The 114,744-nt window shown below is 72.7% G+C and carries 97 protein-coding genes, 1 tRNA gene, 1 rRNA gene and 3 riboswitches (1 of these 102 only partly in view); of the genes, 58 read left to right on the top strand and 41 right to left on the bottom strand.

What is annotated here, in order from left to right:
• Positions 1-1,201, top strand: partial view of a hypothetical protein gene (locus ACIO9K_RS00495; protein ID WP_400325584.1) — the 3' portion only. The gene continues 2,180 nt to the left of window position 1, outside the view; only the last 1,201 of its 3,381 coding nucleotides appear in the window; the start codon falls outside the window, past its left edge; the stop codon is at positions 1,199-1,201.
• Between the two features lie 34 nt (positions 1,202-1,235).
• Here the strand turns inward: ACIO9K_RS00495 and ribA are convergent, their stop codons facing one another.
• Positions 1,236-1,865 (bottom strand): GTP cyclohydrolase II, encoded by a 630-nt coding sequence (gene ribA / locus ACIO9K_RS00490; protein WP_363579131.1) that lies wholly within the window; start codon positions 1,863-1,865, stop codon positions 1,236-1,238.
• Positions 1,866-2,214: 349 nt separating this feature from the next.
• On the opposite strand from ribA, the gene gdhA reads away from it, so the two are divergent.
• The 4 genes from gdhA (at position 2,215) to ACIO9K_RS00470 (ending at position 6,604) form a co-directional block, all read left to right on the top strand.
• Positions 2,215-3,603 carry an NADP-specific glutamate dehydrogenase gene (gene gdhA, locus ACIO9K_RS00485; RefSeq protein WP_400325580.1) on the top strand — a complete coding sequence of 463 codons (1,389 nt, stop codon included), beginning with the start codon at positions 2,215-2,217 and terminating at the stop codon, positions 3,601-3,603.
• Positions 3,604-3,741: 138 nt separating this feature from the next.
• Positions 3,742-4,611 (top strand): AraC family transcriptional regulator, encoded by an 870-nt coding sequence (locus ACIO9K_RS00480; protein WP_363616867.1) that lies wholly within the window; start codon positions 3,742-3,744, stop codon positions 4,609-4,611.
• A gap of 243 nt (positions 4,612-4,854) precedes the next feature.
• A complete protein-coding gene (locus ACIO9K_RS00475; RefSeq protein ID WP_400325577.1) occupies positions 4,855-5,763 on the top strand; it encodes an NADP-dependent oxidoreductase in 909 nt (302 codons plus the stop codon).
• A gap of 76 nt (positions 5,764-5,839) precedes the next feature.
• Positions 5,840-6,604 carry a VOC family protein gene (locus tag ACIO9K_RS00470; protein WP_363616871.1) on the top strand — a complete coding sequence of 255 codons (765 nt, stop codon included), beginning with the start codon at positions 5,840-5,842 and terminating at the stop codon, positions 6,602-6,604.
• 76 nt (positions 6,605-6,680) lie between these two features.
• On the opposite strand, the gene lnt is transcribed toward ACIO9K_RS00470, so the two are convergent.
• Together lnt and cobN are read right to left on the bottom strand one after the other, a co-directional pair.
• Entirely contained in the window at positions 6,681-8,378 is a 1,698-nt protein-coding gene (lnt, locus tag ACIO9K_RS00465; RefSeq protein WP_400325574.1) for an apolipoprotein N-acyltransferase, read from the bottom strand.
• 89 nt (positions 8,379-8,467) lie between these two features.
• Positions 8,468-12,130, bottom strand: a complete 3,663-nt coding sequence (cobN, locus tag ACIO9K_RS00460) for a cobaltochelatase subunit CobN (protein WP_400325571.1) — start codon at positions 12,128-12,130, stop codon at positions 8,468-8,470.
• Positions 12,131-12,485: 355 nt separating this feature from the next.
• A riboswitch (cobalamin riboswitch) is annotated at positions 12,486-12,571 on the bottom strand.
• Positions 12,572-12,738: 167 nt separating this feature from the next.
• Here cobN and ACIO9K_RS00455 point away from each other — a divergent pair.
• Genes ACIO9K_RS00455 through ACIO9K_RS00445 form a run of 3 tightly spaced genes read left to right on the top strand, consistent with a single transcriptional unit; the run spans position 12,739 to position 16,192 of the window.
• Entirely contained in the window at positions 12,739-14,052 is a 1,314-nt protein-coding gene (locus ACIO9K_RS00455) for a hypothetical protein (protein WP_363616877.1), read from the top strand.
• Positions 14,049-14,675, top strand: coding sequence for a precorrin-8X methylmutase (locus tag ACIO9K_RS00450; RefSeq protein WP_063350072.1), 627 nt, complete (start codon positions 14,049-14,051; stop codon positions 14,673-14,675). Before ACIO9K_RS00455 ends, ACIO9K_RS00450 begins: the two co-directional genes overlap by 4 nt.
• Entirely contained in the window at positions 14,672-16,192 is a 1,521-nt protein-coding gene (locus ACIO9K_RS00445) for a precorrin-2 C(20)-methyltransferase (RefSeq protein ID WP_363579113.1), read from the top strand. Before ACIO9K_RS00450 ends, ACIO9K_RS00445 begins: the two co-directional genes overlap by 4 nt.
• 88 nt (positions 16,193-16,280) lie before the next feature.
• Here ACIO9K_RS00445 and ACIO9K_RS00440 read toward each other — a convergent pair whose 3' ends face one another.
• On the bottom strand, positions 16,281-18,020 hold the full coding sequence (locus ACIO9K_RS00440; protein WP_400325566.1) for a TIGR03767 family metallophosphoesterase: 1,740 nt from the start codon (positions 18,018-18,020) through the stop codon (positions 16,281-16,283).
• A gap of 296 nt (positions 18,021-18,316) precedes the next feature.
• On the opposite strand from ACIO9K_RS00440, the gene ACIO9K_RS00435 reads away from it, so the two are divergent.
• Positions 18,317-19,603, top strand: a complete 1,287-nt coding sequence (locus ACIO9K_RS00435; protein WP_400325564.1) for a cobalt-precorrin-5B (C(1))-methyltransferase — start codon at positions 18,317-18,319, stop codon at positions 19,601-19,603.
• Between the two features lie 137 nt (positions 19,604-19,740).
• A complete protein-coding gene (locus tag ACIO9K_RS00430) occupies positions 19,741-21,270 on the top strand; it encodes a UDP-N-acetylglucosamine 1-carboxyvinyltransferase (RefSeq protein ID WP_363579107.1) in 1,530 nt (509 codons plus the stop codon).
• 71 nt (positions 21,271-21,341) lie between these two features.
• Here ACIO9K_RS00430 and ACIO9K_RS00425 read toward each other — a convergent pair whose 3' ends face one another.
• The 6 genes from ACIO9K_RS00425 to ACIO9K_RS00400 all read right to left on the bottom strand — a co-directional run bounded on the left by ACIO9K_RS00425 (position 21,342) and on the right by ACIO9K_RS00400 (position 25,965).
• Entirely contained in the window at positions 21,342-21,746 is a 405-nt protein-coding gene (locus tag ACIO9K_RS00425; protein WP_400325562.1) for a DinB family protein, read from the bottom strand.
• A gap of 226 nt (positions 21,747-21,972) precedes the next feature.
• Positions 21,973-22,716: a cobalt-precorrin-6A reductase gene (locus ACIO9K_RS00420; RefSeq protein WP_400326603.1), complete on the bottom strand. Its 744-nt coding sequence runs from the start codon at positions 22,714-22,716 to the stop codon at positions 21,973-21,975.
• 5 nt (positions 22,717-22,721) lie between these two features.
• A complete protein-coding gene (cobM, locus tag ACIO9K_RS00415; RefSeq protein WP_400325559.1) occupies positions 22,722-23,483 on the bottom strand; it encodes a precorrin-4 C(11)-methyltransferase in 762 nt (253 codons plus the stop codon).
• Positions 23,480-24,718 carry a precorrin-6y C5,15-methyltransferase (decarboxylating) subunit CbiE gene (cbiE, locus tag ACIO9K_RS00410; RefSeq protein WP_363616891.1) on the bottom strand — a complete coding sequence of 413 codons (1,239 nt, stop codon included), beginning with the start codon at positions 24,716-24,718 and terminating at the stop codon, positions 23,480-23,482. Before cbiE ends, cobM begins: the two co-directional genes overlap by 4 nt.
• 103 nt (positions 24,719-24,821) lie before the next feature.
• Complete coding sequence (locus ACIO9K_RS00405) at positions 24,822-25,241, bottom strand: gamma-glutamylcyclotransferase family protein (RefSeq protein ID WP_063350078.1); 420 nt, start codon at positions 25,239-25,241, stop codon at positions 24,822-24,824.
• 130 nt (positions 25,242-25,371) lie between these two features.
• Complete coding sequence (locus ACIO9K_RS00400) at positions 25,372-25,965, bottom strand: dihydrofolate reductase family protein (RefSeq protein WP_400325554.1); 594 nt, start codon at positions 25,963-25,965, stop codon at positions 25,372-25,374.
• Positions 25,966-26,113: 148 nt separating this feature from the next.
• Between ACIO9K_RS00400 and ACIO9K_RS00395 the strand changes: the two genes are divergently transcribed.
• Positions 26,114-26,689 (top strand): TetR family transcriptional regulator, encoded by a 576-nt coding sequence (locus ACIO9K_RS00395; protein ID WP_363616895.1) that lies wholly within the window; start codon positions 26,114-26,116, stop codon positions 26,687-26,689.
• 54 nt (positions 26,690-26,743) lie between these two features.
• Here ACIO9K_RS00395 and ACIO9K_RS00390 read toward each other — a convergent pair whose 3' ends face one another.
• Together ACIO9K_RS00390 and ACIO9K_RS00385 are read right to left on the bottom strand one after the other, a co-directional pair.
• Complete coding sequence (locus tag ACIO9K_RS00390; RefSeq protein WP_400325551.1) at positions 26,744-27,307, bottom strand: EF-hand domain-containing protein; 564 nt, start codon at positions 27,305-27,307, stop codon at positions 26,744-26,746.
• Between the two features lie 118 nt (positions 27,308-27,425).
• Positions 27,426-27,857 (bottom strand): cytidine deaminase, encoded by a 432-nt coding sequence (locus tag ACIO9K_RS00385; protein WP_363616899.1) that lies wholly within the window; start codon positions 27,855-27,857, stop codon positions 27,426-27,428.
• 41 nt (positions 27,858-27,898) lie between these two features.
• Here ACIO9K_RS00385 and ACIO9K_RS00380 point away from each other — a divergent pair, with 41 nt between their 5' ends.
• Positions 27,899-28,081 carry a hypothetical protein gene (locus ACIO9K_RS00380; protein WP_363616901.1) on the top strand — a complete coding sequence of 61 codons (183 nt, stop codon included), beginning with the start codon at positions 27,899-27,901 and terminating at the stop codon, positions 28,079-28,081.
• A 79-nt stretch (positions 28,082-28,160) separates the two neighbouring features.
• Here the strand turns inward: ACIO9K_RS00380 and ACIO9K_RS00375 are convergent, their stop codons facing one another.
• The 4 genes from ACIO9K_RS00375 to ACIO9K_RS00360 form a co-directional block, all read right to left on the bottom strand.
• Complete coding sequence (locus ACIO9K_RS00375; RefSeq protein WP_363616903.1) at positions 28,161-29,801, bottom strand: ABC transporter ATP-binding protein; 1,641 nt, start codon at positions 29,799-29,801, stop codon at positions 28,161-28,163.
• Positions 29,802-29,907: 106 nt separating this feature from the next.
• Positions 29,908-30,900: an ABC transporter permease gene (locus ACIO9K_RS00370; protein ID WP_363616905.1), complete on the bottom strand. Its 993-nt coding sequence runs from the start codon at positions 30,898-30,900 to the stop codon at positions 29,908-29,910.
• Between the two features lie 123 nt (positions 30,901-31,023).
• Positions 31,024-32,775, bottom strand: coding sequence for an ABC transporter substrate-binding protein (locus tag ACIO9K_RS00365; protein ID WP_363585857.1), 1,752 nt, complete (start codon positions 32,773-32,775; stop codon positions 31,024-31,026).
• Positions 32,776-32,850: 75 nt separating this feature from the next.
• A complete protein-coding gene (locus ACIO9K_RS00360; protein WP_363616907.1) occupies positions 32,851-33,816 on the bottom strand; it encodes an ABC transporter permease in 966 nt (321 codons plus the stop codon).
• A 305-nt stretch (positions 33,817-34,121) separates the two neighbouring features.
• A riboswitch (ZMP/ZTP riboswitch) is annotated at positions 34,122-34,217 on the top strand.
• Between the two features lie 29 nt (positions 34,218-34,246).
• On the opposite strand from ACIO9K_RS00360, the gene ACIO9K_RS00355 reads away from it, so the two are divergent.
• Entirely contained in the window at positions 34,247-35,737 is a 1,491-nt protein-coding gene (locus ACIO9K_RS00355; protein ID WP_400325545.1) for a glycine hydroxymethyltransferase, read from the top strand.
• A gap of 162 nt (positions 35,738-35,899) precedes the next feature.
• Here the strand turns inward: ACIO9K_RS00355 and ACIO9K_RS00350 are convergent, their stop codons facing one another.
• The gene (locus ACIO9K_RS00350; protein WP_400325542.1) at positions 35,900-37,330 is read right to left on the bottom strand and encodes an aldehyde dehydrogenase family protein; all 1,431 of its coding nucleotides are present in this window, start codon (positions 37,328-37,330) and stop codon (positions 35,900-35,902) included.
• Positions 37,331-37,922: 592 nt separating this feature from the next.
• On the opposite strand from ACIO9K_RS00350, the gene ACIO9K_RS00345 reads away from it, so the two are divergent.
• Positions 37,923-38,912, top strand: a complete 990-nt coding sequence (locus ACIO9K_RS00345) for a class I SAM-dependent methyltransferase (protein ID WP_363616912.1) — start codon at positions 37,923-37,925, stop codon at positions 38,910-38,912.
• Between the two features lie 123 nt (positions 38,913-39,035).
• Here the strand turns inward: ACIO9K_RS00345 and ACIO9K_RS00340 are convergent, their stop codons facing one another.
• Positions 39,036-40,709 carry an APC family permease gene (locus tag ACIO9K_RS00340; RefSeq protein WP_363616913.1) on the bottom strand — a complete coding sequence of 558 codons (1,674 nt, stop codon included), beginning with the start codon at positions 40,707-40,709 and terminating at the stop codon, positions 39,036-39,038.
• A gap of 339 nt (positions 40,710-41,048) precedes the next feature.
• A tRNA-Leu gene (locus ACIO9K_RS00335) sits at positions 41,049-41,133 on the bottom strand.
• A gap of 384 nt (positions 41,134-41,517) precedes the next feature.
• Between ACIO9K_RS00335 and ACIO9K_RS00330 the strand changes: the two genes are divergently transcribed.
• On the top strand, positions 41,518-42,045 hold the full coding sequence (locus ACIO9K_RS00330; protein ID WP_400326600.1) for an ATP-binding protein: 528 nt from the start codon (positions 41,518-41,520) through the stop codon (positions 42,043-42,045).
• Between the two features lie 32 nt (positions 42,046-42,077).
• Here the strand turns inward: ACIO9K_RS00330 and idi are convergent, their stop codons facing one another.
• Positions 42,078-42,734 (bottom strand): isopentenyl-diphosphate Delta-isomerase, encoded by a 657-nt coding sequence (idi, locus tag ACIO9K_RS00325; RefSeq protein WP_350875539.1) that lies wholly within the window; start codon positions 42,732-42,734, stop codon positions 42,078-42,080.
• A 492-nt stretch (positions 42,735-43,226) separates the two neighbouring features.
• Between idi and ACIO9K_RS00320 the strand changes: the two genes are divergently transcribed.
• The 15 genes from ACIO9K_RS00320 (at position 43,227) to ACIO9K_RS00250 (ending at position 60,911) form a co-directional block, all read left to right on the top strand.
• Complete coding sequence (locus ACIO9K_RS00320; protein ID WP_363616914.1) at positions 43,227-43,982, top strand: phosphocholine cytidylyltransferase family protein; 756 nt, start codon at positions 43,227-43,229, stop codon at positions 43,980-43,982.
• The gene (locus ACIO9K_RS00315; RefSeq protein ID WP_063350092.1) at positions 43,970-45,031 is read left to right on the top strand and encodes an iron-containing alcohol dehydrogenase family protein; all 1,062 of its coding nucleotides are present in this window, start codon (positions 43,970-43,972) and stop codon (positions 45,029-45,031) included. The genes ACIO9K_RS00320 and ACIO9K_RS00315 overlap by 13 nt, the downstream gene beginning before the upstream one ends.
• Positions 45,032-45,122: 91 nt before the next feature.
• Positions 45,123-45,860, top strand: coding sequence for a CDP-alcohol phosphatidyltransferase family protein (locus ACIO9K_RS00310; RefSeq protein ID WP_363617027.1), 738 nt, complete (start codon positions 45,123-45,125; stop codon positions 45,858-45,860).
• Entirely contained in the window at positions 45,857-46,756 is a 900-nt protein-coding gene (locus ACIO9K_RS00305; protein ID WP_363616916.1) for a glycosyltransferase, read from the top strand. The genes ACIO9K_RS00310 and ACIO9K_RS00305 overlap by 4 nt, the downstream gene beginning before the upstream one ends.
• Before the next feature lie 136 nt (positions 46,757-46,892).
• Complete coding sequence (locus ACIO9K_RS00300) at positions 46,893-47,834, top strand: ABC transporter permease (protein WP_363616918.1); 942 nt, start codon at positions 46,893-46,895, stop codon at positions 47,832-47,834.
• The gene (locus tag ACIO9K_RS00295) at positions 47,827-48,636 is read left to right on the top strand and encodes an ABC transporter ATP-binding protein (protein WP_350875547.1); all 810 of its coding nucleotides are present in this window, start codon (positions 47,827-47,829) and stop codon (positions 48,634-48,636) included. Before ACIO9K_RS00300 ends, ACIO9K_RS00295 begins: the two co-directional genes overlap by 8 nt.
• 258 nt (positions 48,637-48,894) lie before the next feature.
• Positions 48,895-49,875 (top strand): squalene synthase HpnC, encoded by a 981-nt coding sequence (hpnC, locus tag ACIO9K_RS00290; protein ID WP_400326597.1) that lies wholly within the window; start codon positions 48,895-48,897, stop codon positions 49,873-49,875.
• Between the two features lie 41 nt (positions 49,876-49,916).
• Positions 49,917-50,774: a presqualene diphosphate synthase HpnD gene (gene hpnD / locus ACIO9K_RS00285; RefSeq protein WP_350875695.1), complete on the top strand. Its 858-nt coding sequence runs from the start codon at positions 49,917-49,919 to the stop codon at positions 50,772-50,774.
• Between the two features lie 142 nt (positions 50,775-50,916).
• Complete coding sequence (hpnE, locus tag ACIO9K_RS00280) at positions 50,917-52,353, top strand: hydroxysqualene dehydroxylase HpnE (protein WP_363616922.1); 1,437 nt, start codon at positions 50,917-50,919, stop codon at positions 52,351-52,353.
• Between the two features lie 233 nt (positions 52,354-52,586).
• Positions 52,587-53,675, top strand: coding sequence for a polyprenyl synthetase family protein (locus tag ACIO9K_RS00275; protein ID WP_400326595.1), 1,089 nt, complete (start codon positions 52,587-52,589; stop codon positions 53,673-53,675).
• Between the two features lie 7 nt (positions 53,676-53,682).
• The gene (shc, locus tag ACIO9K_RS00270; RefSeq protein ID WP_400325533.1) at positions 53,683-55,767 is read left to right on the top strand and encodes a squalene--hopene cyclase; all 2,085 of its coding nucleotides are present in this window, start codon (positions 53,683-53,685) and stop codon (positions 55,765-55,767) included.
• Positions 55,764-56,444 carry a 1-hydroxy-2-methyl-2-butenyl 4-diphosphate reductase gene (locus tag ACIO9K_RS00265; protein ID WP_350875555.1) on the top strand — a complete coding sequence of 227 codons (681 nt, stop codon included), beginning with the start codon at positions 55,764-55,766 and terminating at the stop codon, positions 56,442-56,444. Before shc ends, ACIO9K_RS00265 begins: the two co-directional genes overlap by 4 nt.
• A gap of 2 nt (positions 56,445-56,446) precedes the next feature.
• Complete coding sequence (gene hpnH / locus ACIO9K_RS00260) at positions 56,447-57,475, top strand: adenosyl-hopene transferase HpnH (RefSeq protein WP_063350100.1); 1,029 nt, start codon at positions 56,447-56,449, stop codon at positions 57,473-57,475.
• A gap of 126 nt (positions 57,476-57,601) precedes the next feature.
• On the top strand, positions 57,602-59,512 hold the full coding sequence (gene dxs / locus ACIO9K_RS00255; protein ID WP_400325528.1) for a 1-deoxy-D-xylulose-5-phosphate synthase: 1,911 nt from the start codon (positions 57,602-57,604) through the stop codon (positions 59,510-59,512).
• A complete protein-coding gene (locus ACIO9K_RS00250; protein WP_400325525.1) occupies positions 59,502-60,911 on the top strand; it encodes an aspartate aminotransferase family protein in 1,410 nt (469 codons plus the stop codon). Before dxs ends, ACIO9K_RS00250 begins: the two co-directional genes overlap by 11 nt.
• A 127-nt stretch (positions 60,912-61,038) precedes the next feature.
• Here the strand turns inward: ACIO9K_RS00250 and ACIO9K_RS00245 are convergent, their stop codons facing one another.
• On the bottom strand, positions 61,039-61,314 hold the full coding sequence (locus ACIO9K_RS00245) for a DUF6343 family protein (RefSeq protein WP_400325522.1): 276 nt from the start codon (positions 61,312-61,314) through the stop codon (positions 61,039-61,041).
• A 77-nt stretch (positions 61,315-61,391) separates the two neighbouring features.
• Between ACIO9K_RS00245 and ACIO9K_RS00240 the strand changes: the two genes are divergently transcribed.
• A complete protein-coding gene (locus ACIO9K_RS00240) occupies positions 61,392-61,592 on the top strand; it encodes an I78 family peptidase inhibitor (RefSeq protein WP_063350104.1) in 201 nt (66 codons plus the stop codon).
• Between the two features lie 33 nt (positions 61,593-61,625).
• Here the strand turns inward: ACIO9K_RS00240 and ACIO9K_RS00235 are convergent, their stop codons facing one another.
• Together ACIO9K_RS00235 and fabG are read right to left on the bottom strand one after the other, a co-directional pair.
• Positions 61,626-62,393 (bottom strand): phosphatase PAP2 family protein, encoded by a 768-nt coding sequence (locus ACIO9K_RS00235; RefSeq protein WP_363616932.1) that lies wholly within the window; start codon positions 62,391-62,393, stop codon positions 61,626-61,628.
• 231 nt (positions 62,394-62,624) lie between these two features.
• On the bottom strand, positions 62,625-63,392 hold the full coding sequence (fabG, locus tag ACIO9K_RS00230) for a 3-oxoacyl-ACP reductase FabG (protein WP_400325517.1): 768 nt from the start codon (positions 63,390-63,392) through the stop codon (positions 62,625-62,627).
• 375 nt (positions 63,393-63,767) lie between these two features.
• On the opposite strand from fabG, the gene ACIO9K_RS00225 reads away from it, so the two are divergent.
• Positions 63,768-64,664, top strand: coding sequence for a MarR family winged helix-turn-helix transcriptional regulator (locus ACIO9K_RS00225; protein ID WP_363616935.1), 897 nt, complete (start codon positions 63,768-63,770; stop codon positions 64,662-64,664).
• A gap of 242 nt (positions 64,665-64,906) precedes the next feature.
• On the opposite strand, the gene ACIO9K_RS00220 is transcribed toward ACIO9K_RS00225, so the two are convergent.
• On the bottom strand, positions 64,907-65,770 hold the full coding sequence (locus ACIO9K_RS00220) for an aldo/keto reductase (RefSeq protein ID WP_400325513.1): 864 nt from the start codon (positions 65,768-65,770) through the stop codon (positions 64,907-64,909).
• Between the two features lie 457 nt (positions 65,771-66,227).
• On the opposite strand from ACIO9K_RS00220, the gene ACIO9K_RS00215 reads away from it, so the two are divergent.
• The 11 genes from ACIO9K_RS00215 to ACIO9K_RS00165 all read left to right on the top strand — a co-directional run bounded on the left by ACIO9K_RS00215 (position 66,228) and on the right by ACIO9K_RS00165 (position 77,071).
• The gene (locus ACIO9K_RS00215; protein WP_363631513.1) at positions 66,228-68,000 is read left to right on the top strand and encodes an ABC transporter ATP-binding protein; all 1,773 of its coding nucleotides are present in this window, start codon (positions 66,228-66,230) and stop codon (positions 67,998-68,000) included.
• 64 nt (positions 68,001-68,064) lie between these two features.
• Positions 68,065-69,837 carry an ABC transporter ATP-binding protein gene (locus ACIO9K_RS00210; RefSeq protein WP_371520999.1) on the top strand — a complete coding sequence of 591 codons (1,773 nt, stop codon included), beginning with the start codon at positions 68,065-68,067 and terminating at the stop codon, positions 69,835-69,837.
• A gap of 149 nt (positions 69,838-69,986) precedes the next feature.
• Complete coding sequence (locus ACIO9K_RS00205) at positions 69,987-70,232, top strand: LapA family protein (RefSeq protein ID WP_363616943.1); 246 nt, start codon at positions 69,987-69,989, stop codon at positions 70,230-70,232.
• A 47-nt stretch (positions 70,233-70,279) separates the two neighbouring features.
• Positions 70,280-71,008 carry an amino acid ABC transporter ATP-binding protein gene (locus tag ACIO9K_RS00200; RefSeq protein WP_363585905.1) on the top strand — a complete coding sequence of 243 codons (729 nt, stop codon included), beginning with the start codon at positions 70,280-70,282 and terminating at the stop codon, positions 71,006-71,008.
• A gap of 9 nt (positions 71,009-71,017) precedes the next feature.
• Positions 71,018-71,938: a glutamate ABC transporter substrate-binding protein gene (locus tag ACIO9K_RS00195; RefSeq protein ID WP_400325508.1), complete on the top strand. Its 921-nt coding sequence runs from the start codon at positions 71,018-71,020 to the stop codon at positions 71,936-71,938.
• Between the two features lie 12 nt (positions 71,939-71,950).
• The gene (locus ACIO9K_RS00190; protein WP_350875581.1) at positions 71,951-72,595 is read left to right on the top strand and encodes an amino acid ABC transporter permease; all 645 of its coding nucleotides are present in this window, start codon (positions 71,951-71,953) and stop codon (positions 72,593-72,595) included.
• Positions 72,592-73,461, top strand: a complete 870-nt coding sequence (locus ACIO9K_RS00185) for an amino acid ABC transporter permease (protein WP_063350111.1) — start codon at positions 72,592-72,594, stop codon at positions 73,459-73,461. The genes ACIO9K_RS00190 and ACIO9K_RS00185 overlap by 4 nt, the downstream gene beginning before the upstream one ends.
• Before the next feature lie 107 nt (positions 73,462-73,568).
• On the top strand, positions 73,569-74,483 hold the full coding sequence (locus tag ACIO9K_RS00180) for a LysR family transcriptional regulator (protein WP_363585879.1): 915 nt from the start codon (positions 73,569-73,571) through the stop codon (positions 74,481-74,483).
• 108 nt (positions 74,484-74,591) lie between these two features.
• Positions 74,592-75,173, top strand: coding sequence for a cysteine dioxygenase family protein (locus tag ACIO9K_RS00175; protein ID WP_363585880.1), 582 nt, complete (start codon positions 74,592-74,594; stop codon positions 75,171-75,173).
• Between the two features lie 13 nt (positions 75,174-75,186).
• On the top strand, positions 75,187-76,278 hold the full coding sequence (locus ACIO9K_RS00170) for a putative sulfate exporter family transporter (RefSeq protein WP_363617031.1): 1,092 nt from the start codon (positions 75,187-75,189) through the stop codon (positions 76,276-76,278).
• Between the two features lie 85 nt (positions 76,279-76,363).
• The gene (locus tag ACIO9K_RS00165) at positions 76,364-77,071 is read left to right on the top strand and encodes a spermidine synthase (RefSeq protein WP_400325503.1); all 708 of its coding nucleotides are present in this window, start codon (positions 76,364-76,366) and stop codon (positions 77,069-77,071) included.
• A 140-nt stretch (positions 77,072-77,211) separates the two neighbouring features.
• Here ACIO9K_RS00165 and ACIO9K_RS00160 read toward each other — a convergent pair whose 3' ends face one another.
• The 3 genes from ACIO9K_RS00160 to ACIO9K_RS00150 form a co-directional block, all read right to left on the bottom strand.
• On the bottom strand, positions 77,212-78,924 hold the full coding sequence (locus ACIO9K_RS00160) for a hypothetical protein (protein ID WP_400325501.1): 1,713 nt from the start codon (positions 78,922-78,924) through the stop codon (positions 77,212-77,214).
• 129 nt (positions 78,925-79,053) lie between these two features.
• On the bottom strand, positions 79,054-79,959 hold the full coding sequence (locus ACIO9K_RS00155; protein WP_400325498.1) for a TetR/AcrR family transcriptional regulator: 906 nt from the start codon (positions 79,957-79,959) through the stop codon (positions 79,054-79,056).
• Positions 79,960-79,992: 33 nt separating this feature from the next.
• Positions 79,993-80,502, bottom strand: coding sequence for an NUDIX hydrolase (locus ACIO9K_RS00150; RefSeq protein WP_400325495.1), 510 nt, complete (start codon positions 80,500-80,502; stop codon positions 79,993-79,995).
• Between the two features lie 157 nt (positions 80,503-80,659).
• Between ACIO9K_RS00150 and ACIO9K_RS00145 the strand changes: the two genes are divergently transcribed.
• Positions 80,660-81,883: a serine hydrolase domain-containing protein gene (locus ACIO9K_RS00145; protein ID WP_400325492.1), complete on the top strand. Its 1,224-nt coding sequence runs from the start codon at positions 80,660-80,662 to the stop codon at positions 81,881-81,883.
• A 22-nt stretch (positions 81,884-81,905) separates the two neighbouring features.
• On the opposite strand, the gene ACIO9K_RS00140 is transcribed toward ACIO9K_RS00145, so the two are convergent.
• From ACIO9K_RS00140 to ACIO9K_RS00130, 3 genes are all read right to left on the bottom strand, one after another.
• Entirely contained in the window at positions 81,906-82,229 is a 324-nt protein-coding gene (locus ACIO9K_RS00140) for a nuclear transport factor 2 family protein (RefSeq protein WP_363377241.1), read from the bottom strand.
• Positions 82,230-82,477: 248 nt separating this feature from the next.
• A complete protein-coding gene (locus ACIO9K_RS00135; protein ID WP_400325489.1) occupies positions 82,478-84,001 on the bottom strand; it encodes an aldehyde dehydrogenase family protein in 1,524 nt (507 codons plus the stop codon).
• 269 nt (positions 84,002-84,270) lie between these two features.
• Complete coding sequence (locus ACIO9K_RS00130) at positions 84,271-85,218, bottom strand: terpene cyclase (RefSeq protein WP_350875605.1); 948 nt, start codon at positions 85,216-85,218, stop codon at positions 84,271-84,273.
• A 323-nt stretch (positions 85,219-85,541) separates the two neighbouring features.
• Here ACIO9K_RS00130 and ACIO9K_RS00125 point away from each other — a divergent pair, with 323 nt between their 5' ends.
• Positions 85,542-88,553 carry an ATP-binding protein gene (locus ACIO9K_RS00125; RefSeq protein ID WP_400325486.1) on the top strand — a complete coding sequence of 1,004 codons (3,012 nt, stop codon included), beginning with the start codon at positions 85,542-85,544 and terminating at the stop codon, positions 88,551-88,553.
• A gap of 181 nt (positions 88,554-88,734) precedes the next feature.
• Positions 88,735-89,799, top strand: a complete 1,065-nt coding sequence (locus tag ACIO9K_RS00120; RefSeq protein ID WP_400325483.1) for an aldose epimerase family protein — start codon at positions 88,735-88,737, stop codon at positions 89,797-89,799.
• Here ACIO9K_RS00120 and ACIO9K_RS00115 read toward each other — a convergent pair.
• Entirely contained in the window at positions 89,792-90,415 is a 624-nt protein-coding gene (locus ACIO9K_RS00115; RefSeq protein WP_400325480.1) for a GNAT family N-acetyltransferase, read from the bottom strand. The genes ACIO9K_RS00120 and ACIO9K_RS00115 overlap by 8 nt on opposite strands.
• 309 nt (positions 90,416-90,724) lie before the next feature.
• Between ACIO9K_RS00115 and ACIO9K_RS00110 the strand changes: the two genes are divergently transcribed.
• The 5 genes from ACIO9K_RS00110 (at position 90,725) to ACIO9K_RS00090 (ending at position 96,860) form a co-directional block, all read left to right on the top strand.
• Positions 90,725-92,002, top strand: a complete 1,278-nt coding sequence (locus tag ACIO9K_RS00110) for an extracellular solute-binding protein (RefSeq protein WP_063350123.1) — start codon at positions 90,725-90,727, stop codon at positions 92,000-92,002.
• A gap of 109 nt (positions 92,003-92,111) precedes the next feature.
• Positions 92,112-93,113, top strand: coding sequence for a sugar ABC transporter permease (locus tag ACIO9K_RS00105; RefSeq protein WP_363616967.1), 1,002 nt, complete (start codon positions 92,112-92,114; stop codon positions 93,111-93,113).
• Between the two features lie 40 nt (positions 93,114-93,153).
• Positions 93,154-94,059 carry a carbohydrate ABC transporter permease gene (locus ACIO9K_RS00100; protein ID WP_363585891.1) on the top strand — a complete coding sequence of 302 codons (906 nt, stop codon included), beginning with the start codon at positions 93,154-93,156 and terminating at the stop codon, positions 94,057-94,059.
• Positions 94,060-94,096: 37 nt separating this feature from the next.
• Positions 94,097-95,815 (top strand): glycoside hydrolase family 13 protein, encoded by a 1,719-nt coding sequence (locus ACIO9K_RS00095; protein ID WP_400325475.1) that lies wholly within the window; start codon positions 94,097-94,099, stop codon positions 95,813-95,815.
• A gap of 25 nt (positions 95,816-95,840) precedes the next feature.
• Positions 95,841-96,860, top strand: a complete 1,020-nt coding sequence (locus ACIO9K_RS00090; protein ID WP_208869121.1) for a LacI family DNA-binding transcriptional regulator — start codon at positions 95,841-95,843, stop codon at positions 96,858-96,860.
• Positions 96,861-96,976: 116 nt separating this feature from the next.
• On the opposite strand, the gene ACIO9K_RS00085 is transcribed toward ACIO9K_RS00090, so the two are convergent.
• On the bottom strand, positions 96,977-98,365 hold the full coding sequence (locus ACIO9K_RS00085; protein WP_400325471.1) for a transglycosylase family protein: 1,389 nt from the start codon (positions 98,363-98,365) through the stop codon (positions 96,977-96,979).
• A riboswitch (cyclic di-AMP (ydaO/yuaA leader) is annotated at positions 98,352-98,512 on the bottom strand. Its footprint overlaps the gene before it by 14 nt.
• 431 nt (positions 98,513-98,943) lie before the next feature.
• Complete coding sequence (locus ACIO9K_RS00080) at positions 98,944-99,915, bottom strand: hypothetical protein (protein ID WP_400325468.1); 972 nt, start codon at positions 99,913-99,915, stop codon at positions 98,944-98,946.
• 559 nt (positions 99,916-100,474) lie between these two features.
• On the opposite strand from ACIO9K_RS00080, the gene ACIO9K_RS00075 reads away from it, so the two are divergent.
• On the top strand, positions 100,475-100,738 hold the full coding sequence (locus ACIO9K_RS00075) for a DUF397 domain-containing protein (protein ID WP_363585895.1): 264 nt from the start codon (positions 100,475-100,477) through the stop codon (positions 100,736-100,738).
• 379 nt (positions 100,739-101,117) lie between these two features.
• Here the strand turns inward: ACIO9K_RS00075 and ACIO9K_RS00070 are convergent, their stop codons facing one another.
• On the bottom strand, positions 101,118-101,639 hold the full coding sequence (locus ACIO9K_RS00070) for an ATP-binding protein (RefSeq protein ID WP_363585896.1): 522 nt from the start codon (positions 101,637-101,639) through the stop codon (positions 101,118-101,120).
• Positions 101,640-102,057: 418 nt separating this feature from the next.
• Here ACIO9K_RS00070 and ACIO9K_RS00065 point away from each other — a divergent pair, with 418 nt between their 5' ends.
• Complete coding sequence (locus ACIO9K_RS00065; protein WP_063350131.1) at positions 102,058-102,924, top strand: helix-turn-helix transcriptional regulator; 867 nt, start codon at positions 102,058-102,060, stop codon at positions 102,922-102,924.
• A gap of 78 nt (positions 102,925-103,002) precedes the next feature.
• On the opposite strand, the gene ACIO9K_RS00060 is transcribed toward ACIO9K_RS00065, so the two are convergent.
• Together ACIO9K_RS00060 and ACIO9K_RS00055 are read right to left on the bottom strand one after the other, a co-directional pair.
• Positions 103,003-103,581, bottom strand: coding sequence for a TetR family transcriptional regulator (locus tag ACIO9K_RS00060; RefSeq protein WP_363616975.1), 579 nt, complete (start codon positions 103,579-103,581; stop codon positions 103,003-103,005).
• Between the two features lie 260 nt (positions 103,582-103,841).
• The gene (locus ACIO9K_RS00055) at positions 103,842-105,356 is read right to left on the bottom strand and encodes an MFS transporter (RefSeq protein WP_363616976.1); all 1,515 of its coding nucleotides are present in this window, start codon (positions 105,354-105,356) and stop codon (positions 103,842-103,844) included.
• Between the two features lie 87 nt (positions 105,357-105,443).
• Here ACIO9K_RS00055 and ACIO9K_RS00050 point away from each other — a divergent pair, with 87 nt between their 5' ends.
• On the top strand, positions 105,444-105,875 hold the full coding sequence (locus tag ACIO9K_RS00050) for a MarR family winged helix-turn-helix transcriptional regulator (RefSeq protein ID WP_400325462.1): 432 nt from the start codon (positions 105,444-105,446) through the stop codon (positions 105,873-105,875).
• A gap of 62 nt (positions 105,876-105,937) precedes the next feature.
• Here the strand turns inward: ACIO9K_RS00050 and ACIO9K_RS00045 are convergent, their stop codons facing one another.
• The 5 genes from ACIO9K_RS00045 to ACIO9K_RS00025 all read right to left on the bottom strand — a co-directional run bounded on the left by ACIO9K_RS00045 (position 105,938) and on the right by ACIO9K_RS00025 (position 110,451).
• Positions 105,938-106,885, bottom strand: coding sequence for a M56 family metallopeptidase (locus ACIO9K_RS00045; RefSeq protein WP_400325459.1), 948 nt, complete (start codon positions 106,883-106,885; stop codon positions 105,938-105,940).
• 140 nt (positions 106,886-107,025) lie between these two features.
• Positions 107,026-107,592, bottom strand: coding sequence for a DUF5134 domain-containing protein (locus tag ACIO9K_RS00040; RefSeq protein WP_400325456.1), 567 nt, complete (start codon positions 107,590-107,592; stop codon positions 107,026-107,028).
• Between the two features lie 215 nt (positions 107,593-107,807).
• The gene (locus ACIO9K_RS00035) at positions 107,808-108,563 is read right to left on the bottom strand and encodes an amino acid ABC transporter ATP-binding protein (RefSeq protein WP_363616984.1); all 756 of its coding nucleotides are present in this window, start codon (positions 108,561-108,563) and stop codon (positions 107,808-107,810) included.
• Positions 108,560-109,381: an amino acid ABC transporter permease gene (locus tag ACIO9K_RS00030; protein WP_350875703.1), complete on the bottom strand. Its 822-nt coding sequence runs from the start codon at positions 109,379-109,381 to the stop codon at positions 108,560-108,562. Before ACIO9K_RS00030 ends, ACIO9K_RS00035 begins: the two co-directional genes overlap by 4 nt.
• Before the next feature lie 176 nt (positions 109,382-109,557).
• A complete protein-coding gene (locus ACIO9K_RS00025; RefSeq protein WP_363616986.1) occupies positions 109,558-110,451 on the bottom strand; it encodes an ABC transporter substrate-binding protein in 894 nt (297 codons plus the stop codon).
• A 541-nt stretch (positions 110,452-110,992) separates the two neighbouring features.
• Here ACIO9K_RS00025 and ACIO9K_RS00020 point away from each other — a divergent pair.
• The 4 genes from ACIO9K_RS00020 to ACIO9K_RS00005 all read left to right on the top strand — a co-directional run.
• Positions 110,993-112,393, top strand: a complete 1,401-nt coding sequence (locus ACIO9K_RS00020) for a DUF6421 family protein (RefSeq protein ID WP_400325452.1) — start codon at positions 110,993-110,995, stop codon at positions 112,391-112,393.
• Positions 112,390-113,148: an SDR family NAD(P)-dependent oxidoreductase gene (locus ACIO9K_RS00015; RefSeq protein WP_350875646.1), complete on the top strand. Its 759-nt coding sequence runs from the start codon at positions 112,390-112,392 to the stop codon at positions 113,146-113,148. Before ACIO9K_RS00020 ends, ACIO9K_RS00015 begins: the two co-directional genes overlap by 4 nt.
• Positions 113,145-114,221, top strand: coding sequence for a low specificity L-threonine aldolase (locus ACIO9K_RS00010; protein ID WP_363617033.1), 1,077 nt, complete (start codon positions 113,145-113,147; stop codon positions 114,219-114,221). Before ACIO9K_RS00015 ends, ACIO9K_RS00010 begins: the two co-directional genes overlap by 4 nt.
• Before the next feature lie 440 nt (positions 114,222-114,661).
• Positions 114,662-114,744: ribosomal RNA gene (locus ACIO9K_RS00005) — 16S ribosomal RNA — on the top strand; the annotation flags it as partial.

The raw sequence follows: 114,744 nt of genomic DNA, 5'->3' as shown, positions 1-114,744 counted from the left end.
CGGCCGGGGCCGGGGCGAGCGGCCCGACGACGCGGAGGGCCGGGAGGGCGGGGCAGGGCGGGAGAGCCGGGCCGGCCGGGACCGGTGGCTTGGGCGGCTGTGGCAGGGCGGGCGTGGACGGACGCCGGTGGACTGGGCGGCCCGGCTGCGGGCGTGGTGGCCGCACGCCCGGACCGGCCTGCCGCGCCGGGCGGGCGCCGTGCTGCTGCTGTTCTTCGCGCTCGGGTTGCTGCTGTGGGCGGGGGCGGTGTTCCGCTACCCCGTCGAGGCCGGGGTCCAGCTCAGGATCTCGCCGGACGGCGCCTTCGGCGGGCCGTTGAGGAAGGCCGGCGAGCACGCGGCCCAGCAGGTGGTCGGCCAACTGGGGGCGGCACTGGTCGCCGCCGCCGTCCTGGCCTTCTTCCCCGCCCGGGTCGGCCTCGGCACGGCGGCCCTGACCGGCGTCGGGGCCTTCGCCATCGGCTACCTGCGGCTCGGACCGCCGATGACGGGCCTGGAGATGCCGAGACCGGTGGCCGAGCGGGTGGTGATGTTCGAGGGCGGGATGGGCAGTTGGGCCGGCCTCGCGGCGGTGGCGGCGATCGTGGCGTCGTTCGCGCTGATCGAGCGCGCGGCGGACCGGCTGCTGAAGCCCGCGCACGAGGCCCGGCGGCAGGTGCGCGAGGCCTGGCGGCGGCTCGCCGGGCGGGGCGCGGCGGCACGGTGGGACGGCAAGCAGTGGCGGACGGGCCCCGTGGGCGCCCGTGACCGCGCGCTCTTCGCCCTTGGGAGCACCTGTGTGCTGGCCCTGCTGCTGTGGGCGGCGGTCGAGGTGCGGCTGGCGGCCACCGGGCACCACCCGACGCCGGCCTCCTGGGGGACTGGCCGGACCGGCGCGGCCTACCAGTCCGGGTTCGTCGTCCTGCTGGCCGTCGTCTCCCTCGCGAGCACCCTGGGGACGCCGGGCACCGCCCGGGCGCTCCTCGGCTGCTGGATCCCCGCCACCCTGGTGCTCGGCGCCTGGCCCGGACCGCTCGGCCCGGTCGAGGCGCTGCGGATCCCGGTGTTCAAGGGGCAGTTCGCGGCCGTCGCGGAGTTCTGGGGGCACGGCGCGTTCTGGGCCGCGCTGCTGGTCGCGCTCCCGCTCGCGGCGTACGGGGTGCTGTGGACGGTCCGGGCGCAGCGGGCGGGTGCGGGGGCGGGTGCGGGGGTGGACGGCTGACGGCTGACGGCTGACGGTCCGGCCGTCATCCGGCTCAGCCGACCAGCCGGGACAGTTCGATCGAGTGCCCGGTCCGTTCCACCTTCGCCCGCAGGTAGCGCACGTTGCTCGCGGACAGGTGCACGCCGGTCGGCACCCGCCGCCGCACGGTGATCCCGAGGTCGGCCAGCTGCTGCGCCTTGTCCGGGTTGTTGCTCAGCAGGTCGATGCCGGTGGCGCCGAGGGTGGTGAGCATCTGGGCGGCGGCGGTGTAGTCCCGGCCGTCCTCGGGCAGGCCGAGCGCCGTGTTGGCGTCGTACGTGTCCAATCCGGAGTCCTGCAAGGAGTAGGCCTCCAGCTTGTTGTAGAGCCCGATGCCCCGGCCCTCCTGCCGCAGGTACAGCAGGTAGCCGCCGGCCTCGGTGATCCGCTCGACCGACTCGCGCAGCTGCGGGCCGCAGTCGCAGCGGTCCGAGCCGAAGACGTCGCCGGTCAGGCACTCCGAGTGCAGGCGCACCAGCGGCGTCCCGCCCTCCGGCACCTCGCCGAACGCGAGCGCCAGGTGTTCGGCGCCGTCGGCGAGGTCGTGGAAGGTGAGGGCCTCCGCCTCGGCGCGGTAGCCGTCGGAGAAGGTCAGCGGGATGCGCACACGCGAGCGCACCGTGGCGGGACCGGGCTGCGGCATGGGTGGGCCTCCGTCGATGAGGAGATGGGTCGGCGAACCGACGAACCGATGGGGTCGAGAGGGGCGGGCCGGGTGGCCCGGGGTGGAGCGGATGTCGATGACCGTACTCGGTAGTTCCAATTTGAACAACTAATTACCGCCCGTGCCCGATGCGACTACGGACCGTGGTTCAGCCGGGCTCCGCGCGGACGCGAGGGCGCTGGTGGATCGTACGGTCCGCGAGGCGTGGGGGTTTCAGCATGTGGATGCGTCGGGAGCCGGACCGTGGACACTGCGAGGATTCCCCCGTTTCCTGGGCACGGGAATGCCTCGCGAACGAGCACCGACGACCACGGAAGGTCCTGATCAGATGCCCACAACCCCTCCCGCCGCCACCTCCCCGACCTCCTTCGACGCCGAGCAGCGCGCGATCGAGGCGCTCTACGCGGACGTGGTCCGCCGGAACAGGGGTGAGACGGAGTTCCACCAGGCGGTCCACGAGGTCCTGGAGACCCTCGGGCCGGTGCTCGCCCGCCGCCCCGAGTTCGTCGACGCCCGGATCATCGAGCGGATCTGCGAGCCCGAGCGGCAGCTCATGTTCCGGGTGCCGTGGACGGACGACTCCGGCGACATCCACGTGAACCGGGGCTTTCGGGTGGAGTTCAGCAGCGTCCTCGGCCCGTACAAGGGCGGGCTGCGCTTCCACCCCTCGGTGAACCTCGGCATCGTCAAGTTCCTCGGCTTCGAGCAGATCTTCAAGAACGCGCTCACCGGGCTGTCGATCGGCGGCGGCAAGGGCGGCTCCGACTTCGACCCCAAGGGCCGCTCGGACGCCGAGGTCATGCGGTTCTGCCAGTCCTTCATGACCGAGCTGTACCGCCACCTCGGCGAGCACACCGATGTCCCCGCCGGGGACATCGGCGTCGGCGGCCGGGAGATCGGCTACCTGTTCGGCCAGTACAAGCGGATCACCAACCGCTACGAGACCGGCGTGCTCACCGGCAAGGGCCTCGGCTGGGGCGGCGCGCAGGCCAGGACCGAGGCGACCGGCTACGGCTGCGTGCTGTTCACCGCCGAGATGCTGCACAGCCGCGGCGAGAGCCTGGACGGGCGCCGGGTCGTCGTCTCCGGCTCCGGCAACGTCGCCATCTACGCGATCGAGAAGGCGCAGCAGCTCGGCGCGACCGTGCTCACCTGCTCCGACTCCACCGGCTACGTGGTGGACGAGAAGGGCATCGACCTCGCGCTCCTCAAGGAGGTCAAGGAGGTCCGGCGCGGCCGGGTCGCCGACTACGCCGAACTGCGCGGCAGTCACGTCCGGTTCGTCGAGGGCCCGGGCGTGTGGAGCGTGCCCTGCGACGTCGCGCTGCCCTGCGCCACCCAGAACGAGCTGACCGGGACGGACGCGCTGGCCCTGGTGCGGGGCGGGGTGCTGGCGGTCGCCGAGGGGGCCAACATGCCCACCACCCCGGAGGCGGTCCGGGTGTTCCAGGAAGCCGGGGTGGCCTTCGGCCCGGGCAAGGCGGCGAACGCGGGCGGCGTCGCCACCAGCGCCCTGGAGATGCAGCAGAACGCCTCGCGCGACTCCTGGACCTTCGCCCGCACCGAGGAGCGGCTGGCCGGGATCATGAAGCACATCCACGACTCCTGCTTCACCACCGCCGAGCGCTACGGCCACCCGGGCGACTACGTGGTGGGCGCGAACATCGCCGGCTTCGAGCTGGTCGGGGACGCGATGCTGGCCCAGGGCCTGATCTGAGTCCTGTCGGCCGGCGCCGACGGCGCGACTCGCCGTCACCCGGGGATCGGTACCCGACCGGATCGGGCACCGATTGTCGGGTGCGGCAGGGTGGGTCCTTCCTACGGTGGTGATCAGTAAGGGAAGGACGGGGTCGGAGTGCTGGAACACCTGAACCGGGCGATGGATCACATCGAACGGAACCTGGACCAGGAGGTCGAGGTCGCCGAGCTGGCCCGGATCGCGATGACGTCGGAGTACCACTTCCGGCGGCTGTTCTCGATGCTCTCCGGGATGCCGCTGTCGGACTACGTCCGGCGCCGGCGGTTGACCGTCGCCGGGGCCGAAGTCCTCGGCGGGGAGCGGACGTTGCTGGAGGTCGCGATCCGGTACGGCTACACCTCGGGGGAGGCGTTCGCCCGGGCGTTCCGGGCGATGCACGGGGTCGGGCCCGGTGAGGCCCGGCGCGAGGGCGCGGTGCTCAAGTCCCAACCCCGGATGTCCTTCCGACTCGTCGTGGAGGGAAGCAGCAGTATGGAATACCGGATCATCGAGCAGCCGGACTTCCGGATCATCGGTCGGCGGGCTCGGGTCCCGCTGGTGCACGAGGGGGTGAACCCGGCCATCGCCTCGTTCATCAAGGGGCTCGGCCAGGAGACCGTCGACCGGATCTCGGCGCTCTCGGGCCGTGAGCCGGAAGGCATCCTCTCGGTCACCGAGTTCTTCTCGGAGAGCCGCGAAGAGGGTGTCGAACTCGACTACTACCACGCGGTGGTGGCGGACGCGGGCACCGTCGTCCCGGACGGCCTGGACGTTCGGGAGGTGCCGGCGGGGACCTGGGCGGCCTTCTCCAACACCGGGACCTTCCCGAAGGCCCTCCAGGAGATGTGGCGGGACGTCTTCACGCAGTGGTTCCCGTCCAATCCGTACGAGTTCCGGCCGGGGCCGGAGATCCTGCGTACCCGGTTCCTGCCGGACGGCCAGGCGGAAGCCCAGCTGTGGATCCCGGTGGCACGGGCGCTGCGCTGACGGACGGCCGTTGACAGCTGACAACTGACAAAAAACAGATGACAGATAACAGATTTCGAAATCTGTTATCTGTCATCTGTTTTTTGTTCGCCCGCCAATGCCCGCCAACGCCCACTGCCGCCGCCCGCCGCCCCGCCCGCCCCCGTTCGGCCCAGCAGCGCCCGCACCCGTCCTCCCCCGCCCGCATGCTGGGGCGGGGGAGGACGGGGGATCGCAGCCGCTACCCGAGGAGTGGGATCACCGATGGCCAAGGCATTCGGCTTCGTCGACTACGGCGGGCCGGAGACACAGGAGTTCCTGGACCGCCCGGCGCTGGAGCCCGGCCCCGGGCAACTGGCGATCGCGGTCGGTGCGGCCGGGGTGAACCCGGTGGACTGGAAGATCCGCACGGGCCTGCTCGGCCGGGAGGGCGAACTCCCCGCCGTCATGGGCCAGGAGGCCTCGGGCGTGGTCCTGCAAGTCGGCCCCGGGGTCACCGGGTTCACCCCGGGCGATGAGGTGTTCGGCCTCGCGGCCGCCGGTGCCTACGCCGAACAGACGCTGATGCTCGCCGAGTTGAGTGCCCTCAAACCCGAGGGTGTCGGCTTCGACCAGGCCGCCGTCCTGCCGGTGTCGGCGGCCACCGCGGACGACGCCGTCCGTGACCTCGGCCTCGGCGCCGGCCGGACGCTGCTGATCCTCGGCATCGCCGGCGGTGTCGGCAGCGCGGCCGCCCAGATCGCCCGCAGTCGCGGCCTGACCGTCCTCGGCACCGCGAGCGACGCCAACCGCGCGTACGTGGAGTCCCTCGGGGCGGTGCCGGTCCGCTACGGCGACGGCGTCGTCGAACGGATCGCGGCCGCGGCGCCCGACGGCGTCGACGGCATCCTCGACCTGGTCGGCGGCGACGCCCTGCGGGCCGCCGCCCCCGTGCGCACGGACCGTACGGAGCTGGTCAGCACCGCCGACCCGGCCACCGTGGCGGAACTCGGTGGCCGCTACATCACCCGCTCGACGACGTCCGAGACCCTGTCCGCGCTGGCGGCCCTGGTCGCCGCCGGTGAGCTGGACCCGCACATCACCGGCCGCTACCCGCTGGCCCGGGCCGCCGAGGCGCTCGCCTTCGTCGAGTCCGGCCACGCCAGCGGCAAGGTGGTCATCGAAGTCGCTTGACTCGAATCAAGAGTGACGACCAGTCAGTGAAGACCGAGAGATCGAGAACCGAGAGAAGAAGTCGAGAGAAGAAGCCATGAAGCAGAACTCCGTGACCATCGGCGGCCCCTGCTGGGTCGAGCTGGGCACCTCCGACCCGGCCGCCGCCAGCACCTTCTACAGCGAGTTGTTCGGCTGGCGGGCCGAGGCCGACGTGCGCCCCGAGGCCAACGGCTACACCCAGATGTTCCTCGGCGACGCCCCGGCGGCCGCCGTCAGCCCGCGGTTCGCCCCGCAGCAGCCCATCGCCTGGTCGACCTGCTTCGCGGTCACCGACACCGACGCCACCGTCGCGAAGGTCGAGGACGCCGGCGGCAAGGTCCTGAAGGAGCCCACCGACGCGTCCGACCTCGGCCGCTTCGCGGTGGTCGGGGACAGCTCCGGCGCGGTCTTCCTGCTCTGGCAGGCCCGCGCGTTCGCGGGCGCCGGGGTGTTCAACGAGCCGGGCTCGCTCGGCTGGGTGGAACTGCTCACCCGCGACCCGGCCGGTGCGACCGCCTTCTACCCGGCGGTCTTCGGCTGGTCCGTCAGCCCGTCCGAGCAGTACACCCAGTGGGGCCTGGGCGGCGAGGACTTCGGCGGCATGCTGGTGATGGACGACCGCTTTCCGCCGCAGGTGCCGCCGCACTGGCTGCCGTACTTCTCGGTCGCCGACGTCGACAACACCGTCGCCCGGGCGAGCGGCCTCGGCGCGGACGTGCTGATGGCGGCCACCGACGTGCCGGGCGGCCCCCGGATCGCCGTGCTGCGCGACCCGCAGGGCGCGTCGTTCGGCGTCTACCTGGCCGGCACCGAGGGCTGACCCGCCGGAGGCCACGCCCCTGCCCACGCCCCTGCCGAGGACCCCGCCGCCCTCACGCCGGGCGCAGCCTCCGCCCTCACGCCGGGCGCCGACTGCGGCTGGAGCGCCACGCCGCCGCCGTCGCGCCCGCCGTGACGAGCAGCGCGCCGATCGGCACCACGTCGCCGATCCGGTCGTACCAGGTCAGCGTCCCGGGCTCGGTGAGCGGCAGTCGGACGGTCAGCGCTCCGGTGCCGTCGGTACCGAGCCGGGCGAGCTCGCGGCCCTGCGCGTCGAAGGCCGCCGACACCCCGGTCAGCGAGGCCTGCACGGCCGGCCGGCCCGTCTCGGCGGCCCGGATCGCCGCCAGCGAGACGTGCTGTTCGGGTGCCCAGGTGTGCTGGAAGGTCGAGGTGGAGGACTGGTAGACCAGCACCCGGGCGCCGTCCCGCGCGGCGGTGCGGGCCAGGTCGGGGAAGGCCGACTCGAAGCAGATCAGCGCGCCGACCGGCAGCGGCCCGCCGGCCCGGTCGGTGGCCGGCAGGACGTGGAAGGCGGTGCCGGGCGCCCGGTTCTCGCCGGCCGCCCGGCTGACGCCGGCGATCCAGCCGAGCACCGGCCGCAGCGGGATGTACTCGCCGAAGGGCACCAGCCGGATCTTGCGGTAGCGGTCCAGCACGCCCGCGGGGGAGACCAGCACTGCGTCCTTGGAGATCCGCCCGTCCGCCTTGCGGGCGTCCTCCCCGGCGATGATCTGCGCCCCGGTGACGGTGGAGAGTCGGCGCAGCCGGTCGAGCGCGGCCGGGTCGCGGTCGAGGTCGGCGGTGGTGCTGCTCTCGCCCCAGACGACCAGGTCCACCGGCTGCCCGCCGAGCGCGGCGGTGGCCTGGGCGCTGGCCTCGAACCGGGCCTGCGGGTCGTCCACGATGCCGGGCTGGACCAGCGCGACGGTGATCGCCCCGGCCGGGGCGGGGGCGTCTCGCAGCGCGAACAGCAGCGGGCCGGCGGCCAGGACCAGGACGGTGGTCAGCGCCGCGAGGGCGCGCGGCCGCCGGTGCACGGCGGTCAGGACGATCAGCACCCCGGTGTTGGCGGCCGCGACGGCCGCGCTGACCAGCCAGATCCCGCCGGTCGAGGCCAGCCCGAGGATCGCCGGGTGCTGCCACTGGGTGGCGCCGAGCAGCGCCCACGGCCCGCCGAGCGCGTCCCAGGAGCGCGCGTACTCGGTGGTCACCCAGACCGCCGGGACGACGAGCAGCGCGAGCAGTGCCCGACGGCCGGTCAGCGGCGGGTGCAGCAGCCGGTGGACGGCGTACCCGAAGCCGCCCTGGAGCGCCCCGAACAGCACGGCGAGCACCGGTAGTCCCGGCCCGATGGACGGGACCAGCCAGTACATCGCGGTCAGGATGAAGCCCGCCCCGAACCACCACCCGCGCACCGCCGCCTCCCGCCCGCCGGGCGCGCGCTGCATCAGCAGCATCCCGGGGACGAGCGCGACCCACGCCAGCCAGGCCTGCCCCGGTGCCGGGAAGGCGAGCACCGGTACGGCCCCGGCCGCCAGGGCACCGAACCGCGCGCGGTAGCGGTGCGGGCGCGCCTGCGGGTGGCCGCCGTGTCCGGGGTGCCCGCCGTGTTCGGAGTGCCCGGGAGGTTCGGGGCGCCGGGGGTGCCCGGGATTCGAGGAGTGTCCGGAGTGCCCGGGGTGCCCGGGGTGATCGGAGCGCCCGGGGTGATCGGGGTGCGAGGAGTGCGGCGTGCGCCGGGCGGGGCTGGTGAGGGCGAGGCGGCGGGGCATGCCCCGTATTGTCCGCTTGGACGGACTACGCCACCAGTGTTCCTGTCACCCGAATGGGCTACGGGAACACTGGTGGCCACCCCCGTGACTCAGCCCTCGTCGCCCTCCAGGTCCCCCTCGGTCTCCAGGAACGCGGCCTGCAACTGCGCGATCAGCTCCGGGTCGGGCTGCTCCCACAGCCCGCGGCTGGCCGCCTCCAGCAGCCGCTCGCTGATCCCGTGCAGCGCCCACGGGTTGGCGCCGGTCAGGAACTCCCGGTTGACCGGGTCGAGCACGTACTCCTGGGTGAGCTTCTCGTACATCCAGTCCGCGACCACGCCCGTCGTGGCGTCGTAGCCGAACAGGTAGTCCACCGTCGCGGCCATCTCGAACGCGCCCTTGTACCCGTGCCGGCGCATCGCCTCGATCCAGCGCGGATTGACCACCCGGGCGCGGAAGACGCGGGCGGCCTCCTCGGTCAGCGTCCGGGTGCGGACCGTCTCCGGGCGGGTCGAGTCGCCGATGTAGGCGGTCGGCGCCTTGCCGGTGAGCGCCCGGACGGTGGCCACCATGCCGCCGTGGTACTGGAAGTAGTCGTCCGAGTCGGCGATGTCGTGCTCGCGGGTGTCGGTGTTCTTCGCGGCGACGGTGATGCGCTTGTACGCGGTCTCCATCTCCTCGCGGGCCGGCCGCCCGTCCAGCCCGCGGCCGTAGGCGTAGCCGCCCCAGACCGTGTACACCTCGGCCAGGTCGGCGTCGGTGCGCCAGTCCCGGCTGTCGATCAGCTGGAGCAGGCCCGCGCCGTAGGTGCCCGGGCGGGAGCCGAAGACGCGGACGGTGGCCTTGCGCTCGTCGCCGTGCACCGCGAGGTCGGCCTGGACGTGGGCGCGCACGAAGTTCTGCTCCGCCGGCTCCTCCTGGGCGGCGGCGAGGCGCACCGCGTCGTCCAGCAGGGCGACCACGTGCGGGAAGGCGTCGCGGAAGAAGCCGGAGATGCGCAGCGTCACGTCGATGCGCGGGCGGCCCAGCTCGGCGAGGGTGATCGGCTCCAGGCCGGTGACCCGGCGCGAGGCGTCGTCCCAGACCGGGCGGACGCCGAGCAGGGCGAAGGCCTCGGCGATGTCGTCGCCGGCGGTGCGCATCGCGCTGGTGCCCCACAGCGACAGCCCGACCGAGGGCGGGTAGGCGCCGTCGTTGTCGGCGGTGTACCGCTCGACCAGCGAGGTGGCGAGCGCCTGGCCGGTCTCCCAGGCGAGCTTGCTCGGGACGGCCTTCGGGTCGACGGAGTAGAAGTTGCGGCCGGTCGGCAGCACGTTGACCAGGCCGCGCAGCGGCGAGCCGGACGGCCCGGCCGGGACGAAGCCGCCGCGCAGCGCGTGCAGCACGGCGTCCAGCTCGTCGGTGGTGGCAGCCAGTCGCGGCACCACCTGGGTGGCGGCGAAGGTCAGCACCTCGTGGACGGCCTCCGGCAGCCCGGCGGCGACCTTCTCCACCGCCTCGACCGCCCAGTCCTGCGCCTCCATGGCCTCGACCAGGGCGCGGGCCTGGGCCTCGGCGGCGTCGGTGGCCCCGAGGGTGAGCGCGGCCTCGTCCAGCCCGAGCGCCTCGCGCAGGCCCGGCAGCGCGCTGACGCCGCCCCAGATCTGGCGGGCGCGCAGGATGGCGAGCACGATGTTGACCCGGTCGGTGCCGGCCGGCGCCTGGCCGAGGACGTGCAGGCCGTCGCGGATCTGGGCGTCCTTGATCTCGCACAGCCAGCCGTCGACGTGCAGCAGGAAGTCGTCGAAGCCGTCGTCCTCGGGGCGCTCGTCCAGGCCGAGGTCGTGGTCCAGCTTGGCGGCCTGGATGAGGGTCCAGATCTGCGCGCGGATCGCGGGCAGCTTGGCCGGGTCCATCGCGGCGATGTTGGAGTGCTCGTCCAGCAGCTGCTCCAGGCGGGCGATGTCGCCGTAGGAGTCGGCGCGGGCCATCGGCGGGACGAGGTGGTCGACCAGGGTGGCGTGGGCGCGGCGCTTGGCCTGGGTGCCCTCGCCCGGGTCGTTGACCAGGAACGGGTAGATCAGCGGCAGATCGCCCAGGACGGCGTCCGGGCCGCACTCGGCGGACAGCGCGGCGGTCTTGCCGGGCAGCCACTCCAGGTTTCCGTGCTTGCCGAGGTGGATGACGGCGTGCGCGCCGAACCCGCCGTCGGCCTGCGCGGCCTCGATCCAGCGGTAGGCGGCCAGGTAGTGGTGGCTCGGCGGCAGGTCGGGGTCGTGGTAGATGGCGACGGGGTTCTCGCCGAAGCCGCGCGGCGGCTGGATCAGGACGAGCAGGTTCCCGGAGCGGATCGCGGCCAGCACGATGTCGCCGTCCGGGTTCTGCGAGCGGTCGACGTAGAGCTCGCCGGGGGCCGGGCCCCAGTGCTCCTCGACCTGCTCGCGCAGCGCCTGGGGGAGCGTGGCGTACCAGCGGCGGTAGTCGGCGGCGGGGATGCGCACCGGGTTGCGGGCCAACTGGTCCTCGGTGAGCCAGTCCTGGTCGTAGCCGCCGGCGGCGATCAGGGCGTGGATCAGGGCGTCGCCCTCGTGGGAGGCGTCGAGCGAGGAGTCCTGGGACGCGTCGTGGGAGCCGTCGTGGCCGTCCCCGTTCGTTCCGTCCAGCCCGGGGAGGTCCGAACCCAGGTCCATGCCCTCCGCGCGCAGCCGGTTCAGCAGGCGGATCGCGCTGGCCGGGGTGTCCAGGCCGACGGCGTTGCCGACCCGGGCGTGCTTGGTCGGGTAGGCGGACAGCACGAGCGCGAGGCGGCGCTCGGCGGCCGGGATGTGCCGCAGCCGGGCGTGCTTGACGGCGGTGCCGGCCACCCGGGCGGCGCGCTCCGGGTCGGCGGCGTAGACGGTGAGGCCGTCCTCGTCCAGTTCCTTGAAGGAGAACGGGACGCTGATCAGCCGGCCGTCGAACTCCGGCACCGCGATCTGGGTGGCGGTGTCCAGCGGGGACAGGCCGTCGTCGCTGGCCTCCCACTGGGCGCGCGACCAGGTGAGGCAGAGCGCCTGGAGGATCGGCCGGTCCAGGGCGGCGAGCGCGCCCGCGTCCCAGGCCTCCTCGTCGCCGCCGGCCTGCGCGTCCGCCGGGCGGGTGCCGCCGGCGGCGAGCACGGTGGTGACGAGCGCGTCGGCCTCGCCGAGCGCGGCCAGCAGTTCGGGCTCGGCGCCGCGCAGCGAGGCGCAGTAGTAGGCCCTGGCCTGCGCGCCCTGGTCCTCGATCGCCCGGCAGAGCGTCTCGACGAAGGCGGTGTTGCCGCTCATGTGGTGGGCGCGGTAGTAGAGCACCGCGACCGTCGGGCCGTCCTGCGTACGGGCTTCGCGCTCCAGCGGCCCCCAGGCCGGGGCGGAGGCGGGCGGGGCGAAGCCGTGGCCGGTCAGCAGCACGGTGTCGGAGAGGAAGGCGGCCAGCTCGGCGAGGTTGGCGGCGCCGCCGTGCGCGAGGTAGGCGTGCGCCTCGGCGGCGATGCCGGCCGGGACGGTGGACAGCTCCATCAGCTGGGCGTCGGGGGCCTGTTCACCGGTCAGCACGATCACCGGGCGGGGGCCGGCCAGCAGCGTGTCCAGGCCCTCCTGCCAGGCGCGGCGACCGCCGAGCAGGCGGACCACGACGAGGTCGGTGCCCTCCAGCAGCGCGGGCAGGTCCTCGGGGGTGAGCCGGGCCGGGTTGCCGAGCCGGTAGCGGACCGGGCCCTCGGCGGCGCGGGCACTGAGCAGGTCGGTGTCGGACGTCGACAGCAGCAGGATCATGCGAAGGCCCTCCCGGCCTCGGAGCCGCCCCGAGTCGAAGGGCGCGCCGGCGTGGAAAGTGACGAGTGACGAGCGACGGACGAAAACGCGTGGTGCGCGGCGGACGAAGGCGCGTGGCATCTGGCGGACGAAAGCGGGCGACGGCGCGTGGCCGGCGAGGACGAGTGACGACCCGCGACCGGCGAAGGAGTGCGACGGCGCGTGGCCGGCGGCCGAAGGGGCGCCGAGGCGTCGGCGAAGCGCCCGGAGTCGGGCGGGCGTGAGGCGCCCGGGGACCCGGGCGCGGGCATGCGGCAGCGCATTGCTCTTCGAGCCTTCCTCGGGGTCCGCGCCCCGGGCCGGTGGAGGACGGCAGGAGTTCCTGGCTCCCGCGGCCGTCCGGTCTCCCGGTGAACCGCGGTCACAGTGGCGGGACCGCACCGGGCTTGCACCGGTTTCCTCCCCTGCGCCGTCGCTGGCGTGCGGACGGCCCGCGGGGACCGTCCGCCAGCATCGTACGGGGTGCGGCTGACCTGGGGGAGGGCGATCCCGGGGAGGCCGCCCGGAGCGCCCGGGGTGTGAGGCGACGGACAAAGGCAACCGATCGGATCATCTGTATGCTCGCGGCCATGCCACCGACACCCGACGCCACCGCGCCGGGCGCCGCGGTGCCCGACCGGGGGCGCGCGGACGCCTGCCCAGGGGCCCTTCGTCTACACCCGGCCGACGACGGCGCCCTGGCCCGGGTCCGCCTGCCCGGCGGCCTGCTGACGGTCCGTCAGGCGCTGGCGCTGGCCGACGCCGCCGAGGCACTCGGCGACGGCGAACTGGAGACCACCTCCCGCGGCAACGTCCAACTCCGCGGCCTGGCTTCGCGCTGCGGAGCCGAACTCGCCGAACGGCTGCGCGCCGTCGGCCTGCTGCCCTCGGACACGCACGAACGGGTCCGCAACATCGTGGCCTCCCCGCTCGCCGGGCTCGACGGACACGGCTTCGCCGACGTGCAGGCCTGGGTGCGGGAGCTGGACGCGCGGCTGTGCGCGAGCGACTGGGCGGCCGGGCTCTCCGGCAAGTTCCTGTTCGCGCTGGACGACGGGCGGGGCGACGTCGCCGCGTTCGACGCCGATGTGACATTGATCGCAGGCCCGGACGGGTCGGCGCTGCTGCGCCTCGGACGGGCCGCCCACGGGCGTCCGGTGCCGGCGGGGCAGGAGGTGACGGCCGTGCTCGACGCGGCCCGGACCTTCCTGGACGTGCTACGGGAGAGCGGGCGCAAGGCCTGGCACCTGCGCGAGGTCCCCGAGCTGCTGCCGGCCGGGACCGTGCCGGTGCCCGCCTTCGCCGGGGCCGCGCCCGCGGTCGGCGTGGTCCCTACGGCCGGTGCGGTCCGGACGGTCGGCCCGCTCGCCACGGCGGCGGGCGGGGCCGTGGCGGGCGGGCTGTCGGTGGGCATGCGCTTCGGCCGGGCCGGTGCCGCGCAGTGGCGGGAACTCGCGGGCGCCTGCGCCGGGGAGATCCGGCTGACGCCCTGGCGCGGCGCGGTGCTGCCGGGGGCGCAGGCCGACCGGCTGCCCGCGCTGGCGGCGGCCGGGTTCCGGACCGCGCCCGGCTCGCCCTGGGAGCGGGCCACCGCCTGCACCGGGCTGCCGGGGTGCGCCAAGTCGCGGGCCGACGTCCGGGCCGACGCGGCGCGGGCGCTCGATGCGGCGGCCGTCGCCGGGAGCCCGCCGGTTACGGGCCTTCCGACCGCCGGTCTCCCGGTGCACTGGTCGGGGTGTGAACGGCGCTGCGGTCATCCGGCCGGGCGGTGGGTGGACGTGCTCGCCACCGGGCAGGGCTACCGGGTGACGGTGAACGGTCCGGCGTCCGCCGGGGCGGCCGTGGACGTGACGAACGAGGAGATGGCCGAGGCGGTCGCCGAGGCCAGGAGGACCACGAAGTGATCGAGTACGAGAAGGACGGCGCGTCCATCTACCGCCAGTCCTTTGCCACCATCCGTGCGGAGGCCGACCTGGCCGCCCTCCCGGCGGACGTCTCCCAGGTCGCGGTGCGGATGATCCACGCCTGCGGGATGGTCGACCTGGTCGAGGACCTGGTGTACTCGCCGGGCGTGGTCGCCTCCGCGCGCGCGGCGCTGCGGGCCGGGGCGCCGATCCTGTGCGACGTGAACATGGTGGCGAGCGGCGTCACCCGCAAGCGGCTGCCCGCCGACAACGAGGTCGTGTGCACCCTCACCGACCCGTCCGTGCCGGAACTCGCCCGGAAGATGGGCAACACCCGAAGCGCCGCCGCCATGGAACTGTGGCTGCCCCGGCTGGAGGGCGCGGTGGTGGCCGTCGGCAACGCGCCGACCTCGCTGTTCCGGCTGCTGGAGATGATCGAGGCCGGTGCGCCGCGCCCGGCCGCGGTGATCGGCGTCCCGGTCGGCTTCATCGGCGCCGCCGAATCCAAGCAGGCCCTGGCCGAGCACCCGTCCGGCCTGGAGCACCTGGTGGTGCGCGGCCGGCGCGGTGGCAGCGCGATCGCCGCCGCCGCCGTCAACGCGATTGCGAGCGAAGAAGAGTGACGGATCGTCAAACCCCTGGTGTCGGCCGGCTCTACGGCGTCGGGCTCGGCCCCGGCGACCCGTCGCTGGTGACCGTCCGGGCGGCCGAACTCATCGGCAAGGCCGATGTGGTGGCCTATCACAGTGCCCGGCACGGCCGGTCCATCGCGCGTTCGATCGCCGAGCGCTATCTGACGGGTGGTCAGGTCGAGGAGAAGCTGGTCTACCCGATCACGGTCGAGACCACCGACCACCCGGGCGGCTACCGGGGCGCGCTGGACGACTTCTACGAGGAGGCCGCCGCCCGGCTGGCCGCCCACCTGGACGCCGGCCGCGACGTCGTGGTCCTCGCCGAGGGCGACCCGCTGTTCTACGGCTCGTACCAGCACATGCACAAGCGGCTCGCGCACCGCTACCCGACCGAGGTGGTGCCGGGCGTGACCTCCGTCAGCGCCGCGGCCGCCCGGCTCGGCCAGCCGCTGACCGAGGCCGAGGAGACGCTCACCGTCATCCCGGGAACGCTGCCCGAGGAGGAGCTGACGGCGCGGATCGCCGCCGCCGACTCCGCCGTGATCATGAAGCTGGGGCGCACCTTCCCGGCCGTCCGGCGGGCGCTGGAGCGGGCCGGCCGGCTCGACGACGCGCAGTACGTCGAGCGCGCGTTCATGGACGGGGAGCGCATCCTGCCGCTCGCGGAGGTCGAGGGCGAGACCGTCCCGTACTTCTCGGTGGCGGTGCTGCCGAGCAAGGTCGCGCCGCTGGAGCCGGTGGAGCGGCGGACGGACGGTGCCGGTGCGGTGGCCGTCATCGGCACCGGTCCGGCCGGGCCGCTCTGGCTCACCCCCGAGGCGCGCGGCGTCCTGGCCGAGGCGACCGACCTGGTCGGCTACACCACCTACCTGGACCGGGTGCCCGAGCGGCCGGGGCAGCGGCGGCACGCTTCGGACAACAAGGTGGAGTCGGAGCGCGCCGAGTACGCCCTCGAACTGGCCCGCCGCGGGCACAAGGTCGCGGTGGTGTCCTCGGGCGACCCGGGCGTCTTCGCGATGGCCACCGCCGTCCTGGAGGTCGCCTGCGAGGAGGCCTACCGGGACGTCCCGGTGCGGATCGTCCCGGGGATGACCGCGGCCCACGCGGCCGCCTCCCGGGCCGGCGCCCCGCTCGGGCACGACTACGCGGTGGTGTCGCTGTCGGACCGGCTCAAGCCCTGGGACGTGGTGGCCCGCAGGCTGCGCGCGGCGGCCGAGGCGGACCTGGTGCTCGCGCTCTACAACCCGGGCTCGAAGTCGCGCACCACGCAGGTCGCCCTCGCCCGGGACCTGCTGCTGGAGTACCGCGCGCCCGAGACGCCGGTGGTGATGGCGCGCGACGTCGGCGGGCCGACCGAGCGCGTGCGGATCGTCCGGTTGGGCGAGCTGGATCCGGCGCTGGTCGACATGCGGACGATCCTGCTGATCGGCTCCTCGCAGACCCGGGCGGTCGAGCGGGGCGGCGGCGTGGAGGTCGTCTGGACGCCGCGGCGGTACCCGGAGGAGTAGCGGGCGACGACTGACAGATGACAGCTAACAGATTTCATCATCTGTTAGCTGTCATCTGTTTTCTGTTACTTGTTCGCCGCCGCCTCCGTCACCGGGTCGGCTTGGCGATCACCAGCTCCGTGTTGTGGTCCTCGCCCGCGCCCAGCAGCGCCGCCGGCCGGCCGTTCGGGTCGTTGTACGACAGTTCGCGGTACAGCGCGGCGAGGTTGGCGTCCGAGGTGCTGCCGAAGTCCGTGCCGTACGGTGCGGAGGACTCGATCAGCGTCGTGAACAGGGAGAGCGTGCCGTCCCCGTTGTCCGCGATCTCGATGATGCGCCCGTGCTGCGGGTAGTCGATGTGCGAGGCGGTGTTGATCTCCCAGAGCGCCCGCTCCGGCACGGCGTGGCCGTGCGCCGTGACCTTGTTCATGTGGGTGTGCCCGTTCACCCACGCGATCACGTTCGGGTAGCGCTGGAGCAGCGCCACCAGCTCGTTGCCGTCGTGCCGCTTCTCGAAGATGTTGCGCGGGTCGGGCAGCAGGTTGCCCATGGTGGTGCTCGTGTGGTGGCTGAACAGGAGGATCACCTCGTCCGTGCTGCCGCCCGTCACCTTGCGTCCGTCGGTGTCGTACCAGTGCCCGCTGTGCGCCTTCAACTGCTGCTCCAGCCAGCGCAGTTGCGCGGTGCCCAGCGAACCGTCCGCGAATCCGGCCTGGTTGGTGGTGTCCAGGCTGATGCCGACCACCTTCTCCGAGATGCGGAAGGTGTAGTAGAGCTTGCCGCTGCCCACCATGTCCGAGGTGAAACCGTGCCCGTACGGGCCGGCGCCGGTGTGCGCCGGGTTCAGGTGGGCCTTGGCGAACTCCTTGAGCGTGAACGGCCGTCGGCGCTCGTCCGGGGTGATCCGGCGCACCGCGTCGCCGCTTGCGAGCAGCTTCGCGAGCAGGAGCGCGGCGCCGGCCGGGTCGCGGCGCAGCGAGTCCATCAGCTGGGCCGCGTCCGCGTCGTTGCAGCCCTCCAGCTTGTACTGGCCGGTGTAGAGGTCGTTCAGCAGCCCGAGGTCCGGCAGCGAACCCTCAAGGCTGTCGTCGTGGTTGCCGACCGTCGTGTACCAGGGCGTACGCAGGCCCGGGGCGTCGAACGGCCGGCCGGCGGCGTCGAGGAAGCCCGGTATCTGCGGGAAGCCCTTCGCCTTGTAGCCGTCGCTGTAGGCGAGTTCGGGGTTCCAGTAGGCGGCGTTGCCCGAGTTCTGCACGCCTTCGTAGCGGTTCGGGTCGCCGGTGTTCTGGGCGAGTCGGCCGCCGCCCATGACGGTGAGGTACCAGTCGAGTTCGGCCTGCTCGTGGTTGTCGGTGTTGTCGCCGGTGGCCATCACCATGCTGAACGGCATCCCGGTGTAGGGGCCGCCGTCGAGCGCGTTGACCCGCTCGACGAGGGCCGAGACGCCGCGGGCGTTCAGGGCCTCCTGCGGCCGGTACGCGCTGCCGTTGAACCGGGCCAGGTACTCGAATCGCACCGGGGACTCGGTGTCCACCAGGTGCAGGTCGCTGAACTGGACGAAGCTGGCCAGCCCGGTCCGCCGGTCGTCCCGCCCGGTGCCCGGCGCCGCCAGGTCGCCGCGCACCACCAGCGGCCAGCCCGGCCCGGCCGTCAGCCGCTTGTACCCGCCGGTGCCGACGGGCGTGGCCACCTGGTCGAGCGTGGTGCCCGTCGTCCTGACCGCCCGCGCGGCGGTGGCCGCCAGTGCGCGCTCGCGCTCCGCCGCCGAGGCGAACTGCCCGCCGCCCAGCGACAAGGCCGACCAGGCGGCGGCCACCGACGTACCGGTGAGGAACGTACGCCGACTCATCCCTGCCACAAGAACCCCCACATGCTGATGGCCCGGCCGGACAACCCGGACACCGGACCCCGTGTCATGAACCCGCCTCTGGCGGACCGCCAGATTACTCACTGGTAGGCGCGAGGTGTGAGGCCCGTGCGGAGAACTCTTCGGGAACGCGGGGCAGCGGCCGCTCCCCGACTCGGACACCGGGTCGCGGGGCCCTGCTGACCGCCCCCGGTCGGGGCGCGGTCAGGCGAATGGGGGAAAATCGGTACCGACGGTCGGTGCGGCCGCACCTCAACGGAGTCGGAAGCGAGACGCAGGTGGCCAAAGCGGGAGCCGAAGCGGGAGCCGAGGCCGGGGGCAAGGCCGGGGCCGAAGCGGCGGCCGAGGCCGGAGCCGAAGCCGGGGGCCGGGCCGGCCAGCTGAAGAGCAGCGGCCTGCGGCACGGCTGGACCACGGGCGCCTGCGCCACCGCCGCCACCAAGGCCGCGTACACCGCGCTGCTCACCGGCGAGTTCCCGGACCCGGTGACCATCACCCTCCCCAAGGGCCAGCAGCCGGCCTTCGCCCTCGCCGCCGAGGAGCTCGCCGTCGAGGAACTCACCGCCGAGGAACTCGCCCCCAGGGCCGGGGGACTGGCTGCCGGGGTCCTCGCGGCCGGGGGTCGAGCCGCCGTCCCGCCCGGGCCGGCGAGCGCGATGGCCGCCGTGGTCAAGGACGCCGGCGACGATCCCGACGTCACCCACGGCGCGCTGATCCGCTCGACGGTGCGGGCCGGCGAGCCCGGCGCCGGAGTGGTGTTCCGGGCCGGACCGGGGGTGGGGACGGTCACCAAGGCGGGCCTGCCGCTGCCCGTCGGCGAGCCCGCGATCAACCCGGTGCCCCGGCAGATGATCCGCGACGCCGTGGCGGAGGTGGCCGCCGCGCACGGCGGCAGCGGGGACGTGGTGGTCGAGATCTCCGTGGACCACGGCGAGGAGATCGCCCGTTCCACCTGGAATCCACGGCTGGGCATCCTCGGGGGCCTGTCCATCCTCGGCACCACCGGCATCGTCGTCCCCTACTCCTGCTCCGCCTGGATCGACTCCATCCGCCGCGGCGTGGACGTGGCCCGGGCGGCGGGCCGCACCCACGTGGCCGGCTGTACCGGCTCGACCTCCGAGAAGGTCGCCGTCGCCGTGCACGGACTGCCCGAGGACGCGCTGCTCGACATGGGCGACTTCGCGGGCGCCGTCCTCAAGTACCTCAAGCGCCACCCGGTGCCCCGGCTGACGATCGCGGGCGGCTTCGCCAAGCTGTCCAAGCTCGCCGCCGGTCACCTCGACCTGCACTCGGCGCGCTCCCAGGTGGACAAGGGGTACCTGGCCGAACTGGCGCGGCGCGGCGGGGCCGACGGGGTGTTGGCCGAGGCGGTGGCCGCCGCCAACACCGGGTTGGAGGCGGTGCAGTTGTGCCGGGCGGCCGGGGTGCCGCTGGGCGATCTGGTCGCCGAGGCGGCGCGGGCGACGGCGCTCGGCGTGCTGGTCGGTTCGCCGGTGGCGGTGGACGTCATCTGCATCGACCGCGCGGGCACCGTCGTCGGCCGGGCGGAGCCGCTCGGGCCGTGACGCTCTCACAGAATCGCGGCAATACCGCCTGGTGATGTGAAGATCTGACGTTCATACGGGGCAAGAAACGGACAAAAGGAGTGTCACGCCCACCCCCGGCTCTGTTGTCATCTCAACCATGAGATATGGTCTGGCGAGTGACAGGCGACTACCTCACCCGTATCGGCACCCTCATCCGTACCGCCCGCCAGCACCGCGGCTGGTCCCAGGCGCAGCTCGGCGAGGCCCTCGGCACCAGCCAGAGCGCGGTCAACCGCATCGAGCAGGGCAAGCAGAACGTCAGCCTTGAGATGATCGCGCGCATCGGCGAAGCCCTCGACAGCGAGATCGTCTCCCTCGGCTACTCCGGCCCGATGCACCTGCGGGTCGCCGGCGGCACCCGACTCTCCGGCGCCATCGACGTCCGCAGCAGCAAGAACGCCTGCGTCGCGATCCTCTGCGCCTCACTGCTGACCACCGGACGCACCACGCTGCGCAGCGTCGCCCGGATCGAAGAGGTCTACCGCATCCTCGAGGTGCTCACCAGCATCGGCGTCAAGAGCCGCTGGACCAACGACGGCCGCGACCTCGAACTCACCCCGCCCGCCGAGCTCGACCTCGCGGCGATGGACGTCGAGGCGGCCCGCCGCACCCGCAGCGTGCTGATGTTCCTCGGCCCGCTGATGCACCGCGCCAGCCGCTTCGCCATCCCGTACGCGGGCGGCTGCGACCTCGGCACCCGCACCGTCGAGCCGCACCTGACCGCGCTGCGCCGCTTCGGGCTGGAGGTCGCCACCACCGGCGGCGCCTACCACGCCTCGGTCGAGCCGGGCACCCCGCTGGACCGTCCGATCGTGCTGACCGAGCGCGGGGACACCGTCACCGAGAACGCCCTGCTGGCCGCCGCCCGGCACGACGGCGTCAGCGTCATCCGCAACGCCTCGCCCAACTACATGGTCCAGGACCTGTGCTTCTTCCTGGAGAAGCTGGGCGTGCGGATCGAGGGCATCGGCACCACCACCCTCACCGTCCACGGCGTCCCGGAGATCACCTGCGACGTCGACTACACCCCGGCCGAGGACCCGGTGGAGGCGATGAGCCTGCTCGCCGCCGCCGTCGTCACCTCCTCCGAGCTGACGATCCGCCGGGTGCCGATCGAGTTCCTGGAGATCGAACTCGCGGTGCTGGAGGGGATGGGCCTCGACTACGACCGGACCCCCGAGTACCGGGCCCACAACGGCCACACCCGCCTGGTCGACCTCACCGTGCGCCCGTCCAAGCTGACCGCGCCGATCGACACCATCCACCCGATGCCGTTCCCCGGCATCAACATCGACAACGTGCCGTTCTTCGCGGCCATCGCCGCGGCCGCCCACGGCACCACGATGATCCACGACTGGGTCTACGACAACCGTGCGATCTACCTCACCGAGCTGACCCGCCTCGGCGCCGACGTCAAGCTCCTCGACCCGCACCGCGTCCTGGTCCAGGGCCCCACCCGCTGGCGCGCCGCCGAGATGATGTGCCCGCCGGCGCTCCGCCCCGCGGTCGTCATCCTCCTCGCGATGCTCGCCGCCCAGGGCACCTCCGTCCTGCGCAACGTCTACGTCATCAACCGCGGCTACGAGGACCTCGCCGAGCGCCTCAACTCCATCGGCGCGCAGATCGAGACCTTCCGCGACATCTGATCAGATCCGGATCCGAGTGGCAGTCAGATGGCCGACCGGCCCCCCGCGTTGGGGCTGGTCGGCCGTTTCGGCTACTCGCCGGTGGTGCCGTCGAGGTGTTCGCGCAGGAGGTCGGCGTGGCCGTTGTGGCGGGCGTACTCCTCGATCATGTGGGTGAGGATCCAGCGCAGCGAGAAGACCTCCTCGCCGTAGTGCCCCAGGACGTCCAACGACTCGGCGGCCGCGACGAGTTGCCGGGCGTGGTCGCACTCGCGGCGCCAGACCGCGAAGGCCTCGTCCGGGTCGGCGGTGTCGGCGTCGAACTCGGCGAAGGAGCCGTCGGGGTTCTTCCAGAAGCCGGGCCGGGCCTCGTCGTTGAGGACGTTGCGGAACCAGCTGCGCTCCACCTCGGCGAGGTGGCGGACCAGCCCGAGCAGGGAGAGACCGGAGGGTTCGAGGGCCCGGGTGCGGAGCTGTCCGGGGTGAGGCCGGCGCACTTCGACGCGAGCGTGTCGCGCTGGTAGTCCAGGAAGCTGGCCAGGGTGGCCCGTTCGTCGGCCGCGCGCAGGGTCGTGGTGCGGTGATCGTCTGCCATCGGCCCGTCCTGCCGGTGCGGCGCCGAACCCGCCCGGTAATTTCTCGCGGCCCGGTCGGCCCGGTCGGCCCGGTCGGCCCGGTCGGCCCGCCCGGGCCCGGTTGGTTCGGCTGACCCGACCCGCCGTTCTAGCGCAGGTCCTGCAACCACCGCACCGCGCCCGGTACGTCCGGGGCCACCGGTACGCCGTCCGGGACCGGCGGACGCCGCACGATGATCACGGGCAGGTGGAGTTCGCGTGCGGCGGTGAGTTTGGGTGCGGTCGCGGCGCCGCCGCTGTCCTTGGTGACCACGACGTCGATGCGGTGCTCGCGCAGGAGCACCCGCTCGTCGTCGAGCGTGAACGGCCCCCGGTCCAGCAGGACTTCGAAGGACGGCGGCAACGGGGGCTCGGGCGGGTCGACTGACCGGGCGAGGAAGTGGACCCCGTCGAGGTGGGCGAAGGTGGCGATGCCCTGTCGTCCGGTGGTGAGGAAGACCCGTCGCCCGAGGCCGGGCAGGAGTTCGGCCGCGGCGGCGAGCGAGGGGACGGGGAGCCAGCGGTCCCCGGCGACGGGTGTGAAGCCGGGGCGGCGTAGCACCAGCAGCGGTACGCCGGTGGCCGCCGCCGCGAGGGCCGCGTTGCGGGACATTCCGGCGGCGAACGGGTGGGTGGCGTCGACGACCGCGTCGACCCGTTCGCCGCGCAGCCAGTCGGCCAGCCCCTCGGGGCCGCCGAAGCCGCCGATCCTCACCTCTCCGGCGGGCAGCCGGGGTTGGGCGACCCGGCCGGCCAGCGAACTGGTGACCCGCAGGGACGACAGCTCGGCGAGTGCGGCGGCCAGCGCCCGCCCCTCCGTCGTCCCGCCGAGGATCAGGACGTGCCGGGTCACGGGGTTCACGCCCCGCAGGGCTCGTGCGGGCGTTCGCGCTCCGCCGAGTAGAGGTGGCTGTCGCGGAACTGCTCGGCGGCCAGCGTCCGTCCGACCAGGATGACGGCGGTGCGCACCACGCCCGAGGCCTTGACCTGCCCGGCGATGTCGGCGAGGGTGCCGCGCAGCACCAGCTCGTCCGGCCGGCTGGCCATCGCGACGACGGCGGCCGGGCAGTCGGCGCCGTAGTGCGGGAGCAACTGCTCGACGACGTCGTCCACGTATCCGGCGGCCAGGTGCAGTACCAGCAGGGCGCCGCTGCGGCCGAGGGTGGCCAGGTCCTCGCCCTCGGGCATCGGGGTGGCGCGCTTGGCGATCCGGGTGAGGATGACGGTCTGGCCGACGGTCGGGACGGTCAGCTCCCGCTTGAGTGCGGCCGCTGCGGCGGCGAAGGCGGGCACGCCGGGGACGATCTCGTACGGCACGCCGGCCGCGTCGAGGCGGCGTATCTGCTCGGCGACGGCGGAGAAGACGGACGGGTCGCCGGAGTGCAGCCGGGCCACGTCCTGTCCGGCCTGGTGCGCGCGGACCAGCTCGGCGATGATCTGGTCCAGGTTGAGCTGCGCGGTGTCGACGAGGCGGGCGCCGGGCGGGCATTCGTCGAGCAGTTCGCGCGGCACCAGGCTGCCGGCGTAGAGGCAGACCTCGGCGCGGGCCAGGAGGCGCTGGCCGCGCAGGGTGATCAGGTCGGCGGCGCCGGGGCCGGCTCCGATGAAGTGGACGGTCACGACGCGTTCTCCTGAGGGGTGTTGGGCTTGACGGCGGACCACTGGGTGACCGGCATGGCCTGCCGCCACCCGGTGAAGCCGCCCACCGGGACGGCGTGCGCGACGGCGAGCTTGACGAGCTCCCCGCCGTGGCGCCGGTACCACTCGGTGAGCAGCGCCTCGGATTCCAGCGTCACGGTGTTGGCGACCAGCCGGCCGCCCGGTCGCAGGGCGGCCCAGCAACTGTCCAGCAGGCCGGTCGCGGTGAGGCCGCCGCCGATGAACACCGCGTCGGGGGTGGGGAGTTCGGTGAGCGCGGCGGGGGCCGGACCGGTCACCACGCGCAGTCGTGGCACGCCCAGGGCGGCGGCGTTGCGGGTGATCCGCTCGGCCCGCGCCGGGTCGCGTTCGATGCTGACGGCCTGGCAGTCGCGGTGCGCGCGCAGCCACTCGACGGCGATCGAGCCGGAGCCGCCGCCGACGTCCCAGAGCAGTTCGCCGGGGGAGGGGGCGAGGGCGGCGAGGGTGGCGGCGCGCACGTGCCGCTTGGTGAGCTGGCCGTCGCTCTCGTAGGCGGCGTCGGGCAGGCCGGGGACGAGCGAGCTGCGGGGGCCGTCGCCGAGGTCGACCGCGATGACGTTCAGGGGGTCGCCGGGCGGGTGCGGCCAGCCGTCGGCGGTGCCGTCGAGCTGTCGTTCGGTCGGGCCGCCGAGCTGTTCGAGCACGCGCAGGCGGGCGGCGCCGTAGCCGCGCGCGGTGAGCAGCGCGGCGACGGCGGCCGGGGTCGTGGCGTCGGCGCTCAGCACGAGCAGGCGGCGGCCGGGGTTCAGGGCCAGGGCGAGGGTGTCCAGCGGGCGGCCGACCAGGCTGACCACCTCGGTGGACTCCAGCGGCCAGCCGAGTCGGGCGCAGGCGTGGGAGACGGAGGAGGGGTGCGGCAGGACGCGCAGCCGCCCGGCGCCGACGGTCTCGGCGAGGGTGCGGCCGATGCCGTGGAACATCGGGTCGCCGCTGGCCAGGACGGCGACCCGGCGGTCCGCGTGCGCGGCGAACAGTCCGGGGACGGCCGGGCGCAGGGGGGACGGCCACGGGACGCGCTCGGCGGCGACCTCGTCGTGGGGGAGGAGGTTCAGCTGCCGGGGGCCGCCGACGACCACCTCGGCTGCCCGTAGGGCGGCGCGGCCGGTGGTGGAGAGGCCGGGCCAGCCGTCGGCCCCGATCCCGACGACGGTGATCGGGGGTGGCAGCTCGGGCACCGGGTGGCTCCTTGTCGTTCGGCGGGCGCCGTGAGTAGAGGGAACAACTGTCGGGGCAGCCTACCTGGCGGTATCCGGCCGGTCGTCTCCCGCCCGTCCCCCGCTACCGGTCCGCCCAGTCCCCCGAGTCGATCACCGCGGGCCGCTCCCGCAGCCGGCTCTCGACGACGGGCCCGGCGAAGTACACCCAGGCCTCCCGCACCTCGCCCGCCGCCGTCCGCACCGGCAGCCGCCGCCGTACGTACAGGCCGGTCCCGTCCGCCCGGCAGTCCTCCAGCCGGTCCAGCGCCGCGAGCGCTCCGGCGTACGCGCCGGGCCGTACGGTGATCAGCTCGCCCACGATCCGGCGCCCGGGCGTCGCGTCCGGCACCGCGTACGGGTACCCGGGGCCGTCGTGCAGCGTGGCGCCGTCCAGCACGGCCGGGCGGATGTCGGCGCAGCGTCCGGCCAGGTGGGCGGCGTGGTTGCGGCCGCCGCTGCGCAGGGTGCCGTAGACGAAGAACGGCAGGGCCTCCTCGGACACGGGTTCGACCTCTCGGCTTGGGGGAGCGCCCACGGTGCGTCCTCGCGCCCGCGCGGCGATAGCGCCCCTCGCCCCGCGTGTCCCGCGCCCCGCGTGTCCCGTGCCCCGCGCGTCCGCCCGGTGGTGGGCGTCAGGCGGCGTCCGGGGTGGTCCGCGCGTAGGTGAGGACGACGTTGCCGCGCTCGAAGACGCGGCTGTCGGTGAGCGTGAAGGCGCGGGGCTCGAACTCCGCGCGGAACAGCGGGACGCCCGACCCAACCACCACCGGGTACTGCTTGATGATCAACTCGTCGATCTCGGGCAGCAGCTGGCCGGCCAGGTCGGCGCCGCCGCAGAGCCAGATGTCGAGCCCGTCCTGCTGCTTCAGCCTGCGGACCAGGGCCACCGGGTCCTCCGCGGTGACCTCCACCGCCGGGTCCGGGCCGGCACCGAGGGTGCGGGAGACCACGATCTGCCGCAGGTGGGCGTAGGGGCTGGTGAGGCCCGCGGCCAGCCCCGGTGCGTAGGTGCCACGGCCCATGACGACGGTGTCGAAGCGCTTGTTGGGCGCCTCCGCGATGCCGAACGCCGCGCGGCCGGGGGTGGGGATGGTCTCCGGGTACTCGGCGAAGAGCACCGAGGTGTAGTCCTCGGTGAGGAACGGCGCGAAGAAGTCGAAGCTGTCGTCCGGGCCGGCGATGAAGCCGTCGATGGTGGTGCCGATGAAGTAGCTGAGCTTGCGCATGCAGGTCCTCTGGAGTCGGGAAGCGGCGCGGACCGTGCGGCCTGTCGCCTAACCACTCCGACTATAGTACTCCAGCCATAGTGGTTGCCGGGATGTTTTCAGGCCGGGCGCCCCGGCCCCCGAAAACCCCGCGAGAGAGAATCGGCCCATGGTCCAGAACCCCGCCCGCCGCACCGCCCTCGCCGACGCCGCCATCGAGGTCCTCGCCCGCGACGGCGCCCGCGGCCTCACCTTCCGCGCGGTCGACGTGCAGGCCGGCGTCCCCAACGGCACGGCCTCCAACTACTTCGCCAACCGCGACCACCTGCTCCACCAGACCGCCCGGCACATCCACCACCGGCTCACCCCGGACCCGGCCGTCATCGCCGACCTGCTGCGGGCCCCGCGTGACCGCGCCCTGGTCGCCGCCCTGATGCACGACCTGATCCGCCGCATCTCCGCCGACCGGGCCGGCTACCTCGCGATGCTCGAACTGCGCCTGGAGGCCACCCGCCGCCCCGGCCTGCGGGCCCAGCTCACCGGCACCATCCGCGAGCAGCTGGAGGCCAACGTCGCCTACCACCTCGACGGAGGACTGCCCGGCGACCGCGAGACCGTCCTCGTCCTCTACCTCGCGATGACCGGCCTGATCGTCGAACACCTCACCCTGCCCGAGGTGTTGGGCACCGACACCCTGCCCGCCCTGATCGAGACCATCGTCGAGCGCATCGTCCCCGCCACCTGACCCCGCTGACCTCGCGTTCCGGCGGGCGGGAGGGCAGCTCTGCCGGAGGGGGTGTCAGAAGGTGTGCGGGGGCTTGCCCGTCCACCAGTTGCCGGGGGCGTCGGGGTCGCGGCTGGTCCAGAACTCGATGATCGCGCTGGTGAACTCGGCTGCGGAGAGGGTGCCGTCGCCGTCGCGGTCGAGGTGGCGGAAGGCCTCGTCGGCGTCGTCGCGGGAGAGGTCGGCGAAGTGGCCGCGCTGGAAGACGAAGAACTCGCCGGCGTCGACCGTTCCGCTGCGGTCGGTGTCGGCGACGGCGAGGAAGGCGTCGGCGAGTGCGCCGAAGCTGGTCCGCGCGGCCTCGGGGTCGTCGGAGAGGGCGCCGGTCGAGCGGACGAACTGTTCGCGGGTGATCGCCTCGGTACCGGCGGGCAGGTGGGCGAGGTGCAGGTCGTGCCAGACCGTCAGGTACGCGCGGACGATGATGGCCTCGGCCTCCGAGCCCTCCTGGTGGCCGAGCGAGCGGGCGACGGCGATGCCCATGAGGACGTGGTCCCGTTCGGTGAGGAGCCCGTCGCCGTCGGCGTCGAGGTGGTCGAACCCGTGGTTGATCTTTGCTGTGAGCAGGTCGTCCGACAATGTGCCCCCTCGGTTGGCGATCACTACGACACGTCGCCAGCACGCTAGTGCCTGGAGTCGCGCTCGCGCAGCCGAACGACGGGCGAACGGCCGCTCGGGCGGCTCGAAGGCAGGGCCGCTAGCCGTCCTGGTGCTCGGCCCAGACGTACGCCTCGGGGAGCAGGTCGAGGATGGGCAGGGCGAGCAGCTCCGTTCCCCGCTTGACGATGACCTCGACCGTCGGGAAGTAGTCGAGCAGCACCTGCCGGCAGCGGCCGCACGGCGGCACGACGCCCCGGTCCTGGTCGCCGACCGCGACGACCGTGGTGAGGTCGTACGCGCCCTGGCCGGCGGCCGCGCCGATGAGGACGAGCTCCGCGCACGGGCCGCCGGTGAAGTGGTAGGCGTTCACGGCCGTGACGATCCGCCCGTCGGCGTTGCGTCCGGCGGCCGCGACGGTGTGGTTGTCGCCCCGGCAGTAGCGCCGGGCCACCGCCCGGGCGGCCTCGACGAGCTCGCGGTCGACGGCTGCGCGGTCTCCTGCGGAGTCGGATTGATCGCTGGCGGACATATTCGCTGGGGCTCCTTGATCGCACATGACAGGCTTCGAGCATGGACCGACCGCCCCTGATCGTGCCAACGCTTTACGAGGGCCCCTTCATCCTTCGCCCCTGGCGCCTCACCGACCTCGCCGTGGTCCGGGAGGCGGGCACCGACCCGTACATCCCGCTGGTCACGACCGTCCCGGCCGCCTCCGCCGGGTACGACGACGAGCGCCGCGACCTGCACCTCTAGGCGCTCCTCCCCACCGACCCCCGCGAGGCCACGGCCAGTCCCCTCACGGCCGCCCCCCCCGCGAGGACCGGCCCCAGCGCTAGTGCACCGCGGCCAGCAGTTCCCGGGTGTACTCGGTGTGCGGCGCGCTGAACAGGCGGTCGCGGTCGGTGGACTCGACCAGCCGGCCCCGGTGCATCACGGCCACCCGGTCGCAGAAGTGCCGTACCACGGCGAGGTCGTGCGAGACGAACAGGAAGGCGACGCCGAGGCGTTCGCGTAGCTCCATCAGCAGATTGAGCACCTGCGCCTGGACCGAGACGTCGAGGGCAGACACCGGTTCGTCCGCGATGATCAGGCGCGGCTGCGGGGCGAGGGCCCGCGCGATGCCGATCCGCTGGCGCTGTCCGCCGGAGAACTCGTGCGGGTAGCGGTCCAGGTGGGCGGCGGGCAGCCCGACCTGGTCCAGCAGTTCGGCCGAGCGCTCCCGCCGCTGCGCCGCGTCGAGTGAGGTGTGCAGGCGCAGCGGGGTGTCAAGGGTCTGGGCGACGGTGCGGCGCGGGTTGAGGGAGGCGTACGGGTCCTGGAAGACCAGCTGGATCTCCCGGCTGAGCCGGCGCCGCAGCTCCCGGCCCGGGCGGGTGACGTCCTGGCCGTCGTACAACACCGTTCCCGAGGTGGGCTGTTGGAGGCCGGCCAGGACGCGGGCGGTGGTGGACTTGCCGGAGCCGGACTCGCCGACCAGTCCGAGCGTCTCGCCGGGTGCGATCCGCAGTCCTACGCCCTCCACTGCCCGGACGGGCTCGGCGCGCAGGCTGGGGAGGCGGCGCCGTCCGGGGAAGTGGACGGCGAGGTCCGCCACCTCGACGAGCCAGCGCTCGGGGCGCCCGACAGCCCGGGGCGCGAATGCGGCGACGGGTGACGGATCGTCAACTGTCGGCAGCGGTGAGCCGGGTACGGAGTCCAGGGTGAGCGCCGCCCCGACCAGTGCGCGGGTGTACGGCTCGCGCGGCGCGGCCAGCAGTTCGGCGGTCGGCGCGGACTCGACCTGGACGCCGCCGCGCAGCACGAGCGTGCGGTCCGTCGTCCCGGCGACCACGCCGAGGTCGTGGCTGACCAGCAGCACCGCCGTGCCGTGCTCGCGCTGCAACTCGCCGAGCAGGTCGAGGACTTGCCGCTGCACCCGGGAGTCCAGGGCGGTGGTGGGCTCGTCGGCGATCAGCACCTGCGGGTCGTTCATCAGCGCCATGGCGATCATCACCCGCTGGCGCATCCCGCCGGAGAACTGGTGCGGGAAGTCGCGCACCCGGGCGGCCGGGATGCCGACCCGGTCGAGCATCGCGGCGGCGCGTCGGCGGGCCTCGGCGCGACCGGCGCCGGGGTGGTGCAGCCGGTACATCTCGGCGAGTTGGGCGCCGACGCCGTGGAAGGGGCTGAGCGAGGTGAGCGCGTCCTGGAAGACCAGCGCGGCCCGGCCGCCCCGGACCGGACGCAGCGCGGACTCCGTCGCGCCCACCAGCTCCTGCCCGCCCAGCCGGATCGAGCCGGTGACGGTGGTGGTGCGAGGGTCGTGCAGGCCGAGGACGGCGAGTCCGGTGGCCGACTTGCCGGAGCCCGACTCGCCGACCAGACCGAGGACTTCACCGGCGGCCAGGTCGAAGGAGAGCCCCCGGACGGCGGTCACGGGAGCGCCGCCGCGCGGGTCGGCGAAGGTGACGGTCAGATCGCGAACGCTCAGCACGGGCTCCGCGGCAGGCGCGGCACCGGGCCCAGGAGCGGCCTCCGACACGGCTCCGGGCGCGCCCCCGGACACGGACTCAACAGTGGACGTCATCGAACGGCTCCAGTCAGCTCAGGCGGATTCGCGGGTCGAGCCAGGCCACCACCAGGTCGGCCAGCGCGACGAACAGCACCACGAAGCAGGCGGCCAGCAGTACCGCGCCGACCACTGCGGGCAGGTCCTGCCCGGACACCGCCTGGGCGGCGAACCGCCCGACCCCGTTCAGCCCGAACACCGTCTCGGTGATGACCGCCCCGCCGAGCAGCACTCCGGCCTCCAGCCCGAGCAGTTGCACCAGCGGCCCGGCGGCGCCGCGCGAGGTGTACTTGAGGTGGGCGCGCAGCCGGCCGAGGCCCTTGCCGCGCGCGGTGCGGACGTACTCCTCGTTCATCGTCTCCAGCAGCTGGGAGCGTGAAAGCCGGGCGAACACGGCGGAGTTGACGAATCCGAGGACGAGCCAGGGGAGCAGCAGCCCGCCCGCCCAGGCCGCGAGGTCCTCGGTCGGCGGGGTGTAGGAGGGCAGTGGCAGCAGGCCGGTGGAGTAGACCAGTGCCCACTGGGCGACGTATCCGAGGAAGTAGATCTGCACGCTGGCGCCGACGAGGGTGAAGCCGGAGAGCAGCCGGTCGGTGCGGCCGCCGTGCCGTAGCGCGGAGACGAACCCGGTGCCGAGGCCGAGCACCAGCAGGACGGCGAGGGCGCCGGCGGTGAGCGAGAACGTGACCGGCAGGTGGTCGGCCAGGGCCTCGGTGACGGGCTGGTGCAGCCGGTAGGAGTAGCCGAGGCACGGCGCGTCGCAGTGGATGACCGAGCCGTCCACGTCGCCGATGTCGCGCCCGGCGACGACCCCGGTGAGGTAGTCGGTGTACTGGGTGAGCAGCGGCTGGTCCAGGCCCATGCTCTGGCGCACCGCCGCGACTTGGCCGCTGTCGCAGCGCGGGCCGCAGGCGGCGCGGGCCGGGTCGGCGGGCGCGGCGTAGAAGAGGGCGAAGGCGGCGGCGGAGACCGCGACCAGGACGGCGAGGGCCTGGAGGGTCCGCCGCAGGGCGAAGGAGAGCATGGCCGGTCCGGGGTCGACGGGACGGGGAGGCGTGCGCGGGGCAGGACTACGTGCAGTGCACGGGGAGTGCGGGAGTTCAGGGGCCCGCCCCCGCACCGACCGGCGCGGGGGCGGGTGCGGCGGTCAGGACTTCAGGTACAGCCACGCCAGGCTGACCGTGCCGTAGATGGGGTGGATGAACGCCCCGCCGACGTTGGAGCCGCGCACCTGGTTGACGTTCGCGTAGACGAACGGCAGCACCGGGACGTCCTGCATCACGGTCTTCTCCAGCGCGTACAGCTCCTTGGCCTTGGCGCGCGGCTCGCCGATCTGGTTGATCCGGTCGATCTCCTTGTCCACCGCCGGGTTGCGGTAGCGCGCGGAGTTGAGGTCGCTGCCGGCGCGGCCGTCGAAGGAGAACGGAATCAGCGTGGACGGGGTCGGCCAGTCGACGGAGGAGGTCTCCTCGAACAGGTCGTACGGGGAGTCGGCGCGGTGCACCTCGTCCAGGAACGCCTTGGGGTCGATCGGCTTGGGCACGATGGTGATGCCCGACTTGGCGAAGCCGTCCACCAGCACCTGCGCGGTGCGCTGCCCGTCCGGGGTGTTCTTGTACCCGTAGGTCAGGCTCGTCGGCGCCTGCTTGGCCTTGGCGAGCGCGGCCTTGGCGGCCTCCGGGTCGCCTTCGGGCTTGACCGGGTGGAGGTCGTACTTCTCCCAGTCGATCAGCGCCGGCGAGCTGAGCGTGGTGGCGAGTTCGCCGATCCGGGAGCCGCCCTGGACCTGGCGGGCCTGCTGGCGGGGGTAGCCGAGGTGCAGGGCCTTGCGGACCTCGACGTCCGGCACCCGCTCGTTGTTGATCACCAGCTGGGTGACGAAGGCGCCCTGGCGCCCGGAGACGACCAGGTCCTTGGCCTTCGGGTCGGTGTCGGCGGTCTGGTACAGCTCGGGGGAGAGCACGTCGGAGGCGGTGGTGGCGCTGGCGCCGCCGTCGCGCCCGGACAGGATCTCCTGGTTGATGTTGAGCGCCTCCTTGCCGAACGTGAAGACGAACTTGTCCGGGTACTGGCTGCGGATCGGGTCGGTCTCGGCCTTCCAGGCGGGGTTGCGCTCCAGCACCATGCGGGTGTTCTGGACGTGCTCGACGATCCGGTAGGGGCCGGTGGCGAACGGCTGCCGGTCGTAGTCCGTCCCGGTGTCCTTGTCCCGGCGCACCGGCGAGGACGAGGACTGCGCGGCCATGTACGGGACGTCGGCCTGCGGCTGCGGGAAGTGGAAGACGATGGTGTGCTCGTCGGGCGTCTCGATCGCGGCCAGGTCGCCGTCCTGCGGGCCGGCGTACTTGGCGCGCGCCGCCTCGTAGCTGGCCTCACCGGTGAGCCACTGCGGCCAGTACGGCGGGCCGACCTCGTAGCCCTTGCCGAAGCTGCGCTCGATGCCGTACTTGACGTCCTGGGCGGTGATCGGCTTGCCGTCCTCCCAGGCCACGCCGTCCTTGAGCTTGTACGTCCAGGTGCGCCCGCCGTCGCCGGAGGTGCCGGTGTCGGTCGCCAGGTCGCCGACCAGCTTGGCCTTGCCGTCGACGACCTGGTACTGCGTCAGCTGGCGGCCCCAGAGCAGCGAGGCGTTGTACGTCGCGCCCGCGTAGACCTTCTGCGGGTCGAGGTGGCGGAACTCGACGCTGTTGTACACGTTCACGGTGCCGCCCACGCGGGCGCCGGCAACGGCGGGGGCCGGTCCGGCGCTCTCCTTCTCGCCGCCGAGCGCGGCGGTCAGCGGGGACGTCTCCTTGGCGGCCGCCCCGGCGGGCGCCGGGCCGGTGCCCGCACCGGCCGAGCAGGCGGTCGCCAGCAGGGCGGTGGCGACGACGGCGAGGGACGGTCTGGTCCAGCGCATGGCGAATCTCTCCTTGCCCCGGGAGCCGGGGCGGGTCGGGGCGGGCTTGGGGTGATGGACGGAGAAGGGCGGGGCTCAGCGGGCGGCGCGCGGGTCCAACGCGTCCCGGACGGCGTCGCCGAGCAGGTTGAAGGCGAGCACGAAGAGCAGCAGGGCGACACCGGGGAAGACCATGTAGGTCGGATCGGCCTGGAAGACCTCGGAGCCGCGGGAGATCATCCGCCCCCAGTCCGGGATCGGCTCCGTGATGCCGACGCCGAGGAAGGACAGCACCGCTTCGGAGGCGACGAAGGTCGGCACCGCCATGGTGGCGTGCACCAGCAGCTGCGAGCGGACGTTCGGCAGCAGTTCGTGGACGACGACATGGAATCGACCGGCGCCCTGGGCCCGGGCGGACTGCACGAAATCCCTTTCCCGGAGGGACCGCACGGTGGCCCGCAGGGAAAGCGCGAGCGGAATCCAGCCGAACGCGGAGAAGACCAGGATCAGCACCAGGAACTGCATCCACTCCGGTTCCGCGGCGCCCGGATCGACCAGCCGGGACTGGATGACGGGGCTCAGCGCGAGGAGCAGGAGCAGGGTCGGAAAGGCCAGCAGCACGTTGGCCAGGAAGCCGAACAGCCGGTCGGCGATCCCGCCGAGGTAGCCGACCGCGACCCCGGCCAGCACGCCGAGCGTGGTGGTCACGGCGGCGGAGGCGAAGGCGATCAGCAGCGAGGTGCGGATGCCGTAGAGCAACTGGGTCAGGACGTCCCGGCCGAGCCCCGGCTCCAGGCCGAACCAGAAGTCGCCCGAGATGCCGCCGTTCGGCAGGACGGGCAGGCCGCCGTCGCTGAGCAGGCCGGGGGAGTTCTGGCCGTAGTGCTCGACCGGGTTCTTCCCGTACAGGGCGGCGATCAGCGGGGCGGCGAGGGCGAGCAGCAGGAAGAGCAGGACGACGGCGAGGGCGGCGGCGCCGACCCGGTCGCGCAGGAGCCGGCCGAGCAGCCTCGGCGCGGCGGGTGCGGGGACGGAGCCCGCTGCTGTTTCGACCACGGCCATGAGAGGCGTACTCCCCGAATTCTCCGCCGCCCTGTGGGTGAGGGTGCGCTGGTGTGCATTTCCGAACCAGCCCCCGGGGGTTTCCCGTCGGCCGTTCGAGCGCCATCAGACCGGATGCGCGGGGAGGTCCGCAAATCACCTCCGGCGGTTTTCCCCGGCATTGTTTCGGCGCGTATTGCGGCTTCATTCGGCGTCATTGCGCCGCAATACCGGCGTTGCAGAAGAACGGACATCGAGGGGCGAAACGGGCGCGCCGTCCCGAATCCTGAGATCTCCGCCACATCCCCCCGGGCATTGGTACGATCCCGGGGAGCCGCGACTGGCGCGCACGGATGGAACCGACCATCGGGAAGCGGCTCCGTGCACCCGCACGACAGTTGCCGAGCGCCTGGGCCGTCCGTACTCGTCCGTGCACCACGAGGAGACCGCCTTGGCCACCCCGCACACCCCTCCGGCCGTTGAGGCCGCTCAGGCCCCGCACACCGCCGCCGGCGCGGCCGCCGACACCGCCTTCCGCAGCGCCCTCGACGTGGTCGCCGACGTGGAGCCGCGGATCGCCGCCGCCATCGGCCGGGAGCTGGAGGACCAGCGCGCCTCGCTCAAGCTGATCGCCAGCGAGAACTACGCCTCCCCGGCCGTGCTGCTCGCCATGGGCAACTGGCTCAGCGACAAGTACGCCGAGGGCACCGCGGGCCGGCGCTTCTACGCGGGCTGCCGCAACGTCGACACCGTCGAGACCGTCGCCGCCGAGCACGCCCGCGCCCTGTTCGGCGCCGACCACGCCTACGTCCAGCCGCACTCCGGCATCGACGCCAACCTCACGGCCTTCTGGGCCGTCCTCTCCCAGCGGGTGGAGAGCCCGGCGCTGGAGCGGGCCAAGGTCCGGGGCGTCAACGACCTCACCGAGCAGGACTGGGCGCAACTGCGCCAGTCGCTCGGCAACCAGCGGATGCTCGGCATGTCCCTGGACGCCGGGGGCCACCTCACCCACGGCTTCCGACCCAACATCTCGGGCAAGATGTTCGACCAGCGCAGCTACGGCACCGACCCGGCCACCGGCCTGATCGACTACGACGCGCTGCGCGAGACCGCCCGGGAGTTCCGCCCGCTGATCCTGGTCGCCGGCTACTCCGCCTACCCGCGACTGGTCGACTTCCGGCGGATGCGCGAGATCGCGGACGAGGTCGGCGCGACCCTCATGGTCGACATGGCGCACTTCGCCGGCCTGGTCGCGGGCAAGGTGCTGACCGGCGACCACGACCCCGTCCAGCACGCCCAGATCGTCACCACGACCACCCACAAGTCGCTGCGCGGCCCGCGCGGCGGCATGGTGCTGTGCGACACCGAACTGGCCGAACACGTCGACCGCGGCTGCCCGTTGGTGCTCGGCGGGCCGCTCTCGCACGTCATGGCCGCCAAGGCGGTCGCCTTCGCCGAGGCCCGCCGGCCCGAGTTCAGGACCTACGCCCGCGCCGTCGTGGACAACGCCCGGGCGCTCGCCGAGGGCCTGCTGCGCCGCGGCGGCCGGCTGGTCACCGGCGGCACCGACAACCACCTCGTCCTCGCCGACGTCTCCGGCTACGGCCTGACGGGGCGTCAGGCGGAGGCGGCGCTGCTGGACTCGGGCGTCGTCACCAACCGCAACTCCGTCCCGCAGGACCCGAACGGCGCCTGGTACACCTCGGGCGTGCGCCTCGGCACCCCGGCGCTCACCACCCGTGGCCTCGGCGCCGCCGAGATGGACGAGATCGCCGCCCTGATCGACACCGTGCTGCGCGCCACCACCCCGACCACCACCGCGGGCGGCGCCCCCTCCAAGGCCCAGTACCGCCTCGACGACGCCGTGCGCGACGGCGTCGCCAAGCGCGCCGCCGACCTCCTCGCCCCCTTCCCCCTCTACCCGGGCGTCGACCTCGCCTGACCGGCCCCGCCCGACCGGCCCCGCCCGACCGGCCCCGCCCGACCGGCCCCGCCCGACCGGCCTCACCCGACTGGCCTCGATGCCCGAACCCCCGGGCCCGCCGCCCCACGTGCGGCGGGCCCGAAGCCGGTGCCGCGGCCGGTACCCCGCTCGGCGCCGCGGTCAGTACTGCAGCGACTTGTACTGGAGGAACTCCTCCAGGCCGTGGCGGCCCAGTTCGCGGCCGAGGCCGGAGCTCTTGTAGCCGCCGAACGGCGCGAGCGGGTTGAAGCGGCCGCCGTTGAGGTCGACCTGGCCGGTGTCGAGGCGGCGGGCGAAGGCGGCGGCGGTGTCGGTGTCCGTGGCCCAGACGCCGCCGGCCAGGCCGTACTCGGTGTCGTTGGCGAGTTCGGCGGCGTGGTCCTCGTCCCGGTAGGGGAGGACCACCAGGACGGGGCCGAACACCTCCTCCCGGGCGATCGCCATGTCCCCCGTGACGTCGGCGAGCACGGTCGGGTGGACGTAGAAGCCGGCGGGCAGGCCCGGGACGGGCTCCGCGCCGCCGACGACCAGCCGGGCGCCCGCGGCGAGCGCGCCCTCGACGTAACCGCGCACCCTGGCCAGCTGCTTGGCGTTGACCAGCGGGCCGATCCGGGTCTGCGGGTCGGTCGGATCGCCCGGGGCGTACTTGGCGGCGGCCTTCGCGGCCGTCGCGACGGCCTCCTCGTACTGGTCCCGGTGCACCAGCAGGCGGGTCCACGCGCTGCACGTCTGGCCCGAGTTGGCGAACACGTTGGCGATGTTGACGTTGACCGCCCGGGCCAGGTCCGCGCCCGGCAGCACCACGTTGGCGGACTTGCCGCCGAGTTCCAGGGCGACCCGCTTCAGGCCCCGGCCCGCCGTCTCGGCGACCTGTCGGCCGACGGCGGTGGATCCGGTGAACGAGACCATGTCCACGCCCGGATGGGCGGCGAGCGCCGCACCCGCCACCACGCCCGTGCCGGTCACCAGGTTGAACGTGCCCGCGGGGAAGCCCGCCTCGTGCACCAGCCGGGCGAACAGCCGGGCCACCAGCGGGGTGTCCTCGGCGGGCTTGAGGACCACCGGGCAGCCGGCCGCCAGGGCCGGGACGGCCTTGGCGACGATCTGGTGCAGCGGGTAGTTCCACGGCGTGATGGCCGCGACCACCCCGGCGGGCTCGGCGAGCACCACCGAGTTGCCGATCCGTTCCTCGAAGGGGTGCTCGGCGAGCAGTGTCAGGTAGGAGGTCGCCACGGTCAGCGGCGCTCCGGCGTGCACGGCGGCGGCGAAGCCGACCGGGGCGCCGAGTTCGGCGACCACGGTGGCGGTGATCTCCTCCTGGGCGGCGGCGATTTTGTCCCGCAACCGGGTCAGCAGGGCGAGCCGGTCCGCGCGGGCGGTCGTCGCCCAGCCGCGGGCCGCCCGGCGGGCCGCGGCGACCGCGGCGTCGATGTCGGCCGGCCCGCCGGCCGGCACGGTGGCGAGCACCTGCTCGGTCGCCGGGTTCAGCACCTCGATCGACCCGGCGTCGTCCAGGGAGGGCCGCCAGGCGCCGTCGATGTACTGGTCGCCGTACTCCGCGTACTGCTGCACCGAGTGTCCTCTCATCCGGTCGGCCGATTGACCAACAGCGCTAGTCAAAGGGCCAGTCAAGGCGGCCCGGTCGGCCGCGCGCAAGAGCCAATCCGGCCCGGTGGGCCGGCGGGTCACCCCGGGGCGAACCGCGCGGTGTTCTCGTCGGACGGCTCGGTCCGCGCCCGCGCGCCGCTCGTCCGACCGCTCAAGGGCCTCGCACGGCCACGGCACCGGGCGGCCGCCCCCACCGCCTCCGCCGTCAGCTCCACCGCCCGCCGTCGGACGTCCAGTTGACGATCAGCGTGCGGCGCGACCGGTCGCGCCGTGGTCCGCCGCCGCGGGACACCGGACGAACCGTCCCGAAGGCTCCGTGTTCACCCTCCGGCAGCGAAACGACGGTCCGCGAAAATCATTGCGCGAAAAGCTCCTCACGCCCGCGGGCACCGCTGTAGATTGCAGCGAACTCAGCGGTGAGGCACTACTGTTGCCAGTGGTTCGTAGTGGTGCACATGGTCCGGGACCAGCGTGTCCCACGGTCGGGCGGGGGCTGCCACCGGGCTGAGGTCTGGCTCAAATCCGCAGGTCATCCGTACCGCATAAGGAGCATCCCGTGACCGATGCCGCGTTGAAGGACGAGTCGCAGCGGCCTGCCGAACCAGCCGTGCTGGACGACGTTCCGGGCTGGTTCTGGGAGCATGACCGGCACTCGTTCGACTGGTTCATGGGACGGCAGGAGAAGACCGGGGTCACCGGCGACCTGCTGGAGATGGGTGCGTACCTGGGCCGCAGCGCGATCGTGATCGGCGAGCACCTCCAGCCCGGCGAGTCCTTCACCGTCTGTGACCTCTTCGACTCGGACGCGCCGGACGACGAGAACGCGGCCGAGATGGACATCTCCTACCGGAAGTCGCTGACCCGCTCGGCCTTCGAGGTCAACTACCTCGCCTTCCACGAGGAACTGCCGGAGATAATCCAGGCCCCGACCTCCGCCCTGGCCGGCGGGCGGATCGCGGCGGGCACGTTCCGCTTCATCCACATCGACGCCTCGCACCTGTACGAGCACGTCGTGGGCGACCTCCAGGTGGCCCGGGTGGCGCTCCAGGACCAGGGTGTCGTCGTCCTGGACGACTACCGCTCGCAGCACACCCCGGGCGTGGCCGCCGCGACCTGGGGCGCGGTCTTCAACCACGGGCTCAAGCCGATCATGTTGACCGAGTGCAAGTTCTACGGCACCTGGGGGGATCCGGAGCCGTTCCAGCGCGACCTGCTCGACCGGGTGGACCTCGCCGAGGGCTGCTACCTCAGCTCCGAGACCCTGAACGGGCAGCAGGTGCTCCGGATGACCGGAAGCTCGGACGGCATCGACGCGTTCCGCCCCTCCCGCCACCACCGGCGGCTGACCTCCGAAGCGGCCCGGAACGAGGCCTCGCAGTCCCGCCGGGCGGCCCAGGAGGCCCAGGAGGAGGCCGCCCGCGACCTCGCCGCCCGCCGCGCCCGCGCCGCCGAACTGCGCCGCCCGGCCAATGTCGCCAAGCGCGCCGCCCGCGACCTGCTCCCCCCGGTCGTCACCGCCGTCATCCGCCGCGCCCGCCGCGGCTGACGGCCGCCCGCCGACGGATCCGACCGGGACCCGGCACCCCGCCCAGTCCTGTCCCATCCGGCCCCCGTCAACGCCGAAGGGCCGGTCGACGACTCGACCGGCCCTTCGGCGTTGCACGCTCCCTCAGGCCCGCGAGGCCTCCCGCGGCTCCCGACCGGAGCCCGCAGGGCCGTCGGCGCCCTCGCCGGCCGCGGCCTCCTCGGCCAGCTCGCGCCGGACGGCGGCCAGGGACGGGTTGGCCCAGGCGCTGGCGACGCCCCAGCGGTAGAAGGCCAGCGCGATGGCCGCGACGACCAGCAGGTCCCAGCCCTCGGGCAGGTAGCCCTGGCCGCCGAAGTCGGTGCTGCCGGCCCAGGAGACACCGGCCATCACGAACAGGTACGCGACCATCCAGGCGCCCGCCTTCAGGTGCGGCTTCAGCTCGGCCCACGGCTTGCGCAGCTCGTACCAGGCCCAGATCGGCAGACCGGCGGCCATCAGCAGGATGACCTTGCCGGTGAGCGGCCAGCGGGCCCAGTACAGGACCAGCGAGCCGAACACCATCGCCACGGGGGCGATGACCGGCATGGCCCGCAGCCGGACCGGCCGGGGCAGGTCCGGCGCGAGGCGGCGCAGTGCCATCACGGCGACCGGGCCGGTGACGTACGAGATCACGGTGGCGACCGAGACGATCTCGGCCAGCGAGCCCCAGCCGCGGAAGACCGCGAGGAACAGGAAGGCGACCACCAGGTTGAGCACCAGGGCCGGGCGCGGGATACCGGTCCTGGCGTCGACCTTGCCGAAGATCTTCGGCAGGTGGCCGTTCTCCTGCACGCCGTGGATCATGCGAGAGGTGGTGGCGGCGTAGATCATGCCGGTGCCGCTGGGGGAGACGAAGGCGTCCGCGTACAGCAGCAGGGCGAGCCAGTTGAGGCCCCAGACCATCGCGAGGTCGGCGAGCGGCGAGGTGTAGGCGAGGCTGCTCCAGCCGTGCGACAGGTCGGCGGCCGGGATGGCACCGAGGAAGGCGATCTGCAGCGCGACGTAGATCACCAGGGCGATCAGGATCGAGCCGATGACGGCCTTGGGCAGCGACTTGCCGGGGTTGCGGGCCTCGCCGGCCAGGTTGAGCGGGGACTGGAAGCCGTTGAAGGCCCAGACGATGCCGGACACCGCGACGGCGGTGAACACGGCGCTCCAGCCGTTCGGCGCGAAGCCGCCGTGGTCGGTGAAGTGGGCGGTGTCGAAGTGGGCGAACAGCAGCGCGCCGGCGGTCAGGGTCGGGACGATGACCTTGAAGACGGTGATCGCCGTGTTGGTCTTGGCGAACATCGTGATGGCGAACCAGTTGAGGACGAAGTAGCCGACCAGCAGCACGCTGGCCAGTGCCACCCCGCTCAGGGTGAGTTCCTTGCCGTTGTACAGCCCCTGCGCCCAGCCGAAGTGCCAGGAGCTCATGTACTGGACGGAGGCGGTGGCCTCGCCGGGGATGACCGAGACGATGGCGATCCAGTTGGCCCAGGCGGCGAGGTAGCCGGCCAGCGAGCCGTGCGAGTACTGGCCGTACCGGACCATGCCGCCAGCCTTGGGGAACATCGACCCGAGCTCGCTGTAGGTGAGCGCGATGGTCAGTGCCACCGCGGCCCCGATCACCCAGGCCAGGATCGACGCGGGGCCGGCCAGCCGGGCGGCGCGCTCGGCGCCGAACAACCACCCGGATCCGATGATGGATCCGAGCCCCACGGCGGTCAGGCTGATGGTGCCGAGCGATCGCCGGTAGTTCTGATGTGATGCCGTCGGAGACTCTGGCTCACTCAACGTATCGGTCCTCTCGCTCGGGGTTTCATCGGGTGGTGTCGTGGTTTTTATGCTGGTTTCCGGACAAACGGAGACAGCCTATGGGGCCAAAAGGGGCGAATACCTCAAGGGAAGCTCAAACTGTCCGATCGTTGCCATCTCGTGTCCGCTTTCCGGGTCACGACAGCCGCAGAAGTCGCCTGGGTCACAGCGGTTGCGGGGGGTCGCGAGCGCCGCGGCGGCCACCCGGTCCGCAGGGAGAATCCGGGAGAACCCGCGAGGACCCGTGGACGGCGGCGGCGCGCCGGGAAAAAGAAATTCCCCGCGGGTTCCTTTCGGATCCCACGGGGAATTCGGTTGTGTCCGAGGGGGGACTTGAACCCCCACGCCCGATAAAGGGCACTAGCACCTCAAGCTAGCGCGTCTGCCATTCCGCCACCCGGACGGGGTGTGTGCTTCGGGGTTTTTCTCGCCCCCTCGGCGACAGAGAGAACATTACCAGGGTTCTGGAGTGCTTCTCACCTGCGTTTCCCCGGGTGGGGGGACGTCCGGGGCGGCAGGGGTGGTCGGGCTGGCTGGGATGGGTCGCCACGGTGCGCGAACCCCGGCCGAAGTGGTGGCGAGCGCGAAGGAAACGGTCGACCCCGGCGGTGGCTGCGGTCCGTTCCGGCCGGAAGCGGTCCGACACGGGCAAGTTGTCGACGGTGCCACGGTCCCGCCGGTGCCTCTCCTAGCCTCTGTGGATCGAGGGCGCCATGAGCGGAACGCCTGATTCCCGGGTCGAGGACACCCCCGGGTCGCGGACGAAGGGCGGCTGGACGTGGAGCAGATCAGCGGGGCGGCGAAGGCCGAGCCGAGACGCGCCGGGCCGGAGCACGCACGCGCCGAGCCGAGGCGCACCGGGCCGGAACGCGCACCCGCCGGACCGGTCGAGGGCGTGTGGCGCTTCCCGGTGCCGGCCGAGGAGGCCTCGGTGCCGCTGACCCGGCACGCGGTCCGTGACCGCCTGCTGGCCCAGGGGATGGCCGGGGTGCGCTACCAGGAGCTGGTGGACGACGTGCTGCTGATCGTCTCGGAGCTGGTGAGCAACGCGGTGACGCACGCGGCGAAGCTGTCGCCGGAGGTGACGACCGAGCTGGCGGTCCGCCGGGGCTGGGTCCGGGTGTCGGTCGAGGACGGTGACCCGTACCGGCCGAAGGCGCTGGAGAGCGACACCGGGCGGACCGGCGGCCGCGGCCTGCTGCTGGTGAAGAGCGTGACGTTGCAGGCCGGCGGGGTGTGCGACGTGGAGCGGACGGGGGAGGGCGGCAAGGTCATCTGGGCCTCGCTGCCCGTCCCCCCGGAGACCGACGACTGAGCGCCGCGGGCCCGCCGACCGGTCCCGCCCGTCTACCAGTCCCGCCCGGCGATCTCCCGGATCCCCGGCAGCGCCGCCTCGAAGACCGTCTCGAACCACACCGAGAACGGCCGCTCGGCGCGCAGTTCCCGCAGTTCCTGCGCGGTCACGAAGGCGTAGTCGTCCACCTCGTCGGGGTTGGGCTCGACGGGCGCGGTCACCAGCCCGACGAACAGGTGGTTCCACTCCCGCTCGATCAGCCCGGAGGCTTCGTCCGGCAGGTCGTAACGGACCGTGCCCGCCTCGCAGAGCAGCGCCGGCGCGATGCCGAGCTCCTCGGCGGTGCGGCGGGCGGCGGCGACGAACGGCGGCTCGTCCGGGTACGGGTGGCCGCAGCAGGTGTTCGACCAGACGCCGGGGGAGTGGTACTTGCCGAGCGCCCGCCGCTGGAGCAGCAGCCGCCCCTGGCGGTCGAAGAGGAAGACCGAGAACGCGCGGTGCAGCCGGCCGGGCTGCTGGTGCGCCCAGAGCTTCTCGGCGGTGCCGGTGGTGACGCCCTCGTCGTCGACCAGTTCCAGCAGGATCTCGGGACCGGCGCCGGCGGTCCCGGTCGAGGCCCCCGGGGCGACCGTCACGTCCGTCTCGACGTCGAGACCGGTGTCGATCTCGGAGTCGAAGTGTGTCGGGTTGGTCGGCAGGCTCTGGGGCATGGGGCCTCTTTCGGGAGGGGGGAGCAACGGAAGCATCGGGGTACGTCCGGTACACCGGGTGCAGCGGACGCAGCGGGGGCACCGGCGCCGGCGTCGGGCTCCAGTCTGCCGTATGGGTGGCGGTGGGTACGGGTCCCACGCACAACCGGGCGGATCATGACCGTCGGCAGGTCGATTCCGGGCAGAGATGGGCCCGATACGTTCCCGGAAGGGTCATCGGAATAGCAGGACTGTTCGGTATCCGTTCCCATCGCGTTCGATCGCCGCCTCGCCCGCGCGTTCGATCACTGCTTCGCCACCCTCCCGTCACCTCGCAGCCCCCGGCCGCGTTCGGGCCGGCCGCCCGGGTCGCCTACCATCGCTTACGGCACGGTGCCCGCACTCGCGGCGGCACCGGCGCGCCGATTCGCGGCCCGGCCGGACGGAAAGCCGGTGCCCCGGCACCCCGCGCGCACCGCCCCGCGCACCGCACGACGGATCAGGAGACCCCGCATGATCGGCCTCGTTCTGGCAGCCGGCGCCGGCCGCCGGCTGCGCCCGTACACCGACACCCTGCCCAAGGCGCTGGTGCCGGTCGACGGGGAGCGGACCGTGCTGGACCTCACCCTCGGCAACTTCGCCGAGGTCGGCATCCGCGAGGCGGCGATCGTCGTCGGCTACCGCAAGGAGGCGGTGTACGACCGCAAGGACGCCCTGGAGAGCAAGTACGGCGTCAAGCTCCACCTGGTCGAGAACGACAAGGCCGAGGAGTGGAACAACGCGTACTCGCTCTGGTGCGCCCGCGAGCTCTTCGCCGAGGGCCTGCTGCTGGCCAACGGCGACACCGTGCACCCGGCGTCCGTGCAGCGCACCATGCTGGAGGGCAACCGGCGCCTCGTCGAGGCCGGCACCGCCCCCGGCATCCTGCTGGCCCTCGACACGGTGAAGAAGCTCGCCGACGAGGAGATGAAGGTCGTCGTCGACCCGGCCGCCGGCATGCGCCGGATCACCAAGCTGATGGACCCGACCGAGGCCACCGGCGAGTACATCGGCGTCACCGTGATCAACCCCGCCGCCGCTGTCGACCTGACCGACGCGCTGCGCGCCACCTACGAGCGCGACCCGCAGCTGTACTACGAGGACGGCTACCAGGAGATGGTCAACCGCGGCCTGCGGATCGACGTGCAGCCGATCGGCGAGGTCTCCTGGGTCGAGGTCGACAACCACGACGACCTGGCGAAGGCGCGGGAGATCGCGTGCCAGTACTGACCCGGCTGGTTCCGTCGCCGCTGTTCGTCGAGGTCCGCCCGGGCGCGCTGGACGCGCTCGGCGGCATCCTCGCCGACCAGCGGCTGTCCGCCTCGGGCCGGATCGCGGTGGCGATCAGCAACGGCTCGGGAGCGGCGATGCGCCGACGCCTGGAGCCGGCCCTGCCCGGTGCCGACTGGTACAACGTGGACGACGGCAGCCTGGACAGCGCGGTGCGCCTGGCCGAGTCGGTGCGCGGCGGGCACTACGACGCGATGGTCGGCCTCGGCGGTGGCAAGATCATCGACGCCGCCAAGTACGCCGCCGCCCGGGTCGGACTGCCGCTGGTCGCGGTCGCCACCAACCTGGCCCACGACGGCATCTGTTCGCCGGTCTCCACGCTCGACAACGACGCCGGCCGCGGCTCCTACGGGGTGCCCAGCCCGATCGGCATCATCGTCGACCTGGATGTGATCCGGCAGGCCCCGCCGCGCTTCGTGGCAGCCGGCATCGGCGACGTGGTCTCCAACATCTCCGCCTGCGCGGACTGGGAGTTGTCGCACGCGGTCACCGGCGAGCCGGTGGACGGACTGGCCGTGGCGATGGCCCGCTCGGCCGGCGAGAACCTGCTGCGGCACCCAGGTAACACTCAGGATCAGGACCTCCTCACGGCCCTCGCGGAAGCCCTGGTACTGTCCGGCATCGCGATGAACATCGCGGGCAGCACCCGGCCTTCCTCGGGCGCCTGCCACGAGATCTCGCATGCCCTGGACGTGCTGTACCCCAAGCGTTCCGCCCAGCACGGCGAACAGGTCGGCCTCGGCGCCGCGTTCGCCAGCTTCCTGCGGGGCGAGCGCGAGCTGACCGGTCTGATCGTGGAGCGCCTGGCGAGCCACGGGCTGCCGGTGACCGCAGCTCAGATCGGCTTCACCGAGGCGGAGTTCACCGACGCGGTGCACTACGCTCCGAACACCCGCCCGGGGCGCTTCACCATCCTTGAGCACCTCGACCTCTCCCCCTCAGCAATCAGGGACGCGTACGCCGACTATGTCCAAGCCGTCAACAGCTGACCCCTCCACCACGGGCGCCGAGCGGCCCCCGGTGGACCTGACCTGCCGGCCCTCGATCGAGGAACTGCGCGCGGTGATCCACCCGGAGGGCATGCTCCAGCGCCGCAGCGCCGAGCACTGGGCCGGGCGCCTGTACATGCGGCGGATCTCGCTGCGGATCACCCGCGTGCTCTCCACCGTGACGGCGATCACGCCGAACGGCCTGACGTACCTGATGATGTTCACCGGCGTCCTGGCCGGCGCCGCGCTGGTCGTGCCGGGCATCGCGGGCGCGGTCCTGGGGGCCCTGCTGATCCAGGTCTACCTGCTGCTGGACTGCGTGGACGGCGAGGTGGCCCGCTGGCGCCGGCAGACCTCGCTCACCGGCGTCTACCTGGACCGGGTCGGCCACTACATGTCCGAGGCGGCCCTGCTCACCGGGCTGGGCCTGCGCGCCACCGACCTGCTGCACCGCGAGGGCGGCGGCTCGCACTGGGAGTGGGCGTTCCTGGGCACGCTGGCCGCGCTCGGCGCGATCCTGATCAAGTCCGAGACGGACCTGGTGGACGTGGCCCGGGCCCGCAGCGGCCTGACGGCGGTCGAGGACAGCGCCTCGGTGCCGCGCTCGTCCTCGGTGGCCAAGGCCCGCCGGGCGGCTTCCTTCCTGAAGTTCCACCGCCTGGTCGGTGCGGTCGAGGCCTCGCTGCTGATCCTCGCGGCCGGGATCGCCGACGCCGTCCACGGCGGGCTGTTCTTCACCCGGATCGCGGTGGTGGCGCTGGCGGCGATCGCCATGCTGCAGACCGTGCTGCACCTGCTGAGCATCGTCCTCTCCAGCAGGCTGCGATGAGCGCCCCGACCAACGCGGAGAGCTTCCGCCTCGGAGCCGTCATCATCACCATGGGCAACCGCCCCGAGGAACTGGCCGCCCTGATCGAATCGGTGCGCGCCCAGGAGGGCGCGGCGGTCGAGCTGGCCGTGGTGGGCCAGGGCGCCCAGCTGCCGCCGCTGCCGGAGGGCGTGCGCAGCGTCGAGCTGCCGGAGAACCTCGGCATCCCGGGCGGGCGCAACGTCGGCATCGAGCTGTTCGGCCGCGACGGCCGGGACGTGGACGCCGTCCTCTTCCTGGACGACGACGGGCACCTGCCGCGCACCGACTCGGCCCGCCTGTTGCGCGAGGCCTTCACCGCCGACCCGGAGCTGGGCATCGTGGCCTTCCGGATCGCGGACCCCGACACCGGCGTGACCCAGCGCCGGCACGTCCCCCGGCTGCGCGCCAGCGACCCGCTGCGCTCGTCCCGGGTGACCACCTTCCTGGGTGGCGCGACCGCCGTGCGCTGCGCGGTGTTCGAGCAGGCCGGGCAGCTGCCCGCGGAGTTCTTCTACGCCCACGAGGAGACCGACCTCGCGTGGCGCGCGGCGGACGCCGGCTGGGCCATCGACTACCGCGCGGACGTGGTGCTGCACCACCCGACGACCTCGCCCGCCCGGCACGCCACCTACTTCCACAACATTGCCCGTAACAGGGTTTGGCTCGCCAGACGGAACCTTCCGGCCCTGTTGGTGCCTCTCTATCTGGGAACCTGGTTCCTGCTGACCCTGGCCCGCCGCCCCTCCTCGGAGGCGCTGAAGGCCTGGTGGGGCGGGTTCCGGGCGGGCTGGCGCGAACCCTGCGGTCCGCGGCGGCCCATGCGATGGCGTACCGTTTGGCGATTGACCAGGCTGGGCCGGCCACCGGTCATCTGATCGAATGATCGATCGCTGCGGCCGGTGACCACACACCGGCCGGACTCTCCCCGTGATCCAGTGGATCCCCATCGGCGCAAGGCCGGCGGACCCCCGTCGACCGGCCGCCCCGACCGATCCCGCGTGAAGGACGAATGTGTCGACAGTGAGTGAACCCGTCAGCCTCTCATCCCCCAGGGGGGTGGACGCGGGCCTGACCCCCAAGCAGCTTGCGGACAAGTACGGCCTGGCCGTGAGCGGCAGGCGGCCCGGCCTGATCTCCTACACCAAGCAGCTCTGGGCCCGGCGCCACTTCATCTGGGCCTTCGCCACCGCCCGCCTGGTGGCCCAGTACACCGACGCCAAGCTCGGCCAGCTGTGGCAGGTCGTGACGCCGCTGCTGAACTGCGCGGTGTTCTACCTGGTCTTCGGTGTGATCCTGAAGAGCAAGGACAACTTCCCGCCGGACACCTACATCGCCTGGCTCTGCATCGGCGTCTTCGTCTTCCAGTTCACCCAGAACGCGGTGCAGTCCGGCACCCGGGCGATCGCCGACAACCTCGGGCTGATCCGCGCGCTGCACTTCCCCCGGGCCTCGCTGCCGATCGCGTTCACCGTGATCCAGCTCCAGCAGCTGCTGATCTCGATGGTGGTGCTGGTCGGCACCGTGCTGGTCAGCGGCATCAAGCCGGGCCGGACCTGGCTGCTGATCATCCCGGCCCTGGTGCTGCAGATGATGTTCAACACGGGCATCGCCCTGGTCATGGCGCGGCTCGGCTCCAAGACCAGTGACATCTCCCAGCTGATCCCCTTCGTGATGCGGGCCTGGATGTTCCTGTCCGGCGTGATGTTCAGCATCCAGGACAAGATCCACGAGTGGCCCAAGTACATCCAGACGCTGATGGCCCTCAACCCGGCCTCGGTCTACATGGACCTGCTGCGGCACGCCTTCGCGCCGATCATCTACAACAAGCACCAGCCCCAGCACCAGGAACTCCCGCTCCACCAGTGGACCTACGGCATCGGGTGGGCGGTCGTGATGTTCGTGATCGGATACGTCTTCTTCTGGAAGGCCGAGGAGGAGTACGGCCGTGGCTGACGTCGAACTGAGCAAGCTGGACACCATCCGGGACGCGGACGTCGCCCGCGAGCCCACCGTCGTCGTCGACGACGTGCACATCGTCTACCGGGTGCACGGCGCCGGCTCCGGCAAGGGCAGCGCCACCTCGGCGCTGAGCCGCATCATCAGCCGCAAGCGCTCCGCGGGCGTGCGCGAGGTGCACGCCGTGCGCGGCGTCAGCTTCACCGCCTACAAGGGCGAGGCGATCGGCCTGATCGGCTCCAACGGCTCCGGCAAGTCGACCATGCTGGCCGCGATCGCGGGCCTGCTGCCGACCGAGAAGGGCGGCATCTACACCAACGGCCAGCCCTCGCTGCTGGGCGTGAACGCGGCGCTGATGAACGAGCTCACCGGTGAGCGCAACGTCATCCTCGGCTGCCTGGCGATGGGCATGGCGCCGGCCGACGTGCGCAGCCGCTACCAGGACATCGTCGAGTTCTCCGGCATCAACGAGAAGGGCGACTTCATCTCGCTGCCGATGCGCACGTACTCCTCCGGCATGGGCGCCCGCCTGCGCTTCGCCATCGCCGCCGCGAAGACCCACGACGTGCTGCTGATCGACGAGGCGCTGGCCACCGGCGACCAGGCGTTCCAGCAGCGCAGCAAGAAGCGGATCGACGAACTGCGCAAGTCCGCCGGTACGGTCTTCCTGGTCAGCCACGACAACAGCTCGATCCGCGAGGTCTGCGAGCGGACGATCTGGATCGAGGCCGGCGAGCTGATCATGGACGGCCCGACCGAAGAGGTCGTCGGCCGCTACGAGCGCGGCGAGCGCCCGTAACCGCAGGCCGTCCAGGGGGCCGGTTCCGGGGTTTCCGGGGCCGGCCCCCTGTTCGTGCGCCCCCGCCGGTACCCCGGGTGGCCCGCCGCCGCGGGGGTGAGCGCCCCCGTGCGCCGGGCGGGGCGCTCTTCTCCGGCGCGCCCCGTGGTGTCAGGCTGTATGCGCGGGGGCGGTGTGCCGGAGGTGGCGCCCCCGCTCGGACGCGTGTCCGAGTCGGGCCGGTGATGCCCAGCGGTGTAGAACGGGGGAGTGACAGCAGTGTCGGCTTCGGCCCAGCCCAGAGATACGTCGGTGAACCGCTCCGCGGGGGAGACCCTGGACAAGGCGGGCGCGGAGAACTTCCCGGTCGCCCCGTTCTTCCTGCCCGCGGCCTGGCGCGACGACCTGATGGCCGTCTACGGCTACGCCCGGCTGGTCGACGACGCCGGCGACGGCGACCTGGCCGATCCGGCCGCCACCGCCGCCCTGCTCGGGGTCGAGGCCACGCCTCCCGCCACCCCTTCGGCCCAGTCCGGCCCGCCGACTCCGCAGGAGGTCGCCTTCCGCCTCGCACTGCTGGACGGACTGGAGCACGATCTCGACCGGGTCTTCGAGGCGGCGCTCCACCCGGGAGCCTCCGAGGGCCCCCGCCACCCGCTGCTGCGCAGCCTCGTGCCGCTGGTCGACCGGCACGGGCTCACCCCGGAGCCGTTCCGCCGCCTGATCGAGGCCAACCGGGTGGACCAGACCACCACCCGCTACGCCGGCTACGACGACCTGATCGGCTACTGCACCCTCTCCGCCGACCCGGTCGGCCGCCTGGTGCTGGCCATCGCCGGCGTCTCCACCCCCGAGCGGATCGAGCTGTCCGACGCGATCTGCAGCGCCCTCCAGGTGGTCGAACACCTTCAGGACGTCGCCGAGGACCTCGCCCACGGGCGGATCTACCTCCCCGCCGAGGACCTCGCCCGGTTCGGCGTCACCGAGGCGGACCTCGCCGCTCCCACCGCCGGCGGCCCGGTGCGCGAGCTGATCGCCTTCGAGGTGCAGCGGGCCCGCACCCTGCTCGACCGCGGCGCGCCATTGGTAGGTACGGTTCGGGGGAGGCTTCGACTGCTCCTGGCGGGATTCACCGCCGGCGGGTACGCGGCCCTGGCGGCCATCGAGGACGCCGGGTACGACGTGCTCGCGCAGCAGGCGAAGCCTGACAAGCGCCGCCTCGCAGCGAAGGCGGCGGCCATCTTCGCGAAGGGAAGGTGAACGCCCGAGTGGCGGCATCACCACTGGCGTCGGCCCAGGTCATGGCGGCGTACCGGTACTGCGAGGCAGTCACCGGACTTCAGGCACGCAACTTCAGCTACGGCATCCGGTTGCTGCCCGAACCCAAGCGGCTGGCCATGTCGGCCCTGTACGCCCTGGCCCGCCGGGTCGACGACATCGGCGACGGGGACCTCCCGTCCGACCGCAAGGCCGAGGCGCTGGTGCGCACCCGGGAATTGGTGGACGAGGTCCGCGCCGGGGCGGTCGCCGAGGACGACACCGACCCGATCAAGGTCGCCCTGGCCGACGCGGCCCGGCGCTTCCCGATCCCGCTCGGCGGCTTCGACGAACTGATCGACGGCGTCGAGATGGACCTCAAGGGCGCCGAGTACCAGACCTACGAGGAACTGAAGGTCTACTGCCGCTGCGTGGCCGGCTCGGTCGGCCGGCTCTCGCTCGGCGTGTACGGCTGCGACGACCCCGAGCGCGGCGCGGGCTACGCGGACACCCTGGGCCTGGCCCTGCAGCTCACCAACATCCTGCGCGACCTGCGCGAGGACGCCCTGAACGGCCGCACCTACCTGCCCGCCGAGGACCTGGCCCGGTTCGGCTGCGAGCAGGGCTTCGCGCTGCCCAGGCCGCCGGTCGGCGCCGACTTCACCGGCCTGGTGGCCTTCGAGGCCGCCCGCGCCCAGGCCGCCTTCGAGGAGGGCCTGCGGCTGCTGCCGATGCTCGACCGCCGCAGCCGGGCCTGCACCGCCGCGATGGCGGGGATCTACCACCGGCTGCTCGGCCGGATCGCCGCCGACCCCGAGTCCGTACTGCGCGGCCGGGTCTCGCTGCCGGGCTGGGAGAAGGCGTACGTCGCGCTTTCCGGGCTCGCCGGGGGGCGTTCTTGATTCTCACCGCAGTTCTGTCACGCTGTGTCAGCGGGGAATCACAAGCGGGCAGGGCAGTGTTGACCACGACCGGGCCGGTCACGAGCGTGCCGGCCGGAGCGACCGCCGCAGGGCGGTCCAGCAATCGCGAGGGGGAGGGCCGATGACCGGGCGAGCCGATGCCGCGCGCCCGGCCGCCGTGGTGGTCGGCGGCGGCCTGGCCGGGATCACCGCCGCGCTGCGGCTGGCCGAGGCCGACCACCGGGTCACGCTGGTCGAGGGGCGGCCCAGGCTCGGCGGGCTGGCGTTCTCCTTCCAGCGCGGCGAGCTGACCGTCGACAACGGCCAGCACGTGTACCTGCGCTGCTGCACCGCCTACCGCGGCCTGCTGGAGCGGCTCGGCGCCGCCCGGCTGGTCCACCTGCAGGACCGGCTGGACGTCCCGGTGCTCTCCGTCTCCGGGCCGGACGCGGCCCCGGTGCGCACCCTCGGGCGGCTGCGCCGGGCCGGCCTGCCCGTCCCGCTGCACCTGGCCGGCAGCCTCGCCCGCTACCCGCACCTCGGGCCGGCCGACCGCGCCCGGGTGGTCCGCGGCGCGCTGGCGCTCCAGGGCCTGGACCTCGCCGACCCGGCACTGGACGAGATCTCCTTCGGCGAGTGGCTGCGCCGCAACGGGCAGAACGCGAACACCCTCGCCGCGCTCTGGGACCTGGTCGGCGTCGCCACCCTGAACGCCCGGGCCGACCAGGTGTCGCTGGCGCTGGCGGCGATGGTCTTCAAGACCGGCCTGCTCTCCGACCCGGGCGCCTCCGACATCGGCACGGCCGCCGTCCCGCTCGGGGTGATCCACCACGACCGGGCGCTCGCCGAGCTGGAACGCGCCGGCGTGAAGGTGCTGCTGCGCGCCCGCGTCGCGGAGCTCAAGCCGGCGGTGCCCCAGCACGCCGTCCATCTGGAAGGCGACGCGGAGCCGCTCGCCGCCGAGACCGTCGTGCTGGCCGGCGCCCAGGACAGCGCGGCCGCCCTGCTGCCCCCGAACGCCCTCCCCGGCCAGGACCGGCTGGCCGACTTCGGCACCGCGCCGATCCTCAACGTGCACGTGGTCTACGACCGCAAGGTGCTGCGGCGGCCGTTCTTCGCCGCCCTCGGCTCCCCGGTGCAGTGGGTCTTCGACCGCACCGCGCACTCCGGCCTGGCCGGCACCGGGCTCGGCCGGGCCCACCCCGGCGCCCAGTACCTGGCGCTCTCGCAGTCCGCCGTCCAGGACGAGATCGACCTGCCGGTCGCCGAGCTGCGCCGCCGGTACCTGCCGGAGCTGGCGCGGCTGCTCCCGGCCGCCGCCGGGGCCGAGGTGCTGGACTTCTTCGTCACCCGTGAGCGCACCGCCACCTTCGACCCGGCGCCCGGCAGCGCGCTGCTGCGCCCGTCGGCCCGCACGGACGTCCCCGGCCTGTTGCTGGCCGGCGCGTGGACGGCCACCGGCTGGCCCGCGACCATGGAGGGGGCCGTGCGCAGCGGCCACGCCGCGGCCGACGCGGCGCTCGCCGCGGCCGGCGGCCGGCTCCCGGTGGACCGGGGCGACGGGAGGTGGCCCCGGTGACGGCGGGCGCCGCCGGGGACCCCGCCAGAGCCGGCGGGCCTCCCGTCGACCGCACCGCCGGGAACGACACCGGCCGCACCGGCCGCACCGGCGGCACTGACAGCGGTGACACCGGCACCAGCCGCACCGACCCGAGCCGCACCGACACCGGCCACATCGACACCAGCCGCACCGACAGCGCAAGCACCCGGCAGCCCCGGGCGGTCCGGCACCACGAGGGAGAGGGAACGCACGTGGAGTCACGCACCGGCATCGCCGTCGGAGGCACGGCGCACGCCGAACCGGTCTCGGTGCCGGAGCTGCTGGCCCGCAGCCGCACGCTCTGCACCCCGCCGCTACGGTCCGCCGTCGCCCGTTTGGCCGCACCGATGGACACCGTCGCCGCGTACCACTTCGGCTGGATCGACCGGGACGGCACCCCGTCCAAGGGCGACGGCGGCAAGGCCGTGCGCCCCGCCCTGGCCCTGCTCTCCGCCCGGGCCACCGGCGCCGCCGCCGAGGTCGGCGTGCCGGGTGGGGTCGCGGTTGAACTGGTGCACAACTTCTCCCTGCTCCATGATGATCTGATGGACGGTGACGAGACCCGGCGGCACCGGGCCACCGCCTGGACGGTCTTCGGTCCGGCTCAGGCGATCCTGGTCGGCGACGCCCTGGCGACGCTCGGCACGGAGGTGCTGCTCGACGCCGCGGTGCCCGGCGGTACGAGCCCCACCGACGCCGCGCGGGCCGTCCGGCTGCTCACCACGGCGACCCGCCGACTGATCGACGGCCAGGCCATGGACGTCGCCTTCGAACAGCGCGACAGCGTCACCGTCGCCGAGTGCCTGGAGATGGAGGGCGGCAAGACCGCGGCGCTGCTGGCGGCCGCCTCGGCGATCGGCGCCGTCCTGGCCGGGGCCGACGACAAGGTCTCCGAACCGCTCGAGCGCTACGGCCACCACCTGGGCCTGGCCTTCCAGGCGGTGGACGACCTGCTCGGCATCTGGGGCGCCACCGAGGTCACCGGCAAGCCGCACTGGGGCGATCTGCGCCAGCGCAAGAAGTCCCTGCCGGTCGCCGCCGCGTTGGCCGAGGGCGGCGCGGCCTCGCGCCGGCTCGCCGAGCAGCTGGCCGACCCGAAGGGCCGCGGCGAGGAGGGCGAGCCCGAGCTCGCCGCCCGGGCCGCGCTGATCGAGGAGGCCGGCGGCCGCGCCTGGACCCAGGAGGAAGCCCGCCGCCAGCACACGACTGCCCTCGCCGCCCTGGACGAGGTGCCCATGTCCGACGAGGTGCGCGAGCACTTCGTCGCACTCGCCGAATTCGTGGTGGTACGAGAGAGGTGACGTTACGTTGACAGCAACCGCGGACGGCCGGCTCGACCCTGAGTACGATTCCGAGCCGGTCGCGGTGGGCGACCGCCCCCCGACCCTGCTGGGCGCCGGGCGGTGGCAGCCCGAAGACACCGACCAGCTCCGGCCGGCCGGTGAGGCGGACCTCGGAGCGGCCGACGCGCAGGAGGCCCTGGCCCGTGCCACCACCCACCTGCTCTCGCTGCAGAGCTCCGAGGGCTGGTGGAAGGGCGACCTGGAGACCAACGTCACGATGGACGCCGAGGACTTACTGCTGCGGCAGTTCCTCGGGATCCGGACCGAGGACCAGACCAAGGCCACCGCCGAGTGGATCCGGTCCCAGCAACGGGAGGACGGCACCTGGGCCACCTTCCACGGCGGGCCGGCCGAACTGTCCACCACCGTCGAGGCGTACGTCGCCCTCAAACTCGCCGGCGACGACCCCGAGGCCCCGCACATGGTGGCCGCCGCGCGGTACGTCCGCTCCGCCGGGGGCATCGCGGCCGCCCGGGTCTTCACCCGGATCTGGCTCGCGCTCTTCGGCTGGTGGCCGTGGGAACGGCTCCCCGAGATGCCGCCCGAGATCATCTTCCTGCCCAAGTGGCTGCCGCTGAACATCTACGCCTTCGGCTGCTGGGCCCGCCAGACCATCGTCCCGCTGACCGTCGTCTCGGCCCACCGCCCCGTCCGTCCGGCGCCCTTCCCGCTCACCGAGCTGCACACCGACCCGGACCACCCCTACCCCGACCGGCCGCTCGCCCCCGCCACCAGCTGGGACGGCCTCTTCGAGCGCCTCGACAAGGTCCTGCACGCCTACCACCACCGCGCCCTGCGCCCGCTGCGCCGTCTCGCCGTCTCGCAGGCCTGCCGCTGGATCGTCGAACGGCAGGAGGCCGACGGCTGCTGGGGCGGCATCCAGCCGCCGGCCGTGTACTCGCTGATCGCCCTGCACCTGGAGGGCTACGAGCTGGAGCACCCGGTGATGAAGGCCGGACTCTCCTCCTTCGACCGCTTCACCGTGCACACCGAGGACGGCCGCCGCTGGCTGGAGGCCTGCCAGTCCCCGGTCTGGGACACCTGCCTGGCCACCATCGCGCTGGTCGACGCCGGGCTGCCGGCCGACCACCCGGCGCTGGTCTCGGCCGTCGACTGGATGCTCGGCGAGGAGATCCGCAAGGACGGCGACTGGTCCGTCCAGCGGCCCTCGCTGGCCCCCGGCGGCTGGGCCTTCGAGTTCGAGAACGACACCTACCCCGACATCGACGACACCGCCGAGGTGGTGCTCGCGCTGGGCCGGGTCGACCACCCCGACCCGGCCAAGGTCGATGCGGCGATGGACCGCGGCGTGCTCTGGAACCTCGGCATGCAGTCCAAGAACGGGGCCTGGGGCGCCTTCGACGTCGACAACACCAGCACGCTGCCCAACAAGCTGCCGTTCTGCGACTTCGGCGAGGTGGTCGACCCGCCGTCCGCCGACGTCACCGCCCACGTGGTGGAGATGCTCGCCGAGACCGGCCGGGCCCGCGACCGGCGCACCCGGCGCGGCGTCGAGTGGCTGCTGCACAACCAGGAGGCGGACGGCTCCTGGTTCGGCCGCTGGGGCACCAACTACATCTACGGCACCGGCTCGGTGCTGCCCGCCCTGGTCGCGGCCGGCGTCCCGGACGAGCACCCGGCGATCCGGCGGGCCGTCCGCTGGCTGGAGGACCGGCAGAACACCGACGGCGGCTGGGGCGAGGACATGCGCTCCTACGAGGACCCGGCCCGCTGGGCCGGGCGCGGCGACTCCACCGCCTCGCAGACCGCGTGGGCGCTGATGGCGCTGCTCGCGGCCGGCGAGGGCCCGGACGGCCGGGCCAACCCGGCGGTGGAACGCGGCGTGGACTGGCTGGTGCGCACCCAGCTGCCCGAGGGCACCTGGGACGAGCCGCAGTTCACCGGCACCGGCTTCCCGTGGGACTTCTCCATCAACTACCACCTGTACCGGTTGGTCTTCCCGGTCACCGCGCTCGGCCGCTACCTGCACGGCAGCCCCGCCTTCGGCGGCAGGAACGGCGACACCCCGACGATCGGGGCGGCGCGGTGACCACCGCACCGCTGCTGGTGCTCTGCGCGCTGGGCCCCGAGGTCTGGGCGCTGCGCGGCGGCGACTGGCGCGGCGCGGCCGGCGGGCCGCCGGTGCTGGTGCGCACCGGCATGGGCCGGCGGCGGGCCGCGCTGACCGTCCGCCGGCTGCTCGGCTCCGCCCCCGGCGGCTACGGCGCGGTCGTGGTGGCCGGCTTCGGCGCCGCGGTCGGCCCGGGCGTGCTGCCGGGCGACATCGTGGTCGCCGACGGCGTGCGCGACGCGGAGGGGCACCTGTACCCCGTCGACTCCGGACCGGAGCTCGCCAGGGCCCTCAAGGAGCTCGGCCTGACCGCGCACGCCGGGGTGCACCACACCGCCGACCACGTCGTCCGCGGCCTCGAACGGCGGGCCCTGCACCTCCAGGGCGCGCTCGCCGTCGACATGGAGGCCGCCGCCGTGCTGGCCGCGCTGCGGGAACGGCGGCCGACGCTGCCCGCCGCCGTCCTGCGGGTGGTCGTGGACACCCCCGAGCGCGAACTTCTGCGGCTCGGAACCCTCCCGGCCGGGGTGCGTGCCTGGCGGACCCTGCGGGCGGCGGTACCCGCCCTGGTCGACTGGTACCGGCAGGAGTCCCGGCCCGGCCCCGCGGACCTGAACCACCCCACATCCTCGACGCTCCCCCAGGAGGCGAGCTAGCCATGGCCATGCCGTTGCGCCAGACCGTGCGGGTCGGCACCTACCTCATGCAGCAGAAGCTGCTCAAGCGCCGGGACAAGTTCCCGCTGATCGTCGAACTGGAGCCGCTGTTCGCCTGCAACCTCGCCTGTGAGGGCTGTGGCAAGATCCAGCACCCGGCGGGTGTGCTGAAGCAGCGGATGCCGGTGGCCCAGGCGGTCGGCGCGGTCCTGGAATCGGGTGCCCCGATGGTCTCGATCGCCGGCGGCGAGCCACTGATGCACCCGCAGATCGACGAGATCGTCCGCCAGCTCGTCGAGCGCCGCAAGTACGTCTTCCTCTGCACCAACGCGCTGCTGATGCGCAAGAAGATGGACAAGTTCAAGCCCTCGCCGTACTTCACCTTCGCCGTGCACATCGACGGCATGCGCGAGCGGCACGACGAGTCGGTGGCCAAGGAGGGCACCTTCGACGAGGCGGTGGCGGCGATCAAGGAGGCCAAGCGGCGCGGCTTCCGGGTCACCACCAACAGCACCTTCTTCAACACCGACACCCCGCAGACCATCATCGAGGTGCTGGACTTCCTCAACGACGAGCTCAAGGTCGACGAGATGATGATCTCCCCGGCCTACGCCTACGAGAAGGCCCCCGACCAGGAGCACTTCCTCGGCGTCGACCAGACCCGGGAGCTCTTCCGCAAGGCCTTCGCCGGCGGTAACCGGAGCCGCTGGCGGCTCAACCACAGCCCGCTCTTCCTGGACTTCCTGGAGGGCAAGGCCGACTTCGAGTGCACTCCCTGGGGCATCCCCAACTACTCGCTGTTCGGCTGGCAGCGGCCCTGCTACCTGATGGCCGACGGCTACGTGCCCACCTACCGCGAACTCGTCGAGAAGACCGACTGGAGCAAGTACGGCCGCGGCAAGGACCCGCGCTGCGCCAACTGCATGGCGCACTGCGGCTACGAGCCGACCGCCGTACTCGCCACCATGGGCTCGCTCAAGGAGTCGCTGCGCGCCATCACCGAGACCATCGGCGCCAACCGCGGCCACTGAGCCGGTCGTTCGACCGCGCCACCGCTCCCGAGGACACCCCGTCCGGCCCGGGCCCCGCGCCCGGGCCGGCCCCGCTCCCGGCGGGCGGCGGCACCACCGCACCACTCCGAGTCGTGAGGTGTACCCATGTCACTGCTCTCCAGCGTCACGTCCCCGGCCGAACTGCGAAAGCTTCCGGCGGTCGAACTCCCGCTGCTCGCCGACGAGATCCGCGCGTTCCTGATCGACGCCGTCACCCGCACCGGCGGACACCTCGGGCCCAACCTCGGCGTGGTCGAGCTGACCATCGCCCTGCACCGGGTCTTCGACTCCCCGTACGACCGGATCGTCTTCGACACCGGCCACCAGAGCTACGTCCACAAACTGCTCACCGGCCGCCAGGACTTCTCCCGGCTGCGGATGAAGGGCGGGCTCTCCGGCTACCCCTCGCGCGGCGAGTCCGAACACGACCTGGTCGAGAACTCGCACGCCTCCACCGCCCTGTCCTACGCCGACGGCCTCGCCAAGGCCGCCCGACTGCTCGGCCAGCACGACCGGCACACCGTCGCGGTGATCGGCGACGGCGCGCTCACCGGCGGGCTCGCCTGGGAGGCGCTCAACAACATCGCCGAGGCCCCCGACCGGCCGCTGGTCATCGTCGTCAACGACAACGAGCGCTCCTACGCCAGGACCATCGGCGGCCTCGCCAACCACCTGGCCACCCTGCGAACCACCCAGGGGTACGAACGCTTCCTCGCCCTCGGCAAGGGCGCGCTGCAGCGCACCCCGCTCGTCGGCCAGCCGATCTTCGACGCGCTGCACGGGGCCAAGAAGGGCTTCAAGGACGCCTTCGCGCCACAGGGCATGTTCGAGGACCTCGGGCTGAAGTACCTCGGGCCGATCGACGGCCACGACCTCGGCGCCGTCGAACAGGCGCTGCGCCAGGCGCGCAACTTCGGCGGCCCCGTCATCGTGCACTGCCTCACCGTCAAGGGGCGCGGCTACCGGCCCGCCGAACAGGACGAGGCCGACCGCTTCCACGCCGTCAACCCGATCGACCCGTACACCTGCCTGCCGATCTCGCCCAGCGGCGGAGTGTCCTGGACCTCGGTGTTCGGCGACGAGCTGGTCGCGCTCGGCGCCGAGCGGCCCGACCTGGTGGCGATCACCGCGGCCATGCTCCAACCGGTGGGCCTGGCCCGCTTCGCCAAGGCCTTCCCGGAACGCACCTTCGACGTCGGCATCGCCGAGCAGCACGCCGTCACCTCCGCCGCCGGCCTCGCCACCGGCGGCCTGCACCCGGTCGTCGCCGTCTACGCGACCTTCCTGAACCGGGCCTTCGACCAGGTCCTGATGGACGTCGCCCTGCACCGGCTCGGTGTCACCTTCGTCCTCGACCGCTCCGGGGTCACCGGCAGCGACGGCGCCTCGCACAACGGCATGTGGGACATGTCGATCCTGCAAGTCGTCCCGGGCCTCAGGCTCGCCGCCCCGCGCGACGCCGACCAGCTGCGGGCCCAGCTGCGCGAGGCCGTCGAGGTCGCGGACGCCCCCACCGTGGTCCGCTTCCCCAAGGCCACCATCGGGCCCGCCGTGCCGGCCGTCGAGCGGATCGGCGGGATGGACGTCCTGCTGCGCACCGGCCGGCCGTCGGAGATCCTCCTGGTCGCGGTCGGCACCACCGCCGCCGCCTGCCTGGACGCCGCCCGGCTGCTGCTCGCCGAGGGCTTCACCGCGACCGTCGTCGACCCCCGCTGGGTCAAACCGGTCGACCCGGCCCTGCCGGAACTGGCCGCCGCCCACCGGCTGGTCGTCACCGTCGAGGACAACGGCCGCACCGGTGGCGTCGGCGCCGCCGTCGCCCAGGCGCTGCGCGACGCCGACGTGGACGTGCCGGTGCGGGTGCTCGGCCTGCCGCAGGAGTTCCTCGGCCACGCCGCCCGCGGGGAGATCCTGGAGGAGACCGGCCTGACCGGCACCGGAGTCGCCGCGCAGACCGCCGTCTTCGCCAAGAACCTGCTACCGAACCGAGGAGCGAACCAGCGCCATGCCGGCTGACCCCGACCGCACCGCCGCCGCCAGCTTCGACCTCGCCGCGCTGATCGCCGAACGCGGCACCGAGCGGTACGAGCTGCACGGCCGCCACCTCAACCCGCAGCTGCCGCGCATGCTGCACACCATCGGGTTCGACAAGTACTACGAGCGCGCCAAGGGCCCGTACTTCTACGACGCCGAGGGCAACGAGTACCTCGACATGCTGGCCGGCTTCGGCATCTTCGCGCTGGGCCGCCACCACCCGGTCGTGCGGTCGGCGATCCAGCAGGTGATGGACCTCGACCTGCCGGACCTGGTCCGCTTCGACTGCTCGCCGCTGCCCGGGCTGCTCGCCGAGCGGCTGCTCTCGTACGCGCCCGGGCTGGACCGGGTGTTCTTCGGCAACAGCGGCACCGAGGCGGTGGAGACCGCGCTCAAGTTCGCCCGGTACGCCACCGGCCGCAGGCGCGTCCTGTACGCCGACCACGCCTTCCACGGGTTGACCACCGGCTCGCTCTCCGTCAACGGGGAGAGCGGTTTCCGCAAGGGCTTCGACCCGCTGCTGCCGGACACCGCCATCCCGCTCGGCGACCTCGGCGCGCTGGCCAAGGAGCTGAGGCGCGGCGACGTCGCGGCCCTGATCGTCGAGCCGATCCAGGGCAAGGGCGTCCTGGCGCCGCCGCCCGGCTGGCTGCGCGCCGCGCAGGCCCTGCTGCACGAGCACAGGGCGCTGCTGATCTGCGACGAGGTGCAGACCGGGATCGGCCGTACCGGCGAGTTCTTCGCCTACCAGCACGAGGAGGGCGTGCTGCCCGACCTGGTCTGCGCGGCCAAGGCGCTCTCCGGCGGCTACGTGCCGGTCGGGGCGACGCTCGGCAAGAGCTGGATCTTCGAGAAGGTGTACTCCTCGATGGACCGGGTGCTGGTGCACTCGGCAAGCTTCGGCGCCAACGCCCAGGCGATGGCGGCCGGACTGGCGACCCTGGAGGTGATGCGCGAGGAGAAGGTGGTGGAGAACGCGCGTCAGGTCGGCGACCAGTTGCGCGAGCGGCTGGCCGCGCTGGTCGACCGGTACGAGCTGCTCGCCGAGGTACGCGGCCGGGGGCTGATGATCGGCATCGAGTTCGGCCGGCCCAAGTCGCTCAAGCTGCGCACCGGCTGGACGGCCCTGCAAGCCGCGCGCAAGGGGCTGTTCGCCCAGATGGTGGTCGTCCCGCTGCTCCAGCGGCACCGGATCCTGACCCAGGTGTCCGGTGACCACCTGGAGGTGATCAAGCTGATCCCGCCGCTGATCATCACGGAGCGCGACGTCGACCGGTTCGTGGACGCCTTCACCGACATCATGGATGACGCTCACCGGGGGAGCGGGCTGATGTGGGACTTCGGGCGGACGCTGGTGAAGCAGGCGGTCGGCAGCCGTTGAGCCGGTTCCGAGCCGGTTCCGAGCCGGCTCTGGGTGGGTGCTCGGTGGCGGTGCGGAAGTGTTGCGGGAGTGCTCCGGGAGTGGGAAGTCGGCCGGGCCGACTTCCCACTCCGTGGGAGACACCGTGTCAGAGCTCGGTCCGGCGGCGCCGGATGACCACGATGAGATCGACGGTGGCGAACAGGGTGAGCAGACCGCAGGCGACGGCGAAGCCGGTCAGGGTCCCCCGGCTGGGGGCGCCGTTGGCGGGGGAGGCCGCCGCCCAGATCGCGAAGCCCGCCGTCGCGAGCGCGAACAGCGGCGTGAAGGTGAGCGACAGCAGGTAGCGGAGCTTGAGGTCGCTGCGGGCGGTGGCCGGTTCGGTGCCGCTGCGCCACGGTCGTCGCGGGGTGGTGGTGCGCATGGCCGTTCACCTCCGGGCCGCGCGGGTGGGGGCTACGATTCCAGCGTACGTCCGTGGGGGAGAGCGGGGGAGACGCGATGACGGGGTCGGACGCGGCGGCGGACGCCGAGGGCTACGCGGGGCTGCGGATCGAACGGGCCCGGGAGCTGGCCCGGCGGCACGGCTGGGCCTCGGTCCGGGTGCTGGAGCCGGGGGCGATGATGACCATGGACCACCGTGAGGGCCGGCTCAACCTCGCGGTGCGCGACGGCGTGGTCGAGCGCAGCTGGGAGGGGTAGGGCCGCCCTCCCGGTGGTCTTGGCGTGCGGGGCTCAGTGGCCCGGCCGCCGGGCCAACCGCTGCTCGGCGGCGACGACCAGCGGCTCCAGCAGCGGCAGCGAGAGCAGTACCAGCAGTCCGGCGGCCCAGCCGGCCAGCACGTCGGTGACCCAGTGGGTGCCCAGGTAGAGCGTGGTCAGGCCGATCGAGCAGGCGGTGGCGGCGGCGATCACCGCGCCGGTGCGCCGCCAGCGGACCGCGAGGTAGGCGAGCACGCCCCAGGTGACGACCGCGTTGGCGGTGTGACCGGACGGGAAGATGGTGCCGCCGGAGAACAGTTCGGGCGAGCCGACGTACTGGGCGTAGTGCGGGCCGAGCCGGCCGGTGACGATCTTGACCGCGCCGACCGTGACGTTGAGCAGCAGCAGCGCGACGGCCATCACCAGCAGCGGGCGCAGCCGCCCCAGCCTGTGCGCGCGCCAGCCGAGCCAGACGAAGGCGGCGATGGCGGACGGGCCGCGTTGCCCGGCGACCACCCAGGTGTCGAGCAGCGGTTCCAGGCTGGGCCAGTGGTCGTAGGGGCGGAACAGTCGGACCGACCAGTCGAGGTCGACCAGGGCGGTGTTGAGCAGGACACCGGCCAGGACCAGCAGGTAGGCGACGCAGGTCACGGCGAGCAGGGCGGCCTGTCGGCGGCTCATCGGCGGCCAGCCGGGCTCGCGGCGGTGGACTCGTTCGGGGCTCGGGCGCTCGCGGTGGGTGGTGGTGAGCTGCTCCGGCCCCTGGTTGGGATAGGGCGCGGGGGTACTCGGGGCTTGCACGGGGGTGACCTTACCCATCCGGCCGGGGCTATTCCGGAGGGATTTGTCATTTTCCCGTGAAATCGACAATTGGCGGGGAGAGGTCCGCCCGGGGAGTGATTTCCGCGATTCTCGGATCGAATGCCAGTGTGGTGTTCGAATGATTCTGCAAAAGCCCCGGTAAAGAAAACGGAGTGGGAGGCCGGTGCGGCCGGCTTCCCACTCCGTGGTAACCCTGTGTAGGTTCCGTGCTCAGTCGAGGGGGCCGCCCGCGACGTAGATCACCTGCCCGGAGACGAAGCCGGCGCCCTCGCTCGCGAGGAAGGAGATGGTGTGGGCGACGTCCTCAGGCAGACCGACCCGCTGGACCGGGATCTGGGAGGCCGCAGCCCGCTTGAAGTCTTCGAAGTCCATGCCGACCCGGGCGGCGGTGGCCGCGGTCATGTCGGTGGCGATGAAGCCGGGCGCCACGGCGTTGGCGGTGATGCCGAACTTGCCCAGCTCAATGGCCAAAGTCTTGGTGAAGCCCTGTAGACCGGCCTTGGCGGCCGAGTAGTTGGCCTGGCCGCGGTTGCCCTGGGCGGAGGAGGAAGACAGGTTGACGATGCGGCCGAAACCGGCGTCCACCATGTGCTTCTGCACCGCGCGGGTCATCAGGAAGGCCCCGCGCAGGTGGACGTTCATGACCGTGTCCCAGTCGGACTCGGACATCTTGAAGAGCAGGTTGTCGCGGAGCACGCCCGCGTTGTTGACCAGCACGACGGGGGCGCCGAGTTCGGCGGCCACCCGGTCGACGGCGGCCTGCACCTGGTCGGCGTCCGAGACGTCGGCGCCCACGGCCAGGGCCCGGCCGCTGGCCGCGGTGATCCGGTCGACGGTGTCCTTCCCGGCGGTCTCGTCCAGGTCGAGGACGGCCACGGCGTAGCCGTCGGCGGCCAGTTGCACGGCGGTGGCGGCGCCCAGGCCGCGGGCGGCGCCGGTGACGACGGCGACCCGGGGGGCGGTGCTCTGCTCGGTCATGCGCGCTCTCGTCTCTCTCGGGGTGGTCTCCGCGGGGAGCGCCCCGGGGAGGGTGGCCACACCCTACCCGCGAGTAGGGAGGGCGAACAGGGTCGGAGAGCCGCACGTGACGGTCGGTAAGGACCGACCGGTCGGCTTTCTACTGAGAACGGGTTACCGAGAGGGCGTGGCGGCCGCGTAAATATGCCAATGTTGCCGAACCTGCGTCTACTATCCGCCCCTGCCTGCCAGCAAGGGCCCGCCGTTTGTATAGTGTCCGCCAGCAGCCACCGGCTGCACGGCTGGAGCGCCCTCCCTCATAGCTGGACGCCCACTCGCCGTTACTGCCCCACCCGGGTGTCCCACACACACCGGGTGTGACATCGGGACGGATACATGGTGCTGGGGGAGATCCCGACGACCCGCGTGTCCGCGCGACTGCAACAGTCGCCCGGACACCTGATTCGCGTTGCACAGCAGGTTCACACCAGGCTGTGGTCCGAGCATGTCGGAGCCGATCTCACGGCTCCGCAGTTCGCCGTTCTGCTGGTCCTGGCCCTCGAACCGGGTGCCGACCAGCGGACGGTCGGCGAGCGAGCCTCGCTGGACAAGGCGACGATGGCGGAGATGGTCGCGCGGCTGGTCCGCCGCGGCTTGGTGCTGCGAAGGCGTGACCCGGCCGACGGCCGGCGAAAACTGCTCGCGCTCTCGCAGAGCGGTGCCCAGGCGGTGCGTGAGGCCACCGGTGGTGTGGTCCGCGTGCAGCGCACCCTGTTCGAGCCGCTGACGGCGGAGGAGCAGGTGGAGATCGTGCGGGTGATGGCCAAGATAGCCAGGCTGGAGCCCGCCGCGGTCGCCGTGTTCTCCGACGCGCGGCCGATACTGGACGCGCAGCGGGCGATCGGCTACCTGATCAGGGTGGGCCAGCAGGTGCACACCAAACTCTGGTCGGAGCACGTCGGTGCGGAGCTGACGGCTCCGCAGTACGCGGTGCTGGACGCGCTGGAACTGGAGCCGGGCGCCGACCAGCGTACGGTCGGTGAGCTGGCCTCGCTGGACAAGGCGACGATGGCCGAGATGGTCAGCCGGCTGGTGCGCCGCGGTCTGGTGCAGCGCCGGCGCGATCCCTCGGACGGGCGCCGCAACCTGCTGTCGCTCTCGCCGGCGGGCCAGGACCTGCTGCACCGTTCGACGGCCGGCGTGGCCGAGGTCCAGCGGCTGCTGCTCGCCCCGCTGGACGAGGGTGAGCACGGGCCCGCGCTGGCGCTCCTCGGCAAGGCGGCGCGGCTCTAGAGGGATCCTTTGAGCGCCAGCCAAAACGATTCGCCAACGTACGGAAGGCCCGGTGTGTTGAGGGCTTGAGGCGTTGGTGATTGAAGGAGTTGGCGGCTCAAGGCGTTGGTGGCCTGACCCGCCGGAGGCCGCTGCTCGTCGGCGTCGGCGGATCGTGGCACACCGAAGACCGCCCACCCCTGATCGGGGTGGGCGGTCGTTCGACATGACCGCTCGTCAGAGAAGTCGGACGGCGGGTGCCGTCAGTTCCAGTCGAACTCCTGCGGGTCCGGACCGATCCGCGTGCCGGTGGCGACACCGGCGATCGCGGCGAGGTCCTCGGCGTCCAGCTCGAAGCCGGCGACGTCCAGGTTCTCCCGGATGCGGGCGGGGGTGACCGACTTCGGGATCGCGATCACGCCGCTCTGCAGGTGCCAGCGGAGCACCACCTGGGCGACCGTGCGGCCGTGCTTCTCGGCGATCTTCGCCAGTGCCGGCTCGGCGAGCAGCTCCTTGCCCTGGCCCAGCGGGCTCCAGGCCTCGGTGGCGATGCCGTGCTGGGCGTGGAAGGCGCGCAGCTCGGTCTGCGGGAAGTACGGGTGCAGCTCGACCTGGTTCAGCACCGGGACGACCGAGGACTCGTCGAGCAGCCGGGTGAGCTGCTCGGGCCCGAAGTTGGAGACGCCGACCGACTTGACCCGGCCGTCCGCCTTCAGCTGCTCGAAGGCCTTCCAGACGTTCAGGTAGCTGCCGTGCTTCGGGCGCGGCCAGTGGATCAGGTAGAGGTCGACGTAGTCGAGGCCGAGCTTGGCCAGCGACGCGTCGAACTCGCGCAGGACGGCGTCGCGGCCCTGCTCGCCCGACCAGTCGCGGGTGCCCGAGTTCCACAGCTTGGTGGTGATGTAGAGGTCCTCGCGGGCCACGCCGCCGGCCAGGGCCTCGGTGATCGCCTGGCCGGTGCCGGCCTCGTTCTCGTAGATGGCCGCGGTGTCGATGGAGCGGTAGCCCGCCTCGATCGCGGTGCGGACGGCGGCCGTGGCCTCGTCGTCCGGGACCTGCCACACGCCGAATCCGAGCTGCGGGATCTGCGCGCCGTCGTTCAGCGTGACGTTGGGGATGTTGCTCACGGGAAGGGGTGCCCTCCTGGTCGTCCGTGTGATTCCAGAAGGGGGCAACTGGCACCCGGGCGGGATTGTTCCCGCCGTTCGGGGGAATCTTGCGGGGCCGGAGGCCCGCTGCGGCGGGGATCCAGGGGCCGGGCAGCGAAAAAACCTGTTGCGCGGATCACATCGGGGTTGGCAGGCTCGCGGCCATGACCTCCTGAGATCCGGGCCCTTCGTGCCCTTCCCGCCTCCGCCCGGCCGTCCCGTCCGGCGCCGCCCCGGACGCGCCGATGCCGCCGGGGCGAGGTGCCGCGCTGTCGCCCGCCGCCGTCCGGCTTCCGTCGTTCGCGCGAGCCGGGCCCGCCGTGCCGCGAGACCCGCGCCTCCGGCTCGTGACCTTCTCCCGGCGTGTCCGCTCACGCCTGTTCGCGCTCTCCAGCACCCTCCAGCACCGTCCCGCACCCTCCTGTATCGGAGCGTCATGCTGCTCACCCCCCTGCCGTTGGCCGACCCCGGCAGTCCCGATCTCTCCTCACCCCTGGCCTTCCTGCGCTGGCTCCAGCGCGGCCAGCGGCGCGGGCAGGTGCTCGCCACCTGCTGGGCGCTGCTGGAGATGGGCGGCCAGGCGGCGCTGCCGATACCGCTCGGGTGGGGCGTGCAGGCCGCCGTCGACGGTGAGGCCGCCGGGATCTGGCGGGCCGGCGCCCTCGCGGTGGCGCTCGCCGTGCTGTCCGCGCTCGGTGCCGTGCTGCTGCACCGCCAGGCGGTCTGGAACTGGATCCACGCGGCGTGCCACGTGCGGCAGCTGGTGGCCCGGCAGGCCTCGCACCTGGGCGCCGGGCTGTCCTGCCGGATCGCCACCGGGGAGGTCGTCGCGGTCGGCAGCGGGGACGTCGAGCGGATCGGCTGGTACGTCGAGCTCGTCGCCCGGGTCCGGGCCGCGGTGATCGTCTGGCTGGCCGTCAGCTCGGCCGTGCTGGTCGTCGAACCGGTGCTCGGGGTCGGGGTGCTGCTCGGTGTCCCGGTGCTGGCGGCCGCCGTCTGGCCGCTGATCGGGCCGTTCGAGCGGCGGTACGAGCAGCAGCGCACGCTCGGCGGCAAGGCCACCGAGCTGGCCGCCGACACCGTGGCGGGGCTGCGGGTGCTGCGCGGCATCGGCGGCGAGGAACTGTTCCTCGACCGGTACCGGGCCGCCTCCCAGAAGGTCCGGGCCGCGGCCGTCCGATCGGCCCGGCTCTGGTCGCTGATGCAGGCCCAACAGGTCCTGTTGCCGGGCCTGTTCGTGATCGGGGTGACGTGGTACGGCGCCCGGCAGGCGGCCGCGGGCGAACTCGCCGTCGGCACCCTGATCGCCGTGTACGGCGCCACCGCCTTCCTCGCGGCGCCGCTGCGGATCCTGGGCGAGGCCGCACACGCCTGGAGCGTCGCCCGGGTCTCCGCCGGGCGCGCCGTCCGGGTGCTCTCGCTCAGCCGTACCAGCGGCGTGGCCGAGGCCTCGCTGAACAAGCCGGGGAACGCCGACCTGTTCGACCCGGCGACCGGGCTGACCGCGCGGGCCGGGGAGCTGACCGCGGTCGTCTGCGGGGACCCGGACTTCGCCGGGGCGCTCGCCGGGCGGCTCGGCGGGCACGTCCCGGCCGCCGGCGACGAGCCGGAGCAGCCCTCCGTCCGGCTCGGCGGGACGGAGCTGGACGCGGTACCGCTGGCCGAGGCCAGGGCGGCGGTGCTGGTCCACGACAAGGAGCCGGTGCTGCTCTCCGGCACCCTGGCCGGGCTGTTCGACATCCCGTCCTCGGGGCGGGTCTCGGTGGCCGAGGCGCTGGCCGCCGCCCGGTCCGACGACGTGCTGGAGGCCCTGGTGGACGGCTCGCCGGAGTGCGAGGGCGACGCGATGCTCGCCCGGATCACCGAGCGCGGGCGCTCGCTGTCCGGCGGGCAGCGCCAGCGACTCGCCCTGGCCCGTGCGCTGCTGGCCGACCCGCCGGTCCTCGTCCTGGACGAGCCGACCAGCGCGGTGGACGCCCACACCGAGTCCAGGATCGCCACCGGACTGCGGGACACCCGGGCGGGGCGCACCACCGTGCTCTTCGCGACCAGCCCGCTGCTGCTCGACCAGGCGGACCGGGTGGTGCTGCTGCGCGACGGCCGGGCGGCCGTGGCCGGGCGGCACCGCGACCTGATGCGGACCGAGCCGGCCTACCGGGCCGTGGTCACCCGCGAAGAGCAGCCGGAACCGGTGGGGGAGCCGGTATGAGCGGCCGCGTGGGCACCCGCGCCGTCCGTCCCGCCCGACCCGCCGCACACCTGAGGAGCACGTCATGAAGCCCCCCGTCCATGAGGAGCAGGGGCCGGCCACCACCCTGCCGGTCGGCTCACCGGCCGCCGTGCGCGCCTACCTGCGCCTGCTCGCCCGGCGCCACCGCGGCGGGTTCTCCGCGGTGGTGGGGTTGCACTCGGTGGCCACCGTGGCCGGGCTGGTGGGCCCCTGGGTGCTCGGCAGCCTGGTCGAGTCGCTGGCCACCGGCACCGCCGAGGCCACCATCGCGGTCGCGGTCGGCTGGTACCTGCTGGCGCTGGTGGTCCAGTCCGCCTTCACCGGCTGGTCCCGGATGCGCGGTGCCGTCCTCGGAGAACGGGTGCTGGCCGACCTGCGCGAGGACTTCCTGGTCCGCTCGGTCGCGCTGCCCACCGGCGTGCTGGAGCGGGCCGGCACGGGGGACCTGGTCTCCCGGGGCACCACGGACATCGACCGGCTGGACAAGTCGGTGCGCGAGGCCGTGCCCGAACTCGCCGTCGCCATCGTGTCGTTGCTGCTGGTGATCGGCGCCCTGCTGGTCACCTCGCCGCTGCTCGCGCTCACCTCGCTGGTCGGCCTGCCGCTGCTGCTGGTCAGCTCCCGCTGGTACTTCAAGCGCGCGCCGCAGTCCTACCGCAACGAGTCGGCCGGGTACGCCGCGGTGAACACCGTGCTGGCCGAGACGGTGGACGCCGGGCGGACGGTGGAGACGCTGCGCCTGGGCGACCAGCGGATCGCCCTGACGGACCGCAAGCTGGGCGAGTGGCTCGCCTGGGAGCGTTACACCCTGTGGCTGCGCTCGGTCTGGTTCCCGACCATCGACGCGTTCTACTCCTCGGCGGTGCTGGCCACCCTGCTGCTCGGCGGGCTGTTCACCCTCAAGGGTTGGATCACCGTCGGCGAATTGACCACAGGAGTGCTGTACGCGCAGATGCTGACCGGTCCGGTCGACCTGATCCTGCGCTGGTACGACGAACTGCAGATCGGCCAGGCCTCGCTGGCCCGGCTGGTCGGCGTCCGCGAGGTGCCGGAGCACGAGGGCGACGAGTCCAGTCACCCGGACGGCCGCCGGGTCGAGGCCCGGGACGTCCGGTTCGGCTACCGGGAGGGCGCCGACGTCCTGCACGGCATCAGCTTGGACGTCGCGCCGGGCAGCCGGGTCGCGCTGGTCGGGCCGTCCGGGGCGGGCAAGTCCACGCTGGGGCGGCTGCTGGCCGGGATCTACGCCCCCGGGCGCGGCAGCGTGACGCTCGGCGGGGCGGCACTGGCGCGGATGCCGGCCGAGCGGGTGCGGGCGGAGGTCGCCCTGGTGAACCAGGAGCACCACGTCTTCGTCGGCACCCTGCGGGACAACCTGCGGCTGGCCGCGCCCGGGGCCGAGGACACCGAACTGCGCTCCGCGCTGGACGCGGTGGACGCCGGCGGCTGGGTGGACGCGCTGCCGCACGGCCTCGACACCGAGGTCGGCTCCGGGGGCACCGTGCTGACTCCGCCGCAGGCCCAGCAGCTGGCGCTGGCCCGGCTGGTGCTGGCCGATCCGCACACCCTGGTGCTGGACGAGGCCACCTCGCTGCTGGACCCGCGCGCCGCCCGGCACCTGGAGCGCTCGCTGGCCCGGGTGCTGGAGGGCCGCACGGTCATCGCCATCGCCCACCGGCTGCACACCGCGCACGACGCGGACGTGATCGCGGTGGTCGAGGGCGGCCGGATCAGCGAGTACGGCAGCCACCCGGAGCTGGTCGCGGCCGGTGGCCCGTACGCGGCGCTCTGGCGCTCCTGGCGGGACGAGCGGTAGCGGGCCGGCGCCGTTGAACCCGTACGGCGCCGTTGACCCGTACGGCACTTCAAACCCGCACGGGGCCGGATTGCCCCGTGCGGGTTACTCCCTCACCCATCAGGGCGCGTAACCGGGCAAATCGGAGCCCCGGCCCGCAGACTGCTCCGGTGACCAAGATTTCGGACGGCTCGTCCGGCTCCAAACGCAGCGAGATCGCTGGGATCCCCACCCGGTACATCGGGATCGGCGTCATCGTCGTCCTCGCCGTGTGGTTCCTGTTCGCGAACCTCGACAAGGTGAAGATCCAGTTCTGGGTGTTCACCGTTACCGCGCCGCTCTGGATCGCACTGCTCGCCACGCTGCTGGCCGGCGGCGCGCTGGGCTGGCTGCTGAAGGGGCGTCGCGGCCGGTGACCAGCGCTCCCGGGCCGGCCCAGGCGGGGCCCTCGGCCTTCACGCCGCTGATCGAGGTGCGCGGCGTCAACAAGCACTTCGGGGACCTGCACGTCCTCCAGGACATCGAGCTGACCGTGGGCCGCGGCGAGGTCGTCGTGGTCATCGGACCGTCCGGCTCCGGCAAGTCGACGCTCTGCCGGGCGATCAACCGCCTGGAGCCGATCGAGGACGGCACCATCCTGATCGACGGCGAGCCGCTGCCCGAGGAGGGCAAGGGGCTGGCCCGGCTGCGCGCCGAGGTCGGCATGGTGTTCCAGTCCTTCAACCTGTTCGCGCACAAGACCGTGCTGCAGAACGTCTCGCTCGCGCAGATCAAGGTCCGCGGCCGGCCCCGGGCGGAGGCGGACGCCAAGTCCCGCGCCCTGCTGGAGCGGGTCGGGCTGGAGGCGCACGCCGACAAGTACCCGGCCCAGCTCTCCGGTGGCCAGCAGCAGCGGGTGGCGATCGCCCGGGCGCTGGCGATGGACCCGAAGGCACTGCTGTTCGACGAGCCGACCTCGGCGCTCGACCCCGAGATGATCAACGAGGTGCTGGACGTCATGCGCCAGCTCGCGCACGAGGGCATGACGATGGTCGTGGTCACCCACGAGATGGGCTTCGCCCGGGCCTCCGCCAACCGGGTGGTCTTCATGGCCGACGGCCGGATCGTCGAGGACCGCGCCCCGGAGGACTTCTTCAGCGCTCCGGAGAGCGAGCGCGCCCGGGACTTCCTGTCAAAGATCCTGAAGCACTGAGGCGGCGCCGTGACGAGGAAGACCACGCCCGACGCCCGGAGCCGGACGGTGCTCGCCGCCGTCCTGCTGCTCGCCGTGCTGGCCGCCGGCTGCGGCAAGCCCGGCACCCCGCCGCCCAAGGGCCCGCAGGCGAGCGCGCTGCCCAGCTACCAGGTGCGCGACGCCGCCTCCATCACCGGCTCGCCGACCCTGGACGCCGCCCGGAGCCGGGGCCATCTGGTGGTCGGCGCCAAGGAGGACCAGCCGTACCTGGGCGAGAAGAACCCGGCCACCGGCGTGTACTCCGGCTTCGACATCGAGATCGCCAAGATGGTCGGCGCCTACCTCGGCTTCCCGCCGGACCGGATCGAGTTCAAGACCATCGCCTCGGCCAACCGCGAGACCGCGCTGCAGAACGGCCAGGTGGACTTCTACGTCGGCACCTACACCATCAACGACAACCGGAAGAAGCTGGTCGGCTTCGCCGGGCCGTACTTCGTCGCGGGGCAGTCGCTGCTGGTGCGCAGGAACGACAACACCATCCACGGCCCGCAGGACCTGGATGGCAAGAAGGTCTGCTCGGCGGCCGGCTCGACCCCGTACCAGCGCATCCAGTCGCAGTACCCGAAGGCGAAGCTGATCGGCTACGACACCTACTCGGCCTGCGTGGACAACCTGATCACCGGCCAGGTCGACGCCGTCACCACGGACAACGCGATCCTGCTGGGCTACGCGGCCAAGGCGCCGGACGAGCTCAAGGTGGTCGGCCCGCTGTTCTCCCAGGAGCCGTACGGGATCGGCACCCCGAAGAACGACACCGTGCTGCGCCTGGCCCTGGACGACGCGCTGGCGCAGAACGAACAGAACGGCGACTGGAAGAAGGCCTACGACGCGACCCTGGGCCTGTCCGGGGAGCCGGCGCCGACACCGCCGCCGATCGACCGGTACTGAGAGGGCCGCGCCGTGAAAACGCTGACCGACAACTGGTCGACCTACTGGGACGGCTTCCTCGGCACGCTCTCGCTGTTCGCGGTGAGCGCCGTGCTGTCGCTGGTGCTGGGAGTGATGATCGCGGGTTTCCGGGTCTCGCCGGTCCGGCCGCTGCGGGTGTTCGGGACGGCGTGGGTGACGCTGCTGCGCAACACGCCGCTGACCCTGCTGTTCTTCATCGTGGTGCTGGGCCTGCCGCGCTTCAACATCACGCTGCCGTTCTTCGTCTTCGCGGTGGCCGCGCTCGGCTGCTACACCTCGGCCTTCGTCTGCGAGGCGATGCGCTCGGGCATCAACACCGTGCCGGCGGGGCAGGGGGAGGCGGCGCGCAGCCTGGGCATGAGCTTCGGGCAGACGATGAGCGTGGTGGTGCTGCCGCAGGCGTACCGGTCGGTGGTCGCGCCGATCGGCAGTGTGATGATCGCGCTGGCGAAGAACACGGCGATCGCCGGCTCGTTCAGCGTCACCGAACTGCTCGGCACCTACCGGACGATCAACGAACTGGGCTACAGCATCATCTGGACCTTCGTCTGGATCGCCGTCGGCTACCTGATCATCACCCTGGCCGTCAGCGCCGTCTTCAACCTGCTGGAACGACGAGTGGCGGTGTCGCGATGACCGTTGGATCCTCGGCGCTGTACGACATCCCCGGTCCGAAGGCGCTCGCCCGCCACCGGCTGTACGGCGGGATCGCGCTGTTGCTGATCGCGGCGCTGATCGGCTGGATCGTCTACATGCTGTTCCACACCCACCAGTTCACGTACCAGAAGTGGATGCCTTTCGAGTACCGGGGCGTCCAGGACCTGCTGCTGAGCGGGCTCGGCAACACCCTCAAGGCCTTCGGCTGGACGGTGCTGTTCGCGCTGCCCTTCGGCGCGCTGTTCGCAGCCGGGCGGCTGTCCGACCACAAGGTGGTGCGGGTGCTCTCCACGGTGGTGGTGGAGTTCTTCCGGGCCATGCCGCTGCTGGTGATGATCTTCTTCGTCTTCGTCGCGCTCAAGGTGCAGCCGTTGTGGGCGCTGGTGGCCGGGCTGGTGCTGTACAACGGTTCGGTGCTGGCCGAGGTCTTCCGGGCCGGCGTGCTCGCGGTGCCCAAGGGCCAGCGCGAGGCGGCCTACGCGCTCGGCCTGCGCAAGACCCAGGTGATGACGTACGTGCTGGTGCCGCAGGCCAACCGGGCCATGCTGCCGGCCATCATCAGCCAACTGGTGGTCGCGCTCAAGGACACCTCGCTGGGCTTCCTGATCACCTACGAGGAGTTCCTGCACGCGGGCAAGCTGATCGCCACCAACCTCGACTACGACCTGCCGTTCATCCCGGTGGTGATCGTGATCGCGCCGATCTACATCGGCATGTGCCTGCTGCTCTCCTGGCTCGCCCGCTGGGTCGAGCGCCGCAGCCGGCGCAGCCCGAGCATGCGGGGCGGGGCGCCGGTGGTCAAGGCCGGGGTGGCGATGGGGCTGCCGCCGTCCGCGCAGCAGTGAGAGGCCTGGTTCGATCCTGAACCATAGGTGTGGGTGGGGATAGAGCGGGCATCTCCAATTTCCTCTTATGATTGCGGAGGTTCGACGACGACGACCGGGGGAGGGCCATGGAGCCGGTATTCGACTCGCGGCACATCAGGACGTTCCACGAGGTCGTCAGAGCGGGCTCCTACTCGGCCGCCGCCCGCGAGCTCGGCTACACCCAGCCCGCCATCACCCAGCAGATGAAGGCGCTCGAACGCACCGTCGGCGTCGCGCTGTTCACCCGGGCCGGGCGCGGACTGCGGCTCACGGAGGCGGGCGAGGCGCTCTCCCGGCACGCCGAACTGATCCTCGGCAGCCTCTCCGCCGCCCAGCAGCAGCTCGCCGCGCTCGCCCGGCTGCGGGCCGGGCGGGTGCGGGTCTGCGCCTTCCCCAGCGCCAACGCCACCCTGATACCCGAGGCGATGGCCCGGCTGCTCGCCGAACACCCCGGTGTGCGGGTCGAGCTGCTGGAAGCCGAACCGCCGGACTCCGTCCAGCGACTGCTGCGCGGGGAGTGCGACATCGCGCTGGCCTTCCGCTACCCCGGCGGCGCGACCGAGGTGCCCGACGGGCTGGACGAGATCCCGCTGATGGAGGACCTGCTCACCGTGCTGCTGCCGGTCGGACACCCGCTCGGCCGTCGGCACGCCGTTCGGCTCGCCGACCTCGACGGCGAGCGCTGGATCGCCGGGTGCCCGCGTTGCCGGGCCAACCTGCTGAACGTCTGCGCGGAGGAGGGCTTCGCGCCCGACATCGTGTTCTCCACGGACGACAACCTCGCGGTGCAGAGCCTGGTCGCCGCCGGGGTCGGGATCGCGCTGATGCCCGCGTTGGTGCTCTCCTTCATGTGCCACCGCAAGGTCACCGGGCGGGCCGTCGAACCGCACCTGCGCCGGCAGGTGAGCGCGTACGTGCTGCGCGAGCACCGGCGGATACCGGCCACCGGGCTGGTGCTGGACCACCTGCGGAGGGCGGCGGCGAGCCGGATCGGGTGCTGAGCCGTGGCTCCGGTGGGTGTTCACCGGAGCGATTCATAAGCTGAAGTTGGGGGGAAACTTAAGAACCATCGTTGGACGTGATAGGTCGGTGCAGCCGAACCTGCTGGCATGACACCCCCAGCCACGGTCGGCAGCGACCGGCTCACCGAGCGGATGACCGCCCTGATCGGCGAGATCCGTGCCGTCGTGGACCGCGGACTGCCCCCGGAACTCACCGCCTACCTGGTCGGCGAACGCCTCGCCCCGCACCTGCGCGCCGACCCCGACGGGCCCGACGCGCTGCTCACCCCCGCCCAGCGCGAGGGCGACCCGACGCGCTACCGCCAGCACGTCCTGCACGCCGAGGAGGACGGCGGCTTCTCCGTCGTCGCCCTGGTCTGGCTGCCCGGCCAGCAGACCCCGATCCACGACCACGTCTCCTGGTGCGTGGCCGGCGTCCACCAGGGCCAGGAGAGCGAGACCCGCTACCGGCTGGTCTCCGACGGCCGCACCGCCCACCTCGTCGAGACCGAGCACGTCGCCGGCCCGGCCGGCACCGTCGCCGCCTTCGCCCCGCCCGGTGACATCCACCTGGTGCGCAACGCCTGCAACAGCACCGCCATCTCCATCCACGTCTACGGCGCGGACGTCTCGCGGCTCGGCACCAGCATCCGGCGCGTCTACCGGCTGCCCGCCGACCAGCAGCAGTGAGGGCGGCGTGGCACTGACCCTCCGGGAGCGCGCCACGCGCACCCGCTCACTGCCCCCGCTCGGCGGGGACGCCCCCGGCCTGCTGCTCGCGGCGGCCGGGGTGGCCGCCGCGATCGCCGTCCACGCGGCCGTGCCCGCCGTGCCCAAGCTGACCGCAGCCGTCGTGCTCGGCATGGCGGCGGCCCACCTGCCCGCGCTGCGCCCGGTGGTGCGCGGGGTGGCCCGGCCAGGGCTGTCCATGGCCGGCAAGCGGCTGATGCGGCTCGGGATCGTCCTGCTCGGGCTCAAGCTCAGCCTGGACGACGTGCTCGGCCTCGGCTGGGCCACCGTCGCCATGGTGCTCGCGGTGGTCGCGGCCACCTTCACCGGCACGCTCTGGCTCGGCCGGCGGCTCGGCCTGCCGGGCGACCAGCCGCTGCTGGTCGCCACCGGGTACTCCATCTGCGGAGCCTCGGCGATCGGCGCGGTCAGCCAGGCGGCCGGCAGCGAGGAGGAGGACGTCGCCGCCTCGGTGGCCCTGGTCACCCTGTGCGGGACGCTGGCCATCGCCGTGCTGCCGCTGCTCCAACAGCCGTTCGGGCTGGGCGACGTGGAGTTCGGGCGGTGGGTCGGCGCGAGCGTGCACGACGTCGGGCAGGTGGTCGCCACCGCGCAGACCGGCGGGGCGGGCGCGTTGCGGGAGGCCGTCCTGGTCAAGCTGATGCGGGTGGTGCTGCTGGCGCCGCTGGTCGCCGGGATGGCCGTCGCGGTGCGGCGCCGGGCGCGACGGGCCGGGGAGGCCGTCGTCGGGGCCGGCCAGGAGCCGGGGGAAGGCCCTGCGAAGAACCCGGGCACCGTCGGCAGCCGCCCGCCGATCGTCCCGCTGTTCGTGGCGGGGTTCCTCGCGATGATCGTGCTGCGGACCACCGGGGTGCTTCCGGAGCGGGCGCTCACCCTCGCCGGGGACGCCCAGGAACTGCTGCTGGCCGCCGCGCTGTTCGGTCTCGGCAGCGCCGTGCACCTGCCGACCATGGTCCGCACCGGCGGGCGGCTCGCCCTGCTCGGGCTCGGCTCCTGGGTGGTCGTCGCGGGCGTCTCCTACGCCGGGGTGCTGGTCACGACGTGACGGGCGCAGGGGCGGACTCGGCTATTGTCGGGCGGGTACTCGTCCGCCGGGACGCTCCTGCACCCGAGTCCGCTGAGGAAGCCGCATGTCCACCGCACTGCCCGAACGGGACGCTCACGAGGCCGTCGTCACGCTCGACCGGCGGGACGGCCCGTTCGGCGAGGTGGTACTGCGCCGGCGCGGTCGGCACTTCGAGATCATCGCCAACGGCTGCTTCCTGATGGACACCGCCGACGGCCGCTCCGAACGCCTGCTGATCCAGGCGGCGCTGGACGAACTGGACCGCACCGGCGCCCCCGCGGAGCCCTCGGTGCTGATCGGAGGCCTCGGCGTCGGCTTCTCGCTGGCGTACGCGGCGGCCGAGCCGCGCTGGCGGCGGATCGCCATCGTCGAGCGCGAGAGCGCCATCATCGACTGGCACCGGAGCGGGCCGCTCGGCGCCTTCTCCGGCGGCGCGCTGGAGGACCAGCGGGTCCAGGTCCTCCACACCGACCTGCTGGAGTACCTGGCGGCGGCCGACGGCGAGCGCTACGACGCGCTGTGCCTCGACATCGACAACGGCCCGGACTGGACCGTCACCGACTCCAACGCCGGGCTGTACGGCGCCGACGGGCTCGCGGTGCTCTGGCACCGGCTGCAGCCGGGCGGGGTGCTGGCGGTGTGGAGCGCGCAGCCCTCCGCGGACTTCGAGGAGGCACTGCGGGCGGCGGGCTTCTCCGACGTCGTCACGCACGAGATCCCGGTCAGCCGCGGCGTGCCGGACGTGGTCCACCTGGCCCGGCGCGCCGGCTGACGGCGTAGGGCCTCCCAACCTTCCTGTCGCGTCCGGGCGTTGTCCGCAGCGGCGGTCAACTACCGGCTTTCGGCGTCGCGTTGTCGCGGCCTCCTGTCGATCCTGCGGTTGGATCCTGGCGGAGGGGCAGTGGTCGGGGCTCAGCCGAACGGCCTGGTCTCCGGGCCCGAAGCCTCCGCCGCGTCGGTCTCCGTCGCTTCGTCCGGGGTGGACGGGAGGCTTTCCGGGGCGAAGGGGTTGAAGTCCGGCGGGGGCACCATGACCGGCGTGCCCTTCCGCGGGGCGTCCTGCGCGGGAGCAGCCTGCGCGGGAACGGCCGGCGGTGCGGAGGGCGGCGGCGGGACGGCCGGGCCCTGCGCCGCGAGCGTGGTGCCGAACGGGTCCGACTGGTCGGCCGTCACCGTGCCGAACGGGTCGGTGGCCGGGGCGGCGGCCGCCGGGGACGTGTCCGGGGTGGACGGGAGGCTTTCCGGGGCGAAGGGGTTGAAGTCCGGCGGGGGCACCATGACCGGCGTGCCCTTCCGCCTGGCCGGCGCCGCCTGTGGCTCGGCGTCGGCCGGGGAGGCCTCCGTGACGGGCGCGAACGGGTCGAAGTCCTCGGGCGGGAGCTGCGCCGGCACCTTCTCCGGCTCCTTCTCGACGGGAGCGGGAGCGGCAGCAGGCGTGGCGGGTACGGGCGCGCGCACGGCGCCGGACACCTCCCCGTCCCAGCCGAACTGAACGCTCTTCAGCAGCTCCGCGAACGCCTGCGTGTACAGGTCCCAGTCCTCCGGCTGCGCCGTGGACAGTTGCACGCAGAGCACGGTGCCGCCGTCCGGCAGCGGGACGAAGGCCTCGACCGCCGAGGTGACCACCCAGCGCCGCTGCCCGCCGGCGGACAGCGGCCTCGGCACCGGGACGGTCCGTCCCTCGACCAGGACGGCGGCCGGCCCGGCCGGCAGCAGGACCGTCCACACCTCGGCGTGCCGCCGGACGGTGGCGAGCTCGGTGGCGAGCGCGGTGATCGGCAGCGGGTGCCGGGCGAGCGAGACGACCAGGGCGGCGTCGGAGGCCCGGCCGTCCACGTCCAGCGCGCAGACGCCGGCGTAGACCGTGCCGGCGTCGTGGACCAGGTCGGCGAGGGTGGCGGAGATGACCGCGAAGTCGCGGCGCCGATCCGGACCGTCACCGCTGAACAGTTCCTCGGCGACCTCGGCCAGATGCCCGGTCAGTTCCTCGGCGGCCGCGGCGGTGGCCGGGTCGACGCCGTCCGCCCCGCCCGCCGGCGCGGGCACCGTACGGGAGCAGACCCCGGCCGGACCACCGGGGGAGGTCAGCGGGTGGAAGCCGGGCGGGACCACCAGCCGAACCTCGGCGCCCGCGCCGGTGGCCAGTTCGACCGGCTGGCGGGTCTGCTGCCCGGCGGCCAGCGCGGCCAGCGCCGGGGCGAACGGAGGGCGCAGCTTGGGGTCGGCGAATTCGCCGGTGACCGGCAGTTGGAACAGCGCGGCCGAGGTGGTGCCCCGGTCGGCGATCGCGCCGCGCACCGCCCCGCCGCCGTAGCGGGTGTGGAGGGCGGCGGTCACCCGGTCGGCGACCCGGGCGCCGGTACCGGGGCGGGCCGTGCCGGCGGTGAGCACCGTGCCGAGCCGGTCCACGGTCGCGTGCACCGGGCCGTTCGGGGCCAGCGGGAGGCCGAACAGCGCCTCGGAGGCGGGGTGTTCGGCCGGACGCAGGGCGCTGAGAGAGGCCGCCGGATGCCGGGAGGTGCGCTCGTCGAAGAGGGCGTCGGTGAGCGTGCCGAGGGTCGCGCAGACCTGCTCCGCCGCCGCGAAGGGATTGGCCTCCGCGCTGAACTGGACGTCCTGGGTCAACTGTTGAGCCCCCCGCTCTGCTGCGTCTGCGGTCCGCTGGTTCGGGTGGGTCCGCGCGCGCCGTGGCGGCGTGCCGTCGGATCCGTGCTCATTCCTATCAGAGCCCGCTGTCGGGACCGAACCGGCGGATCACCCGATGGGAGCCGCGGCCGTTTCGCCCGTGGCCTGCGGGGACGTTTCGCCGGACGGTGCGGTGGCGAGCGCGGTGACCGCCTCGGCGATCCCGGGGACGGCGAACAGTCCGGCGAGCTCCCGCACCAGGCGCCCGGTCGGGCCGTCAGGACGCTCGTCCGCGAAGAACGAGGCGAGTTCGGCGGCGAGCGCCGGCTCCCGGGCGGCGGTGAGGGTGAGGGAGGCGACGAACTCCTGCACCAGGTGCAGCTGCAGGTCCTCCAGCGGCACCGAGCGTTCGGCCAGCCACTCCAGCGAGGTGATCTCGGCGTTGGCGATCCAGGCCCGGACGGTCAGCCGCAGCCCGGGGCTCGGCGCGGGGATCGCCAGGTGGGAGAGGATCTGGTCGTGGGCGGCCCGCCGCACCTCGTCGATCACCGCCGAGGTGCCCGCGCTGGCCGCCACCGAGCCACCGCGCAGCAGCGCCGCGAAGCCGGGCCCGTGGCTCTGCACGAAGTCCAGGTAGCGGCCCATCACCCGGTACAGCCGCTCGGACAGCGGCCCGTCGGCGGCCTCCTCGAAGCGCGCCGAGAGCTCCCGCCCGGCCCGCCGCAGCGACTCCTCGTACAGCGTCTGCTTGCCGGGGAAGTAGTGGTACACCAGCGGCCGGGAGGCCCCCGCGGCGGCGGCGATGTCGTCGATCGACACCTCCTCCGGCGGGCGGCGGCTGAACAGCTCCAGCGCGACGGCGATCAGCTGTTCGCGCCGCTCGTCCACGCTGAGCCTGCGGCGCGGCCGCTCACCGGCAGCCGCCCGGGCCGGTGCCCGGTCCGGCGCCTGGCCCGCCGCCCGGGCCGGTGCCTGCTCCGGGGCGGGGGTCCGTGCAGCGCGGGCGGCCGTCGGCGACGGCGTACGGGAGGCCATGCGCGCCACCCTATCCGCCGTCCGGGGCGGGGCCTATGCGGCGTGGAGGTCCAGGTAACGGCGGTAGGCCTCGCGGCCGTCGGGGACGAAGTGGTCGCGGGCGAGGCGGTCGGCGAGCTCGGCGGGGGTGAGCCAGGCGTGCCAGGCGACCTCGGACTCCTGCGGCTGGACCGGGCCGTCCCACTCGGCCTCGTACACGTCGCTCCACCAGGAGAGCCCGTCCTGCCGGAAGAGGAACTTGAAGAGCGGACGCGGGCTGATCCCGTGCACGCCGAGCTCCTCCTCGGCCTCGCGGACGGCGGCCTCGGCGTACGTCTCGCCGGAGCCGACCACGCCGCCGACGAACATGTCGTACGCGCCGGGGGCGAACAGCTTGGTGCCGGTGCGGCGGTGGACGAAGATCCGCCCGGCCGGGTCGCGGACCAGGATGAAGACGCACCGGTGGGTGAGCCCCTGCCGGTACACCTCCCCGCGCAGCGCCGTCCCGATCACCCGGTCGTGCTCGTCGACGACGTCCAGCAGTTCTTCGGCAGGGTTGGTCATGACGGACAGGTTAGGGTTTCGGGGCCCGCTTCGAACGCTTTTCGAGTGCGATCCGAGCTCGATTCGCATGTGATGCGCAATGTGATTCGCGTGCGATTCGTGTGCGATCCGACGCGGGCGGGAACGCAGGAACCGGACAGGCTGAGGGCGGCGCGCGGTGGTGGAGATCTGGGGCGAGACGGCCGAGGGGTTCGAGCCCGTACGGGAGGCCTTCGCGCGGAACTTCCGCGAGTACGGAGAACTGGGCGCGGCCTTCGCGCTGTACGTGCGCGGCCGAAAGGTGGTCGACCTGTGGGGCGGTGACGCCCGGCCCGAGGTCGGCGGGCGGCCCGCGCCGGCGGTGCCCTGGACGGCGGACACCGCCCAGGTGCTGCGCTCGGTCACCAAGGGCCTGACCGCGGCCACCGCGCTGCTGCTGGCCGAGCGCGGCCTGCTCGACCTGGACGCCCCGGTGGCCTCCTGCTGGTCCGAGTTCGCGCAGGCCGGCAAGGGCGGGGTGCCGGTGCGCTGGCTGCTGTCGCACCAGGCTGGGGTGCCCGCGCTGGACGTGCCGCTGCGGCTGGAGGACGTGCTGACCTGGGAGCGCGCGGCGGCCGCGGTGGCCGCGCAGGCGCCCGCCTGGGAACCGGGCACCGCGCACGGCTACCACCCGTACACCTTCGGCTGGCTGGTCGGCGAGGTGGTGCGGCGGGTGAGCGGGCGCACGATCGGCCAGTACTTCGCCGAGGAGATCGCCCGGCCGCTCGGGCTGGACCTGTGGATCGGGCTGCCGGCCGGGGCCGCGCCGAGGGTCGGCCGACTGGTCGACCTGCCCGCCCCGGAGGCGGCCCGGACCGGGCCGAGCGGGCTGCGACTGCGACCCAAGCAGTCCGTCCGGGACGCCTACCAGGACCCGGCCTCGCTGACCGCGCGGTCCTTCGCCTCGGTGCGCCCCGGGGTGGACCTCAACGACCCGGCGGTGCAGGCCGCCGAGATCCCCGGCGCGGGGGGCATCGGCACCGCCCGCTCACTGGCCCGGTTCTACGCGGCGCTGATCGGCGCCGCCGACCGCCCGGACGGCTCCGGCGCGCTGCTGCCGCCGCTGCTCGGGCCCGGGGTGCTGACCCGCGCGGCCGGGCCCGAGGTGAGCGGGCCGGACCGGGTGCTGATCGTCAACTCCACTTTCGGCCTGGGCTTCTGGCGGCACGGCCCGACCGCGCCGATGGCCTCCCCGGCGAGCTTCGGCCACCCCGGCCGGGGCGGTTCGCTGGGCTTCGCCGACCCGGAGCTCGGGCTGGGCTTCGGCTACGTCACCAACGGCATGCAGCCGGGTGTCACCGGCGACATCCGCTCGCGCAACCTGATCCGTGCGGTGCGGGGGTGCCTGGGGCTGTCCGGGTAGCGGCGGGCCCGGTCCCGAGCCGTCAGGCCTGGCCGGTCTCGAAGCGGGTGATCTTGGGGCCGGTGAGGGTGAAGCGCCAGGCGGTGCGCATCTCGCCCCAGGTGTCGTTGGTGAAGTTGGCGATCAGCGCGTGGCCGCCGTCCGATTCGGTCTGGACGTCCATCCGGCCGCGGACGGTGAAGATCTCCTTGTCGATCCACTGGGGCAGGTCGCGGTCGGAGCCGTCGTCGGACATGGTCGCGTCCGGGGTGAGGGTGGCCAGGAAGGCGTCGCGGTCGCCCGCGTTGACCGCGGCGACGAAGGCGCGCACGGTGGGGTCGGAGAGCTTGGCGGGGGAGATGGTCATCGGGACTCCCGGGGGTGAGGGACGGGGAGTCCTGTTTACGGCGTTCGCCGGGTGTGTTCGGGCATGTCGGCGGCGCGTCGAGAAAATCGCGCATTCATGTGCTTAGATCCCGAAATGGGCGTTTTGCCCTACGGAGGGTTGCGCGGCGTGGACGTCCCAACGGGCGTTCGCGGTGCGGCCACGGGGAGTGGCGGCGGAGCGGGAGGCCGGGACCGGTCTCCCGCTCCGTGTTTCGTGAAGGCCGTGGCCTAGAAGAGGCCGACCGCGTCCGGGGAGTAGCTGACCAGCAGGTTCTTGGTCTGCTGGTAGTGCTCCAGCAGCGCCTTGTGGTTCTCCCGGCCGATGCCGGAGTTCTTGTAGCCGCCGAAGGCCGCGTGGGCGGGGTAGGCGTGGAAGCAGTTGGTCCACACCCGGCCGGCCTGGATGGCGCGCCCGGCACGGTGGGCGGTGTTGAGGTCGCGGGTCCAGACGCCCGCGCCGAGCCCGTACTGGGTGTCGTTGGCGAGGCTGATCGCCTCGGCGAAGTCCTCGAAGCGGGTGACCGAGACGACCGGGCCGAAGATCTCCTCCTGGAAGACCCGCATGCTGTTGACGCCCTCGAACACCGTCGGCGTCACGTAGTACCCGCCGGCCAGGGCGCCGCCGAGGTCGGCCCGCTCGCCGCCGGCCAGCAGCTTGGCGCCCTCGGCCTGGCCGATCTCGAAGTAGGAGAGGACCTTCTTCAGCTGTTCGGCGCTGGCCTGCGCGCCGACCTGGGTCTCGGTGTCCAGCGGGTCGCCCTGGCGCATCGCGCGCACCCGCTCCAGGCCGTCGGCGAGCAGCCGCTCGTAGACCGAGGACTGGATCAGCGCCCGGCTGGGACAGGTGCACACCTCGCCCTGGTTGAGGGCGAACATCGCGAAGCCCTCGACCGCCTTGTCGTAGAAGGCGTCCGAGGCGTCGGCGACGTCCGCGAAGAACAGGTTGGGGCTCTTGCCGCCGAGTTCCAGCGAGACCGGGATCAGGTTGTCGCTGGCGTAGCGGGCGATCAGCCGGCCGGTGGTGGTCTCGCCGGTGAAGGCGATCTTGCGGATGCGGTTGCTGGAGGCCAGCGGGGCGCCGGCCTCCTCGCCGAAGCCGGTGACGATGTTGACCACACCGGGCGGCAGCAGGTCGGCGGTCAGCTCGGCCCACAGCAGCACCGAGGCCGGGGTCTGCTCGGCGGGCTTGAGCACCACCGCGTTGCCGGCCGCGAGCGCCGGGGCGAGCTTCCAGAGCGCCATCAGGATCGGGAAGTTCCACGGGATGATCTGGCCGACCACGCCCAGCGGCTCGTGGAAGTGGTACGCCACGGTGTCCTCGTCCAGCTGGGACAGGCCGCCCTCCTGGGCGCGCAGCGCGCCCGCGAAGTAGCGCAGGTGGTCGACCGCGAGCGGGAGGTCGGCGGCCAGCGTCTCGCGCACCGGCTTGCCGTTCTCCCAGCTCTCCGCGACGGCCAGCCGCTCCAGGTTCGCCTCCATCCGGTCGGCGATCCGCAGCAGCACCTGGGCCCGCTCGGCGGGCGGGGTGCGCCCCCAGCCGGGGGCGGCGGCGTGGGCCGCGTCCAGCGCGGCCTCGATGTCCTCGGCGGTGCCGCGGGCGACTTCGGTGAACACCTCGCCGGTGACCGGGGTCGGGTCGCCGAAGTACTCGCCGCGCGCCGGCGGGGTCCAGTCGCCGCCGATCCAGTGCTCGTACCGGGAGCGGTAGGCGACGATGCTGCCGGGCGTGCCGGGGGGCTGGTAGACCGTCATGCTCTGGTGTCTCCTCGCGACGTCGGGCGCCGCCCGGACCGGGTGGCGGGGGCGGCGCGCCGGGCCGCGCCCGGCGCGGGGCGGCCCGGCGGGAGGGTGCGGACACGCAATTCGGGGCGGATGCCCGCCGGGGCGTCCGCCGTCGAGCACGATAGCCGCCCGGCGCGGGGCGCGGCTACGGTCCGTGCGCCCGGCCCGTACGGAGGGTGCGCGTTCCGGCTGTCGCGCGGGGGCGCGCACCGTGTCTCCGCGCTCCGGTCGGGACGGTGTCAGACCGCGTGGTAGCGGCCGGTGCGGGACTCCCAGTACAGGTAGCCGGCGAGCCAGGTGACCAGCCCGTCCGCGTACCGCTGGGCGATCGTCCGTTCGACCCGGGAGAGCCCCAACTCCCGGTAGACGTCCGGCAGTCGGCCGTGCAGGTCCCGGCAGCGCTCGACCATCAGCTGCGCCTCCTCCAGCACCACCGCGCAGGCCTCCTCGGCCGAGCAGCGGCGCTCGCGCTGGACGATCATCACCAGGTTGTTGACGTCGCCGCGCGGGGCCTCCAGCGGGAACGACCGGACGTCGTTGCTGAGCGAGGGGATGTCGGCGGCCAGCTGGCGCAGTTGACGCAGCACCGGGTGGTGCAGGACGGCGGCGGGGACCTCGAACTGGCCGAGGCGTTCGACCATGTCGAAGATGGTCTCCATCGCCGCGGTGCCTCGTCTGAGCACCAGGTAGCCGTCGCGGTCGGGTGGCCGGGTGGAGATGCGGCCGGCGGCCTCGGCGGGGTGACTGGCCAGGTACCACTCCCAGTTGTACGCGGCGCGGGCCTGCCATCGGGCGGGCATGCCGCGCACGCTGCGGTCCCAGAGGTCGGCGAAGGCGGTCTCGACCGGCGAGTCCTGGTCGGGGCGGGCGCCGTGCAGGACGGCGATCAGCCGCTCGCAGATGGGGGCGACCTCCGTCGGGCGGCGGCCGAGCGGGCCGTCGAACTGGTCGTCGAAGAGGAAGTAGAAGCCCATCAGGTCGGCGGCGAGGGAGAGTTCGTCCGGGCCGGTGTCGGGGTAGCCGAGGGCGGCGAGGTCGACCACCTCCCAGTGGGCGTACCCGGGGTGGTCGACGTCGGGGAGCAGCGGGTGGCGGACCAGCCAGTCACGGTGCAGTGCGGTGGCCTGCGGGCCGTGCGGGCTGCGGCGGTGCGGGAACGGAATCTGAAGTGAGGTGTCGTCAGACATCGGACTCCCGGTGCGGCGAAGGGTGGGGGCACTAGTGGTTCGAACGCTCGGTGTGGGGGGAGTTGACGCGGCGAGGCTTCCGGGGAGAGGGTGGTAGCGAAAGATCATCTTCGCCTCGCGGGCCGTAGGGTATCTGATGTAATGATCGGACGTTAGGGGTATAGGGCAATTGCCCTTGGCAAGGCGTCCGAACCCTCACCGTCCGCCCCAGCCTGCGCGAATGCCCCACAGCGAGTGCCACGCAGCGCTAACCTCGGCTCCACGGGCAGTGATGCGAGCAGCGACACGGGCTGTGACGCGAGTGGCGAGGCGGAGGCACGACGGTGACCGAGCAGGACAACGAACTTCGGACGGGATCAGGTTCCGGCCGGGACGGCGACAGCACCTCGCCGAGGGTCAGGCTGCGCGACCGCGACGCCGAACTGCGCTCCGTCGAAACGGCCGTCGACAAACTCTGCTGCGAATTCGCGGCCGGCGGCACCGAGATCGGCGAACTGCTCGCCTTCTCCGGCCGCCCCGGCATCGGCAAGACCAGCCTGCTGCACGAGGTCCGACGGGTCGCCAAACTCCGCGACCGCGCCACCGTGTTGTTCGCCCGCGGCGGCGAACGCCAGTTCAACGAGCCCTACCACGTGCTGCGCCAGCTCCTCCAACCCCTCCTCACCAGCCTGGAGCCCGACGAGTTCCGCCAGGTCATGGGCACCTGGGAGGAGGTCGTCGGACCGGCCATGGGCCTCAAGCGGCCCAAGGCCGGCGCCCGCCGCCTCGACCCCCAGGGCGTGCGCGACGGCCTCGACTACGTCCTCACCCAACTCGCGCCGCGCCGGGCCCCGCTGGTCATGATCGTCGACGACCTGCACTGGGGCGACCACGAGTCGCTCTCCTGGCTCACCCAGTTCGCCGTCCGCTCCCGCGAACTGCCCGTCCTGCTCGTCTTCGCCTTCCGCGAGGACGAGAGCGACTGGCCGACCGAGATCCAGCAGCACCGCAAGGCCGTCCTCGGCCTCGCCACCAGCAAGCACGAGCTCAACCGGCTCTCGCTGGTCTCCGTCACCGACATGATCCGCGCCGAGCTCGGCGACAAGGCCGAGGACGCCTTCTGCTACGAGTTCTGGAACGTCGTCAACGGCAACCCCTTCGAAGCCGTCGCCCTGCTCGACCAGGTCCGCGACCAGGACCTCGAACCGGTCGAGGAGAACTCCCAACAACTGCGCGAACTCGCCGTCGACGCCACCGGAATGACCCTCAAGAGCTGGATCGACCGGCTCGGCTCCGGCACCCTGCGCTTCGCCTGGGCCTGCGCGATGCTCGGCACCGACATCCGGGTCGACCTCGCCACCCGGATCTGCGCCCAGACCACCGAGGGCGCCCGCGAAGCCATCAAGCAGCTGCGCAAGCAGCGCGTGCTCACCCAGACCCCCAACGGCAACCTGGAGTTCGTCCACCCGCTGATCGGCAGCTCGATCTACAACACCATGCCGGAGGCCACCCGCACCGGCATGCACGGCGTCGCCGCCGCCGAGATCGAGAACGCCGGACTCGGCCTGCTCGCCGCCTCCCGCCACCTCGTCGAGACCTTCTCCGGCGAGGGCGACGACAAGACCGTCCGCAAACTGCGCCGGGCCGCCGTCGAACACCTGCTGATCGGCGCCCCCGAAGCCGCCCAGCGCTGCCTGCACCGAGCCCTCAACGAACCCCCGGCCGACGACATCCGCGCCGAGGTGCTGTACGAACTGGGCTGCTCCGCGCTGCTCACCGACCCCGTCGCCACCGTCAACCAGCTCAAGCTCGCCCTCGACCCCGACGAGGGGCCGCTGCGCCCCGAACTGCGGGTCGACGCCACCTTCCGGCTCTCCGAGGTGCTCGCACACAGCGGCGAACTGCGCCAGGCCGCGGTGGTCTGCCAGGACGAGGCCGAGCAGACCGCCGACCCGGCCGGCCGACTCCGGCTCCAGGCCGCCTCGTTCATGTGGCACGCCTTCCGCAAGTCCGAGGACGACGGGCCCGGCCGCTCCACCCGGCTCGGCCTCATGTGCGACGGCCTCAGCACCCGCGACGCCGCCGACCGGGCCGTCCTCGCGATGCGCGCCTGGGACCTCACCCTGCGCGGCGCCCCCTCCGCCGAGGCGCTGACCTACGCCGACTCGGTCCTCGACGCAGGCCGACTGCCCAAGGGACTCGGCTGGACCAACAGCACCTGGGGCTTCGAACTGCCCTCCATGCTCGGCCTCACCTACACCTACAACGACCGCATCGCCCAGGCCGAGCGGCTGTTCGCGGACGCCATCATCCAGTTCGAGGTCGCCGGGTGGAGCGGTGCCCACCGGGGCTTCGCGTACTTCCTGATGGGCCTCGCCCGCTTCCGCCGCGGCCTGCTCGCCGAGGCCGAGGACTTCCTGCGCCGCGCGCTGCGACTGTCCGAGCGGATCGGCCCCAAGCTGCCGCTCGCCTGGGACGCCGTCGGCGTCCTGGTGGACACCCTGCTCGCCCGCGGCCGGACCGAGGAGGCCTGGGAACTCGCCGTCAAGTTCGGCTTCCACCCGCCGTACCACGCGACCGCGATGGTGCTGCCCGACGCGCCCTCGCTGTACGGCAAGCTGCTGATCGCCAAGAAGCGCTACGCCGGGGCGGCCGCCGCACTCACCGAGGCCGGCGCCCAACTGGAGGCCCGAGGCTGGCGCAACACCGTCTGGGCGCCCTGGGCCGGCCACCTCGCCATCGCGATCGCGGCCGACGAGCCCGACCGGGCCCGCGAGTACGCCCACAAGGCCGTCCAGGACGCCCGCACCTTCGGCACCGCCTCGGCGATCGGCACCGCGCTGCGGCTGAACGCCCAGATCGAGGACGGCCAGCAGGCGGTCGAGCTGCTGGAGCAGGCCGTGATGCACCTCGGCCAGTCGCCGGCCGGGTACGAGCACGCCGTCGCGCTGGTCGACCTCGGCGCCGCGCTGCGCCGGGTCGGGCGGCTGGAGGACGCGCAGGAGTACCTGTACCAGGGCATCGAACTGGCCCAGCACTGCTCGGCCGAGGGGCTGGTCGACCAGGCGCGGCGGGAGCTGGCCAACTACGGCCTGCGGCCCAACCGGCTGGGGCTGCGCGACTTCCGGGAGACGCTCAGCCAGCCCGAGTGGGAGGTCGCCAACCTCGCGGTGCAGGGCGTGCCGCCGCAGCGCATCGCCGACGAGCTCGGCGTGCACCTCAGCCTGGTCAACCGTCGACTGGCCGCGGTCTACCGCAAGGCGGGCAGCGGGCCGGACGGCCTGGCCTCCGCCCTCGGGCTGCCGACGCAGCCGCGCGGGGCCACCCGGCCGGGGGCGGAGTCCGAGGAGGAGTAGCCGTGGCGGCCCGGGCGTGCGGGCGGCGGGCGCCCGGGCGGCGCGCGGAGGCACGGGAGCGCTCCCGGGGCGGTCGCCGTCGCTAGGCTGACGCAGACGTGGGGTCGCCGTGGCGACCCCCTGGACGGACCCGGAACCGGGGCGGTCACGGCACCCCGCGACCGCCAGTGAGGAGCAGGCCATGGCGAGCGAGGCCACCAGCGTGCGGCACGAACCCCTCGACCCCTCGGGCGCGGGCGCCGCGATCGAGCGCTGGACGCTCTCCGCCGGCCCGTACGAGGCGAGCGTGCTCACCCTCGGCGCCACCCTGCACACCCTCACCGGCCCGGACCGCGCCGGGCGCCCCGCCCAACTGCTGCTCTCCACCGACCAGCTGACGCAGATCCTCGGCCCGGCCCGGCACTACGGCACCGTGGTCGGCCGGTACGCCAACCGGATCGACGGCTCCAGGATCACCATCGACGGCGAGGAGCACCCGCTCGCCCCGACCGGTGGCGGCATCACCATCCACGGCGGGCCGGACGGCTTCGCGCAGCGGATCTGGGAGGCCGAGGGGATCGAGGGCGGGGTGCGGCTGCGGCTGCACAGCCCGGACGGCGACCAGGGCTTCCCCGGCGCACTGGACGTCACCGTCTCCTACACCCTGGACCCGGCCGGCGAGCTGGTGATCGCCTACCGCGCCGTCACCAGCAAGCCGACCGTGGTCAACCTGACCAACCACGCGTACTTCAACCTTGCGGGTGAAGGGAACGGCGACGTCCTCGGCCACCTGCTCACCCTCGACGCCGACGCCTACACCCCGGCCGACGAGCGGCAGATCCCCTACGGGCGGACCGAACCGGTGGCCGGCACGCCGTTCGACTTCACGGTGGCCACGCCGATCGGCAAGTCGGTGCACGACGACCACCCGCAGCTGGCCGGGCCCGGCGGCTACGACCACAACTGGGTGCTCCGGGCCCGGCCGGCCGACGGCGGCCCGGCCCGGGCGGCGCTGCTGGAGGACCCGGTCAGCGGGCGCACCCTGGAGGTGCTGACCACCGAGCCGGGCGTCCAGGTCTACACGGCCAACAAGTTCCAGGGGGCGGTCACCGGCGCGAGCGGCGTCCCGTACGGGCCGTTCGCCGGGATCGCGCTGGAGACCCAGCACTTCCCGGACTCCCCGAACCACCCGGCGTTCCCGAGCACCGTGCTGCGGTCGGGGGAGGAGTTCCGCTCGACCACCGTGCTGCGGCTGGGCGTCAGCTGAGCGCTCCGGGCGCGTCCGGGGTGAGGTCCCGCTGGGGGGCCTGCCGGGGGTCCCGTGCGAGGTCCCGGCGCATGCAGAGCCGGGGCCAGCGGTCGAGACCGTGCTCGGCCTCCTTGCGGCGGATCTCCCGCAGGCCCGGGGTGAGCTCGTGGTCGGCGAGCGGGCGGAAGCCGCAGCGGGCGTAGTAGGGGGCGTTCCAGGGGACGTCGGCGAAAGTGGTGAGGGTGAGCGCGGGGGCGTCGGTGCCGGCCGCGAGGTGTTCGATCAGCGCCCGGCCGATGCCCCGGCGGGCGTGGTCGGGGTGGACCGACACCTGTTCGATGTGCAGGGCGCCGTCCACCGGCTCGGCGAGCAGGTAGCCGGCGATCGGACCGGGACCGGGCTGCTGGGGCAGGTCGGCCGCGTCGGGCAGGTCGGTCCCGTGGGGCAGGTCGGTCGCGTCGGGGACGGCGACCAGGGCGACGCCCGCGTCCAGGTAGTGGGCCAGCTCGTGCGGGGCCGGTGGTTCGTCGTCGGCGATCTCCGGCATGCCGATCGCGGCGAAGGGGGCCCCGGCGGCCCGCTCCAGTTCGCACAGCAGCGGTAGTTCGTCCCTCATGGCGGCTCTGATACGCATGCGTTCAGTCTGCTGCAAGCGGTTTTCGGCCAGGGATGGTGGTGCTCTCGGCCATCCGGTACCGGCTCGAAACGGGCGAACCCGGACATTTGGTCGCACTGTCAACTACCGTGCGGCTACGCCCAGGACACGTGGGCGTAACGATCGCCATTTCTTGCAGAAACTTGCTGCAAGGACTTTCCGTCGCTATTGCACCGCTGTTAACTTCCTTCCGAGCCCGACGGCAGCAACGGTGCAGTCGGCACGAGGCAGCCATTATGCGCCTGTCTCCGAAGATCTCGGGCACCCCCACCCTCCCAAGGAGTTCTCATGCGGCGTGGCATCGCGGCCTCTGCCCTCGTTGTGGCCCTCGCGGTCTCGATGGCTGCCTGTGGCAGCAGCGGCTCCAGCTCAAACGGCAAGGCCGACGGGCCGGTCACCCTCACCTACTGGGACACCTCGAACGCCACCAACGAGGCGCCGAACTACCAGGAGCTGGTCAAGAAGTTCGAGGCCGCCAACCCGAACGTCAAGGTCGACTTCGTCAACGTCCCGTTCGACCAGGCGCAGAACAAGCTCCAGACCGCCATGGGGGCCAAGGGCGCTCCGGACGTGTTCCGCTCCGAGGTCGGCTGGACCGCCGCCTTCGCCAAGGCCGGCTACCTGGAGCCGCTCGACGGCACCCCGGCCGTCGCCGACACCTCCGCCTTCCAGCCCAGCCTGATCCAGCAGGCCAAGTTCGACGGCAAGCTGTACGGCGTGCCGCTGGTCACCGACACCCTGGGCCTGCTCTACAACAAGGAGCTGTTCGCCAAGGCCGGCATCACCGACGCCCCCAAGACCTGGGACGAGCTGAAGACCGACGCCGCCGCGCTCAAGGACAAGGCCGGTGTCGACGGCTTCTGGCTGAAGGCCGCGGACGGCTACTACGCGATGCCGTTCCTGTTCGGCGAGGGCACCGACACCGTCGACGCCGCCGGCAAGAAGATCACCGTCACCTCGCCGGAGGCCGTCAAGGCCATCGAGACCTACAAGACGATGTTCACCGCGCCCGGCATGGCCAAGGCCGACGTCACCACCGACGCCTACGCGCACATGATGGACGCCTTCAACAACGGCAAGGTCGCGGCCATCGTCCAGGGCCCGTGGGAGATCACCAACATCTACAAGGGCGCCGCGTTCGCCGACAAGAACAACCTCGGCATCGCGCCCGTCCCGGCGGGCTCCAGCGGCAAGTCCGGTGCGCCCACCGGCGGGCACAACATCTCCGTCTACGCCGGTGCCGACCAGGCCCACAAGGCCGCCGCCGAGAAGTTCGCCGCCTTCATGACCTCGGCGGAGAGCCAGGCGTTCATCGCGCAGAAGAACTCCACCCTGCCGACCCGCTCCGACGCCTTCACCGCCGACGTCAAGGCCGACCCCGGCATCGCCGGCTTCCAGGCCGTCCTCGGCAGCGCCAAGCCGCGCCCCGAACTGCCCGAGTACAGCTCGCTGTTCTCCTCGCTCGGCACCAACCTGGGCAAGGCCGTCCAGGGCACCGGCACCCAGGACGCGCTGAACACCGTCGCCACCGACTACGCCAAGCTGCTGCCGGGCTTCGCCAAGTAGTCGCCGTCGGCCGTCCGGGCCGCCGCCGCTCTCGCGGCGGCGGCCACCCGGCGGGCCCGGCGGCCGGACCCGCTCTCCCCGAGACTTCCCCCCGAGAAGGTGTCAATCGATGTCAGTCGCCGTGCAGGGCGCCACCGGCAAGGGCAGCCCGGAGCGCGAGCAGCGTCCGGGCCTGCTGGAACGCGTCAAGCGCTCCTACGCCAAGCACTGGTACGCCTACGCGATGATCGCCCCCGTGGTGCTGGTCCTCGGTGCGCTGGTGCTCTACCCGCTGGTCCAGGGCCTCTGGCTCACCCTGACCGACGCCAACAGCCTCAACGTCGCCCGCAAGATCGGCGTCAACGAGATCCCGGCCAGCTACGACTTCGTCGGCTTCCACAACTACGCCGACATCCTGTGGGGCCCCGGCTCGTACGACCGCTTCTGGTCCCACTTCGTCTGGACCATCGCCTGGACGGCCATCTGCGTCTGCCTGCACTACACCCTCGGCCTGGGCCTCGCCCTGCTGCTCAACAAGAAGCTGCGCGGCCGCGCCGTCTACCGGATGCTGCTCATCCTGCCCTGGGCCGTGCCGACCTTCGTCACCGTCTTCTCCTGGCGACTGATGCTGTCCGACGGCGGTGTCGTCAACAGCATGCTCGCCTTCCTCCACCTGCCCGAACCCGGTTGGCTCACCGACCCGTGGGCGCAGAAGTCCGCCGCGATCCTGGTCAACACCTGGGCCGGCGTGCCGTTCATGATGATCTCGCTGCTCGGCGGCCTGCAGTCGATCCCGGCCGAGCTGTACGAGGCCGCCGAGATGGACGGCGCCACGCCGTGGCAGCGCTTCCGGTACGTCACCCTGCCCGGGCTGCGGGCCGTCTCCTCCACCGTCGTCCTGCTCGGCGTGATCTGGACGTTCAACCAGTTCAACGTCATCTTCCTGCTCTTCGGCACCGGTGCGCCCGACGCCCAGCTGCTGGTCACCTGGGCCTACCGCCTCGGCTTCGGCCAGATCCCCCGGGACTACGCGCAGTCCGCCGCCTACGGCGTGATCCTGCTGTCCATCCTGATCGTCTTCACCGCCTTCTACCGGCGCTGGCTCGCCCGCAACGAGCAGGCCAACGGCTGAGGCCCCGGACCCAGTTGACCCACGAAGGCAGGTACCCCCGATGAGCACCACCACCGAACTCCCCACCCCCGCGACGACCGTGGCCCCGGCCGCCCGGCCGGCCAAGGTCCGCCGGCGCGGTGAGAGCAGCCTGCTGGCCAGGGCGCTGTCCCACGGCACCCTGATCGTGGCCGGCCTGATCGCGCTGTTCCCGGTGGCGTGGATCCTCTTCGTCTCGCTCGGCCCGGACAAGACCGACTACCTCCACCCCGGCGCGATCCTCGACAAGCTCACGCTGTCGAACTACCACCACGTGCTGTTCGACACGGACTTCTTCACCTGGTTCGGCAACGCCCTGCTGGTCTCCGGCGTCACCACCGTGTTCGGCGTCCTGGTCGCCGCCACCACCGGCTACGCCGTCTCCCGGATGCGCTTCCCCGGCCACCGGCCGCTGATGTGGTCGCTGCTGGTCACCCAGATGTTCCCGATCGCGGTGCTGATCGTGCCGATGTACACGATGCTCTCCGACCTCGGCCTGCTGGACAGCTACCTGGGCCTGATCCTGGTCTACTCGACCACCACCGTGCCGTACTGCGCGTGGCTGCTGAAGGGCTACTTCGACACCATCCCGGTGGAGATCGACGAGGCCGGCCGGGTCGACGGGCTCAGCCCGTTCGGCACCTTCTGGCGGCTGGTGCTGCCGCTCGCCCGCCCGGGCCTGGCGGTGGCCGCCTTCTACTCCTTCCTCACGTACTGGGCCGAGGTGCCGTTCGCCTCCACCTTCATGCTCAGCTCCGACAAGTACACGCTGGCCGTGGGCCTGCAGACCTTCGTCAGCGAGCACGACGCCCAGTGGAACCTGATGGCCGCGACCGCCGTGCTGATCGCGATCCCGTCGGCAGCCTTCTTCTACCTGGTGCAGCGCCACCTGGTCACCGGTCTGACAGCCGGTGCCTCCAAGTCGTAACGCTCCTCGCTCCTCTAGTCCCCAAGGGATACCGTCCATGACCCAGAACCTGGCCGACACCTCCCGGCCTGCCGCCGACGCCGCCGCCCACGAGGCGGTCACCCCGGCTCCTGCGACTGGCGGCGCGTCCAGAGGCTGGTGGCGGGACGCGGTCATCTACCAGGTGTACCCGCGCAGCTTCGCCGACTCCAACGGCGACGGCATGGGTGACCTGCCCGGCATCCGCAGCCGCCTGCCGTACCTGCGCGACCTCGGCGTGGACGCGGTCTGGCTCTCGCCGTTCTACGCCTCGCCGCAGGCGGACGCGGGCTACGACGTCGCCGACTACCGCGCCGTGGACCCGATGTTCGGCAGCCTGCTGGACGCCGACGCGCTCATCCGGGACGCCCACCAACTGGGGCTGCGGATCATCGTCGACCTCGTCCCGAACCACTCCTCGGACCAGCACGAGTGGTTCCAGCGCGCCCTGCGCGAGGGCCCCGAGTCCCCGCTGCGCGAGCGGTACCACTTCCGCCCCGGCAAGGGCGAGAACGGCGAACTGCCGCCCAACGACTGGGAGTCCATCTTCGGCGGCCCGGCCTGGACCCGCAGCGAGAACCCGGACGGCACCCCCGGCGACTGGTACCTGCACCTGTTCGCCCCCGAGCAGCCCGACTTCAACTGGGAGAACCGGGCCGTCGCCGACGAGTTCCGCTCGATCCTGCGGTTCTGGCTCGACATGGGCGTCGACGGCTTCCGCATCGACGTCGCCCACGGCCTGGTGAAGGCCCCCGGCCTGCCCGACCTCGGCGGCTCGGACCAGCTCAAGCTGCTCGGCAACGACGTCATGCCGTTCTTCGACCAGGACGGCGTGCACGAGATCTACCGCAGCTGGCGCAAGATCCTCGACGAGTACCCGGGCCAGCGGATCGGCGTCGCCGAGGCCTGGACCCCGACCGTCCAGCGCACCGCCAACTACGTGCGCCCCGACGAGCTGCACCAGGCATTCAACTTCCAGTACCTGGGCACTGGTTGGGACGCCGCCGCGCTGCGCGAGGTGATCGACGTCTCGCTCGACTCGATGCGCCCGGTCGACGCCCCCACCACCTGGGTGCTGTCCAACCACGACGTCACCCGGCACGCCACCCGTTTCGCCAACCCGCCCGGCCTCGGCACCCAGATCCGCACGCCCGGCGACCGCGAGCTCGGCCTGCGCCGCGCCCGCGCCGCCACCCTGCTGATGCTCGCGCTGCCCGGCTCCGCGTACATCTACCAGGGCGAGGAACTCGGTCTGCCGGACGTCACCGACCTGCCGGACGAGGTCCGCCAGGACCCGTCGTTCTTCCGCAAGGCCGGGCAGGACGGCTACCGCGACGGCTGCCGCGTCCCGATCCCGTGGTCCGGCACCGAGGCCCCGTACGGCTTCGGCCCGGTCGCCGGCGGGCCGTCCTGGCTGCCGCAGCCGGCCGAGTGGGCCGCGCTGAGCGTCGAGGCGCAGACCGGCGACCCGGCGTCCACCCTGGAGCTGTACCGCAGCGCGCTCGCCGTCCGCCGTTCCCAGGACGACCTCGGCGCCGGGACGGCCGTGGAGTGGCTGGAGGGCCCCGAGGGGACCCTGGCGTTCCGCCGCGGCTCCTTCGTCTGCACCGTCAACGCCACGGACGCGCCGGTCCGGATAGCGGCGCCCGGAAAGCTGCTGCTCTCCTCGGTGGAACTGGTGGTCGACGGCGGCGAGACGGTGCTCGCGCCGGACAGCACCGGCTGGTGGGCGGTCTGACGTGGTTGCAATAGGCTCTGGGACCGTGACTACGGCGCGACTCTCAGACATCGCGGCGCAGGCGGGGGTCAGCGAAGCCACCGTCTCCCGCGTACTCAACGGCAAGGCGAACGTCTCCGCCGCCACCCGGCAGACCGTGCTGGCGGCGCTCGACGTGCTCGGCTACGAGCGGCCGACCCGACTGCGCCAGCGCAGCGCCGGCCTGATCGGGCTGATCACGCCGGAGCTGAGCAACCCGATCTTCCCCGCACTGGCCCAGGTGATCGAGCAGGTGCTCAGCCGGCACGGGTACACCCCGGTGCTGTGCACCCAGACGCCGGGCGGGTCCACCGAGGACGAACTGGTCGAGATGCTGGTCGACCGGGGCGTGGCGGGCATCGTCTTCGTCTCCGGGCTGCACGCCGACTCCACCGCCGACCACGACCGCTACGCCCGGCTGACCGGGCGAGGGGTGCCGTTCGTGCTGATCAACGGCTACAGCGAGCGGATCGACGCGCCGTTCATCTCGCCGGACGACCGGGCCGCGATGTGGATGGCCGTCCAGCACCTGGCCGAACTCGGGCACGAGCGGATCGGGCTGGCGGTCGGGCAGCGGCGGTACGTGCCGGTGCTGCGCAAGATCGAGGGCTTCACGGCGGCGATGCGCGAGGTGCTGGGACGGAGCCAGGAGGAGGCCGAGGAACTCGTCCACCACACGCTGTTCAGCGTGGAGGGCGGGCACGCGGCGGCCGGCGCGCTGCTGGACAAGGGCTGCACGGCGATCGTCTGCGGCAGCGACATGATGGCGCTCGGGGCGATCCGGGCGGTGCGGCAGCGTGGGCTGTCGGTGCCGCACGACGTCTCGGTGGTCGGCTTCGACGACTCGCCGCTGATCGCCTTCACCGAGCCGCCGTTGACCACGATCCGCCAGCCGGTCGAGGCGATGGCGACCGCGGCGGTGGACGCGCTGCTGGAGGAGGTCGGCGGAAACGCCGTCCAGCGCGGGGAGTTCATGTTCCAGCCGGAGCTGGTCATGCGCGGGTCCACGGGGGCCTGCGCGCGCTGAGGACGGTCAACGGACGGGCCCCGGAGAGCAGTTGCTCTCCGGGGCCCGTCGTGTGCCACCAGGGTGCCGGGTCAGCCGTCAGTTGTCGGCTGTCACCCGTCGGTCGTGGGTCGTGCTCAGACCCGGCCGGCGAAGTCCGGCGCCCAGTTGGCGACGGTCTGCAGGCGCACGCCCGAGCTCGGGTTGGCGGCCTCGACGTACTGGCCGCCGCCGATGTAGATCGCGACGTGGTAGACGCCGGAGTTCTGGCCGTTGTTGGACCAGAACAGCAGGTCGCCCGCCTGCAGGCTGTCCAGCGAGACGCGGGTGCTGGCGGCGGCCTGGTCGGCGGCGACGCGCGGGACGGAGACGCCCGCGGCGCGCAGCGCGGCCTGGGTCAGGCCGGAGCAGTCCCAGCCGCCGTTGCCGGTGCCGCCGTAGACGTACGCCTGGCCGACCTTCGACTGGGCGAAGGAGACCGCGGCGGCCATGCTGCCGGTGGCGGCCGGGGTCTGAGCCGGGGTCTGAGTCTGGGCGGCCGGCTTGGAGGCCGGCTTGGTGGCCTGGGCCTGGGGTTGGGCGGCCGGCTTGGCGTTCGCGGCAGCGCCGTTGGAGGTCTGGCCGGACTTCTGCGAGCGGTCGAACCAGGTGAAGTCCGAGCCGGACGTGGCCGACGAGCCGGAGCCGGACCGGTCGGCCTGAGCCGACTGCTGGGCCTGGCCGCCGTCCTTGAACGAGAGGCGCTGGCCCGGGTAGATGCTGTCCGGACCCTCGGTCAGGGTGCCGCGGTTGAGTTCGTACAGCCGCTGCCAGCCGCCCTGGAGGTTGTGCTTGTCGGCGATCGAGGACAGCCAGTCGCCGGAGGCGACGGTGTAGTCGTCGGCCTGGGGCTGGGCGCTGTTCCGGGCCTGGCTCTGGCCCTTCTGGGCCGAGGTGCCGTTGGTGGAGTCGGCGGGGGCCTGCGCCTGGTCCTGGGCCGGTGCGGCCGGCTTGGCGGGCTTCGCGGCCGGGGCCGGGGTCTGCGCGGGCTTCGCGGCCGGGGCGGCCGGCTTCGCGGCGGGCTTGGTGGCGGTCGAACCGGCAGCCGAGCCGGTGGTCGAACCGGCCGAGGTGTCGACGGCGGCCGGGGCGCCGCCCTTGGTCAGGCCGGCCTGGACCGAGCACACGGGCCAGGCGCCGGGGCCCTGCGAGGCGAGGACCTTCTCGGCGACGGCGATCTGCTGGTCCTTGGTGGCCTGGTTGGCCTGGGGGGCGTAGGCGGTGCCGCCGAAGGCGGCCCAGGTGCTGGAGGTGAACTGCAGTCCGCCGTAGAAGCCGTTGCCGGTGTTGATGCTCCAGTTGCCGGTGCTCTCGCACTGGGCGACCTTGTCCCAGGTGGCGACGGAGGCGGCGGAGGCGGTGCCGGAGGTGAGGCAGGGGATGGTGAGGCCGACGCCCGCGACGCCGACGGCGGCGATCACGCGTCGGGTACGACTGGACAGACGGGTGCCGTTGGTGGGCAGCATGAAGACGCAGTCCTCTCCCACGCCTGCGAGGTGAGCTGTCGGATTCGGGCTGGAGTTGCCCGGCCGCGCTGTGGGCGCGGCTTCACCCCTAGCCCTGGATCGTTCCGGGGAACGGTCCGGGGCGACTTACCTGTGGGTCCCCCGCTCCTGCCGTGGTGCGTTTTCGCGCTGCCAGGACATCCGACGGCAGGACTCGGCGTCGCGGATGAACTGGGTTCGTGTGGCCACGAACGGGGAGCACGTTAAGCAGACTTAAGTTCAAACTGCAAACACCTGTGACGCGCATCACGGTTTGACGAGAACGGTCGTTCCCCTCGCTTTTCATGATCGGAAATGACCGATTTCCGGCAACCCCGCGAAGGGTGCGCGCAACTGTCTGCGCTTCAGGAGGCGGGTGACGGTGGGTCGGGTCGCCCGGGGGCCCGTCCGTCGGGAGGGCGGCGTGTCCGCACTGTGGTCGTCGGGGGATGTGTCGAGCGATGGTGAACAAATATGGACAGAACAGACATCGCACCTATTCGTTCTTTAACTCCCTTACGGGACAAGCGGGAAGGGCCCGGAACGTAGCCGTTCCGGGCCCTTCCCGCGTGCGGTGACCGCTACTGCTGGCCGGCCGACTCCTCGGCGGCGGCGTGAGCGGCGTGACCGCCCCGGCCGGAGTGGTCGGCGTAGGTGCCCTCGGCGGCCTCCGCCGCCTCGGCCTCGGCCTGCGCCAGGGCCTCGGGGGAGGGCGCCGGCAGCGCGGCCAGGTAGGTGGAGGCGATCAGCTGGCCGACCGTGGGGTAGGCGCCCAGCGGCGCCGCGGACGGGCAGCCGGTCTCCTCGGCGGCCGTGGCGAGCAGCTCGGAGTCGGCCTCCGGCCCGATCACCAGCGGGGCCAGCGCCGGGCGCTGGGAGCCGGTCTCCTTGAGGTGGTTGACGGCCGCGGCGACCGAGCCCGGCACGTCGAGCGCGGCGGGCACGACCGGGACGGCCAGCCGGGCCGCCAGCAGGACACCGGTGATGCCGGCCGCGGCGGCGGCCTCCTCGCCGCCGACGGTGGTCAGCACGACGCCGTCCGCGGCGGTCGCGATGGCGAACAGCCGGGCCCGGTCGGCACGCGCCAGGCCGGCCTCGGACAGGCGCACGTGCACGGCCTCGGCGAGCAGCGGGTGCGGGCCGAGCACGTCGGTGACGGGGGCTCCGTACTCGGCGGCGAGGGCGTGGAGTTCGGTCAGGAATCCGTGCGGGCCGGGTACCAGCGGCACCAGGACCGGCGCGGGCAGGCCGGCCTCGGCGGCCATGGCCAGCAGTTCGGCGACGGTGCGGTCGTCGCTGTCGGCGCCCTGGGCGGCTTCGCCCGGGAGGTAGCCGACGGCGGTCTGGATGCCGCTCTGCTCGCTGCGGACGATCGACAGCAGCTCCTCGACGACCGAGCGGGACTCGGGCCCGGCGGTCGCGGGCACGGCGAGCACCAGGGCCGGGGATCCGGCCGGGATCTCGGGGCGCTCGGGGCGACGGTGGCGCCCCCGCGCACGGGAGCCTGGAGTGCGGACGGGCAGTGGCGCGCCCGGGATGGCTGCGGTGCTCATGCCGGAGATCGTAGGACATCGGCCCGTCAGGCCTGCATTCGGCTGCCGTTCGAGTTTCACGTGGTCATGGCGGGTGCGCCGCGCTCCCGTCGTGTCCGTCCGGGCGGTTTGCCCGCAATCCGGACATATCTCACCCAGCCTTCGAGCGATCACCGCTGGTTGCCCTGACGTGTCCGACGGGGCGTCGAGTTGCTTCTGTGGCGCGTGAGATGTCTCACAGCCAGGAGGTCGCCTGACGGAGGGTCACGAAGGCGCGACTCCGGGCGCCTGAAGATCAACATTCAGCGGGGAGCCGCTCACGGCCGGTTATCGAGAATCTGGCGATTCACTCGGCTATGTCCGTTTACGTACCGTCAGGAGAAGGGTCCGTGAAGAGTTCAGAACTGCCGGTGAAAGGCCTCGTGCACCTGCAATGTCCCGTGCTGATGCACGTGCACAGCAGCTATCATCGCGTCAAGTGAGGCGTTGTGCCGGGCCGGTACGGGGCCGGTCCGTTCGTTCGGCGGGTGCCGGGAGCGCCGCGCTGGACGACCACTCCGGAGCTCTTCGGGAGATTTCTATGCACGACTCGCAGGACACGTACGGCTCGTACGACACCTACAACGGGATGGCGGCCGCCGACCTCAAGGGGGTTGTCTGGCAGAAGAGCCTGCACAGCAACTCCCAGGGGAACTGCGTCGAGTTCGCGGCCCTGCCGGGGGGCGATGTGGCGATGCGCAACTCGCGCTTCCCGGAAGGTCCGGCGCTCATCTACACCCGGGCCGAGATCGCCGCCCTGCTGCTGGGGGCCAAGGACGGGGAGTTCGACCACCTGGCGGTCTGACCGGCCGTCGTCCTGCCATCGGGGGGCCGTCGTGGGTACTGACACCGCGACGGCCTTTGTCTTGTCCGGGGCCGGTCCGGGGCCACACGACGGGCGCTCTCGCGACGGGCGTTCTCGTGGCCGACCGCGCGCAGGTGCGGCGGGTGGTCCCGCGCACGGTTGGGGGCCCGGACGTGGACGGGAGTCGGGCCGCCGGGGTGCCCGGCCGTCGGTCCGGCCGGCTCGTCCGGGAGGCAGGCCCGGGAATCGTCGTGGGAATCGCCCTGAGGGCTGGGCCGGAGCCCGTGGCGCACCTGTGCCAGGCCCGTCGATCCGCTCCGCGGAGCCCGGGGTGCGGTCCTCCCGGGGCCTCCCTCGGCCGGCCGCGCGCCGCCTGGCGCTAGGCCGAGCGCCGGTGCCGTCCACCGAGTTCGGAACCGGTGGCCGGCTCCGCCTCGAACAGGGCCCAGACCACCTTGCCGCTGCCCAGTGGGTGCCAACCCCAGGAGCGGCTGAAGGACTCCACCAGGTGCAGTCCGCGGCCGGACTCGGCGACGAAGTCCGCCTCCCGGGCGACCGGGCCGATGCAGCTCGGGTCGCTCACCGCGCAGACCACCTGGGGAGAGCGGTGGACCAGGCTTATTCGGATCGGCAGCCGTCCCTCAGGGGTCGGCTGTATGGGAAAGTCGTACTCGCCCTGGACGCCACCCGCAGGGTCGGGCCGTGCGCCGATCGCATGCCGCAGTGCGTTGGTCACCAGCTCCGAGGCCACCAGCGCGACGTCGTCGAACAGCTCCATCAGGCCCCAGCGCTGAAGAGAGGTTCTGGCGAAGTCGCGCGCGGTTCTGACGGCTTCGAAGCGAGGAGCGAGCGTACAGGTGACCACATGGGGGTCAACCGCCAAAGCCGTACCGGTGCTCATGAAGAGCTCCTCCCATAAGGGGGCGGACACGGCTGGACCCGCCGGGGTCATGCCGGTCACCTCCGACTCGCTCGGCCGCTCGGCCGCCCCCTCGACCAGCGCGCGCGCACACGAACCCCCGGTGGCGCGGGGGAACGCTGCCGGGTCGGTGCACGGAGTCGCGCGTGGGGTCGACGCGGAGCCCGCGGGAATGCCAGGGATGTGCAGGTGCACGTGCACCATGGTGGTGTGCGCTCACTGCAGATGCAAGAGTCGATTCACGTGCAGTCGCACTATTGGCATATGCAAGCGCCGGATGCACGTGCATCCTGGTGTGTGGAGTGTGGAACTGATAGGAACATCCGTCAGTATCGGCACCGTGAGCGCTCAACTGATGGCAGACTGTGCGCTGTTTGCCCTAGGTGGAGGTTTCGACCGCATGACCACAGTTCAGCCGGGCGGCGGCTCGATGGTCCGCCGGATCCTCCTCGGTTCTCAGCTGCGTCGCCTGCGTGAGACGCGCGGCATCACGCGCGAGGACGCCGGCTACGCGATCAGGGCCTCGGAGTCCAAGATCAGCCGCATGGAACTCGGCCGCGTCAGCTTCAAGGAGCGCGACGTCGCCGACCTGCTCAGCCTCTACGGCGTGGACGACGGCCTGGAGCGGGAGGCACTGCTCGGGCTGGTCCGCGAGGCCAACAAGTCCGGTTGGTGGCACAGCTTCAACGACGTGCTGCCGGGCTGGTTCCAGACCTACGTCGGCCTGGAGGAGGCCGCCCAGCTGATCCGCACCTACGAGGTGCAGTTCATCCCCGGACTGCTGCAGTCCGAGGAGTACGCACGGGCGGTTTTCGGCCAGAGTCGGCCGGTCGTCAGCGAGGAGGAGATCGAGCGGCGGGTCAGCCTCCGCCTGCGTCGCCAGAAGCTGCTGACCGAGGGCGCCAGCCCGCGACTGTGGGCCGTGATCGACGAGGCCGCGCTGCGCCGCCCCGTCGGCGGGCCCAAGGTGATGCGCGGCCAGGTGCAGTACCTGATCGACGTCGCCGAGCAGGCCAACGTCGTGATCCAGGTGATGCCGTTCCGATTCGGCGCGCACGCGGGGGAGTCCGGGGCGTTCACGATCCTGCGCTTCCCCGAACAGGACCTCGCGGACGTCGTCTACCTGGAGCAGCTCACCAGCGCGCTGTACCTCGACAAGCGGGACGACGTCGACGCGTACATCCAGGTCATGGAGCGGCTCTGCGTGGACAGCCTCACGCCCGAGCGGACCGTGGACCTGCTGGCGTCGATCCTCAAGGAGCGCTGAGGCGAACTCCCGGCAGAGCGTACGGGTCCGGCGACCCGCGATCGGTCGCCCGGACACCGAGCCGCCGTCCACCCGCCGTCAGCCGCGGGCCGGCGGCCGTTCGCGTTCCGGCGGCAGTGCCTGCGGCGGGGTGCCCAGTTCCCAGGGCAGGTCGTAGCGGCGGAACAGGTCGGCCCGGATCAGTGCCAGCGGGAGTTCGGCGCCCGGCAGCAGCACCCCGATGCAGCCGCCCATCAGCGCGCTGCGCAGCACCGCGTGCTCGGCGGCCGGGTCCGGCGCGCCCCAGTCGAGCAGCAGGCCCTGGAGGATCGCGCCGAGCTGCTGCTGCTCCGGGTCCTGGACGAAGGCACCGGAGTCCGGGTCCAGGATCAGCGCGAGGTGCGAGCGCATCACCCGCGGGTGCTCCAGGGCGAGGGTGAGGACCGCGTCGATCGCGCGGGCCAGCCGGGCCGCCGGCGTGGCGTCCGGGGCCAGCTCGGCGAGCGCGCCGGAGAGCGACTGGTGCATCATCCGGTGCGTCGCCGACTGCATCAGCAGCCGTTTCCCGTCGAAGTAGTAGGAGAGCAGCCCGCGCGCGAGCCCGGCCCGCTCGGCGATGTCGGTCAGCGTGGTGCCCGCGTATCCGTGCCGGTCGACCAGTTCGACGGTGGCTCGCATGATGCGCCGACGGGAGCGTTGCCGCATCTCCTCATTGACCGAATCCCCGCGAGGTGCCATCGTGTCTGCTCCGAACGTTCGTTGGCTCCGGGCCAATATACTGGCGGAGCCGGTAGTCGCACCGTGAAACCGCGCGCCGGTGGGCGCCGCTCGGGCGCCCGGTACGAAGACGGCCGGCTCCACCAAAACGGGGGTTTGGTGGAGCCGGCGCCATTGTCCGACGGCGGGGGCCGGGGCCCGGCCCGGGCGGCGGTCGACGGTCAGCGGTTGGTCAGGACTTCGGTCCGCGCCGCGCTCGACCCGACCGGGGGGTAATCGTAGTCCGGCACCGGCGCGGGAGCTGACGTCCGCCGCCGGTCGACCAGGGCGCCCACCGCGGCGATCAGCAGGCCGAACAGCGCGACCGCCGTGACGAACACCAGGGCCGGCCGGTAGCCGTCCAGCTGCGCCTGCGGGCTGTCGCCGCCGGCACTGCCGGCGGCGATCATCGCGGTCGCGCCGGCCAGGACCACCGCGGTGCCGACCTGGATCGCGGTGTTGACCAGGCCGGAGGCCAGGCCCTGCTCCTCGTCGCCCACGCCGTCGGTGGCGGCGATGTTCACCGAGGGGAAGGCCAGCGCGAAGCCCACGCCGAGCAGCAGCATCGAGGGCAGGACCAGACCCAGGTACGAGCTGTGCTCGTCCAGCCGCAGGAACAGCGCGAACGCGCCGACCAGGGCCAGCAGGCCGATCGGCAGCAGCCGGCCGGTGCCGAAGCGGTCCACGATCGGGCCCATGAACGGTGCCGAGAGCGCGATGAACGCGCCGGCCGGCAGCAGCCCGAGGGCCATCTGCAGCGCCGACCAGCCCAGCAGGTGCTGCAGGTAGAGCGTGACGACGAACTGGAACCCGCCGTACGCGCCGGCCATGGCGAAGGCGATCACGTTGGCCCGGGCGACCGAGCCGTTGCGGAAGATGCCGAGCCGGACCAGCGGGTGGGCGGTGCGGCTCTCCACCAGCAGGAAGGCTGCGGCCAGTGCGGCGACCACGACCAGCGAGCCGACGGTGCGCAGGCTCAGCCAGCCGACGCCCTGCGCCTCGGTGACGGTGAACACCAGCAGCAGCACGGTAGCGGTGCCGGTGATCGCACCCAGCACGTCGTAGCCGCCCTTGGCGCGCTCCTCGGCGGGGCGGGGGAGCAGCCGGACCGCGAAGAGCAGGGCGAGCAGTGCGACCGGAACGGGCATCAGGAACGTCCAGCGCCAGCCGACCGAGGTGAGCAGCCCGCTGAGCACCAGGCCGAGCGAGAAGCCGCTGGCGCCGCAGGTGGTGTAGATCGACAGCGCCCGGTTGCGGGCGGGGCCCTGGGCGAAGGTCGTGGTGATGATCGACAGGCCGGCGGGGGCGGTGAAGGCGGCGCTGACGCCCTTGAGGAAGCGGGCGGCGATCAGCAGCCCGCCGTCGTCGACCAGGCCGCCGAGCAGCGAGGCGGCGGCGAAGACGCCCAGGGCGACCAGGAAGACCCGGCGGCGGCCGAGCAGGTCGGCGGCGCGGCCGCCGAGCAGCAGCAGGCCGCCGTAGCCGAGCACGTAGCCGGAGACCACCCATTGCAGGGCGGAGGTGGAGAGGTGCAGCTCGGAGCCGATGGACGGGAGGGCGACGCCGACCATGGAGACGTCCAGGGCGTCCAGGAACATGGCGGCGCAGAGCACGATCAGGGTGCCCCAGAGGCGGGGTGTCCAGCTCAGCCCGCTGGTTGACGGGGCGTCGGGTGACGAGGCGGTCGCGGTGGTCATGGGGAGGACAGTACATGCGTGTGCATTCAATGCAAATGAATAAGATGTGAACACATAATTTTACGGCGCACGTGCTAGGGTGGCACCGTGGCTGATCTCGACTCCCCGGCGGAGGCCGGTCTCGTCGCGCAATGGCGCGACCTGCTGGCCCGGCATGCCGCCACGGCCTGCATGCTCGATCGCGAGCTGGGTGACAAGTGCGGGCTGGGCGTGAGCGAGTTCGAGGTGCTGGAGCGCCTGGTGGAGGGGTGCCAGGGCGGCGGTCATGCGCTGCGGGCGCAGGAGCTGGCCCACACCGTCCACCTCAGCCAGAGCGCGCTGTCCCGGGTGATCGCCCGCTTGGAGAAGGGCGGGCTGGTCACCCGGGCGATGTGCGAGAGCGACCGGCGGGCCATCGTGATCACCCTGACCGGGACCGGGCGGGAGCGGTACGAGCAGGCCAGGCCGCTCCATCGAGAGGTGCTCGAACTGACCCTCGGCGCTCCGCTCGGGCCGCTGGACGAGCCGCCGGCAAGCTGACCTGGTGTCAACTCGGTGGACCGAAGCCCGGATTGGGCCTTTCCGGAGGGGTGGGGGCCTTCTCAGAGGAGCGAGGTCAGCCCCGGGGCGACGGCCAGCAGGACGGCCGCGGCAGGTGCGGCGAGGGCGACGGCGGTGAGCCGCAGCCGGTGCGGGACGGACAGTCGAGGACGGCCCGCGAGCAGTCGGTCCACCCGCCGCGGGGACTGCGCCAGACCGGGCGGGCAGGAGCCGAACACCCCGCGGTCCAGGTTGAGTTCGGCCAGCGCGAGGGCGGTGGTGTGCCGGCCGTGCCGGCGCGCCGCCCGGTCGTCGGCCGCCAGCTCCACCAGTTCCTCCACCTGGGCCCGGAAGGCGCTGAACACGCCGACCCCGGGGAAGCCGGAGGCGAGCGCCTGTGCGCACTGCTGGAGCCAGTGGTGCCGGGCCCGGACGTGCCCGCGCTCGTGGCTCAGGACGGCGGCCAACTCCCGGTCGGTCAGCTGTTGGAGGGCGCCGGTGGTGACCACCAGGCGGGAGTCCGGGCCGGGCAGCGACCACGCCTCCGGGCGGACGTTCTCCAGCACCACCAGCCGCTCCCGGCGACTGCGGGCGGACGCGATGGCCTCGGGCAACTCCGGAGCGCGGACCGTGAGTTGAGCATGTCGGTGGTCGCGGATCGCCTTCGCGGAACGGACTTCGCGGGTGAGCGCCAGCACCGTCTGCAGGCCGCCCGCCGCCAGCACCGCGGCGCACAGCCGGCCCCAGCCCTCCGCGTCCTGGAGGCCGTACGCGGCCTCGACGCCGTGCGGGGCGCCCGAGAACACCAGGGCGCGCAGTTCGGGCAGCGCGGCGGAGGCGGCCAGCAGCAGGCCCAGGGCGCAGCACAGCAGCACGGCCACCACCAGGCACTGCCACGCCAGCAGCGCCAGCACCGGTTCGCGCTCCGCCCAGCGGGCCCGGGCCAGCAGCCGGGGCGCGACGGTCGAGAGCAGCAGTCCGAGCAGCAGCAGGCCGATCAGGGCAGTCATCGCATGGGCTCCCCGAGTACGCACGGAACGCGACAACGCGCTCCCTGCCAACCTATGCGCTGATGACGTCCGGAGGAACGGCTTTCGGCCGGCCAGTGACCAACGCCACGTCAGGGATGGGCTCTTGGATCGATCCGGGCTCACATGGTCAGGAGCATGGCGAACATGCCGATGCCCATGGTGAGCCGGCAGGCCCGGGGCAGCCCGGCGGTGCCGAGTGCCACGGTCCCGGAGGCCGTGTGCAGGAGCCGGGTGCCGGCCCACAGGGAGTAGGCGCCGAAGTAGAGCAGGAGGGAGCCGGTCAGCAGCGGCGTGCCCGCGTCGGCGGCGTGGTGGTGATGGCCGGGGGTGGCGGTCATCGCGAGCGCCATGTACGTCATGGCGAGCGCGCCGATCGCGTGGTGCAGCCGGTGTGCCCGGCGGGCCGGGGCGCGTACGGCGGCGAGCAGGAAGGTGGTGGCGGGGAGACCGAACACCCAGGCCCAGACGGTGGCCGGGACGGCGCCGCCGGTCACGGCCATGGCGGCCATGCCGAGCCCCATCAGGGCCTCGGCGGCGTCGGACTCCCGGGCGAGCAGGCGGCGGGCGCCGAAGTGGTGAGTGGTGTCGGTGGCGCAGGGGGAGTGGCGCAGCCGGGTGAGGCAGTAGGCGCCGGCGGTGGCGGTGAGGAACGCGAGCAGCCAGCTGATCAGCGAGGGTCCGTGCAACGGCGGCCTCCCGGGGCGGCGGGGGCGGGCGGCCGGCGGCGGTGCGGTGGGGGCGGCGAACCGCCACACCATCGCCCGCCGACCGCGGTCTGGACGGTCGTCCAGTCCACGATCACCGCTGTGGCCGGGGCGCGGGCAGGGCGCGCACCGGGGCGCACAGTGGTGCCCCCCGGTGCGCGGCCACCGGGCACACGCTCCGCCGCCCCGGCCGGTGCTCAGCCCGCGAGCCGCCCCGAGGCGACCACCCGGCTGAGGAACCGTCGCGTCCGCTCCTCCCGCGGATCGCCGAACACCTGCTCCGGCGGCCCCTGTTCGAGCACCACCCCGTCGTCCAGGAAGCAGACCTGGTCGGCCACCTCGCGCGCGAACCCCATCTCGTGGGTGGACAGGACCATCGTCATGCCCTGCTCCTTGAGGTCGCGCACCACCGAGAGCACCTCCCCGACCAGGACCGGGTCGAGCGCCGCGGTGATCTCGTCGAGCAGCAGCAGCCGGGGCCCGGTGGCCAGCGCCCGCACGATGGCGACGCGCTGCTGCTGCCCTCCGGAGAGCCGGTCCGGGTACTCCTTCGCCTTGGCCGCCAGCCCCAGCCGGTCGAGCAGCCCCAGCGCCTCCGACTCCGCCTCGGCCCGCCCCCGTCCGTGCACCCGGCGCGGGGCGAGCGTGATGTTCTCCAACACGGTCAGGTGCGGGAACAGGTTGTAGGACTGGAACACCACGCCGATCCGGCGGCGGACGGCGTCCTGGTCCGCGCGCGGGTCGGTGATCTCCTCCCCGTCCAGGAAGACCGCCCCGTCGTCGATCCCCTCCAGCAGGTTGACGCACCGCATCAGCGTGGACTTGCCGGAGCCGGACGCCCCGATCAGTGCCGTCACCGAGTGTTCGGGCACGGCGAACCCCACGTCGCGCAGCACCACCTGGCCGCCGAAGGTCTTGCGCACGGACTCCAGTCGAAGCACGTCCCCGCTCACACCGCACCTCCCTGGAACTGCCGACGGTTCGTCCGCGCGGTCAGCCAGTCGGCGAACCGCGTCAGCGGAATGGTCAGCACGATGAACACCAGCCCCGCCACCAGGTACGGCGTGAAGTTGAACGACCGGGCCGCGATGATCTTGGCCGCGTACACCGCGTCGATCGCCCCGCCGATCGAGACCAGCCCGGTGTCCTTCTGCAGGCTGACCAGGTTGTTCAGCAGCGGCGGCACCACCCGCCGCACGGCCTGCGGGAGCACCACGTACCGCATCGCCTGCGCGTTGGTGAGCCCGAGCGACCGGGCCGCGGCCCGCTGGCTGGGGTGCACCGACTCGATGCCGGAGCGGAACACCTCCGACACGTAGGCGGAGTACGTCAGCACCAGCGCCGCCCCGCCGAGCACCAGCGGATCGGTGGTCACCCCGCCGAGCCGCAGCGCCGGCACCCCGGTGATCATCACCAGCAGGCAGATGATCATCGGCAGTCCGAGGAAGAAGTCCACGTACGCGGTGGCCAGCAGCCGCACCGGCAGGAACACCGGCCCGCGCAGCGTCCGCAGCACCGCGAGCAGCAGGCCGAACACCAGGATCAGCGCGCCGCAGCCGAGCATCAGCTCCAGGTTGAGCCGCAGCCCCTTCAGTACCTCGGGCAGCGCCTGGCGGGCGTAGTCGGCGTTGAAGAAGGTCTTCCGAGTCACCTCCCAGCCGGGGGAGTTGACGACCAGCAGGTAGAGCGCGACCGCCGTCGCCAGGGTCGACCCGGCGGCCATCAGCGCCGACCGGCGGGCCCGGCCGCGCCGGTACGCCTCGTGCGCCAGCCGCCGTTCGGACGGACGGTAGCCGTCGTCGTCCCCCTTGCCCCCGCCGCCGTCGAGGCCCTCCCCGTCGAGGTCACCCCCGTCGAGGTCACCCCCTTCGAGACCCTTTCCGGCGCGGCCCTTCCCGTCCCGGCCCTTGGCGACCGACGCCGGACCGGCCGACACCGCGTCGCCGCTCACTTGAGCACCGGTGCCGAGACGGCGTCGGAGAGCCACTGCTTCTCCAGCCTCGCGAGCGTGCCGTCGGAGCGCAGCGCGTCCACCGCCTGCGACACGCAGCCGGTCAGCTTCGAGCCCTTGTCCAGCACCAGGCCGAACTGTTCGCCCTGCGTGGCCCCCGCGAACTGGCCGACCACCTGCGCCTCCGGCACCTCGGCGCCGGTGATGTAGAAGGCCGTCGGCAGATCCACCACGAGCGCCTCGACCTGGCCGTTCTTCAGCGCGGCCTTCGCGAGGTCGTTGGAGTCGAACACGGCCGGCTGGATGCTCGGCTTGATCGTGTTGGTGATGGTGTCGAGGCTGGTGGTGCCGACCTGCGCGCCCAGCTTGGCGCCCTTCAGGTCGGCGATGCTCTTCGCGCCCGCCGCCTTGGAGTTCTTCAGCGCGATGACGGCCTGGCGCACGTCGTAGTAGCCGGAGGAGAAGTCGACGGCCTGCTTGCGCTCGTCACTGATGGACACCTGGTTGACGTCGAAGTCGAAGTCCTTGGCCCCGGGCGAGGTGGCCTTGCCGAACGGCGCGACCACCCAGCTGACCTTCTCCTTGGGGTAGCCCAGCTTCTCCGCCACCGCGAAGGCCACGGCGGACTCGAACCCCTTGCCGTTCTCCGGCTTGTCCTCGGTGAACCACGGGTCGTACGCGGGCTTGTCGGTGCCGACGGTCAGCGTCCCCGCCGTCCGGGTCGCCAGCGCTCCCGGCGCGCAGCCCGCGGCGGTACCGGCCGCACCCGAGGAGCCCGAGGCGGCGGCCCCGTCGGACCTGGCGTCCTGCGGCGCGCACGCGGTCAGCGCGGCGGCCGCGGCGAGCAGCGCGGCGAGGGGCAGTGCGGCGGACGGCTTGCGGATGGTCATGGCAGGGCTCCAGTGAGGAAGGGCCGGGCGGGACAGGGAGAGGCAAGGGCCGGGTGGGACAGGAGGAAGGCAAGGGCCGGGTGGGACAGGGGAGGCGACGGGCGGGCCGGGGCCGGCCGCGGGCCCGGCGGGTCACTTCCCCCGGTGGCGGCGCCGGAACACACACGGCATGGTCGGCGTACGGGCCCGCGTCCGCGGCGCCCTCCGAGCCGGATCAGCGACAGCGGCGGCAGAGGCCGCGCACGCGACAGCAGGCGTGACAACAAGAGGGCGCCCGGAACAGGCCGATGTGGCACTCGGTCACCGTGATCACCGCCGGGAGCATGGCGGGAGGTTCGCATTCCGACAGTGCGTCTGTCCAGAACATCCAGATCCCTGTCCACATGGCGGACGCCCGGCCGGCGGGCCCGCGACCCGGGGCCCCGCAAGGGCCTCGGCGGAGCCACGCCGGAGCTTTGTCGGTCGCGACCCCCTTGAACAGGAGAACCTTTCGTACTTATGGTGTCTCCGTTGAAATAACTCCTGTCGAAGTGAGTCCCCGATGCAGAATCTTTCGCCAAGGCTCGCTGCGGCGGCCGACGCCCCGGTCTCGACCCTCGCCGGCCACCCGGCCTGGCTGCGCCTGAAGGAGGCCGTCGAGACGCTGCGCCCGCTGCAGTCCAAGGACGGCTCGATCGACCTGTCCGCCGTCCAGCGGCACACCGTCGACCCGCTGCTGGCCACTGTCCGCGGCGCCGTCGAGGAACTCGCCCCGCTGTTCCCGCACGACGCCGCCTACCTGGCCGCCGTCGACGCGGACCTGGCCAAGTGGGCCGACACCGGCTACCGGGAGCCCGACTTCCTGGACTCGCTGCTCGCCTTCCACCCCGCCGACCAGCGCGAGGACGGCCTGGAGCACCTCGTCGTCTTCCCGATGTACACGCAGAACGGCAACCCGAACCGCAACCTGGAAGCCGTCCTGCTGAGCGTCGTGTGGCCCGACTGGCTGGCCGAGCTGGAGCGGACCCGCTTCGACAACCCGATGTTCGTGCCGATCACCTTCACCGACTTCACGGCCGGCTACGACACCAACTCCGCCGTCCTCTTCCCCGAGACGGTCGCCGTGCGCAAGGCGCCGGAACGTTTCACCTGGGGCGGCATCTTCTGCGACCGCGAGGCCGCCCGCTTCCGCGCCGTCACCACCAGCGCCGTCCAGCAGCTCGGCCTGGAGATCCCGGCCGACGCCGAGGGCCTGCTCAAGGACCAGGACCGCGCGCAGGAGACCTTCGTCCTGTGGGACCTCGTCCACGACCGCACCCACAGCCACGGCGACCTGCCGTTCGACCCCTTCATGATCAAGCAGCGCAGCCCGTTCTGGATGTACGGCCTGGAGGAGCTCCGCTGCGACCTCACCACCTTCAAGGAGGCGGTGAAACTGGAGGCCGAGGGCAACACGCACGCCCGCGACGTCCAGTACGCGATCCTCTTCGACCGCCTGTTCCGCTTCCCGGTCAGCGGCGACCGCGTCCGCAACTACGACGGCATGGGCGGCCAGCTGCTCTTCGCCTACCTGCACAAGCACGACGCGCTGCGCTGGCGCGACAACCGCCTCAGCATCGACTGGGACCGGGCCCCGCAGGTCACCAACGCGCTCTGCGCCGAGATCGAGACCCTCTACCGCGACGGCATCGACCGGCCCAAGCCGGCCCACTGGATCGCCGCCTACCAGCTGGTCTCCCGCTACCTCACCCCGCACCCCGCCTCCACCTGGGCGAAGGGCTCCGAGGCGCTGCCGCTCGACATCACCGACGGCAAGGCGCTCAACAAGGCGCTGTGCGACGCGGTGCTCCCGGACGAGTTCCCGCTGAGCATGTTCTACGAGGCCCTGTCCAAGAAGCTCGGCGGCGTCATCGCCGCCACCGCCGGCATCACCGGCACCGGTATCCAGGGAGCCGCCGCGTGACCACGACCACCAAGTCCCCGCTGACCGGCAAGGTCATCGCCGTCGCCGGAGCCAGCGGCCCGGCCGGCCAGGCGGTGCTGCGCCGCCTCACCGCCGACGGCGCCACCGTGATCGGTGCCGACATCGACGCCCAGCGCCTCGAATCCGCGCTGGATGCCACCCGCATCGCCGTGCGCGGGGCCAAGGTCAGCGGACAGGTGATCGACCTGCTCGACCCGCAGGAGGTCCACGACTGGGCCGACCACCTGGAGGCCGAGCACGGCCACGTCGACGGTCTGTTCCACCTGGTCGGCGGCTGGCGCGGCAGCAAGACCTTCTTCGACACCCGCCTGGACGACTGGGACTTCCTGCACGACACCGTCGTGCGCACCCTCCAGCACACCTCGCTGGCCTTCCAGCCCGCCCTGGTCCGCAGCTCCGCCGGTCGCTACGCGATGATCTCCGCCGCCGCCGCGCACAAGCCCACCGCCGGCGGCGCCGCCTACGCGGCCGCCAAGGCCGCCACCGAGGCCTGGACCCTCGCCATGGCGGACTCCTTCAAGAAGGAGACCACCGCCCCCGACGGCGAGCCCACCGCGGCGGCTGCGATCCTGGTCATCAAGGCGCTGGTCAGCCCCGAAATGCGGGCCGAGAAGCCGGAGGCGAAGTTCGCCGGCTTCACCGACACCGCCGACCTCGCCGGACACCTGGCGGGCCTCTGGGACCGCCCCGCAGCAGAACTGAACGGACAGCACCTGTGGCTGACAGCCCGATGACCGACCTCACCCGTACGGACGCGGTACGGCGGCACGACCCCGCCGTCCGCGGCTTCGCCAGCGACAACTACGCCGGCGTGCACCCGGAGATCCTCGCCGCGATAGCCCTCGCCAACGGCGGCCACCAGATCGCCTACGGCGAGGACGACTACACGGCCCACCTCCAGGACGTCTTCCGCCGCCACTTCGGCGACAAGGCCGAGGCCCACCCCGTCTTCAACGGCACCGGCGCCAACGTGGTCGCCCTCCAGGCGCTGCTCCCGCGCTGGGGTGCCGTGGTCGCCGCCGAATCCGCCCACATCAACGTGGACGAGGGCGGCGCCCCGGAGAAGATGGGCGGCATCAAGCTGCTCACCGTCCCCACCCCGGACGGCAAGCTCACCCCCGAACTGCTCGACCAGCAGGCCTGGGGCTTCGGCGACGAGCACCGCGCGCAGCCGCTCGCGGTCTCCATCACCCAGAGCACCGAGCTCGGCACCCTCTACACCGCCGACGAGATCCGTGCGATCACCGAGCACGCCCACCAGCTCGGCATGCTCGTCCACGTCGACGGCTCCCGCCTGGCCAACGCCGCCGCGGCGCTCGGCCTGCCGCTGCGCGCCTTCACCACGGACGTGGGCGTCGACGTGCTGTCCTTCGGCGGTACGAAGAACGGCCTGCTGTTCGGCGAGGTCGTGGTGGTGCTCAACCCCGAGCGGGTGCGGAACATCAAGTTCCTGCGCAAGACCTCGATGCAGCTCGCCTCGAAGATGCGCTTCCTCTCCGTCCAGTTCGAGGCGCTGCTCTCCGGCGACCTCTATCTGCGCAATGCCGGGCACGCCAATGCGATGGCCAGCCGGCTGGAGGCGGCCGTTCGCGGGATCGACGGCGTCGAGATCGTGCGCCCGGTCCAGGCGAACGCGGTGTTCGCGATCCTCCCGCGCGAGGTGAGCGAGCGGCTGCAGAAGCACTACCGCTTCTACTTCTGGAACGAGCACACCGGCGAGGTGCGCTGGATGTGCTCGTACGACACCACGGAGGCCGACATCGACGGCTTCGTGGCGGCCATCGCCGAGGAGATGGGCCGCATCTGACGGCGCCTGAACATCGGATCGCCCCTGCCCGGGATCCCGGGCAGGGGCGATTTGCATGTGGCGGTCCTGTCCCCGTACAGTTCCGGAGTCGCCGCGAGAGAGCGGGGGCAAGCGGAAAGCGAATTCCGATGAATGAAACTCCGGAAAACGGAGCGGAAAACATCTGATAAGCTTGAAACACGAAAGAACGAAGCGCCCGGAGGGCCCGCTGGAAGGCGGCCCGAAGGAAGTGTCCGTTCCTTGAGAACTCAACAGCGTGCCAAAAGTCAACGCCAGATATGTTGACATCCCCGGCCTCAGAATCTTCTGGGGTTGGAGATTCCTTTTGAAGTAAAACACTAGCGAGGACGCAGTGCGCGGGACCGCCCTATTCCGGTGGTTGCCGTGCCGCTCAACGCGGGTGCCACCCGACGCTTTTAATTAAGCACTGCGGGTAGACATTCACGGAGAGTTTGATCCTGGCTCAGGACGAACGCTGGCGGCGTGCTTAACACATGCAAGTCGAACGGTGAAGCCCTTCGGG

The sequence above is a fragment of the Kitasatospora sp. NPDC087271 genome, assembly GCF_044744605.1.
In the GTDB taxonomy this organism is placed as follows: Bacteria; Actinomycetota; Actinomycetes; order Streptomycetales; family Streptomycetaceae; genus Kitasatospora.
The sequence above is the reverse complement of the archived record's forward strand: the minus strand, read 5'-3'. Positions and strand labels throughout refer to the sequence as shown.

Coding starts and splice junctions, on each gene's coding strand:
- ACIO9K_RS00080 (WP_400325468.1), bottom strand. CDS start 99,915: ATGAGCACCGCAGCCATCCCGGGCGCGCCACTGCCCGTCCGCACTCCA.
- ACIO9K_RS00240 (WP_063350104.1), top strand. CDS start 61,392: ATGACGGGGTCGGACGCGGCGGCGGACGCCGAGGGCTACGCGGGGCTG.
- ACIO9K_RS00165 (WP_400325503.1), top strand. CDS start 76,364: ATGTCCACCGCACTGCCCGAACGGGACGCTCACGAGGCCGTCGTCACG.
- ribA (WP_363579131.1), bottom strand. CDS start 1,865: ATGCCGCAGCCCGGTCCCGCCACGGTGCGCTCGCGTGTGCGCATCCCG.
- dxs (WP_400325528.1), top strand. CDS start 57,602: ATGTCACTGCTCTCCAGCGTCACGTCCCCGGCCGAACTGCGAAAGCTT.
- ACIO9K_RS00150 (WP_400325495.1), bottom strand. CDS start 80,502: ATGACCAACCCTGCCGAAGAACTGCTGGACGTCGTCGACGAGCACGAC.
- ACIO9K_RS00045 (WP_400325459.1), bottom strand. CDS start 106,885: ATGACTGCCCTGATCGGCCTGCTGCTGCTCGGACTGCTGCTCTCGACC.
- ACIO9K_RS00215 (WP_363631513.1), top strand. CDS start 66,228: ATGCTGCTCACCCCCCTGCCGTTGGCCGACCCCGGCAGTCCCGATCTC.
- ACIO9K_RS00225 (WP_363616935.1), top strand. CDS start 63,768: ATGGTGCTGGGGGAGATCCCGACGACCCGCGTGTCCGCGCGACTGCAA.
- ACIO9K_RS00100 (WP_363585891.1), top strand. CDS start 93,154: ATGAGCACCACCACCGAACTCCCCACCCCCGCGACGACCGTGGCCCCG.
- ACIO9K_RS00105 (WP_363616967.1), top strand. CDS start 92,112: ATGTCAGTCGCCGTGCAGGGCGCCACCGGCAAGGGCAGCCCGGAGCGC.
- hpnD (WP_350875695.1), top strand. CDS start 49,917: ATGGCGGCGTACCGGTACTGCGAGGCAGTCACCGGACTTCAGGCACGC.
- ACIO9K_RS00120 (WP_400325483.1), top strand. CDS start 88,735: ATGGCGAGCGAGGCCACCAGCGTGCGGCACGAACCCCTCGACCCCTCG.
- ACIO9K_RS00020 (WP_400325452.1), top strand. CDS start 110,993: ATGCAGAATCTTTCGCCAAGGCTCGCTGCGGCGGCCGACGCCCCGGTC.
- cobN (WP_400325571.1), bottom strand. CDS start 12,130: ATGATCCTGCTGCTGTCGACGTCCGACACCGACCTGCTCAGTGCCCGC.
- ACIO9K_RS00130 (WP_350875605.1), bottom strand. CDS start 85,218: ATGTCTGACGACACCTCACTTCAGATTCCGTTCCCGCACCGCCGCAGC.
- fabG (WP_400325517.1), bottom strand. CDS start 63,392: ATGACCGAGCAGAGCACCGCCCCCCGGGTCGCCGTCGTCACCGGCGCC.
- ACIO9K_RS00305 (WP_363616916.1), top strand. CDS start 45,857: ATGAGCGCCCCGACCAACGCGGAGAGCTTCCGCCTCGGAGCCGTCATC.
- ACIO9K_RS00320 (WP_363616914.1), top strand. CDS start 43,227: ATGATCGGCCTCGTTCTGGCAGCCGGCGCCGGCCGCCGGCTGCGCCCG.
- ACIO9K_RS00245 (WP_400325522.1), bottom strand. CDS start 61,314: ATGCGCACCACCACCCCGCGACGACCGTGGCGCAGCGGCACCGAACCG.
- ACIO9K_RS00185 (WP_063350111.1), top strand. CDS start 72,592: ATGACCGTTGGATCCTCGGCGCTGTACGACATCCCCGGTCCGAAGGCG.
- ACIO9K_RS00175 (WP_363585880.1), top strand. CDS start 74,592: ATGACACCCCCAGCCACGGTCGGCAGCGACCGGCTCACCGAGCGGATG.
- ACIO9K_RS00400 (WP_400325554.1), bottom strand. CDS start 25,965: ATGCGCAAGCTCAGCTACTTCATCGGCACCACCATCGACGGCTTCATC.
- hpnE (WP_363616922.1), top strand. CDS start 50,917: ATGACCGGGCGAGCCGATGCCGCGCGCCCGGCCGCCGTGGTGGTCGGC.
- ACIO9K_RS00455 (WP_363616877.1), top strand. CDS start 12,739: ATGCCACCGACACCCGACGCCACCGCGCCGGGCGCCGCGGTGCCCGAC.
- ACIO9K_RS00065 (WP_063350131.1), top strand. CDS start 102,058: ATGACCACAGTTCAGCCGGGCGGCGGCTCGATGGTCCGCCGGATCCTC.
- ACIO9K_RS00155 (WP_400325498.1), bottom strand. CDS start 79,959: ATGGCCTCCCGTACGCCGTCGCCGACGGCCGCCCGCGCTGCACGGACC.
- ACIO9K_RS00110 (WP_063350123.1), top strand. CDS start 90,725: ATGCGGCGTGGCATCGCGGCCTCTGCCCTCGTTGTGGCCCTCGCGGTC.
- ACIO9K_RS00140 (WP_363377241.1), bottom strand. CDS start 82,229: ATGACCATCTCCCCCGCCAAGCTCTCCGACCCCACCGTGCGCGCCTTC.
- ACIO9K_RS00055 (WP_363616976.1), bottom strand. CDS start 105,356: ATGACCACCGCGACCGCCTCGTCACCCGACGCCCCGTCAACCAGCGGG.
- ACIO9K_RS00470 (WP_363616871.1), top strand. CDS start 5,840: ATGAAGCAGAACTCCGTGACCATCGGCGGCCCCTGCTGGGTCGAGCTG.
- ACIO9K_RS00075 (WP_363585895.1), top strand. CDS start 100,475: ATGCACGACTCGCAGGACACGTACGGCTCGTACGACACCTACAACGGG.
- ACIO9K_RS00025 (WP_363616986.1), bottom strand. CDS start 110,451: ATGACCATCCGCAAGCCGTCCGCCGCACTGCCCCTCGCCGCGCTGCTC.
- ACIO9K_RS00095 (WP_400325475.1), top strand. CDS start 94,097: ATGACCCAGAACCTGGCCGACACCTCCCGGCCTGCCGCCGACGCCGCC.
- ACIO9K_RS00395 (WP_363616895.1), top strand. CDS start 26,114: ATGGTCCAGAACCCCGCCCGCCGCACCGCCCTCGCCGACGCCGCCATC.
- ACIO9K_RS00475 (WP_400325577.1), top strand. CDS start 4,855: ATGGCCAAGGCATTCGGCTTCGTCGACTACGGCGGGCCGGAGACACAG.
- ACIO9K_RS00010 (WP_363617033.1), top strand. CDS start 113,145: ATGACCGACCTCACCCGTACGGACGCGGTACGGCGGCACGACCCCGCC.
- idi (WP_350875539.1), bottom strand. CDS start 42,734: ATGCCCCAGAGCCTGCCGACCAACCCGACACACTTCGACTCCGAGATC.
- ACIO9K_RS00070 (WP_363585896.1), bottom strand. CDS start 101,639: ATGAGCACCGGTACGGCTTTGGCGGTTGACCCCCATGTGGTCACCTGT.
- ACIO9K_RS00380 (WP_363616901.1), top strand. CDS start 27,899: ATGGACCGACCGCCCCTGATCGTGCCAACGCTTTACGAGGGCCCCTTC.
- ACIO9K_RS00370 (WP_363616905.1), bottom strand. CDS start 30,900: ATGCTCTCCTTCGCCCTGCGGCGGACCCTCCAGGCCCTCGCCGTCCTG.
- ACIO9K_RS00115 (WP_400325480.1), bottom strand. CDS start 90,415: ATGCGTATCAGAGCCGCCATGAGGGACGAACTACCGCTGCTGTGCGAA.
- ACIO9K_RS00060 (WP_363616975.1), bottom strand. CDS start 103,581: ATGCGAGCCACCGTCGAACTGGTCGACCGGCACGGATACGCGGGCACC.
- ACIO9K_RS00310 (WP_363617027.1), top strand. CDS start 45,123: ATGCTCCAGCGCCGCAGCGCCGAGCACTGGGCCGGGCGCCTGTACATG.
- ACIO9K_RS00440 (WP_400325566.1), bottom strand. CDS start 18,020: ATGAGTCGGCGTACGTTCCTCACCGGTACGTCGGTGGCCGCCGCCTGG.
- ACIO9K_RS00365 (WP_363585857.1), bottom strand. CDS start 32,775: ATGCGCTGGACCAGACCGTCCCTCGCCGTCGTCGCCACCGCCCTGCTG.
- ACIO9K_RS00360 (WP_363616907.1), bottom strand. CDS start 33,816: ATGGCCGTGGTCGAAACAGCAGCGGGCTCCGTCCCCGCACCCGCCGCG.
- ACIO9K_RS00135 (WP_400325489.1), bottom strand. CDS start 84,001: ATGACGGTCTACCAGCCCCCCGGCACGCCCGGCAGCATCGTCGCCTAC.
- gdhA (WP_400325580.1), top strand. CDS start 2,215: ATGCCCACAACCCCTCCCGCCGCCACCTCCCCGACCTCCTTCGACGCC.
- ACIO9K_RS00385 (WP_363616899.1), bottom strand. CDS start 27,857: ATGTCCGCCAGCGATCAATCCGACTCCGCAGGAGACCGCGCAGCCGTC.
- lnt (WP_400325574.1), bottom strand. CDS start 8,378: ATGCCCCGCCGCCTCGCCCTCACCAGCCCCGCCCGGCGCACGCCGCAC.
- ACIO9K_RS00210 (WP_371520999.1), top strand. CDS start 68,065: ATGAAGCCCCCCGTCCATGAGGAGCAGGGGCCGGCCACCACCCTGCCG.
- ACIO9K_RS00180 (WP_363585879.1), top strand. CDS start 73,569: ATGGAGCCGGTATTCGACTCGCGGCACATCAGGACGTTCCACGAGGTC.
- hpnH (WP_063350100.1), top strand. CDS start 56,447: ATGGCCATGCCGTTGCGCCAGACCGTGCGGGTCGGCACCTACCTCATG.
- ACIO9K_RS00250 (WP_400325525.1), top strand. CDS start 59,502: ATGCCGGCTGACCCCGACCGCACCGCCGCCGCCAGCTTCGACCTCGCC.